This is a genomic window from Leptolyngbya sp. ST-U4 (assembly GCF_039962215.1).
Classification (GTDB): Bacteria; Cyanobacteriota; Cyanobacteriia; order Elainellales; family Elainellaceae; genus Leptolyngbya_A.
This window is the reverse complement of the sequence record NZ_JAMPKZ010000005.1, coordinates 173,015-280,617: the sequence shown is the minus strand read 5'-3', so window position 1 is coordinate 280,617 and position 107,603 is coordinate 173,015. Positions and strand designations below refer to the sequence as shown.

General features: G+C 50.7%; 92 protein-coding genes, 1 tRNA gene and 2 pseudogenes (1 of these 95 cut by a window edge). 45 read left to right on the top strand and 50 right to left on the bottom strand.

Annotation, left to right across the window (positions count from 1 at the left end; genetic code table 11):
• Positions 1-205 (bottom strand): annotated as a pseudogene (locus tag NDA02_RS11685) (photosystem II D2 protein (photosystem q(a) protein)); the annotation flags it as partial.
• A gap of 288 nt (positions 206-493) precedes the next feature.
• Here NDA02_RS11685 and NDA02_RS11680 point away from each other — a divergent pair.
• From NDA02_RS11680 to NDA02_RS11660, 5 genes are all read left to right on the top strand, one after another.
• Positions 494-1,066 (top strand): photosystem I assembly protein Ycf4, encoded by a 573-nt coding sequence (locus tag NDA02_RS11680; RefSeq protein ID WP_348247734.1) that lies wholly within the window; start codon positions 494-496, stop codon positions 1,064-1,066.
• A 210-nt stretch (positions 1,067-1,276) separates the two neighbouring features.
• A complete protein-coding gene (locus NDA02_RS11675) occupies positions 1,277-2,053 on the top strand; it encodes a peptidylprolyl isomerase (protein WP_190793114.1) in 777 nt (258 codons plus the stop codon).
• A gap of 465 nt (positions 2,054-2,518) precedes the next feature.
• Entirely contained in the window at positions 2,519-4,378 is a 1,860-nt protein-coding gene (locus tag NDA02_RS11670; protein ID WP_190793115.1) for an NAD(P)H-quinone oxidoreductase subunit F, read from the top strand.
• A gap of 55 nt (positions 4,379-4,433) precedes the next feature.
• A complete protein-coding gene (locus tag NDA02_RS11665) occupies positions 4,434-5,960 on the top strand; it encodes an NADH-quinone oxidoreductase subunit M (RefSeq protein WP_348255002.1) in 1,527 nt (508 codons plus the stop codon).
• 100 nt (positions 5,961-6,060) lie between these two features.
• Positions 6,061-7,377 carry a CO2 hydration protein gene (locus NDA02_RS11660; protein WP_348247731.1) on the top strand — a complete coding sequence of 439 codons (1,317 nt, stop codon included), beginning with the start codon at positions 6,061-6,063 and terminating at the stop codon, positions 7,375-7,377.
• 276 nt (positions 7,378-7,653) lie between these two features.
• Here the strand turns inward: NDA02_RS11660 and NDA02_RS11655 are convergent, their stop codons facing one another.
• Positions 7,654-8,091 carry a DUF4079 domain-containing protein gene (locus tag NDA02_RS11655; RefSeq protein WP_348247730.1) on the bottom strand — a complete coding sequence of 146 codons (438 nt, stop codon included), beginning with the start codon at positions 8,089-8,091 and terminating at the stop codon, positions 7,654-7,656.
• Here NDA02_RS11655 and NDA02_RS11650 point away from each other — a divergent pair.
• The 6 genes from NDA02_RS11650 to NDA02_RS11625 all read left to right on the top strand — a co-directional run bounded on the left by NDA02_RS11650 (position 8,042) and on the right by NDA02_RS11625 (position 15,436).
• Entirely contained in the window at positions 8,042-8,197 is a 156-nt protein-coding gene (locus NDA02_RS11650; RefSeq protein WP_348247739.1) for a hypothetical protein, read from the top strand. The genes NDA02_RS11655 and NDA02_RS11650 overlap by 50 nt on opposite strands.
• 227 nt (positions 8,198-8,424) lie before the next feature.
• The gene (locus NDA02_RS11645; RefSeq protein WP_199296687.1) at positions 8,425-9,216 is read left to right on the top strand and encodes a fasciclin domain-containing protein; all 792 of its coding nucleotides are present in this window, start codon (positions 8,425-8,427) and stop codon (positions 9,214-9,216) included.
• 653 nt (positions 9,217-9,869) lie between these two features.
• On the top strand, positions 9,870-10,853 hold the full coding sequence (locus tag NDA02_RS11640; protein ID WP_348255000.1) for a hypothetical protein: 984 nt from the start codon (positions 9,870-9,872) through the stop codon (positions 10,851-10,853).
• Positions 10,854-10,995: 142 nt separating this feature from the next.
• A complete protein-coding gene (locus NDA02_RS11635) occupies positions 10,996-11,316 on the top strand; it encodes a hypothetical protein (protein WP_190793120.1) in 321 nt (106 codons plus the stop codon).
• 260 nt (positions 11,317-11,576) lie between these two features.
• Positions 11,577-12,263, top strand: coding sequence for a methyltransferase domain-containing protein (locus tag NDA02_RS11630; protein ID WP_348247728.1), 687 nt, complete (start codon positions 11,577-11,579; stop codon positions 12,261-12,263).
• 278 nt (positions 12,264-12,541) lie between these two features.
• Positions 12,542-15,436, top strand: coding sequence for a tetratricopeptide repeat protein (locus NDA02_RS11625; RefSeq protein WP_190792181.1), 2,895 nt, complete (start codon positions 12,542-12,544; stop codon positions 15,434-15,436).
• Between the two features lie 286 nt (positions 15,437-15,722).
• On the opposite strand, the gene NDA02_RS11620 is transcribed toward NDA02_RS11625, so the two are convergent.
• The gene (locus NDA02_RS11620) at positions 15,723-19,022 is read right to left on the bottom strand and encodes a hypothetical protein (RefSeq protein ID WP_190792180.1); all 3,300 of its coding nucleotides are present in this window, start codon (positions 19,020-19,022) and stop codon (positions 15,723-15,725) included.
• Between the two features lie 499 nt (positions 19,023-19,521).
• Here NDA02_RS11620 and NDA02_RS11615 point away from each other — a divergent pair, with 499 nt between their 5' ends.
• Positions 19,522-19,734: an NfeD family protein gene (locus tag NDA02_RS11615; RefSeq protein ID WP_190792179.1), complete on the top strand. Its 213-nt coding sequence runs from the start codon at positions 19,522-19,524 to the stop codon at positions 19,732-19,734.
• A gap of 87 nt (positions 19,735-19,821) precedes the next feature.
• Here the strand turns inward: NDA02_RS11615 and NDA02_RS11610 are convergent, their stop codons facing one another.
• On the bottom strand, positions 19,822-20,121 hold the full coding sequence (locus NDA02_RS11610; RefSeq protein ID WP_199296574.1) for a helix-turn-helix domain-containing protein: 300 nt from the start codon (positions 20,119-20,121) through the stop codon (positions 19,822-19,824).
• A gap of 27 nt (positions 20,122-20,148) precedes the next feature.
• A complete protein-coding gene (locus NDA02_RS11605) occupies positions 20,149-20,592 on the bottom strand; it encodes a Crp/Fnr family transcriptional regulator (protein ID WP_199296573.1) in 444 nt (147 codons plus the stop codon).
• Between the two features lie 173 nt (positions 20,593-20,765).
• Here NDA02_RS11605 and NDA02_RS11600 point away from each other — a divergent pair, with 173 nt between their 5' ends.
• Positions 20,766-21,176, top strand: coding sequence for a response regulator (locus NDA02_RS11600; RefSeq protein ID WP_190792178.1), 411 nt, complete (start codon positions 20,766-20,768; stop codon positions 21,174-21,176).
• 72 nt (positions 21,177-21,248) lie between these two features.
• Here the strand turns inward: NDA02_RS11600 and NDA02_RS11595 are convergent, their stop codons facing one another.
• Positions 21,249-21,443 carry a hypothetical protein gene (locus NDA02_RS11595; protein WP_190792177.1) on the bottom strand — a complete coding sequence of 65 codons (195 nt, stop codon included), beginning with the start codon at positions 21,441-21,443 and terminating at the stop codon, positions 21,249-21,251.
• Positions 21,444-21,782: 339 nt separating this feature from the next.
• On the opposite strand from NDA02_RS11595, the gene NDA02_RS11590 reads away from it, so the two are divergent.
• Entirely contained in the window at positions 21,783-22,022 is a 240-nt protein-coding gene (locus tag NDA02_RS11590) for a hypothetical protein (RefSeq protein WP_190792176.1), read from the top strand.
• 410 nt (positions 22,023-22,432) lie between these two features.
• Here the strand turns inward: NDA02_RS11590 and malQ are convergent, their stop codons facing one another.
• From malQ to NDA02_RS11575, 3 genes are all read right to left on the bottom strand, one after another.
• Positions 22,433-23,944, bottom strand: a complete 1,512-nt coding sequence (gene malQ / locus NDA02_RS11585; protein ID WP_348254997.1) for a 4-alpha-glucanotransferase — start codon at positions 23,942-23,944, stop codon at positions 22,433-22,435.
• A gap of 282 nt (positions 23,945-24,226) precedes the next feature.
• Positions 24,227-24,574, bottom strand: a complete 348-nt coding sequence (locus NDA02_RS11580) for a BMC domain-containing protein (protein ID WP_190793691.1) — start codon at positions 24,572-24,574, stop codon at positions 24,227-24,229.
• Positions 24,575-24,749: 175 nt separating this feature from the next.
• The gene (locus NDA02_RS11575; protein WP_190793692.1) at positions 24,750-25,064 is read right to left on the bottom strand and encodes a carbon dioxide-concentrating mechanism protein CcmK; all 315 of its coding nucleotides are present in this window, start codon (positions 25,062-25,064) and stop codon (positions 24,750-24,752) included.
• A 457-nt stretch (positions 25,065-25,521) separates the two neighbouring features.
• Here NDA02_RS11575 and NDA02_RS11570 point away from each other — a divergent pair.
• The 6 genes and pseudogenes from NDA02_RS11570 to NDA02_RS11545 all read left to right on the top strand — a co-directional run.
• Positions 25,522-26,280, top strand: a pseudogene (locus NDA02_RS11570) (glycosyltransferase family 2 protein); the annotation flags it as partial.
• Positions 26,273-27,340 carry an NAD-dependent epimerase/dehydratase family protein gene (locus NDA02_RS11565; RefSeq protein WP_190793694.1) on the top strand — a complete coding sequence of 356 codons (1,068 nt, stop codon included), beginning with the start codon at positions 26,273-26,275 and terminating at the stop codon, positions 27,338-27,340. The pseudogene NDA02_RS11570 and the gene NDA02_RS11565, both read left to right, overlap by 8 nt.
• A 64-nt stretch (positions 27,341-27,404) precedes the next feature.
• Positions 27,405-28,082: a methyltransferase domain-containing protein gene (locus tag NDA02_RS11560; RefSeq protein ID WP_190793695.1), complete on the top strand. Its 678-nt coding sequence runs from the start codon at positions 27,405-27,407 to the stop codon at positions 28,080-28,082.
• 99 nt (positions 28,083-28,181) lie between these two features.
• Positions 28,182-29,243, top strand: coding sequence for an NAD-dependent epimerase/dehydratase family protein (locus NDA02_RS11555; protein WP_190793696.1), 1,062 nt, complete (start codon positions 28,182-28,184; stop codon positions 29,241-29,243).
• An 81-nt stretch (positions 29,244-29,324) separates the two neighbouring features.
• On the top strand, positions 29,325-31,052 hold the full coding sequence (locus NDA02_RS11550) for a hypothetical protein (RefSeq protein ID WP_206755104.1): 1,728 nt from the start codon (positions 29,325-29,327) through the stop codon (positions 31,050-31,052).
• A gap of 68 nt (positions 31,053-31,120) precedes the next feature.
• Positions 31,121-33,547, top strand: coding sequence for a hypothetical protein (locus NDA02_RS11545; RefSeq protein WP_348254994.1), 2,427 nt, complete (start codon positions 31,121-31,123; stop codon positions 33,545-33,547).
• Between the two features lie 52 nt (positions 33,548-33,599).
• Here NDA02_RS11545 and NDA02_RS11540 read toward each other — a convergent pair whose 3' ends face one another.
• From NDA02_RS11540 to NDA02_RS11530, 3 genes are all read right to left on the bottom strand, one after another.
• Positions 33,600-35,777, bottom strand: coding sequence for a glycosyltransferase family 2 protein (locus tag NDA02_RS11540; protein ID WP_348254993.1), 2,178 nt, complete (start codon positions 35,775-35,777; stop codon positions 33,600-33,602).
• A gap of 141 nt (positions 35,778-35,918) precedes the next feature.
• On the bottom strand, positions 35,919-38,987 hold the full coding sequence (locus NDA02_RS11535; protein WP_190791630.1) for a glycosyltransferase: 3,069 nt from the start codon (positions 38,985-38,987) through the stop codon (positions 35,919-35,921).
• A gap of 133 nt (positions 38,988-39,120) precedes the next feature.
• Entirely contained in the window at positions 39,121-40,239 is a 1,119-nt protein-coding gene (locus tag NDA02_RS11530; RefSeq protein WP_190791629.1) for a methyltransferase domain-containing protein, read from the bottom strand.
• 215 nt (positions 40,240-40,454) lie between these two features.
• Between NDA02_RS11530 and NDA02_RS11525 the strand changes: the two genes are divergently transcribed.
• Together NDA02_RS11525 and NDA02_RS11520 are read left to right on the top strand one after the other, a co-directional pair.
• Positions 40,455-42,839 (top strand): glycosyltransferase, encoded by a 2,385-nt coding sequence (locus NDA02_RS11525; RefSeq protein WP_348254992.1) that lies wholly within the window; start codon positions 40,455-40,457, stop codon positions 42,837-42,839.
• Positions 42,840-43,125: 286 nt separating this feature from the next.
• Positions 43,126-44,073: a glycosyltransferase family 2 protein gene (locus NDA02_RS11520; RefSeq protein WP_190791626.1), complete on the top strand. Its 948-nt coding sequence runs from the start codon at positions 43,126-43,128 to the stop codon at positions 44,071-44,073.
• Positions 44,074-44,155: 82 nt separating this feature from the next.
• Here the strand turns inward: NDA02_RS11520 and NDA02_RS11515 are convergent, their stop codons facing one another.
• Positions 44,156-47,074, bottom strand: coding sequence for a glycerol-3-phosphate acyltransferase (locus NDA02_RS11515; RefSeq protein WP_348254991.1), 2,919 nt, complete (start codon positions 47,072-47,074; stop codon positions 44,156-44,158).
• 264 nt (positions 47,075-47,338) lie between these two features.
• Between NDA02_RS11515 and def the strand changes: the two genes are divergently transcribed.
• From def to NDA02_RS11500, 3 genes are all read left to right on the top strand, one after another.
• Entirely contained in the window at positions 47,339-47,902 is a 564-nt protein-coding gene (gene def / locus NDA02_RS11510; protein ID WP_190790127.1) for a peptide deformylase, read from the top strand.
• Positions 47,903-48,028: 126 nt separating this feature from the next.
• Entirely contained in the window at positions 48,029-48,223 is a 195-nt protein-coding gene (locus NDA02_RS11505; protein WP_190790126.1) for a hypothetical protein, read from the top strand.
• A 95-nt stretch (positions 48,224-48,318) separates the two neighbouring features.
• On the top strand, positions 48,319-49,677 hold the full coding sequence (locus NDA02_RS11500) for a PrsW family glutamic-type intramembrane protease (RefSeq protein ID WP_190790125.1): 1,359 nt from the start codon (positions 48,319-48,321) through the stop codon (positions 49,675-49,677).
• 180 nt (positions 49,678-49,857) lie between these two features.
• Here the strand turns inward: NDA02_RS11500 and NDA02_RS11495 are convergent, their stop codons facing one another.
• The 4 genes from NDA02_RS11495 to NDA02_RS11480 all read right to left on the bottom strand — a co-directional run bounded on the left by NDA02_RS11495 (position 49,858) and on the right by NDA02_RS11480 (position 56,148).
• Complete coding sequence (locus NDA02_RS11495; protein ID WP_190790124.1) at positions 49,858-50,460, bottom strand: hypothetical protein; 603 nt, start codon at positions 50,458-50,460, stop codon at positions 49,858-49,860.
• A gap of 276 nt (positions 50,461-50,736) precedes the next feature.
• Positions 50,737-52,368 (bottom strand): CHAT domain-containing protein, encoded by a 1,632-nt coding sequence (locus NDA02_RS11490; RefSeq protein WP_190790123.1) that lies wholly within the window; start codon positions 52,366-52,368, stop codon positions 50,737-50,739.
• 158 nt (positions 52,369-52,526) lie between these two features.
• Positions 52,527-55,121, bottom strand: a complete 2,595-nt coding sequence (locus tag NDA02_RS11485) for a protein phosphatase 2C domain-containing protein (protein ID WP_190790122.1) — start codon at positions 55,119-55,121, stop codon at positions 52,527-52,529.
• 664 nt (positions 55,122-55,785) lie between these two features.
• Positions 55,786-56,148 (bottom strand): NAD(P)H-quinone oxidoreductase subunit M, encoded by a 363-nt coding sequence (locus NDA02_RS11480; protein ID WP_190790121.1) that lies wholly within the window; start codon positions 56,146-56,148, stop codon positions 55,786-55,788.
• A 211-nt stretch (positions 56,149-56,359) separates the two neighbouring features.
• Here NDA02_RS11480 and NDA02_RS11475 point away from each other — a divergent pair, with 211 nt between their 5' ends.
• Entirely contained in the window at positions 56,360-57,259 is a 900-nt protein-coding gene (locus tag NDA02_RS11475) for a DUF4230 domain-containing protein (RefSeq protein ID WP_190790120.1), read from the top strand.
• Positions 57,260-57,438: 179 nt separating this feature from the next.
• Positions 57,439-58,584, top strand: a complete 1,146-nt coding sequence (gene cofH, locus NDA02_RS11470; protein ID WP_190790128.1) for a 7,8-didemethyl-8-hydroxy-5-deazariboflavin synthase subunit CofH — start codon at positions 57,439-57,441, stop codon at positions 58,582-58,584.
• A gap of 10 nt (positions 58,585-58,594) precedes the next feature.
• Here the strand turns inward: cofH and NDA02_RS11465 are convergent, their stop codons facing one another.
• The 4 genes from NDA02_RS11465 to NDA02_RS11450 all read right to left on the bottom strand — a co-directional run bounded on the left by NDA02_RS11465 (position 58,595) and on the right by NDA02_RS11450 (position 61,883).
• Positions 58,595-58,783 carry a hypothetical protein gene (locus tag NDA02_RS11465; protein ID WP_190790119.1) on the bottom strand — a complete coding sequence of 63 codons (189 nt, stop codon included), beginning with the start codon at positions 58,781-58,783 and terminating at the stop codon, positions 58,595-58,597.
• A 508-nt stretch (positions 58,784-59,291) separates the two neighbouring features.
• Positions 59,292-59,732 carry a GNAT family N-acetyltransferase gene (locus tag NDA02_RS11460; RefSeq protein ID WP_190790118.1) on the bottom strand — a complete coding sequence of 147 codons (441 nt, stop codon included), beginning with the start codon at positions 59,730-59,732 and terminating at the stop codon, positions 59,292-59,294.
• A 411-nt stretch (positions 59,733-60,143) separates the two neighbouring features.
• Positions 60,144-60,758: a hypothetical protein gene (locus tag NDA02_RS11455; RefSeq protein ID WP_348247705.1), complete on the bottom strand. Its 615-nt coding sequence runs from the start codon at positions 60,756-60,758 to the stop codon at positions 60,144-60,146.
• Between the two features lie 480 nt (positions 60,759-61,238).
• A complete protein-coding gene (locus NDA02_RS11450) occupies positions 61,239-61,883 on the bottom strand; it encodes a hypothetical protein (RefSeq protein ID WP_190789601.1) in 645 nt (214 codons plus the stop codon).
• A 1,169-nt stretch (positions 61,884-63,052) separates the two neighbouring features.
• Here NDA02_RS11450 and NDA02_RS11445 point away from each other — a divergent pair.
• From NDA02_RS11445 to NDA02_RS11425, 5 genes are all read left to right on the top strand, one after another.
• Entirely contained in the window at positions 63,053-64,711 is a 1,659-nt protein-coding gene (locus tag NDA02_RS11445; protein ID WP_190793131.1) for a serine/threonine-protein kinase, read from the top strand.
• A 142-nt stretch (positions 64,712-64,853) separates the two neighbouring features.
• Positions 64,854-65,168, top strand: a complete 315-nt coding sequence (locus NDA02_RS11440; protein ID WP_190793130.1) for a DUF3493 domain-containing protein — start codon at positions 64,854-64,856, stop codon at positions 65,166-65,168.
• A 209-nt stretch (positions 65,169-65,377) separates the two neighbouring features.
• Complete coding sequence (locus NDA02_RS11435; RefSeq protein WP_190793129.1) at positions 65,378-67,168, top strand: FAD-dependent oxidoreductase; 1,791 nt, start codon at positions 65,378-65,380, stop codon at positions 67,166-67,168.
• A gap of 255 nt (positions 67,169-67,423) precedes the next feature.
• On the top strand, positions 67,424-68,596 hold the full coding sequence (gene sat / locus NDA02_RS11430; protein ID WP_348254988.1) for a sulfate adenylyltransferase: 1,173 nt from the start codon (positions 67,424-67,426) through the stop codon (positions 68,594-68,596).
• 223 nt (positions 68,597-68,819) lie between these two features.
• Entirely contained in the window at positions 68,820-71,192 is a 2,373-nt protein-coding gene (locus NDA02_RS11425; protein ID WP_199296771.1) for a caspase family protein, read from the top strand.
• A gap of 37 nt (positions 71,193-71,229) precedes the next feature.
• Here NDA02_RS11425 and NDA02_RS11420 read toward each other — a convergent pair whose 3' ends face one another.
• The 4 genes from NDA02_RS11420 to NDA02_RS11405 form a co-directional block, all read right to left on the bottom strand.
• Complete coding sequence (locus tag NDA02_RS11420; RefSeq protein ID WP_190793883.1) at positions 71,230-71,880, bottom strand: response regulator transcription factor; 651 nt, start codon at positions 71,878-71,880, stop codon at positions 71,230-71,232.
• 155 nt (positions 71,881-72,035) lie between these two features.
• Positions 72,036-72,491 carry a ferredoxin gene (locus NDA02_RS11415; protein ID WP_190793884.1) on the bottom strand — a complete coding sequence of 152 codons (456 nt, stop codon included), beginning with the start codon at positions 72,489-72,491 and terminating at the stop codon, positions 72,036-72,038.
• Positions 72,492-72,548: 57 nt separating this feature from the next.
• Positions 72,549-73,676 (bottom strand): tRNA guanosine(34) transglycosylase Tgt, encoded by a 1,128-nt coding sequence (gene tgt, locus NDA02_RS11410; protein ID WP_190793891.1) that lies wholly within the window; start codon positions 73,674-73,676, stop codon positions 72,549-72,551.
• Between the two features lie 74 nt (positions 73,677-73,750).
• Positions 73,751-74,233 (bottom strand): hypothetical protein, encoded by a 483-nt coding sequence (locus tag NDA02_RS11405; protein WP_190793885.1) that lies wholly within the window; start codon positions 74,231-74,233, stop codon positions 73,751-73,753.
• A gap of 113 nt (positions 74,234-74,346) precedes the next feature.
• Here NDA02_RS11405 and NDA02_RS11400 point away from each other — a divergent pair, with 113 nt between their 5' ends.
• Both NDA02_RS11400 and cobS read left to right on the top strand, forming a co-directional pair.
• Entirely contained in the window at positions 74,347-74,589 is a 243-nt protein-coding gene (locus NDA02_RS11400) for a hypothetical protein (protein ID WP_190793886.1), read from the top strand.
• A gap of 225 nt (positions 74,590-74,814) precedes the next feature.
• A complete protein-coding gene (gene cobS, locus NDA02_RS11395) occupies positions 74,815-75,561 on the top strand; it encodes an adenosylcobinamide-GDP ribazoletransferase (protein WP_190793887.1) in 747 nt (248 codons plus the stop codon).
• On the opposite strand, the gene NDA02_RS11390 is transcribed toward cobS, so the two are convergent.
• Positions 75,547-76,056, bottom strand: a complete 510-nt coding sequence (locus NDA02_RS11390) for an ester cyclase (protein ID WP_190793888.1) — start codon at positions 76,054-76,056, stop codon at positions 75,547-75,549. The two genes, cobS and NDA02_RS11390, sit on opposite strands and share 15 nt — an antisense overlap.
• A 143-nt stretch (positions 76,057-76,199) precedes the next feature.
• Here NDA02_RS11390 and NDA02_RS11385 point away from each other — a divergent pair, with 143 nt between their 5' ends.
• Entirely contained in the window at positions 76,200-77,090 is an 891-nt protein-coding gene (locus NDA02_RS11385) for a 6-carboxytetrahydropterin synthase (protein WP_190793889.1), read from the top strand.
• Between the two features lie 87 nt (positions 77,091-77,177).
• Here the strand turns inward: NDA02_RS11385 and NDA02_RS11380 are convergent, their stop codons facing one another.
• The gene (locus NDA02_RS11380; RefSeq protein WP_348254987.1) at positions 77,178-78,200 is read right to left on the bottom strand and encodes a class I SAM-dependent methyltransferase; all 1,023 of its coding nucleotides are present in this window, start codon (positions 78,198-78,200) and stop codon (positions 77,178-77,180) included.
• 332 nt (positions 78,201-78,532) lie between these two features.
• Here NDA02_RS11380 and NDA02_RS11375 point away from each other — a divergent pair, with 332 nt between their 5' ends.
• Positions 78,533-80,854 carry an ATP-binding protein gene (locus NDA02_RS11375; RefSeq protein WP_190790335.1) on the top strand — a complete coding sequence of 774 codons (2,322 nt, stop codon included), beginning with the start codon at positions 78,533-78,535 and terminating at the stop codon, positions 80,852-80,854.
• Positions 80,855-81,080: 226 nt separating this feature from the next.
• Here the strand turns inward: NDA02_RS11375 and NDA02_RS11370 are convergent, their stop codons facing one another.
• From NDA02_RS11370 to NDA02_RS11360, 3 genes are all read right to left on the bottom strand, one after another.
• Positions 81,081-81,527, bottom strand: a complete 447-nt coding sequence (locus NDA02_RS11370) for an RNA-binding protein (RefSeq protein ID WP_190790334.1) — start codon at positions 81,525-81,527, stop codon at positions 81,081-81,083.
• Positions 81,528-82,225: 698 nt separating this feature from the next.
• Complete coding sequence (gene smpB, locus NDA02_RS11365; protein ID WP_190790333.1) at positions 82,226-82,693, bottom strand: SsrA-binding protein SmpB; 468 nt, start codon at positions 82,691-82,693, stop codon at positions 82,226-82,228.
• A 94-nt stretch (positions 82,694-82,787) separates the two neighbouring features.
• A complete protein-coding gene (locus tag NDA02_RS11360) occupies positions 82,788-83,054 on the bottom strand; it encodes a YciI family protein (protein WP_190790332.1) in 267 nt (88 codons plus the stop codon).
• A gap of 237 nt (positions 83,055-83,291) precedes the next feature.
• Between NDA02_RS11360 and NDA02_RS11355 the strand changes: the two genes are divergently transcribed.
• Positions 83,292-84,929, top strand: a complete 1,638-nt coding sequence (locus tag NDA02_RS11355) for an FAD-dependent oxidoreductase (RefSeq protein ID WP_348247696.1) — start codon at positions 83,292-83,294, stop codon at positions 84,927-84,929.
• Between the two features lie 176 nt (positions 84,930-85,105).
• On the opposite strand, the gene NDA02_RS11350 is transcribed toward NDA02_RS11355, so the two are convergent.
• From NDA02_RS11350 to nuoH, 6 genes are all read right to left on the bottom strand, one after another.
• Positions 85,106-85,177 (bottom strand) — tRNA-Lys (locus NDA02_RS11350).
• 189 nt (positions 85,178-85,366) lie between these two features.
• Complete coding sequence (locus tag NDA02_RS11345) at positions 85,367-86,287, bottom strand: NAD(+) kinase (RefSeq protein ID WP_190793997.1); 921 nt, start codon at positions 86,285-86,287, stop codon at positions 85,367-85,369.
• Positions 86,288-86,308: 21 nt separating this feature from the next.
• Entirely contained in the window at positions 86,309-86,614 is a 306-nt protein-coding gene (nuoK, locus tag NDA02_RS11340) for an NADH-quinone oxidoreductase subunit NuoK (protein ID WP_190793996.1), read from the bottom strand.
• Positions 86,615-86,685: 71 nt separating this feature from the next.
• On the bottom strand, positions 86,686-87,291 hold the full coding sequence (locus tag NDA02_RS11335) for an NADH-quinone oxidoreductase subunit J (protein ID WP_190793995.1): 606 nt from the start codon (positions 87,289-87,291) through the stop codon (positions 86,686-86,688).
• Positions 87,292-87,403: 112 nt separating this feature from the next.
• Complete coding sequence (gene ndhI / locus NDA02_RS11330) at positions 87,404-87,988, bottom strand: NAD(P)H-quinone oxidoreductase subunit I (protein ID WP_190794003.1); 585 nt, start codon at positions 87,986-87,988, stop codon at positions 87,404-87,406.
• Positions 87,989-88,117: 129 nt separating this feature from the next.
• A complete protein-coding gene (gene nuoH, locus NDA02_RS11325) occupies positions 88,118-89,236 on the bottom strand; it encodes an NADH-quinone oxidoreductase subunit NuoH (RefSeq protein ID WP_190793994.1) in 1,119 nt (372 codons plus the stop codon).
• A gap of 443 nt (positions 89,237-89,679) precedes the next feature.
• On the opposite strand from nuoH, the gene NDA02_RS11320 reads away from it, so the two are divergent.
• Positions 89,680-90,363: a sigma-70 family RNA polymerase sigma factor gene (locus NDA02_RS11320; RefSeq protein ID WP_190793993.1), complete on the top strand. Its 684-nt coding sequence runs from the start codon at positions 89,680-89,682 to the stop codon at positions 90,361-90,363.
• Positions 90,364-90,508: 145 nt separating this feature from the next.
• Here NDA02_RS11320 and NDA02_RS11315 read toward each other — a convergent pair whose 3' ends face one another.
• Complete coding sequence (locus NDA02_RS11315; RefSeq protein WP_190793992.1) at positions 90,509-90,823, bottom strand: hypothetical protein; 315 nt, start codon at positions 90,821-90,823, stop codon at positions 90,509-90,511.
• 297 nt (positions 90,824-91,120) lie between these two features.
• On the opposite strand from NDA02_RS11315, the gene NDA02_RS11310 reads away from it, so the two are divergent.
• Entirely contained in the window at positions 91,121-91,507 is a 387-nt protein-coding gene (locus NDA02_RS11310) for a hypothetical protein (protein ID WP_190793991.1), read from the top strand.
• Positions 91,508-91,560: 53 nt separating this feature from the next.
• Here NDA02_RS11310 and NDA02_RS11305 read toward each other — a convergent pair whose 3' ends face one another.
• From NDA02_RS11305 to NDA02_RS11285, 5 genes are all read right to left on the bottom strand, one after another.
• The gene (locus NDA02_RS11305) at positions 91,561-92,490 is read right to left on the bottom strand and encodes an MBL fold metallo-hydrolase (protein WP_348254985.1); all 930 of its coding nucleotides are present in this window, start codon (positions 92,488-92,490) and stop codon (positions 91,561-91,563) included.
• A gap of 385 nt (positions 92,491-92,875) precedes the next feature.
• Positions 92,876-93,385 (bottom strand): inorganic diphosphatase, encoded by a 510-nt coding sequence (locus NDA02_RS11300; RefSeq protein WP_190794002.1) that lies wholly within the window; start codon positions 93,383-93,385, stop codon positions 92,876-92,878.
• Positions 93,386-93,629: 244 nt separating this feature from the next.
• Positions 93,630-93,809: a hypothetical protein gene (locus NDA02_RS11295; protein WP_190793989.1), complete on the bottom strand. Its 180-nt coding sequence runs from the start codon at positions 93,807-93,809 to the stop codon at positions 93,630-93,632.
• 120 nt (positions 93,810-93,929) lie between these two features.
• The gene (locus NDA02_RS11290) at positions 93,930-94,376 is read right to left on the bottom strand and encodes a VOC family protein (protein ID WP_190793988.1); all 447 of its coding nucleotides are present in this window, start codon (positions 94,374-94,376) and stop codon (positions 93,930-93,932) included.
• A gap of 20 nt (positions 94,377-94,396) precedes the next feature.
• On the bottom strand, positions 94,397-94,906 hold the full coding sequence (locus NDA02_RS11285) for a TIGR02652 family protein (RefSeq protein WP_190793987.1): 510 nt from the start codon (positions 94,904-94,906) through the stop codon (positions 94,397-94,399).
• Positions 94,907-95,000: 94 nt separating this feature from the next.
• On the opposite strand from NDA02_RS11285, the gene NDA02_RS11280 reads away from it, so the two are divergent.
• On the top strand, positions 95,001-95,543 hold the full coding sequence (locus NDA02_RS11280; protein ID WP_347277916.1) for a gamma carbonic anhydrase family protein: 543 nt from the start codon (positions 95,001-95,003) through the stop codon (positions 95,541-95,543).
• An 87-nt stretch (positions 95,544-95,630) separates the two neighbouring features.
• Positions 95,631-95,750 carry a photosystem II protein Y gene (locus tag NDA02_RS11275; protein ID WP_190793986.1) on the top strand — a complete coding sequence of 40 codons (120 nt, stop codon included), beginning with the start codon at positions 95,631-95,633 and terminating at the stop codon, positions 95,748-95,750.
• A gap of 225 nt (positions 95,751-95,975) precedes the next feature.
• Here NDA02_RS11275 and NDA02_RS11270 read toward each other — a convergent pair whose 3' ends face one another.
• Together NDA02_RS11270 and NDA02_RS11265 are read right to left on the bottom strand one after the other, a co-directional pair.
• Positions 95,976-96,818, bottom strand: a complete 843-nt coding sequence (locus NDA02_RS11270; RefSeq protein ID WP_348254983.1) for a PD-(D/E)XK nuclease family protein — start codon at positions 96,816-96,818, stop codon at positions 95,976-95,978.
• A 73-nt stretch (positions 96,819-96,891) separates the two neighbouring features.
• Positions 96,892-97,479, bottom strand: coding sequence for a PAP/fibrillin family protein (locus NDA02_RS11265; RefSeq protein WP_190793984.1), 588 nt, complete (start codon positions 97,477-97,479; stop codon positions 96,892-96,894).
• Between the two features lie 340 nt (positions 97,480-97,819).
• On the opposite strand from NDA02_RS11265, the gene NDA02_RS11260 reads away from it, so the two are divergent.
• The 3 genes from NDA02_RS11260 to NDA02_RS11250 all read left to right on the top strand — a co-directional run bounded on the left by NDA02_RS11260 (position 97,820) and on the right by NDA02_RS11250 (position 100,372).
• The gene (locus tag NDA02_RS11260) at positions 97,820-98,056 is read left to right on the top strand and encodes a DUF3134 domain-containing protein (protein WP_190793983.1); all 237 of its coding nucleotides are present in this window, start codon (positions 97,820-97,822) and stop codon (positions 98,054-98,056) included.
• A 240-nt stretch (positions 98,057-98,296) separates the two neighbouring features.
• The gene (mraY, locus tag NDA02_RS11255; protein WP_190793982.1) at positions 98,297-99,394 is read left to right on the top strand and encodes a phospho-N-acetylmuramoyl-pentapeptide-transferase; all 1,098 of its coding nucleotides are present in this window, start codon (positions 98,297-98,299) and stop codon (positions 99,392-99,394) included.
• Positions 99,395-99,598: 204 nt separating this feature from the next.
• Complete coding sequence (locus tag NDA02_RS11250; protein WP_190793981.1) at positions 99,599-100,372, top strand: 5-formyltetrahydrofolate cyclo-ligase; 774 nt, start codon at positions 99,599-99,601, stop codon at positions 100,370-100,372.
• Positions 100,373-100,431: 59 nt separating this feature from the next.
• On the opposite strand, the gene aqpZ is transcribed toward NDA02_RS11250, so the two are convergent.
• Positions 100,432-101,199 (bottom strand): aquaporin Z, encoded by a 768-nt coding sequence (gene aqpZ / locus NDA02_RS11245; RefSeq protein ID WP_190793980.1) that lies wholly within the window; start codon positions 101,197-101,199, stop codon positions 100,432-100,434.
• Positions 101,200-101,515: 316 nt separating this feature from the next.
• Between aqpZ and NDA02_RS11240 the strand changes: the two genes are divergently transcribed.
• A complete protein-coding gene (locus NDA02_RS11240) occupies positions 101,516-102,724 on the top strand; it encodes a DUF4336 domain-containing protein (RefSeq protein WP_190793979.1) in 1,209 nt (402 codons plus the stop codon).
• Here NDA02_RS11240 and NDA02_RS11235 read toward each other — a convergent pair.
• The 5 genes from NDA02_RS11235 to NDA02_RS11215 all read right to left on the bottom strand — a co-directional run.
• Positions 102,702-104,360: a CocE/NonD family hydrolase gene (locus NDA02_RS11235; RefSeq protein ID WP_199296787.1), complete on the bottom strand. Its 1,659-nt coding sequence runs from the start codon at positions 104,358-104,360 to the stop codon at positions 102,702-102,704. The genes NDA02_RS11240 and NDA02_RS11235 overlap by 23 nt on opposite strands.
• 186 nt (positions 104,361-104,546) lie before the next feature.
• The gene (locus NDA02_RS11230) at positions 104,547-105,182 is read right to left on the bottom strand and encodes a LysE family translocator (protein ID WP_190793978.1); all 636 of its coding nucleotides are present in this window, start codon (positions 105,180-105,182) and stop codon (positions 104,547-104,549) included.
• Between the two features lie 102 nt (positions 105,183-105,284).
• Positions 105,285-105,740: a cupin domain-containing protein gene (locus NDA02_RS11225; RefSeq protein ID WP_190793977.1), complete on the bottom strand. Its 456-nt coding sequence runs from the start codon at positions 105,738-105,740 to the stop codon at positions 105,285-105,287.
• Positions 105,741-105,810: 70 nt separating this feature from the next.
• The gene (locus NDA02_RS11220) at positions 105,811-106,575 is read right to left on the bottom strand and encodes an isochorismatase family cysteine hydrolase (RefSeq protein WP_348254980.1); all 765 of its coding nucleotides are present in this window, start codon (positions 106,573-106,575) and stop codon (positions 105,811-105,813) included.
• A gap of 140 nt (positions 106,576-106,715) precedes the next feature.
• Positions 106,716-107,603: the 3' portion of an ABC transporter substrate-binding protein gene (locus NDA02_RS11215; RefSeq protein ID WP_190793975.1), read on the bottom strand. Its footprint extends 129 nt past the window's final position; only the last 888 of its 1,017 coding nucleotides appear in the window; its start codon lies off the right edge, out of view; the stop codon is at positions 106,716-106,718.

The window sequence follows — 107,603 nt, the reverse complement described above, 5'->3', positions numbered from 1 at the left end:
AGAGCAGCAGTCCTGACCAGCCGATGAAAACGAATCTGTCGCGCTTCAGCCAGTCGTCGACGGTGTCGAACCATCCTCGCTGGGCTTGTGCGCGCCCCATTGCTATGGTCATTTCATATCCTCTTAATATGAGATCAGATCCATTCGATCGCTTAACAAGCTTACCTGGTTCAGGATGCTGAGCGATCGAGGAAACCTTGAACATGAGTCGTTGATACCGAGAACAGCAAACGCTCTCTCGTATCTCTATCGCAGTGCGTAAGCATTAATGCTTATACATTCTGAGATAGGACTTAATGTTTCTATATGATAGGGAGATATCAAAAATTTTACAATCTGATACGTGATCGTCTCAGAAAGTCTCCCCGGTCTAAATGGATCGTTCAAGCGTTTACTGATTCGATTTTACAGGGATTCTGATCCCTCGATCGCAGAGATACGGTGGATCAGCCTACCTTTGATACCCTTCTTTACCTTTGGACAAACTAAGCTCATGGCTGCAACAACCGCATCCAAAAATGAGAACAACTTGATTCTTCGTCAATCGGTCTTGGGCGCACGCCGCTTTAGCAACTATTTCTGGGCGGCAGTTTCGACGATTGGCGGAGCAGGTTTTCTGTTTTCAAGCATTTCTAGCTACACAAAAGTTAATCTTCTTCCTTTCTCTGACCCCACTCAGCTCGTCTTTATTCCGCAGGGAATTGCAATGGGCTTTTACGGCATTGCCGGACTCCTGCTAGGAACCTATCTCTGGCTGATTGTTTATTGGGATGTTGGTGGCGGGTATAACGAATTTAATCGGCAAACCGGAACTGCAATCCTGTTTCGGTCGGGCTTTCCAGGCAAGAATCGCCGCATCGAGCTGACCTACCCACTCGAAGACATTCAGGCGATTCGCGTCGAAATTCGCGAAGGCATCAGCCCTAAACGTGCTCTCTACCTGCGTATTAAGGGCAAAGGCGATCTGCCGCTTACCCGCGTTGGCCAACCCCTATCCTTGAAGGAATTGGAAAATCAGGGCGCAGAACTGGCTCGCTTCCTCGCCGTACCTCTGGAGGGACTTTAAAGCTTGCGCGCGTTGATTAATTTGTAAATTGTTGGAGTGAGAATCTAGCTTATCTAGTTTTAGGGGATAGCTCGCTTGCCCGCCCAATTGGTGAGAGGCATCCTGTCGACTAGCGCAGACGAGGAAGCTCACCTCAACGAAATGACAGGTTATACAATTTCTGTTCCTAAGCCAGATAATGGCCTAGGACTACAAAGAATCGTGAAACTCATGGATATTCGATTTCGTCGCTGGTTAACCGCCTTTTTGCTGGGTGGGGTAATGCTACTGGCAAACTGTGCGGGTCAGAATCAAACTCAAGAGTCTGTTTCAAGTGCCAGCCCCTCGCCTACGGGAACGACTACACCTGCCTCGACTCCCTCTGGTGCAGCCGTTAGTCCACAGTTCAGCAACTTACCGCGCCTCAATGGGGAAGCAACGGTCGAAATGGTGGTGAAAGGTTCTCCGATCGTCATCCGAATCGATGGCGCAAATGCTCCGATTACAGCCGGAAACTTTGTTGATCTCGTCAATCGGCAAGTTTACGACGGCTTGGCGTTTCATCGGGTGGTGCGGGAGCCTCAGCCTTTTGTGGTGCAGGGCGGCGACCCACAAAGCAAAGACCCTGCGTTTCCTGTCAATCGATTGGGAACGGGTGGATTCACCGACCCCGCAACGAACCAGGAGCGGCAGATTCCGCTAGAAATTAAGCCAGATGGGACTGGTCAGCCTGTTTATAGCAAAACGCTTGAAACGGCTGGGGTCACAGCAAAACCTGTCTTGCGCCATACTCGTGGGGCAGTGGCAATGGCACGTTCTGCTCTACCTGACTCGGCTTCGTCTCAGTTTTACATTGCGCTGGATGACCTGACTTTTCTGGATGGCAGCTATGCGGTATTTGGCTCTGTAACGAGCGGGATGGAAGTCGTCGACCAGATTCAGCAGGGCGATCGAATTACTTCAGCAAAAGTAACGGCTGGGTTGGAAAACCTGCAGCCTGCTCGCTAGCAGCCCTGATATTGCTGTAGAAGTCATCAAAGAAATTATCAGACCTTGAGTTAATTGTGCTCTCTGGAAAACCCGGAGAGTTTTTTATGAGAAGTTTTCAGCAGTCCTGCAAAAAAGAACAGTGGATTAAGATAATCTGAGTCTCATATTCGGTCAAAAGCAGGACGCCGAAATAAATGTTTGATCGGCTGAACATTTGATTGGCTGAGCAAAAGACCTGTCTGAGAGGCGTGTTAAGCAAAGTTAAGCCCATTGGCCTAGTAACGTTTGCCTTTGCTTATAGAACTTTTTAGATACCGTTATCAACGAATGGGTTTTCCGGGGGAAAGCCTTAGGCTAGTATTAAGGATAGATTTTTTCTGATACCTCAAACAGCTTTCATAAGGCTATTTCTATTAACCAGATTAATTCTGGGTATTGCTGGAACGGATGAGTTAACCCTAGCGTGCCTACAGGACGGTACTGATGACCCAGCTTCTTGCTGAAACCGCTTGGTTTATTCCTTGCTATCCCCTGGTGGGAATGCTTTTGTCCATTGTTTGGTTTCCGTCGATTACTCGGCGGACTGGACCACGACCTGCGGGCTACGTCAACGCAATCACAACCTTCGTGGCGTTCCTGCACGGTGTTTTGGCACTGTCTGTACTTTTGGAGCAGCCGCCAATTCAACTCAGCTTACCCTGGCTTCAGGTTGCCGGCTTAAACTTAACGATTCCCGTCGAAATTTCTGCGTTAACAGTCGGGGCAACGGTACTGATTACTGGGCTGAACTTTCTGGCGCAAATCTATGGAGTGGGCTATCTGGAAATGGACTGGGGCTGGGCACGGTTCTACTCGTTGCTCGCTTTGTTTGAAGCAGGCATGTCCGCCCTGGTGCTGTGTGACTCCCTATTCTTCAGCTACATCATTCTGGAGATCCTGACGCTGGGAACTTACCTCCTCGTTGGCTTCTGGTTTAATCAGTCGCTGGTGGTGACTGGGGCACGCGATGCGTTTTTGACCAAGCGAGTCGGCGATTTGTTTCTGCTGATGGGCGTACTGGCAATCTTTCCGCTGGCTGGAACCTGGGATTTTGATGAGCTGGCAGTTTGGGCACAAACAGCAAACGTTGATCCGACCGTGGCGGCGCTGGTGGGCCTGGCACTCCTGGCAGGCCCGATGGGCAAATGTGCTCAGTTTCCACTGCACCTCTGGCTGGATGAAGCGATGGAAGGTCCGTTCCCCAGCACGATTTTGAGAAACTCTGTGGTCGTGGCAACGGGTGCCTGGGTGATGATTAAACTGGAGCCTGTTTTTGCCCTGTCCCCAATCGTCCTCAATGCAGCGATCGCAATCGGTGCGGTTTCAGCGATCGGCGGTACGCTCATCTCGATGGCACAAGTTGACATCAAGCGGGCTTTTTCTTATCTGGTAACTGCCTACATGGGCGTGGTGTTTATCGCGGTCGGGGCACAGCAATCCGAAGCCGCGCTGCTGATCGTGTTTACTCATGCGCTGGGCATGGCGGCGATCGTGGCAAGCTGCGGGTCGATCGTTCTCAACAACATTACGCAGGATTTGACTCAGCTGGGCGGACTCTGGAAAAAGCGTCCGGTTACGGGACTGTCATTTATTGCAGGTGCAACTGGGCTAATCGCGCTGCCGCCGCTGGGTGGATTCTGGGCAATGCTGAAACTGGTGGACGGTTTGTGGCAAACGAGTTCCTGGCTGGTTGGGCTGGTGCTGCTGATTAATGGCTTGGCTGCCTTTAGCCTGACTCGGACGTTTGGGCTAATCTTTGCGAACCAGGAACAGCCAATGACGGTTCGATCGCCCGAAAACCTGTGGGCAGTCACGCTGCCGATGACAATCTTCGCGGGGTTCGCGCTGCATGTGCCCGTACTGCTGCAAGCTTTTGATCTGCTGCCAAGCTGGGCTGAAATCAGCAAAGATGTTGCTTTGATGCTGACCTGGTCGAGCATTTTTGGTTTGAGCATTGGCTGGGTGGTTTACATCAGCAATTACGTCAAAAAGCCCGTTCGTCTGCCCTCGAAGGCACTGCAAGATCTCTTTGCCTACGACTTCTACACGCCGAAGCTTTATCGATCGAGTGTGGTCGGCAGCGTGGATATTGTGTCTCGCATCACAGACTGGTTCGATCGCTATCTGGTTGATGGATTGGTCAACCTGGTCGGGCTGTCTTCGATCTTCGGCGGCGAAACGCTCAAGTATGGCAACTCGGGTCAGACTCAGTTTTATGTACTGACGATCGCCTTCGGTTTAGTTCTGATTGCACTTTTAGCAAGCTGGTCGTTCCTGTCTGAGCTCACGATCGGCATTGGGTAATTCTTTTTGGGTAATTTTCTCTGACTCCTAAACCTTACTCTTGTAATCCCTCGCTATGCTAAGTGCCCTCATCTGGCTTCCGATCGCTGGTGCATTGGTCATCAGCCTGCTGCCAAGCAAGTACACTTCTTCTCAAGTTCGCTCCAGTGCGTTGGCGATCTCGCTTATCAATCTGCTCTGGACAGTCTGGATTCTGACCCAGTTTGACATTACCCAATCCGGATTTCAGTTTCGGGAGTTTCTGCCCTGGATTACTCCCTTGGGACTGAACTATGAACTGGGCGTGGACGGAGTTTCGGTAGTGTTGCTGGCACTGAATAGCCTGTTGACCCTGGTTGCGATTTTTAGCAGCAGTGAAAACACAGAGCGTCCAAAACTGCTCTATGTCATGATGCTGCTGGTGAATGGTGGTGTTTCAGGCGCATTCCTCGCACAAAACCTGATGCTGTTTTTCCTGTTCTACGAACTGGAGCTCATTCCCTTCTTCCTGATGATTTCGATCTGGGGTGGGGCAAAGCGTAGCTATGCAGCAGTCAAATTCCTGCTCTTTACGGCCGTTTCTGGTGCTCTGGTTCTGGTGAGCTTTCTGGGACTGGTCTGGCTCTCTGGCGCGTCTGATTTCTCTTACCAGTCGGTACTGGGGCAGGCGTTGCCGATCGGCTCTCAGGTCTTGCTGCTGGGGTTAATGCTGGTTGGTTTTGGCATCAAGATTCCGCTTGTTCCCTTCCATACCTGGCTACCGGATACCTATGTTGAAGCGTCTTCTCCAGTCGCGATTCTGCTAGGGGGTGTTTTTGCAAAGCTGGGAACCTACGGCCTGGTGCGATTCGGGATGGGATTGTTCCCAGAAGCGTGGGCGCAGGTCTCTCCTTTTCTGGCAACCTGGGCAGCCGTAAGCATTCTCTACGGAGCTTTGGCGGCGATCGCTCAAAAGGATATCAAGCGAATGGTGGCGTATAGCTCGATCGGACACATGGGCTATGTGCTGTTAGGTGCGGCTGCCTTGACTCCGCTCGCCCTGGTCGGAGCAGTAGGACAAATGGTGGCGCATGGCTTGATTCTGGCGATTTTGTTTCATCTGGTAGGGGTCGTGGAAGTGAAAGCGGGTACCCGCGACCTGGATGTGCTGAACGGTCTGCTGAATCCGATTCGCGGCTTGCCCTCGATTAGTTCGCTGCTGATTCTGGCCGGCATGGCGAGTGCTGGGATTCCGGGATTAGCGGGCTTCATCGCGGAGTTTCTAGTTTTCCAGGGAACCTACTCTGTCTTTCCGGTGCAAACGCTGGTCGCGGTTCTGGGAACTGCGCTCACCGCAGTCTATTTTGTAATTCTGTTGAACCGCACCTGCTTCGGCAAACTGGATAACTCGACAGCGTACTTTCCGCAGGTCACGACAAGTGAGAAGTTCCCGGCTCTGGTTCTGGCAGTTTTGATTTTGTTCCTGGGCTTGCAGCCAAGCTGGTTGGTGCGCTGGACAGAAGCGACGACAACCGCTCTGGTGGCTACCGTTCCAACTCCGACCCAGCAGTTGGCAACGAGCGAGCGATTTTTAGACCTGAATAACCTGGAACTGAATAACTAGTCGGTTATGGAGCATTCTCGCTGCACCTGGGCAAAGGGAATGTCTCTTGAAGAGATTCAAAGTGATTCTAAACCTCTACGCTTTCACCCTCTCACCGCTTATGACTGCAACTATTCTTCCCCCAGTTTCTACGCCTTCGCCAAAGCTCCCGCCCTCAAATCATGAGTTTGCTGAGGTCATTCATCGACTCGAAGCGGGTGGGGCAATGCTGCCGGATACGCCAGAAAACCTGATGCAAATCATTGGGCTGTATAAGGCTTACGCCGTACCAATGGATTTCTACTGGCGCGACCTGCTGTATATTGCCGAGCACGTTTTTCTCGATCCGCTGCCGTTCTTCAAGTACTTTATTTCGCAGGAATATCTCGATCGCCAAAATCACTACGCGGGCGATGAGGCAGACCTGAGAATCTGGCGCGGCACAGGCTCCGCTCACCCAGAACTGCTAGAGTTTATCCAGAAAGGCGAACTCAAATCCAAGCTGCCGCGCATTTTCCATCACTGGTATCACGATCGGATCAACATGGAGTTTGCCGAAGAGTGTATGCGGGCAATGTTCTGGCACGGTCGTGATATAGGCATGGGCTTGTTTGATGCCTACCTCGACAGCGACGAGTACAAGCAAAACGCCGATCGCGCCATCCAAGCGTACTTCAAGAAAAATCCAGCGATGCTGGGACTGTACAAGCTGTTCCCGGATATGTTCCTGGAGCAGTGCCGTCAGATGTCCTACTACGCAAACCTGGGGCTATTTTGGGAAATCATGGCTCCGGTGTTCTTTGAAATGTCGGATTTGTACGACGAAGGCAAAATCGCTAGCGTCCCCGACGCGATGAACTTCCTGATTAACGGAATTTTTGCGATCGCAGGTCGCCCCATTTACCATCACGTTTACATCGACGGCGAGTGCTACGAAATCATCCCGAAATCGAAGGGCTTTATGTGGCTGTATGAAGCGGCACTGCCCTATGTAGAAGCCGTATTCTACCGCACCTCGCCGTTCCGGGGCACGAAGTCTTACAACGCGCAGGCAGGACAGGTTCCCCTAGAGCAGAAAGACTTCCACTATGGCGTGCTGTACGCAGACAAATTCCCGGTCGGTACGGCTGGCATCCCGCCGACGCTGCTAGCTCAGGATATGCTGCACTTCCTGCCGCAGTACTTGGTGGACTACTATCAGCAGTTCTGTCGCGGCGAAGACGATATGCTGGTGCAGCTAGCGGTGAGCTTCCAGCGATCGATGTACTGCGTAACTTCTGCAGTCATTCAAGCACTACGCGAAGCACTGCTGTATCCGCTAGATGACCCGAATCCGAAGCACCTGATGGCAAACCGGAAGTTCTTTGAAGCGCAGATGGATCGGTTTAAGCGTCCTGAAGCACAGCTCCGGCGCATTCAGACGCAGAACTATCGCTAAGCAAGATCTCTCCTGTCAGGCAGTACGCTGGTCAACACTCTTACGCTGGCCAACACTCTACAGTGAATGACAATTTCAATGGCAATCCGGGTATGGGAAACCATGCCCTTTTTTGTTTGCCCTTTTTGTTTGCGGTTGATTGCCCAAACTGTCCCCCATTTTGCGAGTAATCGAGCTAATCATTCTGGCTTTCAAAGTCCCCTGAAGCTAGCAGGAGCAGGCAAAGAAGCAACCCACGGGGGCGATACAGAACCTTTGATACAGCTCAAATATTCCCTAGGGCAAATATTTTTGCACCACGTCCCAGCCAGTCCAGGTAACGATCGCAAATGCCAGCAGCAGCACCAGATTCGTCCCCAGATGTAGCCCCCTTGCCCAGGGACGATCGACATTAATCTGGGTTGCACTCCAGGCAGAAAGCAGCGTCAGACCGACAACAATCAAGCCCGCAGGCAAATGGCTGGAATGCCCCAAACTGCCGTAATGCCCGATCGTGCCTACTAAGCCGATCGCCAGCAGCAGCAGCACCAGAAACACCATTGTGCCGCCGATCGTAAAGTGAACGGGACGCAGCCACCCTGGACGAACCTGAGGGGTTTGACGGCTGACAAATAGCCAGCTTCCAGTCAGACTCAGCAACAGATAAGCAAAGAGGGATAGACCCATGGACCAGGCAGCAGCACGCCAGAGCCAAATAAAAGAAGGAAGATTCAAGGAAAGCGTCTCGAAGCAACGTTCCTATTATCGCTATATCAATCCTGCCTTGCTTAACCTAACTGTTTTTTCCAGACAATTTGCTGCCGAAAATCTCGTCAGTTAGTCGAAAGACAAAAATGAATGGGAGAAGCGATCGGCATTGGTTAGGGACGATTGGTCATTGGTTATTGGTCAATAGTCATTGATCATGCGACTTAAGTCTCGCTCTGGGTATAAATCAAGAGGCGATCGACCACAGGAGGGGAATAGCTCCAAAGACAGACGGCGGAGAAAAATGCGCTCTTTAAGGTGAAGAAAGATTTCACCCGAATTGACAGGAGAAGAGAGGAAATGCATTTCAAATCCCAACTTCGCTTTGCGACAATCGCCGCTGCAACCTTGACTGGATTGGTTGCTTTTAGCCCCGCTCAGGCACAAACAACCAGCAGTCCTAGTCAGTCGCCGATCCAAACGACCCCACCTGGTACAACGACCACGCCTGGAGCAGCGACTACCCCTGGCACAATGACCATGCCAGGCACAATGACCATGCCAGGCACGATGACTACGCCCGGAGCAACAACCCAACCCGGAGTCGGTACAGGCGCGGGCATTTCGACTCCTGGAGCCAACACTCCTTCCACCAGCACCACTCCCGCAACCAGACCTGCACCTGCCCCTCAAGCAAATACTGGTAATACAGGAGTCACTTCGCTGCTGCAACAAGCTTCTTCTGCAGGCACATTTAATACGCTGGCTCGTGCAGTGCAGGCGGCAGGAGTAGCAAACGCAATTCCGTCAACAGGTGGACAATTCACAATCTTTGCTCCGACCGATGAAGCCTTTTCAGCCCTCCCTGCTGGAACTCTAGAAAAACTGCTTCAACCCGAAAACCAGGCATTGCTGCGTCAGGTGCTGGCTTATCACGTTGTTCCTGGTGAGGTGACTTCTCAGGAGCTACAAACCGGAGTTGTCGATACCCTGGGTGGCGGTATCGCAGTGCGAGTTGCGGATGGTCGCATTATTGTGAATGATGGAAGCGTAATTCAGCCTGACATTCAAGCAGCGAACGGCGTAATTCACGTTGTTAACCGAGTTTTGCTGCCTGAACAACTACGTCAGCAGATTACTTCCCTTCAGTAGATTTGGTCCTCAGTAAATTTAGCCTTCAGTAACTTTGGGGCGATCGCGAGTAATTTGAAGATCGTTTTGTGGGGGACATGGGCAGCAGAAAGGTTTACTTAAGCCATCTACTCTGCGGATTGTCCCCTACATTGCCTTTGACAAAATTGCCTTTGACAAAATTTAGCGGAATTGCAGTCATTAAAAATGGTTCCGATAAAGGGTTCTTGTAAGTGTTTCGCTTATCCATAGAGCATCAGAACATTCCCTTTTTGTAGCACCGTTTTTAGCGTAGCTTCGGATTATTTTTTTCTTGTATAGTTCTTATTCTGGTAAGCCTCCCACTACGGAGGAAAGTTTTGCCAGAGTGCGATTATCCTATGGTGTTTATCCTGGGGTGTTTATCTTATCGTGAAGCTTGAGCGGGTTGAAGGTTGACCTGTTTCTTTTGACGCACCCGTGGTGCATTAAATTTCATTCCTGAGGTCAGCCCTGGATTGGGAACGAACTATTAGACTGCAAGTAACGTTACGTTTGTATATCGAATTCTATAAATCTGTAAATCTATTCGTTATTAATTTGCTTCCGCTACTTGCTGTGTTTTGTGACTGCGATCGTTTCGATCGAACTGTGTATTCTGCCCCTTTCGTTAAACGATAATCAGGAAAGACATAATGAAATCACCGCTTTACAGTCTCATTGGTTTCGCAAGCATTGGAACTGTTCTTGTCGCTTTAACGCTGCCTGCCGCTGCTCAAACCTTCACCGGGAGTGGCAGCATTGGAACACCCGGATTTGGCTCTACGGGGGTTGGTGTTAGCCCAGGAACGACTTCGACTGGGATTCCCCTTTCTCCATTTGGTAGCAGCGTTTCAGGAACCGTTAACGGCATCCCTCAGAGCAATTTTGGAACGATCGTCACTCCGGGAACGGGCAGCACCTCAACCTTTGGCGTTCCGAATTCAGCGTTTGGTACTCCTGCCACTACAGGGACGATCGGCACAACGGGTCTACCGGGTACAACAGTCAACGGAGGGCAGCTCGGAACGACTCAGACTGGCATCTCAACGACCACAGGCTCTTCAACGATAACCGGAACACTGGGAACAAACGGCTTTCCGACAAACACTGCTCCGCTTGGTCCAACGTCGACCAGCACTTTTGGCGTACCTAGCTTCAGCGCACCGACCTTTGGCGCACCTGCCGGAACCACGAATTTTGGGACGCAAGGGGTGGTTACGCCTGGAACACAGTCTGGATTTGGAACACAGCCTGGATTCGGAACACAGCCTGGATTCGGAACACAGTCTGGATTTGGAACCCAAGGAGTTGTTACGCCTGGAACTGGAACAAGCACCAGCACCCAAGGATTTGGAACCCAAGGCGTTCAATCAGGCATTAACTCAGGAGTACAGGGCGTTCAATCAGGGGTTGGCACATCGGGTTTTGGAGCACAAGGGGCTGGAGCGGCAGGCTTTGCTGCGCCTGGAGTAAACAGTTCAACAAGCACACTGGGCAATGGAAATTCGGTGAATAGCGGATTCAACACTAATGGGTTTTCAGGACAATCGGGAACAAGTTTCACATCGCCTGGAGTAAGCTCAGGAGCACAGACGACACCTGCTGGAGTTACAAGCGGAACAACGTTTGTGCGATAGCGACAAGAACGATCGGGTTACGTCAAAAGGCACAGGCTTTCATTCCTTCAGTCAGTTCACCCTGAATACAGGTGCGAGAGCCAATTCAAGCAAAGATTTTGTTTTGACAGCACCCATCGGACATTTAAATTGGAGCATGAGCATGGCAGATCAATCACTGCAAGCAATGGATCTCGATGCGACGATCGCAGCCCTTCAGCAGGGAGTAACGTTGATTCCACTTGATGAAGCGATCGCGATTATTGAAACATGGCAAAGTCAACTGCAAGGACATGATCTCGCAGAAGACCTGGGCGAATTAAAAGCCGCTCTGCAAAACGGTAACTCGGGTGAGATCGCTAAATTGTTGATTGATATCGGCGAAGATGCTTCTGGGGCTTCCAGCATCGCTCCCAGCGAGGTCATGCCTAGGCTTCAACAGCTTGGTCAAGTGCTTTATCAGGCAGGTCATGCAATTAAATAGCTTGATTTGTGACGTTCTCTAATCATGAGGGGCTTAAAGCCCCTTTTTTAATGCCTGGATACAAGTTCGAGCAAGCTTGAGCAAAAATGAATTTCGATCGCTTTAGCCTATCCCCAGTCGCGATCGCTATATAATTCGTCGTAATAATGCAGGCAGGAAAGTGGTTTCAATCAACAATTTTTGATCAAAGCATGACTCACCCCACCATTCCTAAACCTGTCCTCGTTCGATTACACCCAGCCTTGAGTGAGGAGAAATCGATGAACAAGCAAGCCTTGAGGAAAGCAGGCACGATTATCGGTGGAATTGCACTGCTGGCTGTCCCTGGTTATCAGGTTGGATCATTTGCGGCAGCGCAGGCAGGTCGGATAATTCCCGTTCAGGCTCTGACGACTCCGGGTGAAGCGGCTCCGCAGGCTGAGGGATCTCAAGAGGAATCTCAATCTGAAGAACCGCTTGAAGCTCCCTATGTCCCGACTCCTCAAGTTGTGGTTGACCAGATGCTTGCAATGGCAGATATAGGACCAGACGATGTGATTTACGATTTGGGAAGCGGCGATGGCAGAGTGGTAATTACCGCCGCACAACAGTTTGGCGCAAGAGGGGTTGGGATCGAGATTGATGCAGAACTGGTGGCTCAGGCGACGGCAAATGCCCAAGCGGCAGGGGTAAGCGATCGAGTCCAGTTTCGCGAAGAGGATCTATTTACCGCAGACTTTCGCGATGCCACGGTCGTGACGCTTTACCTGTTGCCCGACGTCAATCTGCGCCTGCGCCCAATTTTGCTGACCCAGCTTAAGCCCGGAACCCGCATTATTTCTCACAGTTTTGATATGGGCGACTGGAAGCCTGAAGAAATCGAAGTTGTGCGTGGACCGAGCAAGCTGCACATTCTCTATAAATGGACGGTTCCCGAAGTTGTTCCGCCGGAACTGCTGGCTCCTTAAAGCGATGCTTAAACTGCCTTCCATCATTCAAACTCCGCCAAAATTGGGTGATTTAGGAGCAGCACAGCACCTCTGAGACGAATCCAATCCCTTCCCCCCAGCTCCTCACTCCCTTCATCGACCCATCCACTCATCTCTCCATTCGCCCCCAACCAAGATTCCTGCCGCAAGGGGAGCGATTTTGATTACCCTTGAGTAGGTAGACGATCGCACATACCTTATATAAAACAAAGTACCGATTGACCGGGAGACAGGGGCAAGTCCTGATGAGCAAGCCGATGACATTTTGGGGATGGGGTTCGCGCAGTGGCGTAGTGCTGTCAACGTTTTTGCTGTGGCTGGGGTGGCTATCCCCAGGAGCAGTGCAGGCGCAGCCATCTCGCAGGCAAATCCTGATATCAGCCGAGCCTGCGAATCTCACCCTGGCGCAAGCCCTGAGTTCCACCGAGCAGCAGGAACTCGAGCGCCTCAGGCAGGTGAACCAGACGGCAACGCTCTTTAATATCATGCTCGGCGTTTTGGCGGCTCTGCTGGCGGCAGCTCTGATTGGGCTGTATTTGTTGAGGCGATCGGTCTTGCAAGAAGTGACGGCGATCGTGAAGTCCCACATTCAGGAACTCGATGACCTGGAGCGGCAGATCGGCAAAGCAAAGAACGAAGTGCAGCGGCTCCTGAAAGACTACGAAAACTATGCAGGCGACCTGGGCGAAGATGCGGAGGCGTTTCAACACGAGATCGAGGCAAAGCGCAGCGCACTGTCCCAGCTTATGGCGGACGCTTCCCAGCGCAAACATGAATTGCTAAACGGCATGGAACAGCAGCTTCTTGTTGCACAGCGCAGGCTAGAGGAGATAGAGACGGACTTTGCAAATCAGATTGCCGAGCTTCAGCTCAACGTGCAGTCGCAGAAAGATTTGTCGCTGCAAACGCTATCCGCATCCGAGGCAGAATTCGCAGCAAGAATTAGTCAGTATCAGTCGATCGCCCAGGAACACAAAGAGGGAACGCTTCAGCAGTTCAGCGATCTGGTGGCAGAGCTTTCGCCTTACTTAAGTGAATTGCGAACCAATGCCCGATTGCAGGTTGACCAGGAAAAATCCAATATTATCGAGGGCATCCGGCAGCAGCAGTCTCAGTTTGTCGGGCAGTTTGCTCAAATTCAGGACGACATTAACGATCGCAAGAATCAGCTTTTTGACAGTCTGGAAAAACTGCGGCTCGATGTCACGTTTCAGTTGGCACAGCTTCAGGCAGACACTCAAGCACAGCGCGATGCAATTCGGCAAACGCTGGAACAGCTTTATAGCGAACTGTCTACCCAGCGATCGAACCTGGAATCGGAAATTCGGGCACAGCAGGACAACATTCGCCGCAATCTGAGTCAGCTCACCACTGATTTTGCCGATCAGCGATCGGCATGGCAGGCAGAAGCACAAACGCAGCAAAACCAGCTCCGGCAAAACCTGGAACGGCTAGAGGCAGAACTCGAAGGCAGAATTCGCGAACTCGAACTCGATGCCCAGCTTCAGCGAGACGGCATTCAGCGTAATCTGGCTCAATTGGATGCCGTGTTAGCGACTCAGCAGCAAACCCTGGAAGCCATTTCCCAGGCAAAACAAGTAGACTTGCAGCGCATTTTCACCCAGATCGAAGCCGAACTGTCCCAAAAGCAAAGCGGCCTGGAGATAGAAGCACAAAACAAACAAGCCGAACTCCAGCAGATCCTCGATCGCATCGATGCCGAATTCACGACCCAGCGCACCGACTTCCAGGTCGATACCCAGGCGAAACGGGAAGAACTGCGCCAGACGATCGCCCAACTCACCAGCGACATCACCGGCCAGCTCAGCCAGATTCCCGCTACGGTTCAGGAACAGCGCGATCAGATTTTGGGCAACCTGGAGCGGGCAGAAACCGATTTACTCAACCAGTTTGCCACCCTTAAAGGAGACGTGCAGGGACAGCGTGATCGCCTGCGGCAAAACCTCGATCGCCTCGAAGCCCGCCTTGGTGAACAGGTCGATCGCTTCCAGGGCGATGCGGAATCTCAGCGACAGACAGCCTTGCAATCCCTGCGGCAAATCGAGGCAGAAGTGGCGGCACAGTTGCGATCGATCCAGTCAGAAGCGCAGGTGCAAAAAGATCAGATTCTTCGCCGACTGGCAGAGCTTTCGCCCCAGTTTGTCGCCGAGTCCTTTGTGGCAGACGTGCGGCAGAATATTCAGACGCTCACCGAGCAACTCAATCTGCTGCGGTCGACCCAGCCCGAACTGTTCATGCGTCCCGAAGACTATGTGCAGCAGGGCAATGACCTACTCGCTGCTGAACACTATGCCGATGCGATCACGTCCTATGACAAAGCACTGGCTTCCCTACCCAACCAAGCCGAAGTCTGGTTCAACCGGGGACGGGCACTCGAAGAACTACAGCGATACGATGAGGCACTGTCTACTTACGATCGCGTGACCAAGCTCCAGCCTGCCAACGCAATCGCCTGGTATCACCAGGGCATTGTGCTGCGCGAATTGAAACAGTCCGATGCGGCTCTGGCAGTGTTCGATCGATCCGTGACGCTGCAATCCCAGGATCACAAAGCCTGGCTGAATCGCGGCGTTACCCTGAATCGGATGAAACGCTACGAGGAAGCCCTCACGTCGTTTGATAAAGCCCTGGAAATCAAGCCCGACTACACTGAAGCCCTGATCAATCGCGGCGTAGTCCTGGGGGCACTTCAGCGATCGGAGGAAGCCTTCAACGCCTTTGATCGGGCAACCCAACTCGACCCCGAAGACGCAAAGGCATGGCTGAATCGCGGTTTGGCACTCTTGGAAATGGGACGCTATCAGGAATGCGTCGATTCCCTGGAAAGAGCAACTGACCTCCAGCCCAATAACGCTAAAGCCTGGGACAGTCGTGGCTATGCCCTGCTGCAACTCGGACGCGACAAAGAAGCCCTGGCAAACTTCAACCGCGCTATTAAAGCCAAACCCGAATACGCCAGTGCCTACTACAACAAGTCCACCTGCTACGCGGTTCAGGGCGAAACGGAGCTGGCTTTAGAGAATTTGCGTTTGGCGATCGAACTCAACCCTCGCTACCGCAAAGAAGCCAAAACCGATCCAAGTTTTACCGAACTCTCACGCGAGGCAAGGTTTAAGGATCTGACGGATTAGGGGAAATAGGGGAGTTAACGGCTGTGCCTTTATGAGTCAAATCAGAAGTGTTGAAAGTTAGATTAAGCGACGGAAAAAATTAACGTTCGGTCATAGCCTTATTTCGATATCGAGTTGTTTGGTTTTGCGACTTGGAAAGTCAGTGTGGATTTCGCCTAATAACCTATGTCGATGAGATGACCCATAATGAGGGTGAGAGCCCTAAGCCCTGCAATCGTTGCTCGTTTACAGCAGCATTCGTAATGCTTCACAGCTGAAGGCGATTGCACCCTAAGTTTGCCTCTCTTTATCGATCATGGAGCGTATTAAACAATTTCCGCACTAAAGCATCGCGCTGTTCTGTGATAAAGGAAGCATCGCGGGCGGGATTCTGGGAACGCTGTGCCTGCTGTTTTGCTTCCTGCAAAATGTGCTTGCACTGGACGAGGTAACTTGTCAGATGCCCATTGAAACAGGGCTGTTCACGAAGTTGGCGGGCAATGCCGGGCTGTTGGCAGAACTCTGGCTTTTGTAGGTTTTGAAGGAGCCATTCGATATCCTGGTTTAGTGCATCCCGTTCTTCTACCGAAGCCGTATACAGACGGAGTGTGGCACAAGTTGCTGCAAAAACCTGAGCTAAATCAGTTATCTCGCTTGTTTGGTTGGGGTATAGGTCGCGAACCGAAGCTACATCTCGATTATGTCCATTTCTGTTGGAGAGTGCGAAGTCCCGCTTAATTTTTAATCGTTGGGTTGGCTGAGCTGGTGGGCTAGACCCTGGCACTTCACTCACCGTTTCGATCGTTCCCCCCGCGTCCGCCATTGCCCAGGCGTAGCTAAACAAGCGGTAGGCAACCTTCAACTTTTCATCCCAATCCGCAACCGTCTTGATGGGAGCTTCGGAGAATTCCTGTTTCTCCAGACTACACAGCTGATACATTCCCCGCGCAAATAAAAGATAGCTGGCTCCAGCACCAAACAGATAAATGGTTTCGTTAGGTTCGCCGCCGTCTTTTAGATTCAACCAGCCTCTTTGCACAGCCAGATAGGTCATTTCCAGATAAAGTACTTCTCCATCTTCCGGCTGCTGATTATTCAAAAGTCTGCGGGTTTCAACGATCGGCGGAATTGGACCGATATCGTAGTTTTTCAAGTTAGGAACGAGCGGTTTTTCTACACCACTTTTTTCTTTGATTTGGTAATAGCATTTTCTGCCAACGTCTGTGTAAGAGAGCAGGGCATGATCGCGAAGTTGCTTTGCCCAAAGATTGCAATCTCTGGGTAGGATTCCTGATTGTGATCTAAATTGATGACGTGCAAAATACACTATCCAATAAATCCAGGATTGATAGGCGGTGTAGCACGAATACCGCTCAGTGTCTCCGTCACTGGCAGCATAAAGGCGGGCTTTCTCCAGCAGGTATAAACGACCCTCATGAATTTCAGCTTCGTTACGCTTGTTGTCGCCAACGTTGCGATCAGTAGGTAAGCGGTGCGGGGAATCAGCGTCGTCATAAGGTACTTCAGGAAAGAAGGTGAGAATGCGAGCGCGGAGGAAGTAGATTTTTGCCAAGAGGTGATAGTGGGGGTGAAAGGTTCCCTGCGAAACTTCGTGAATCAAAAAGTACTTTGCCAGGCGAATAGTGAGGTGTTTTTCAGCACGATTGAGGGCTTCCCAAGATGCACTTAAAAGGGTTTCGTGAAAGGTTTTTAGGTTCATATCTTCTGGGATATAATCCGGCAGATATTCCCGTTTTCCTAGCTCAGCCAATCGATTGACATAATAAAAATACAGTGCCCGACAAAGCTCCAAATAAACGAGCAGCGTCCCGGAAAAAATTTTAAAGTCCGTCTCAGTCGGAATGCTGCGTCCAAATCGCTTATACCAGTCCAGACCCGAATCAGAAATTCGCTTTATCGCCTTCTCAACTGCCTTGAGATAGAGCCACGATCGCCGATATAGACCTTCATTCAGATAGGTTTCCGCAATAGTCAGGCAGGCTTCAATCCAAATATAGGGATCGTCCTTTTTAAGAGAACTGCTCCAATCTCGCAGCAGGGTTTCTAGCAGATAGTTCTCCTGAGCAAAGGACGAAAAAGGATAGGCAGTGACGTATTTTCTGGCTTCTTGCAGACATCGGTGCTGCAAAATGCGATCGGTCAGCTCTTTAAGATACTGGTCTGGCGTAATGCCTGTGTACCGAATTGCCCGCAGCCGAGCCTGTAACGCCGCGATCGCCGGACACAAAATCAGGTCAAAGCCGCAGTATTCACCCCGCGCTGTGCGATCGCCAAACGCAAATCGCTCATAGGGAATCAGCTGATTTGCCTCACTGCTGTCACTCATTGCCCTCGACAGCGTTTCGGTTTTGCAAAGCCGCACTAGCGTATGTGCCCAGATGGGAGACGGAATGTTATTGCGAATAATCTCCTCATGCACGACCACATCATGGGCGATCGGAAAATACTCAGCGAGTCCGGGAATGTTCGACAGCAGGGTGCTGTTAATGATCTTGATGATGTGGGAAAGCGTTCCTCCAATTCCAGTACTGCTGACTGAAAAGTCAATTCTCTGCCCAGCTAAATCATCCCGCCTGATTTGAGCAAAGACATCCTTCACTTCCTCAGGCGGCTGGTAGCTCGGGGGAAGCCGGATGTAAAAATGCACCGTTACCTTGTGGGCATACTGCGAAGCAATCTCCTTGCCATGCAGTTTATCTTCCTTGCCCTGCGATTTGTCAGGGTCAAGATCCAGGAAAGGCGCATGGAATAGACCCGGTCTGGCAGAAAAGCGATCGCTGATAGGCAACGGCAGAGGAGCACATTCCTGAATCGTGATGGTCTTAATATAAATCGGAAAAATTTGGGTTAGGACTTCATTTTCAATGACGGCTTTGGTTAGCTTTTCGATAAAACCATCGGGTAGGTAGGCTCGGATGTAGTCATCCCCCCGATCTTTCTCAAGCTGGACCTGCCCGCCGCCTCTAAGCAGAATCCGCTCTACTTCGCGCTGAGTTTTTTGCGAGAGTTCACGAAGCTGCCTTTGCCTGTACTCCCCTTCTGGCAGGTACTGAAGACTCTGCTCTGCTATTTGTTTAATTAGTTGCTCGATATGCTGCTTTAAAGCAGAGGTTTGGCGTTGCTCTTCCTGGACCTCATCTAAGCCGATCGAAGTGCGATAGAGCTTCAAAAGCTTGCCGTAATCATGCTTTTGATTTAGCCAAATATTCAGGAGTACCTGCTGAAGCAAAACTTGCTCTTCACCCAAAGATAAGCCAAGCTGCTCCCTTTCATCGGGAGTCAAGTCAATTAGTTTCAGCAGGGCAATCAGAACTTCCTCTGGCGTCAGCAGTTGCCCTTTTTCCGGATCTCCAGAGGCTTGTAGCCCCGCAATAAAGCCGACTAAATCACCCGTTGTAATGGGTTTGCTGTCGCAAAGCTTATCAGCAAGTGTACGACCTTTTTCTTCATCATTGGTCAGGCGGCGTCCTAGAGCGCGTTTGTTGATCGTACCGTCTTTTTTTCGGGTATTTGCAAAGCATTTAACCAGGTAATCGTGCAGATCTTTCGTTCGCTGATTGTCGGGAGTTTGCTGTTTGTCGGACATAAAAGGAGACACCCGAAAAAATCTAGAGAAAAATCCAGACTGACTGGCGATACAAATCCATCTCTGTAATTTATCTACGGCAAAGAAATCACCAGATATATTGCATTGTTTTGCTATGAAGCACAATTTTTTGTGCTAAAAAGCACAAGAGCTGGAGAAGATTGGCTTTTCAACAATTTTTTTAGTATTTCATTACACAAAAGATTGGAGAAGATTTTCCCAGGAATAGTAAGGGTTTGCTTCCTGCTGCTCCCAATTGCCCCCTTGTATTTCGATCGTAAGCATCCGATATTGCACTCATGCAAGGCAGAGGCATTCATTCAAATCATATTGCTTCTATTGATGAAGCTGGAGCTAGGGACTGAACCTGCTGATTTGAGCCTTTGGCTGTGAGGAGTTTTGAACGGCATCGTAACTATATTGATTTGAATGCTGAAGGCTTGCAGTCCTCCTATCAAAATTGACATTCGCTCCTGAAATTGAATCAGGGAGGTGCAGCATGAATGAAAGACTGTTTAATCCGCCGCTTTGGGGAAAGGTCGAGGAAACAATTACCCCAAACCAGCCGGGACGAGTCCAAGCAATGGGAAGCTACTGGTATGCACAATGTTATGGATGGGATTATCGGCAGATTTTGTACCCAGGACAGGTGGTAATGGTGATTGCACAACAGGGCAGGGTGCTGCTCGTAATGCCGATTGCAGAGAGTTGATCGCTCAATAACAGTTAAAGAACATTGTCTGGATCAGGATTGCCGCCCCTTTCCTCCTTCGCCCACTCACGCATCTTACCCACTCACCTACTGACCTACCTGCTCACGTGCCCCCCGAATCTTTCCATAACACTCACACACTACCCCCTCCAACCCCGATCGATCCAAAATTTCCATCTGTCCCTGCCGATAGCAAATCAGGTTCGATCGCTGAAGCCGTCCCGCAATCACGCTCACCGTCGCACGTCGCACACCCAGCATTTGCGCCAGGGATGCCTGAGTCAGGGGAAACTGTCCCTCCCCCACGCGATCCTGAGTCATCAGCAGCCAGCGGCAGAGGCGTTGCTCGATCAAATGAAGGCGATCGCAGGCGGCAAGCTGGGTCACCTGGTCAAATAATGCCTGAGCATAACGCTAAAGCTGGTGATACAGCAATCCTCGCTGCTCGATTTCAGCTATCAGGATTTCTGCCGGAAGCCGCAATGCCTCACCGGGAATTTGCACCATTGCCCGACCGGAAACCTGATTTACGCCTAGCAAAATGGGGAGACCGACGATGCCTTCTCGCCCCACGGTTGCCACTTCGATCGCCGCTCCGGCTTCCATTACGGTTAGCAGCGACACTACACAGTTGAGCGGAAAGTAAGCCCACTCGATGCACTGGTCTGCATCATATAAAATCTGCTGCGCCTCCAGGCGAACGGATTCGAGATGAAGGGAAATGCGTTCCCGATCTTCTGGAGAGAGGGTACAGAAGAGATGATTGCAGCCTGCGACCCGCAAATTAAGCGATGCGGAGCAGTTCTCCCTTTGAGGTAATCGCAGTTCTTCCTGCGGACGATCGGACCCGAACCTCATGCAATTTCTGCAAGTTAACGCTCTTCAATATTTGCGAAATGAATTTTAGCAATCGCAGACTTAGTTTTAAGAAAAGTTAAGAGAAATTACAGATTTATAACACATTCAGAAGATTCGATCGCTAAAATCGCCTATGCTAGTCCTACCACCTGTGTACGAAACCGTACATAATTATGCACTATCGATCGTTTGACGCTTCGCGCAACTACGAGGGAACCGCTGCCTTTCACATTCTGGTTGTGGATGACTTTCTAGACGTTCTCTCGCTGCTAAAAATTGTCCTGGAAACAGAGGGATATCAGGTTTCAGTTGCCCGCGATGGCAATTTTGCCTTATCCCTTATTCAAGCATCACCACCCGACCTGGTGTTATTAGACGTTGTAATGCCAGGCATTAGTGGTTATGAAGTCACGCGGCGAGTTCGCCAGTGTCCCAGACTAAAATATTTGCCGATTATTCTTTTCACAGGCTGCACGGATGAAAGCGATCGAGAAGAAGCTTTAGCAGCAGGCGCAAACGATATTGTTAGCAAGCCGATCGCGATTGTAGAACTGCTGTGTAAGGTGCGAATGCTTTGCGGCTAAACAATGGGCTGGGTTAGAAACTGTTCAAGATACTTTACGACAAGTCTTAAGGCGTTACTCTTCAAACAATTCTCAGGAAACGACTCTAAGCTCCTCTGGTAACAGCGACAGCAATACCTCTTCATGCTCGACTTTAACAATCCATCGACCTGTTAACTGCCCATCCTGCACCAGTTCAGGCGTGAGAACCTTGCCAAATTTTCCGGCGACGTAATCCGGTTGGAGGATCTCGACTCGATCGCCTACTCGAATTTCTTGTTCAGTCACCCCTGAATTCGTTTATCTCTATCATGTCTACAAGGCAAGTTTATAACCTTCTCTTAACCTTACAGCGAAAGATGCGCCTTGGTTATAAAAAATGGGCTGAAGAAATAAGAGCGTTCTCTTGCCCAGACCGCTCACACATAGGGACTATTCCGGTTCTGCTATTTGGAATACATCTCATTCCTTCTTAACTTACCCAGATTGATGGATTGTCAAGTAGGTGTCACATTTCTTAAGCTAAAGGAAAGTTGAGTTAGTCAGGCTTCGATCGCTCATTCAAGTCTTGCGTAACTCACGAAACATCCAAATCGCTTTTATTTTTACTAGCAAAGGAGCAGAACAATGCACACCGAGAATCCCTTAGATTTAATGCCCTTCCTCGCAAATTTAAGAAGTGGTCTCTGGCTGCTTGGTTTGTCCTCCTGGATTTTTGGCATTCTCGATCGCAGCTTTGCCTCCTTCGCCGATGGCTACATTTCCGCGATCGACATTGCTCAGATTGCAACAGCTTCTTTCTTCTTCGTAAGCTGGATGCTGCTTAAGCCTGCCTCCGCTAAGCTGACCTCCCGGAGTGCTGAATAGTCAAGAGCTACAGTCTTTATCTGCTTCAGCATTTGTTTAGCGCAGCGTTAAGCGGCTCCTACGAGTCTTTGAACGGCTTCGGGGCTACAAATGTGCGCCTGGGCTGGAGTGTTCTAGGGCTTTGATCGATCGTCCTGATGCAGCAAATGATAGTCAAAGAATTGGCATAGTGCCCTTTTCTGCTAACACGACCATTGCAGTCCTGCCTGCTCGGCTTGCTGGCTCAGACACTTGCTTTTGATCGCACCATTCCAGCAACCCCTGAGAGCGTGAAGTGCGCTGAATCAAAATACACCCTTCAACTAAAACTTAAATCAGAATTTCAATCGGAACTGCGGGGAGCGTCATCGCATCTGAGGTATTGTTAAGGCGATTGGTTCTTAAGTGAAATTAAGTTTTAGCGATTGAAATCACGAGTTTTCGTCGTGCCGCAGCCGCCCATATAGCTCAGTGAAATAGCGCAGCCGTCCCGTCAGTTCTGGGGTAAGCGCACCGTACCAGTATCGCCAGTTCCAATTTCCTTCTTGCTGGCTAGGTGCATTCATCCGGGCATCGCTGTCTAGTCCCAGAAGATCCTGCAGTGGAAGAATTGCTTGGTTTGCCACCGTACCAAACGCCAACCGAATTAAATCCCAGTGGATGCCATCCTGGCTAGTGCAGCCGAGATAGCGAATGACGCGCTGCTGCTCTTCGTGAGAGCGTTTGTAGAACCAGCCGACGGTCGTATCGTTATCGTGCGTTCCAGTGTAAACAATGCAGTTGCGCGGATAGTTAAACGGCAAATAGGGATTTCCTGGGTCTGAGTCAAAGGCAAAGTGCAGGATCTTCATGCCGGGAAAGTCAAAATCGTCTCGCAATGCCTCGACCTCAGGCGTAATCATGCCCAGATCTTCAGCCACGATCGGCAAACCGCCCAACTCCTGCCGTAATCGCTGGAAGAACTCCCGTCCGGGTGCTTTAACCCATTCGCCATTGATCGCAGTTGTTTCATGCCCTGGAACTGCCCAATACGCTTCAAAGGCGCGGAAGTGATCGATTCGCACCAGATCCACCAGATCAAACAAAGACTTAAATCGCTGAATCCACCAGGCAAAATCTTCTTTTTGAAGCTGCTCCCAGTCGTAAATCGGATTGCCCCAGAGCTGACCCGTCGTGCTGAAATAGTCGGGTGGCACGCCTGCCACGAGCGTCGGCTTTTTCGTTGCTTCGTCCAGACAGAAAAACTGTGGATAGGACCAAACATCGGAGCTGTCAAACGACACATAAATCGGCACATCGCCCATAATGCGAATGCCTTTCTCGTTGGCGTGTTGCTTCAGTGCCGACCACTGCCGGAAGAACTGAAACTGCATGAACTTATGAAAAAATACCTCCGAAGAGAGCCTGTCGCGCCATTGCTCGATCGCTTCCGGTTGGCGATTAGCGATCGACTCTTCCCAGGTGTTCCAGCCTGCGCCCTCATGAGCATCTTTCAAAGCGCGAAACAGGGCATAGTCTTCCAGCCAGTCGGCTTTGTCCTGACAAAACTGGTCAAATGCCTTGATCTGATCGGGGTCTGCCTGATTCTGAAACGCTTCGCAAGCTTTTCGCAGCAGGGGCATTTTGACGTGATGCACCCAGCCAAAATCGACTTTTTGCGGAAACTCCGGCAGTCCTTCAAAGTCTTGTTCGCTCAGCAGTCCATCTTCTTTGAGGCGATCGGGACTGATCAGCAGCGGATTTCCTGCCATCGCTGAGAATGCCAGATAGGGCGAATCTCCGTATCCGGTCGGTCCTAGAGGGAGAATTTGCCAAATGCGCTGTCCAGCTTGCGCCAAAAAATCGATAAACTCGTAAGCCGAACCGCCCAAATCGCCAATTCCAAAGCGGCTGGGAAACGAAGTCGGATGCAGCAGAATTCCACTTTCTCTAGGGAAGGACATAGCCGGATTAAAAAGGAAAAACAGAAGGAATAGGCAAATTAGCAAAAAACCAACCAGAAAAATCAGTGCAAAGCAGACCATTCCGGAGGGTTGCTAACTCCCTAATCTTGCCGATCGCAGGAAAATCAGGAATCTGTCTAGAGGAACATGATGCGCTTAGAGTAAATTTATCAAATTACGGATTAAATCAAATTTGCCCCAGTTCGTTGAACGCGCCTGGAGCATTAGAATTAAGCCCTGCAAGGTACAAGTTTGAGCAGGTTATAACATAGCACTGAAATCTTAGCCGCCCGTCTGCCGCGGAATCAGCGGAACTTCAACCGAGTCGCGGAATCGCTGCACTGAGTCCGAAAACTCGATCGGCAGAACGACCTCAACGTTTTCGTGCGGACGCGGGATAATCACCCAGGATTCGAGCGAGCCGCCAAAGCAGTTTCCTGCCGCCTCAATGCCTGCTGCCATTGACTGCTTTACTTCCGAGACATCGCCACGAATAATCACGCAAAACCGGGCACTTCCGCAACGTTGATAGCCCACCAGTGTCACCCGTCCGGCTTTGACCATCGCGTCTGCGGCTGCCAAAATTCCGGGGAATCCTTTTGTTTCGAGTGCGCCAACTGCAATCGGCATCGCTTTCTCCTAGAGGTCAAATAAGGAAGGTCAAATTAAGGTCATCGAGTGGTGAAGCCACCCTATATTTTACGGGCTTTTGGTCGGCACGATCGCAATTGTTTTCATAGACTTTCACTGATGCTTTCGTCTAATCAAAGCGATAAGGAATGCAAATCTGCCCTAGCCCATTTCCCTACATCCAGCGAAATTCCTCGACCCGCTCTGTATATTGAAGCGGTAGCACTTCCACAACATTTTCGGGTGGATTTGGCACGATGTAGTACGTCACCAGCTTGCCGTTAGGAGGCGCAGTTCCAGCCGCTTCGATGCCCGCTTCCATCGCCGGACGCACCTCTGAAATCGGTCCCCGAATCGCGACGACCTGTTCTCCGCTTTCGGCAATGTCGTAGTACACGATCGTCACCCGTCCGGCTTTCACCATCGCATCTGCGGCTGCCAGAACTGCCGGAAACCCAAGTGTTTCAATTACGCCAACCGCTTGAGGCATGGTGTATTCCTCGTAATTACATTCTTATCATTACATTCTCTAAATTTTAAGATACCACTCTCCTGCTTGCGTCTTTCAGCAAATGCCTAGACAGCCCTCACCCGATTTCTGTTGCTTCTGAAGCTGAACAAATTAGTCGCGATCGCGTCATTCCAATAGAGTCTTAGCCTGTGAGCCGCATTGGGATCACGTTTGGGTCGCCTTGAGCAGTTCACGCCAGATTAGAAACCTCCTGCCAAGCTTTCTGAAACTTGCCCGATCGCTAGCCAATTCGCTCGGATTAGCCCTAGTCAGGTTTGCAGCTTGCATATATGATCTGGAAATTCTTGGTTCTTAATTTTGAAATTGATTTGAATTGACTCATTCTGCTGGAACCATTTATAGATAGCTGCTTACAGATAGCTGCACTGGGCTAATTTGAACGGTAAGTGATTAGAGCATTGGGGGAGTAATGAAGCTTTCAGTTGTAATTCCTGCTCACAACGAAGAAGATTGCCTGTACGGGACAGTGAGCCGCTTGGTCGAAACCCTGGAGAGAGAAAACATTCCTCACGAGATTCTAATCGTTAATGACAATAGCTCAGATTGCACGCCTGCCGTCTGCTGTGAATTGCATGCCACCTTCAGCAGTGTGCGCTGGGTTAATAATGAGCCGCCGAATGGATTTGGGTTTGCCGTTCGTCGGGGGCTAAGTGAGTTTTCAGGTGACGCGGTTGCCATCCTGATGGCAGATGCTTCAGACGACCCGGAAGATCTGGTTGCTGCCTATAAGTTGCTGTTTCAAGGATATGACTGCGTCTTTGGTTCGCGCTTCTCGAAAGGCGGAAAGGTCGTGGATTATCCTCCCCACAAGCTCTTCATTAATCGATTGGCAAACTGGTTTATCAAGGTTCTGTTTGGACTACGCTACAACGATACAACCAATGCTTTCAAAGTCTACCGTCGAGAAGTGATTGACGGGATTCAGCCCATTCTAAGCCATCATTTTAATCTCACTGTAGAACTGCCGTTAAAGGCGATCGTCCGAGGCTACTCCTACGGCATCATTCCCATGCGCTGGTATAACCGCACAACCGGAATTTCAAAGCTCAAAATCAAGGAAATGGGCAGCCGCTATCTGTTTATCGTGCTTTATATCTGGTTAGAAAAGCACCTGTCGCGGGGAGATTATCACCGCAGCAAGCAGCCCGTTAGCGTAGGAAGATTCAATGCCTGAACGAGTTTTAATTCTGGGTGGGGCAGGATTTATTGGCAGTTCTCTGGCGATCGGCTTCAAACAGCGTCACCCCGACTGGCACATTATTTGTCTCGATAACCTAAAGCGGCGCGGCTCAGAGCTAAACCTGCTGCGGTTCAAACAGCATGGCATTGAGTTTGTGCATGGCGATATTCGCTCTCCCTCCGATCTTGATTCGGCAGTTCTAACCGTTGACACCATCATCGACTGCTCAGCGGAACCTTCGGTGCTGGCAGGCTTTGCCTCTCCCCGCTATGTGTTGGAAACCAACCTGGTTGGGACCATTAACATTCTTGAACTCGCCAGACAACTCAAGGCTTCGGTTCTCTTCCTGTCCACCAGCCGGATTTACCCGGTCGCCGCCCTCAGCGACATTAAGCTCGTCGAACAGGCTACTCGTTTCGCTATCGCGCCTGACCAGACCCGACCGGGAATTTCAGAGCGGGGCATCAGCGAAGACTTTCCGCTCCAGGGCGCACGATCGCTCTATGGCGCAACTAAGCTGGCTTCGGAACTGCTGATTGAAGAATATCGAGACGCTTATGGCATTCCGGCGATCGTCAATCGCTGCGGTGTGGTCACGGGAACCTGGCAGATGGGCAAGGTCGATCAGGGCGTGTTTGTCCTCTGGATGGCAGCGCACTACTTCAAGCGATCGTTGGGCTACATCGGCTACGGTGGCACGGGCAAGCAGGTGCGGGATTTGCTCTGCGTGAATGACCTGCTGAATCTGGTCGAGTATGAGCTGCTGCATTTTTCCGAGCTAGATGGCAGCCTGTTTAATGTGGGTGGTGGCGTCGAGAGTAGCCTGTCTTTGCTGGAAACCACGCAGCTTTGTGAGAAGATTACCGGAAACTCGATCGAAATTCGCTCCGTCCCTGAAAACCGTCCCGGTGATGTGCCGCTCTACATTACCGATTCTTCTAAAGTGATTCAATCCACCGGATGGCAGCCGCAGACCAGCCCGGAGCAAACCTTGCATCAAATTTTTGCATGGATTCAAGACAATGAGGCGGCTCTTAAGCCAATTCTAAGTTAGAAGTTGGGCGTGATAGAGATACAATTCGGGATGCTTGCTGGATGCTGTTTATTCCAAGTCAATCATGATGGATCAAGAAATTTATCTGAAACGGCTTTATGCGAATCGATTCGACGTTCGGCAGCGCAAAGCAAAAGAAGCTCTCTGGAAAGTATTAATTGATGACTTTATTCAGAGATATATTAGTCCCCATGCGATCGTTTTAGATATTGGCGGCGGCTACTGCGAGTTTATTAATCAGGTTAAAGCAAGGGAAAAGGTGCTGATTGATCTCAATCCTGATTCTCAGGAGTTTGCCGCACCCAATGTCAAAGTTTTGCACGTTAATATTCTGGCTCCAGAAAGCGATCGCCTCGTGCCGCGTGACTATTTCGACGTTATTTTTGTCTCCAATTTCTTTGAGCACCTGCAAACGAAAGAAGAGCTGATCGAGGTGCTTTCTTTCTGCTTTAATCGGCTCAGTTCGAAAGGCAAGCTGATTGTGGTTCAGCCGAATTTCAAGTATTCCTTCAAAGAGTACTATGACTTTATTGACCATCACCTACCGATCACAGACGGTTCGCTCAACGAAGTTTTAAAGGCGATCGGATTTTCGGTTGATTTGATGATTCCCCGTTTTCTACCCTTCTCAACTAAAGGCAGACCTTCTGCACCGCTACTGCTTCAGATTTATTTAAAACTGCCAATTCTCTGGCGGTTCCTGGGCGGACAGATGTTTGTGATTGCCTCGAAGCCTTATTAAGCGGCTAAATTAAGCGAGCCAATTTGCCTGGAAGCGTTCATTTCTCTAAATCAATCAATTCCATCGTTTCAATCTCTCAGTTCTGGAGTGTGGTGCGATATGTCTACAGTGGTTGTAACTGGTTCAGCGGGACTCATTGGTTCGGAATCCGTTCGCTTTTTTGCCCACCTTGGATTTAATGTCGTTGGCATTGATAACGATATGCGATCGTACTTCTTTGGTGAGGCGGCTTCGACAGGCTGGAACCGCAATCTTTTGAAGGAAACCTACGGCGATCGGTACCACCATTACGATGCTGATATTCGCGATCAGGGGGCGATCGAAGCCATTTTCAAAGAATTTTCTGCAGACATTAGCTTGATCATTCATACTGCTGCTCAGCCGTCTCACGATTGGGCCGCCAGTGAACCCCATACCGACTTCACCGTGAACGCAAATGGGACGCTGGTGCTACTGGAAGCGACTCGTCAGTATTGCCCAAATGCCGTATTTATTTTTACTTCAACGAATAAAGTTTATGGCGATACGCCTAATTTCTTGCCGCTAATCGAACAGGAAACTCGATGGGAAATTGCTGAAGATCATCCCTATTTCATTGGCATTGATGAGTCGATGTCGATCGATCAATCGAAGCATTCTCTATTTGGGGCTTCAAAGGTGGCAGCAGATGTGTTGGTGCAGGAGTACGGCAGATATTTTGATATGAAGACTGCCAGTTTCCGGGGCGGTTGCCTGACGGGTCCGGCGCACTCTGGAGCAAAGCTGCATGGCTTTCTAGCATACCTGATGAAATGCACGGTGACGGGCGAGACCTACACCATCTTTGGCTACCGGGGCAAGCAGGTTCGCGACAATATTCACAGCTACGATCTGGTCAACGCTTTCTATCATTTCTATCAGAATCCCAGAAGCGGTGAGGTCTATAATATTGGCGGTTCACGCCATAGCAACTGCTCGATGTTAGAGGCGATCGGTATCTGTGAGGAACTGTCCGGCAAAAAGCTGAATTATGGGTACACCGATGACAATCGATCGGGCGATCACATCTGGTATATCTCCGATGTGAGGAAGTTTCAGTCTCACTATCCTAAATGGCAGTACAAGTATAGTTTGCGGAACATCCTGGAAGATATTTACACAGCACAGGCAGCGCGGCTCTAAGTTGAGTACATCCTTCTTCTTTATATGCTGAACAAGACGCAGCTCCCGATCGCTAGCGATCAGTTGTGGAAGATCCTGGCTTTGCTGCTCGCGATTGCGCCTGCGGTCTTCATGGGTTTATTCATCTTGCAGTATGGCGTGGATGTCCCCTACTGGGACCAGTGGGGAGTTGCAAGGCTACTGGTTAAGCAAGCTGAAGGTGATCTGTCAATTCAAGACTTGCTTGCTCAACATAACGAACACCGCATCTTTTTTCCCAAATTAGTGTTTTTGGCACTCGCAACCTTGACGAACTGGAATGTCAAGTATGAGATGCTGTTTATTTTATTGCTAGCTTGTATTGCATCTTTAAGCGTTTACTTCCTGTTTAGACGAACGGTCACTCAAAATCTAATCCTTTCCTTTTTTCTAACGTTTCTGTCGAATGTCCTAATTTTTTCTCCAATCCAATATAAGTGCTGGTTGTGGGGGTTCCAGATTACGTTTCTAATGCCGATCGTCTGCCTTGTACTCTCCCTACTGATCACGCAATTAAAGGTAAATTTTTGGGTTAGGCTACTGTTATGCATTGTTCTAGCTACCGTCAGCACATTTTCTGTGGCAGCCGGAGCACTTTCCTGGTTGGTTTTGCTGCCAGTGATTCTGCTTTCAGCGGAGGGCGTGAAAAGAAAAACTTTATTTTCGGCTGTAATCCCGATATGGCTGATCTGCTTCTCATTAAACATAGCAGCCTATCTTAGCGGCTATCAAAGTTCTGTTAGTTCTTCTACAGCTAATAAAAGTTCAATTGTTCTTAGCTACCCCTTTGCTTTCTTGGGATCACCTTTAGGGGTCGGAAATCCGGCATTTGCTATAGTAGCTGGCTATGTTCTAGTTGCGCTCTACGTTTTTGCCTGCTTATACACTGTCTTACATTGGCGGAAATTTCTGAAGCAGGCTTTTGTGTGGTTGGCACTGGGGGCTTACTCCATTCTCAGTGCGATGATGGCGACGCTAGCTCGATCCGGATCTGGAGTAGAACAAGCACTGTCCTCCCGCTACACAACGATTTCTATTTACTTAGTGATTGCTGTAATCGCATTACTGGCGATCGTCTCCAAGGATATTAAAGAGAACAAATTTTATGGTCTGTGGCAACTGAGTGAGCAAACCAGTCGCGATATTCTGCACAACTCCCTGACTTGTTTAATCGCAATTTGTTTTAGTCTGAACCTTGCGACTTCCATCGATGCGTCTTCCGCAGTGACCTCGGTTCAAAGGGATAGGCTGTTTGCGAAGACTTGTTTAACCTTCATCCGGTTTGTGCCTAATAACTGCATTACTCAATATCTCAATCCTGGACCTCCGAGGTTAATCAAACAGTTTGCACAAGATTTGAATAAAGCAGGTTTTTTGTCACCGCCGATCGTCAAGGTCAATAACATCGCAGCCCTTGCACCCGCAACTTCACGGGAATCGGCAGCCTACGGAGAGTTCCTGTCAGTCACGCCCAAGGGTCGAAATACCTTTGATGCCTCTGGGTGGGCTGCTTTGCCCCAACACCACAAACCCGCAGATTCCGTGCTTATCACTTATCGAAACGCTGCTCAGAGGTCAGTGCTGTTAGCGATCGCTTCTGTCCGACACCCTACGCCCGCTGTGGCAAACGCATTAAGAGACGATCGATATCGGTATGCGGGGTGGAGTACTTCATTCCCAATCAGGCGATTGCCCAAGCAGCAGGATCTGGTGATTGAAGCCTGGGCTTTTGATACCGACCGCAGTCAAGCCTTCCGAATTACCCAGCAGCATATATTGAGGAGGGGTTGAGAGGAAAGGTTGACGAAAACCCACATTTCCCAATAAGTCTTCTGGTTCTTCGTGAGGTAAGCTCCCTAATGCGACTCAAACAAAATCTGTTCAATTCACCTGTTAGAAGAACTGCGCTACTGGTTTTGTTGGCGGCTCTATTCAGTCTGCTTTTAGTACCTGGTGTACCAGCAGTAAACACAGGATTAGACCCATCCTGGCAATTTGCGCTGACCAAAGCGCACGTGGAGCGAATGATATGGGGCAAGGATGTCATTTTTACCTTCGGTCCTTTTGGCTATCTCTTCTTTGGTAGCCTGATCAAGGAAAATTTTTTTGAAATGCAAATTGCACTGTATTTGCTGCGCTTTGCATGGCTCTTTCTATCCCTTCAGTTTATTCTTAAGCTCGAAAAGCTGCCGCTTCAGCTATTTGGTACATTTGCGCTGATTCTTTTTCCAACTCTCTTGAGTTCGCAAGGTATAGGCTCGATCGAAATAGACTTTATTCTGATTATCCTGCTCATCACGATCGACATCGCAGACATTACTTCAGAAAAGGAAATTCCTGGCACTAGAAAAAATAAACTCTATGTCTACGGAGTTGCCTCCGCCTTCATGCTGATGGTAAAGCTCAACTTTGGGCTGCTCTCGATGGCTTGTCCTTTGATTGCTATTATTATTAGCTCATTCTTTAAGTGGAGAAGTAGTGGCTACCCAATCGACAGCGTTTTGAAGTCGTTCGCGGTGCTGAACTGGTTTCTGTTTGGATTTCTAGCAGGCTGCATTGCTTTTCTCAATGCTTCAATTAACGATCCTTTTCTAGCAATTTTAGTTGCCCTCATTCCTGCAATTTTCCTATTTCTATTCAGTTTTTTTTCACGCAAAGATTCTTCGCACAGAAATCCTTCGCACAATAATTCGATTACCAATAGGCTAAAATCTTACTTTCACTCTAATCTTCAGTTTTCAAAATTCCAGTTTCCGAACGTTCAGTCTCCCATTTTTGTATTCCTGATTGTTCTATGCTCTGTTATTAGCATCATTGCGTTTCAATCGAATGTTAGAAATTTTATAATTGGCTCTTTACAAATTACGTCTGGTTACAGCCAGTCAATGACTGTAATTGGTCCAGTAGGTGAGCTTCAGGCTGGATGTTTTCTACTTCAAATCATTGCTTCTCTTGCATTAGTTGCCTTATTTGTTAATCCTGAGAGTGCTGCTGTTGTCATTCCTGTCTGTCTTTTTAGTCTAATGAGCTTTAAGCATGGTTTTATCAGACATGATGGACATATACTAGCCTTTGCAACCAGTGCCCCAATCTATATTTTCTTTTTAAGTTGCTTCACCTTCAAAAGGTTTAACCGATCGTTACTAATCGTTTGGAAATTTTTGTGCTATTTCCTGTTCGCACTGGCTATTACTTTTCTGATTGCGCTAGGGGTGCCCAACAGTAGCTTTACCCAATACTACAAGCTCAATCTTCAAAACACTTTTCTCCTATTTAGCCCTGAGCGTATTGCTGTGCAGGCTCAATACCTCTTCAATCCTAAAGTAGCTGAGGAGAAAATTCTTGGACAGGAGGTTATAACGCTTGCAAAATCAAAACTTTCTCCTGTGAGTCTTGCCGCTAACCTACGGAATAAATCAGTCGATATCTTACCCTGGTCTGCGTCGATTGTCGCAGCAAATGACTTACGGAATTGGCAACCTGCTCCAATTTTTCAGGCATACGCTGCCTACACGCGCTGGCTTGATGAGAAGAATCTTGCGTCCTATCAGGCAAATCCTCGATCGCGCATTGTCTACAGCTTTAGATCAATTGATGGACGACATCCCTACTTTGATCAGCCCCGGACAACGCTTTTTCTCATCTGCAACTATCAACCCACCAGCAGATCACAGCGTCAAGAAGAAACCGTTGAAGATTTGGGGGAGATCGAAATTTTAAGACCGATACAAACTCCTATCTGTTCAATAGACGCAGCCCAGCCTGTTGGACAGTTGACTGAAATTGCGTGGGAAAAACCAATTGATTTGAACAACGTTAGAGCAACTTATCAAAACGAAGTAGGCAATATTTTACTTGCGAAGATAGATGTTCAATATTCGTTGTTTGGCAAGATCTACAGCAAGCTTTTCAGAACACCGCCGATCGAGCTTCGTGCCCGCTACAATCCGAATCTGGAGGTCAGGTATCGCCTTGTTCCTGACACTGCAAAGGCAGGTATTATTGTTGGTAGCCTACCCCTTAATTTGAAATCAAGCATGAGGGATTTTATGGGCTATGAAAGCGAAGACAAAGTCCAAGAGATTTATTTCGCTTCATCTCATCTGAGCGTGTTTAAGCCGACAATTTCAGTTCAGTTTGAACGAATTAGAAAGCAGGCAGCACTTCCTCACGATTTTGATGCCCAGCAATATCTTGAACTGCACGAAGATGTTAAAGCGGCTGGCGTCGATCCAGCAGAGCATTTCAGAACCCGGGGCTTTTTTGAAAACAGAGCTTACAAATAATCCTGAAACTTTTAACCCAACCCGCTCTAACCCAAACCTGCTACAGCCAGGGTTAGTTTGTTCTGATACTGTAATCCTGTCGATCGATCGTCAAATTCGGGTTGTAGTGCGGGTCATGGGTCATCCATTTTTGCCATCGCTGCATCATGTGTTCAGCTTCCTGAAGGAATCGATCGCGCTTTTCGGGCGTGTCGTCGTGACCTCGACTTTGAGATTCGTAGTGATAGAGCTTTACATGGGGCAAATAGACATTGTGTAAGCCTTGCTTCATTAGCTTTAGACAGAGATCAATGTCGTTAAAAGAAACGGCTAAATCCTCATCGAAGCCCCCGATTGCCTCAAAATTTTCGCGTTTACACATCAGGCAGGCTCCAGTCACCGCCGAGTAATTCGTAATGCCAATCACCTGATTAAGATAGCCCGATGCGGTTGCCGAAAAATGTTTGTGGCTGTGTCCAGAGTAAGCGCAGATTCCTAAAACCACCCCTGCATGTTGAATGGTGTCATCCGGGTAAAGCAATAAGGCTCCCACCGCCCCGATCGATCGCCTTTGCGCCTGTTCTACCATTGCCGTCATCCAGTTTGGCGTGATGACTTCAATATCGTTATTCAGAAACAGTAAATATTTGCCCTTTGCTTGCTGAACTGCAAAATTGTTGAGTTTTGAATAGTTGAAAGGAATTTCTAATCGGTGACACTGAAAGCGATCGAATTGAGCCTGCCATTTTTGAATTAGAGCAGCCGTTTCAGGCTCTACGCTATTGTGATCAACTAGAATGACTTCGTAATTTGGATAAGTGGTCTTCTCAAAAATAGAAGTTAAGCAGCGATCGAGCAAATCTGCTTTATCTTTAGTGGGAACAATTACGCTAACTAAATCGTGTTCCTTAATCTGATAGCGCACAATATAGTTACCGGGAGAACCTTCGATCGGCAATAATTTTCCGGGTTCACCTCTGCGCTCTAAGGCTTCAGCCAAAGCGCGATCGGATGCATCGTAGGCGTAGGGTTTCGCAGCAGCAGATTGGGCAGTCGATTGAGGATGAATTCGCCAGTGATAGAGAATTTTGGGGATGTGGAAGATGTTCTGCGTCTTTTCGCTGAGTCGTAGCACTAAATCATAATCCTGGCTGCCTTCATAGCCAATCCGAAATCCGCCAATTTGACTCACAATCGATCGACGATATGCCCCTAAATGGCAGGTGTACATTCGTGATAGAAAACTATCAGGACTCCAATCGGGTTTGAAGTAGGGTTCTGAAAATTGTCCCTGCTCGTCGATTTTGTCTTCATCTGAATAAATTATGTCGGCTTTAGGATAGCGATTTAGCAGCAGCGCAATTTCAAACAAAGCATCCGGCGACAGCAAATCGTCGTGGTCTAACAGCGCGATAAATTCTCCAGTCGCAAGCTCCAAAGCCGAATTCGAGCAAGCAGAAATATGACCATTTTCTGAGCGAAAGGTGACTTTAATTCGCCGATTGATCGCTGTGTATTCTTCCAGAATCGATCGCACCTGCGGCTCAATTGAAGCATCATCTGCAATACACAGTTCCCAATGGGGATAAACCTGCGCCAAGACCGAATCGATCGCTAATCGCAAGTAGGATTCGGGAGTATTGTAAACAGGCATCAAGACGCTAATTAATGGCTTCGCAGGTAAAATTTCCGCCATTTGCCCCATTCGTTCTAAATCGGCAGGCCTGGGGCTATTCGCGTTGCGCCAGCGATCGTAGGGCGTTTCTTGAGGAATCCCTTTGGCAATTTCTAATTCAATCTGTTCGATGGAGGGAAGTTCTGGTGTCCAGACTAGGCTTTCCTTGCCGCCGAGCTTTTGCCGAATTTGTAGCCATTGAGTGCGAATCTGCCAAAACTTGCTCGACTCCATCGCCTCCAGCCGACCCCGATACTGATCTCGTTCAGCAGTGGCAATTTGACAATCCCGGCTGATCTGCCGCAACTGGGTTTGCAGGCGATCGATCTGCTGCTGAAACCGCTCAGAGTTTGCCTCAGCCTGTTGAAGTCGCCAGTAAGAATCGCCTAGAAATTTCCGTGCGGGGATGGTTTGCTCTAGCTGACGGAGCTGTTGCTTGAGCTGTTCGAGCTGCTGAAGAACTGCTTCTAATCGATTGCTATTCTCTTTAGTATCTATTGAATTTAGTGATTGCAGTTGGGTTTCAAGTTGCCCAATTAGATGAAAGATTATCTGTAAATTATGGTTGTTTTGCATTTACTTTGCATTCACAAAAATCTTTCAGGCTAACTTAGCAGTAATCAACTCAATTGCAGCTTTTATTCATTTGTCGTAACCCAGCAGTATTTGATGTGAAACTATTTTCTCGACGTAGCCGAAATGTGCTAGCTTTCATCCTCATTGCATTTCTCGAATTCGATAGTCACAATGCTGCCGCGTTAGGTGTGGGTTATAGCAAGGATCATGCTCATAGAACTCTTGCCACTTTTGCTTCATATACTCACATTCCTTCAGAAATCTTGCTTTTTTTTCTGGCAGGTCTTCACTTCCCCGACTTTTCGATTCGTAGTGATATAGCTCTGCTTGAGCACAACACACGTTCCGATAGCCCTGCATCATAAATCTGAGGCAAAGATCAACGTCATTAAATGCAACTGCCAAGTCTTCGTTGAACCCGCCGACAGATTCAAACACCTCACGCTTGCACATCAAACAAGCCCCGGTGACAGCGGAATAATTGTTATCTGACAAAAGCAGCCCAAAATAACCAGGCGAGTTGGCAGGATAACGAGTAAAAGGATGACCTGCAAATGCAGCTAAGCCAACAATGACCCCCGCATGTTGAACGGTATTATCCGGGTAGAGCAGGAATGCACCTACTGCACCAATCGACGATCGCTGTGCCTGCCCGACCATAATTTCAAGCCAGTCTGGAGTAATGACTTCCGTGTCGTTATTTAGAAACAAGAAATACTCTCCATTGGCTTTGCTAACGCCATAGTTATTGAGTTTGGAGTAATTGAAGGGAATTCCCAACATATAGCATCGCAAGCGACCGGGTTCACGGTTTAGCCACTCACCAATTACTTTTTCAGTATAAGGTTCAGTACTGCCGTTATTGATTAGGACAACTTCAAAATTCGGGTAAGTAGTCTTGGTAAAAATCGATTCTAGACATTGATTCAGCACATACCCTAAATCCTTGGTAGGGATAATAATGCTGACCAAACCAGGCTGTTTTACCTCATACCGAACGCTAAAGTGTCCTAAGTAATCGGGGACATCTTCAATCGTTCCCGGCTCACCGCGTCGCTGCAAAGCTTCGGTGAGAGCTTTTTTAGCCGCAATATACGCGTAGGGCTTTGCCTCAGTACCGCTTGCAGCAGATTGCTCGTGAATGCGCCAGTGATAGAGAATTTTCGCAATGTGAAAGACTTTATTGGTTTTTTCAGTGAAGCGGAGCACTAGATCATAGTCCTGGCTGCCTTCATAGCCTGCCCGAAAACCACCAATCTCGCTGATAATCGAGCGCCGATAAACTCCTAGGTGGCAGGTGTACATCCGGCCCAGGAACGTATCGGGCGACCAATCCGGCTTGAAATAGGGGTCGCGTCGATTGCCCTGCTCGTCAATCTTGTCTTCATCCGAATAGACCATGTCGGCTTCAGGGTGCTGATTCAGCAGGAATGCGACTTCAAATAGGGCTTCGGGTGCAAGCGTATCATCGTGATCGAGCAGGGCAATATATTCGCCTGTCGCCAGTTCCAGAGCCGAGTTTGAACAGCGCGAGATATGCCCGTTTTCTTCCCGGAAGACCACCTTAATCCGATCGTCCTTCTCGGCATATTCCTTCAGAACATCCTTCACATGAGGGTCGGGAGAGGCATCGTCTGCTAAGCATAGTTCCCAGTGGGGATAGAGCTGGGCAATGACAGATTCGATCGCCTCCCGCAAAAATTCTTCTGGGGTGTTGTAGACCGGAACCACAATGCTGATTAGCGGCTTATATGCCAGCACAGAGGCAATCTGCTTCATTCGTTTCAGCTCTTCTGCCTGGGGAGTATGCTTCTGCATCCACCGCTCATAGGGCGTCAACACGGGTGCAACGCTCAATTCCGCAACGGCAGACTTGACCGGAACCGGCTTGATTTCCTGAGGCTGAACGCGCGCTTGCGACAGCTTAGGTAGATTTTGCGTTACCTTAAATGGGGAAATATCTTCAGCCCCCAGCCTCAAGACTTTCTTGAAGCGGAACCAGTTCATACGAAACTGCCAGAACTTGCTAGTTTCCATTGCGCTGATCCGATCCTGCGCCCGCAAAACTTCGATCTCTCTCGTTTCCAGTCCCTTTCGCAGAGATTGAATTCGCTTCTGCTTTTGGTCGAGCTGACTTTGAGCATGATGCAGCTCAATCTGGATATGTTCAGCGTGCGATCGAGCTTCTTCTAATGCCGTTTGCGTTCGCTCTAGTTCTTGCTGAACACTTTTATATTGCTGTTTCGTTTGCTCAACCTGCTCATGCAACTGCTCAACCTGCTCATGCAACTGCTCAATCTGAGTCTGGGACTGCTCAACCTGCTCATGCAACTGCTCAATCTGAGTCTGGGACTGCTCAATCTGCGATTGATGCACCTGCACGAGTTCGGCTTGTTTTGCATCCAAATCCCGCTTTGCCTGTTTTAGCTCATCCTGAAGGTGCTTATGCTGATCGAGCAATCGATAATATCTCGACTGAAGGGCTAGGTGTTCTCCCTGCGGTGTGAGCGGGAAAGCTTTCAGTACAAACTGAAGCGTATTCGCGTCTTCCTCCTGTTCGATCGCCTGCACCAGTTCAGACGGAAAATCATTTCGGTTCACTTTAGGAACCAAATTACTTCCCTCAAAAACAGGAATGATAGTTCGGCGCACTTCATCAACGGTATAGCCCGACTCTTCAAACAGTTCAACAACCGTTTCGTAAGTGAAAAACCTCAGATGAGTATTGTCGAGTAATCCCAATGGTTCATATTGGAATTTGCCGCTCAGTAACGCTAATCTCACTGCGCCGTGCGCGACATTAGGAATTGAGGCAACCACAAATCCATTTTCCGTCAGAATATTACGGACTTCTCGTAGCACATCCCAAGGATTACGGAGATGTTCTAAAACATCACCAAAAATTGCGACATCAAATTTTTCATTAGGTAGGATCTCTAGCAGCGTTGTGTAGTCTAAGTCAGCGACAATAACTCTTTCACAATACTGCTCCGCTATCTTGGCGGCATCTGCATTGATTTCCAGTCCTGTTACTTGACATCCTCTTGCATTGAGTAAGCGAGCTAGATAACCTGTGGCACAACCAAAATCAATAACTTTCCGATTTTCTCCAACAAGCTGAGCCGTTTTGACCAAACTATTATTCTCTCCCAATTCTGCCTCAGATAAATTAGGCATTGCAGGGTAGTCTTTTTGCCAGTGATGTCTCATGAGTTACGGAAGGGTTACAGATAAGTTTTATGCAGTGCTATGGAGAATCAGAAAATTAAACTTGATTAAGCAAAATATCGAACCGCTCTTACCTTCTAAGAACAAGTTGATATTTTCCTCTTAACAGCGATCTTCAGCGAGCATTCGATCCAGTTTCGTTTAAGCCAAGCAACTGCTTCAATTTAAGCCACTGCGATCGCAGTTTCCAAAACTTGCTGGTTTTCATTGCCTTAATTTGATTTTCGGAGTCTTCCAGCTTTATTTTCAAGTTTTTAACCCTTTTCCGTAAACGCTGGATTGTCTCCTGATGTTCCCCGATTCGCAGATGAGCGAGTTTACTCATTTCACGTTCAGATTCCAGTTCAACCAGCAGGGATTGAACGCGTTCATCCTCCAGTATTGATTGGGGTTCCAAAGGTGCAATTTGCGGTCGATCGCGATCAATAGTCGGCAAACTTTCAAGCTGAATTGCTTTGCGATCGTCTGGATGCTTGGTTAAGTCCATTGCTTCCAGGCTGATGTAAAACTCCAGCCCTGTCGTGTCGTAATACTCAGCAACTTTGAAATCAACTAAGTTAATATCAATCAGTGTTCGCAGCAGTTGAAAAAAGGTGCGGGGAGTGAAGACCCAGCAGTGAACATCATGATACTGATTGTCGATTGAAGCTTGATACGCCACCTCCCATGCTTGCCTATCCGTGTACAAACGGGTTAGTTCGCTGGCTTCGACCTCGTGGCTCCAACCAAGTTGCCCTTGCCAGAAGGCAACCTGCGACAAGTGTTCAAAAATCTGTCTAGGAGTTGGTTTACGGTTGCCCTGCAAATAAGCTTCAACAACCTGGGCAGGCTCAGTTGGTTGACGAAAATAATCGAAACAGTAGCGTTTATCGGGAATTGCTAGCGTCAGGATGCCGCCCGGTTTCAGAACTGCATGAATTTCTTTAAGCCAGCCAATCAAATCCGGCACATGCTCAATGACATGCGACGCGACCACATAGTCAAACGGAGCTTCGTCCCCCGCCAGCTGAGGCAGTTGCTTTTCACCCCAAACGTAATCCACCTTGACAATTTGATCAATGTCAACATTCGAGTCCTCAGCATACTTCTGCTTGAGTTCTTCGGTCGATGCATGATCGACATAGCGGATTTTGCCCATTTGGCAAGTAACAATCGGTCGATTCAAGGGACCAATCTCAAGCCCAAGCTGAGTAGCTGGATCGATCGCAGACAGGATTTTCTCTTCTCGGGTCATCATATGCCGCTACAGAAGGGACGATGCTGGAGTTTCAGCGGATTATGCAGAGATAGTACCACGCCGATCGATACCTTTACGAAAGATGAAGTAAGCCAGACGATTCAAGCTGCTTTTCCGCTAAAACGTTCACTTTGCACCGCTCAGGCTGCTGAAGCAGGCAATTGACCAATCAAGTGATTAAATGGGAAATTGGCGACCAGTGAGGCAGAGCAATGGCATTTCCGATCGACGATTTGTACTGGCTGCAAGTGCGTGATTTTCTTCAGCAGCACGCTCAGCCCCTCGATGCCATCCTTGCACCCGGTGAGTTTTTTGAGCCGTTTCCAGGAACCTATCCCTACAGCGTTTCTCCTGCCCTATCGCTAGAGCAGCTTGCGTTTGCGGTCATTCATAAAGGACAAATCACCGAGATTTATGCGCCCTTGGGAGCCGAAATTGTCCACAAATTTCATCCGGTGTACGCGAATGCCGTATTTGTCGTCTACGCCCGAGCGCCCATTACCGAATTCCTTGCCACGGATGAGAACGATCTGAAAGCGTTATTTGAACGGATGGATGCCGTCGATCGCTTTTATGACTTGGAGGGCAACATTCAGCCTGCGGCGGCAGTAGTGCTTACCCACAACAGACCCGATGCCCTCGATCGGTCGCTGCCCCAAGTCCTGGCGTTAAACATTCCCGTAGTGGTGGTGGATAACGGCTCAGAGGGGGAGAAGGCAGCGCAAAACCAAGCCCTTGCCGATCGCCATCAGGTACAACTCCTGAAGCTTCCCCAGTTTCGTCCAGCCGCCGCGCTCAGTGCAGGAGTTAGCTACTGGCTCAACGATCCGTCGATTCGCTGGATTTCTTGCTTTCAGGACACAGCAGAAGTAAGACCAGAGACGATCGCGTTACTTCAGAAAGTGCAAGATCCACAAGAGCGTCCTTTGCTAGTAGGTGACGATGATCCGGATCATGCGACAGTACGATCAGACAGCGTTAATGGCATTCCGGTGAAGCTGAAGCTTTCTAGTTCTGGGGTTCACTTTCATGCCCATCGAGATTACTGGGCATCGCTGCTACCAATTCCTGTCTCGACCCCGCCCGGAGACGAAGAGGAAACCCTGACTGCAACGGATGAGAATGGCTGGATTACCACCTGGTCGCCTCGGTCGATCGTTAAGCGGGGAGGCTATGTGGTCTGTGTGCCCGGATTGGTGAATGCTTCGGAATCAACCACGCTCACCGTTCAGCCCAGAAGCCAGCCCAAAAGTCAGCCGAAAATTCAACCGATCGCGGAATCCCATGCAGATGACTCCAACAGTTTAGCGGGAGTCCGAGTGCTGATCGACGGCTATAACCTACAGCTTACTAAGGGGACGGGCATTAAAACCTATGGACTTAGCCTGATCCAGGCCCTCACCGAACTGGGAGCCGAAATTGATGTGTTGCTAAGCCGCAGTGCCTATAAAAAGAATGCGGTGCTGGATGAAGTGTATTTCTTTGACAATCAAGACAAAGATCGAAATTTGTTGTTTGTTCTAAAGGGATTGCTCAAGAGCTTATCAGGACCACTTTATCGAGCCAGACGACGCGACACCAGCAGTAATTTAGTGGTGAAGCGAGGGCAATACAGCGATGATTTTTTGAAATATGCCGCTTCATTTAACTTGCCGCAGTGCTACGACCTGGCAAATGTTTTATACAAGAAACTGAAGATTAGTACACAAATTACCGTGCCTGAGAAAATCGATATTTGGCACGCGACTTATCCACTGCCCATTCAGGTACGAGGCGCAAAGAAAATCACCACGATTCACGACCTGATTCCGCTGCGTTTACCTTATGCCACGCTGGATGACAAAGAGAGTTTTTATTACAAAACTGAAGCTGCGCTAAAGGAATCTGCCGCGATTATTGCCGTTTCAGAGCATACTAAACAGGACATCTTGACTTACTTTGAGGTCGATCCCGATCGCATTATTGTCACCTATCAGCCGATCGCTCTCAAACCCTTAGACGATGGCGACACCGATGAAGAAGTCGAGTTTTTCTTGCAGCAATATGGCTTAGAACCGCAGAATTATTTGCTATTTGTTGGGGCGATCGAACCGAAGAAAAATGTAGGTCGCCTGCTTGATGCCTACGCCACGCTAGACACCGAAATGCCTCTGATTATTGCAGGCAAAAAAGGCTGGCTTTGGGAAGAAGAACTAGGCAAGACCGCTTATTTATTTGACCAGAAGCGATCGAAAAAACAGGTGAGGCTCTTAGAATACGTCTCGACCAACGCGCTGCGCTACCTGTATCGGGGAGCCTACTGCTTTGTTTTTCCTTCGCTTTATGAAGGCTTTGGCTTGCCGCCCGTAGAAGCAATGACTTTTGGCTGCCCGGTGATTACCTCAAACGCTTCTTGTCTACCAGAAGTATGCGGCAACGCTGCGCTGTACGTAGATCCGTATGACGTGAAAGATATTCGTCGGAAGCTGGAGCAGGTTTTGAGCGATCGACCTTTACGCGATCGTCTGGCAAAAGCCGGACAGCAGAATTCCCGTAACTTCAGCATGGAAAAGTACGTGCAGCGATTACACCAGGCGTATCGAACAGCCCTAGGGTAGCAAAAGATACCAAGATGTGCGATTACTGCATAAGTACCTGATTCCTTCATGAATTGATTAGCAAGCAATAAAGCAACCGTAAATTTGCTGGCCCTGAGCCGATTTCGGGTTTACGTTTGCCTTATAACCTTAATAATTCCCTAAACCAAAAAATGATTTGGTTTTGTCAGGAGCACAGCGTTTCCCTTCTGACGAAATTGGAATGAAACAATTTAGAGCATATTTGCATTACTCACCGTAAAGCATTACTCACTGTAAAAAACGTATAAACTCAGTTGATTGTCCTATGACTACTCAAAGCCCTGGCTCACCGCTTCTTAGCTTTGCCTTGCCGGTTCGTAACGGCGAACAGCTTCTACCCAGGTTACTTGATTCTCTACTGGCACAAGACTTTCAAAACTTTGAAATTGTGATCAGTGATAATGATTCGACTGATGCGACAGCCGATATTTGCCAGCGTTATGCTCAGAAAGATGATCGCATTCGCTACTTCCGAAACCCAAAAGATATTGGCATCTTAGGGAACTTCAATCGTCTCATTGATTTGAGCCGGGGCAAATATATTCGCTGGATTGGTTGGGATGACTGGCTTGAACCCAACTATGCCAAACTCTGCATTGAAACACTGGAATCTCGACCCGATGCGATCGCCGTAACAACAAACCAGGATTTCTTTGACGAAGACGGAACGAGAGACTTCCTCGAATATCAAGGACGGCGGCTCGATTTTCCTGCTGCCGTTAAGCGATACGAAAGAGTACTGTGGTTCTTAAATTCTGATTACCGTCTCTTTGATCCTATCTACAGCATGATTCGGCGCGATGTACTCCAAAAAATTGGTGGGCATCGATTAGATATCTTGGCTGCGGATCAAGTCTTAGCCGTTGAGATGAGCTTAGCTGGACCTTTTGTTCACCTTCCAATTTGTCTCGCCCATCGCGGCAAATTCCATTTCAAAACGCCTTTTGATGAATTCTTGGAGAAGTGCTATCAGAATCAAGCCGCTCAGGTGAAAAAACAGGGCTACCTGGATGTTATGGCGGCATTCTGGGCAGCGGTGGAAAAATCGTCGCTTAGTCCTTGGGAAAAGTTTTTGTGTCTGTTTCCATTCACTCGCCGCTTTCTCATTAGCACCTGGAATTACCTGAACTATCGAGTTCGCAAACTCTTGCATCCGGTCAAGCAATTGATTAGGAGCCTGCTGCGAACTCCCTCAACCAGATCAGTCGTTTAACTCGTCGTTGAGTCAGTTCTTTAGCAGAAGGATTGAGTGACAATAGACTGCTCTAGTCGTGGAATTTTTAACCAGATTATCGCTAGTCTAAAATTTCTACTGTGCCTTGCTGCCCATCAACTCGCACCTGCTGTCCGTTCTGAAATCGCTGTGTCGCATGGCTGACATTCATTACTGCGGGAATGCCGTATTCTCGCGCTACGATCGCCCCATGAGATAGCTGCCCGCCCGTTTCGGCAATCAGTCCGCCTGCTCTTGCTAAAAGCGGTGCCCAGCCCGAATCTGTATAGGGAACGACCAGAATTGTCGATCGATCGATCGGCGGCAGATTGCGCCAGTCCTGCAACACTAATACGGTTCCTTCTGCGCGTCCGGCACTGGCTCCAATGCCTTGAAGCGTCTGAGCGGTTGTCCTGTCGCCCCAGGTGGGCTGGAATTGCGGCAGGGGTGGATCGTTGCCGTAGACCAGCAGGGGTGGAGTAAGCTGCCGATCGCGCTCAAGCTGGGCTTTGCGATCAGCAATTTGGCGCGGCAGTTGAGCGGTGAACGGGGCATCCTGGATCGATCGCCGGATTTCCTCGAACGTGAGAAAGAAAATATCGCCCGGTTGCTCTAGCCATTTTTGGGGGAGCCATTGCTGCTCTAACGCGACAAAGCTCCAGCGCAGTTCCGCCAGCAGCTTGCTATACACTTCTGTCACTCGTCCTTTCAAATCAATTCGTGGCTGGACTTTCCGCAGCTTTCCGGTTGCAGGTTTGCTGGGTTGGGTGGAGAAATTTGCGAAAGGCTGCTGTACCAAAGCAGCAAGCAGCTCGCGCACCGGGTGGGGGTCTTCTCTCCAGGTCGGCACAGCGATATCAGTTCCGACTTCGCTGAGGTAACCGTATTCGTTGAGCAGGCGCTCGAATTCCGCCAGGATGGGCTGTCCTTCCGGCAGAGTGGATAAGTGAGCAAACAGGGTTTCGCTGTCAGTCGGTAGGGTTGTGAGCAGCGGACGAGTCCGATCGGCAAGGGACTGAAGCGATCGCAGAGATGCGGTTTCGGGCGTCAAACGGTTATCCAGAGCTGCCGGATCAACTTTAAAAATTGCCTGCCGCAGAGCCGCACTCAGGGGCGCAAAAATGCTGTAGTAGGTGGCACGTCGCAACAGATTGAGGATGCGATCGATCCGATCGAGCAGTGCTTCAGGGCTCAGTTCGTTTACGGATTGCTGATCCAGTGCCGTCAATCCGGGCTGAAACTGCTGCTGCCAGTCGCGCTGAAAGTCTTGCTCAAGCTGAAACTCGCGTTTTGCCAGTCGCCCCAGCCCGGGCAAATTTTGCAGCGTGGAGGCGATCGGTGGTTTGCTAAATTTTGCCCCTCGCGTCAGAAATTCTAGACTTTCCGGCGGCAACCCCATTCGCAGAAAGATTTCGCCCAGTAAAGAAGCATTGAAATAGGCAGCGGAATTGTGCAGGGTGGCGGTTTCGGTGAAATCTAATCCTTTCGCTCGGTTGCCCAGGACGATCGTAAAAATCTCGCCCCACACGCCGCAGGTCAACGGCTGATTAATCGACCAGGTGAGCGGACGAATAAAGCCAGGAATCACTTCAGCCGCAATTTTGCGCGTCCAGAGGGGAATCAGCGTTGTGATCGGACGTGCCTGCAACAGCCAGAGTTGCTGACCGTCAAATGTCCACTCGATATCCTGTGGAATCCCATGAAAGCGGGCTTCGAGATGCCTTGCGAGATAAGCCACCTGCTGAATCAGTCGGGGTGGCACGTCTCCTTCGCCCGTCATGTTGAGCTTGACTTCCTCCGGCAACTGCCAGCTTTGGGGTGACTTTCCGATCGGGCTTTCCCCATCCCCAAGCCAAACGCGATATTGCTCCGGCGTTACCTGACCCGACACGATTTGATCCGCCCCGCCCGGCAACGCCTCAATCACGATCGCATCTCCCTGACGTGCCACCGGATCGCGACTAAATGCCACCCCTGAAAACACGCCCCGGATCTGCTGCTGCACAATGATCGCCATGCCACTTTCCGCAATCTCGCGATCGCCGCGGTACTGCACTGCACCGGGCAAACTGTAGGATGCCTGACAGCGCAAAATCGCCTCCTCTAGCGCTGCCCGACTGGTGACATTCGCGATCGACTCATACTGTCCTGCCGCCGATGCCGTTGCTGTATCTTCGCCAATGGCAGACGATCGCACGATCACAGGCTGTTCGGGACTGGGTTCGATCGAATTGATCAATGGAGCCGAATCATCTCCCGCAGGCAGCACCCAGCCGATCGGAATCGGATAGCCCCAGCGATGAAGCTGAGCCAGCGTTGCCGCCTTTTGTCCCACTTGCTGAGCATCAAGCGACTGGGAAAGAGAAAGCAGGGCACGGTTGCCGCGAAAAAACCGAAACATAGGCTGAGCTTCCGAATGAGCAGTATCCGCAGACAAATCTAGATCATCGGGCATCTGCTGATAAATCCAGGCAATGATCAAAGCCAACAGCACTGTCGCTGCAATTCGTCCGCGATCTTGAGAATGGCGCAAAATCGCAATAATCACCAGCCACACCAGCGCACTCAGCCGCCCGGTTTTCTTCTCCCGAAACAGCGTGAAGCTAATGCCGCTTAGCAAAAATATCAGCCCAGCAGCGATCGGATCATGCACAACCCAGCCCCAGGTTACATTGGTCGTTCCTGCCCCGCGCCCAATCCCATAACGCCCAATCACCAGCGCAATCAGCGCAACCACTTCCCAAGCAGGACTATTGGGAAAACAAATCCGCGCGAGCAAAACCGCCAGAATGCCCTTCAACGCCTCAGAACCAACCGCCAGAATGCCCGCCGACTTTCCGCCATGATAAAACGCCGCCGAAACGCTCACATTTCCCGTCCCCAGGCGATCGAGCCGCTGCCCCGTCATCCCCCAGACAATCCAGCGAATCAACGGCAACCCGCCTAAAATCGGACAGACAACCAGAATCAGCAATACACCCAAAAACGGCGACAGCAGCATGAACGGTAAGCAAATTGAAGCGATCGTCTTTTATTCTATCGGCGTGCTTTGCTTTAGTTCACAAGCAGAAAAATCCTTCTCCCAACCAATCAAACCCCGTCAATCAACATCCCCCAGCACTTCCCACCCTATCCCCTCATCCCCCACCGACCCACCCCCTTCACCCCGTACCCCAAAATCCCCCCTACCGCCAAAACCCGTGATTCACTAAGATAGAAAGAAATAGCGACTAAGATTTACATTCATCCCGCCAGGCACGAGGTCATGACAGCTCAAATTCCAGTTGAGAAGAAGAAATTAGACAAAGCCCCCCTTTCGCTGCGCTATATGGGCGATCGTGTCCTGCGGCAGCCTACCAAGCGGTTTACCAAAATTGACGATGAAGTGCGGCGGCTAGCGCGCCAAATGCTGCAAACGATGTACACCGAAGACGGCATCGGGTTAGCTGCGCCTCAAGTTGGCATTAATAAGCAAATGATTGTGGTCGATCCCCAGCCGGATGAGGCAGCAAATCCGCCGATCGTCCTCATCAATCCGGTGATTATGGCTGAAAGCGATGATTTGTCCGTAATTCAGGAAGGCTGTCTTAGTATTCCCGGCGTGTTTATGGACGTGACTCGCTCGAAAGTCATCGAAGTGTCCTACAAAGACGACACCGGGCGACCCCAGAAACTGCGGGCAGACGGACTACTCGCGCGAGTCATTCTCCATGAGATTGACCACCTGAATGGCATTTTGTTTGTTGATCGAGTTGACAATGCGATCGCCATGAACCAGGAACTCGTGAAGCACGGCTTTTCCGTCAAAGATGTGCGGCGGATTAAATAGCCTGGTGAGCGTTTCACTCCAGCAATTCTAAATTGAACGAACTGGCGGCGGAAAGTGATTTCATGCCGCCCCTTTTTGTATAAGAATATTAAAATTTGCACTGATTCATAAAAGGTAGGATCTCGAGTGACTCCAAAAAGTGGTGTGCTGTTAGCAGGTTCCTGTGTGGCGGCGATCGCAGCCGTTGGTTCAGTCTTTGAACTCTCTTCTGGAATGCCTCAGCTTGGAACTGTGACAACCAGCATTATTTTGACGTTTGCTGTGCCGCTCACCGCAATTTTCTTTGTAGCGGCAGTGCAGGATGCTAGAGCCAATCAGTAGAACCAAATTTAAACAGCAAACAAGAAGCAAATATAATCAGCCAATCAATCGCGTGAGCGGCTAGCCGGATTTATCCACCCTGTCCCATTTCCAGCATGACTGGATCTCGCCCTGCTTCGGCTTTCCTTCGACAAGTTCATCCTCTGGATCAAACCAGTTCACCAATCATCTTTGTTTTGGTGACTCCTTCGAGTGTGCTGATCGGGCGAGACCCACGCTGCCAAATTGTGCTGGACTCTCAAATCTACGGTGGCGTGTCGCGTCAGCACGTTCGGATTTGCCCCTCTGCGTTTTCGCCCTCTGGCTGGGAAATTTGCGACCTCAATAGCGCAAACGGAACCTACATCAACGGGCAACGGCTTCAGGGATGCCGCTTTCTACGGGATGGCGATCGCATTACGCTGGCAAAAGATGGAGTGCAATTTCTATTTGCGCTACCGCTAGTCGAAGGAAAATCTCCCGACGGAAAATTAGCCCTGCCGACTCTACCCTCGTCGTCCTCAGCCGGAGTACCGCCTCCCGTACCAGATACCGTGACGATGAGCCAGCTTTTTCCGATTCTTTCGACCGGACAAGACTTGCGCCACAAGGCATATCTCATCCCCGGCGTGATGACCGTTGCCTTTGTGGTGCTGATGTTTGTGTCGATCGGTCAGTCTGGGCTGTTTAATTTGCTGCTAGCCGCCTACATTGCGGGCATCGCCTACTTTTTTGTCTATCAGCTCTGTGGCAAACAAAAGCCCTGGTGGGTGCTGCTAGGTGCTGCTCTAACCAGTACAATTCTGCTGCTTAGTCCGGTGCTGCCGCTCTTTTTATGGCTCTTTCGAGAGCTATTGCCAGGGCAAATTCCCCGTCCTGGAGAGGCAATCAGTCTACCGTTCGTTCTGATGAGAATGCTGTTTGGGGCAGGCTTAATGGAAGAGCTTTTGAAGGCACTCCCCGTTCTGATAGCACTCTGGCTAGGGACAAAGCTTCGATCGCCCTATCGCGAACAGATCGGCATCTGGGAACCGCTTGACGGCATCTTGCTGGGCACTGCCTCAGCCATTGGCTTTACGCTGCTGGAAACGCTGGGACAATACGTGCCAGGAATTATCAACGACGTGACGCTTCAGGCAGGGGCAGAATACGGTGAGCTAGTGGGGCTTCAGCTTCTGATTCCGCGACTGCTGGGGTCGATCGCCGGACACATGGCGTATAGCGGCTATTTGGGATACTTTATTGGCTTAAGCGTGTTAAAACCAACGCAACGCTGGCAGATTTTGGGAATTGGCTATCTCACTGCGGCAGGGCTGCACGCGCTCTGGAATGCTTCCGGCATGATTAATTTACTGGTGCTTGCCGTGGTTGGGGTGGTTTCTTATGCGTTTCTGGGGGCAGCGATTCTGAAAGCCAGGCTTCTTTCGCCCACTCGATCCCAGAATTTTGCAACTCGCTTTTTTCGATCGCGTTAAAGGAACTCCAGCCTGCTAAGGGAATTCGGAATTCGGAAGTCGAAATTCGGAATTCCGCAGCTATCAAAGGTCAGTGGGTTTCGTATCGTTTATCAAACAACGTGACAGGTGAATCAAGGCGACCCAGTAAAAGCCTTAGCACAATTGAGAATTCTAGATTTCGCAATTACGAATTCCAAATTATTTTTCGCTAGCTTCTGCGATCACACACCGGGCAGCGGCAAGGGCAACTCTGGCTTGCTCAATGCTCGAAAGCTGTTCCCAGGTAACCTGTTCCAGTGTCCGCACTGAGGTTTCCAGCACTTCGCCATCCTGGCCGCTCCGCATCGCAAAGGCATAAGGACGGGCAAGCACCTGCAAATCTTCTTCTGCCCAGGCAGGTAAACACTGTTGAACACACTGCACAAGCTGATCCGCCAGACTATCGCCAGAGGAAACAACCTGACGAGCATGGCTGGTGATATTGTTCATGAGCTGTTGCGGCATTTGGGCGGTGAGTTGCTGAAGCAGACCTGCAAAGCGGGAAACCTGCGTCGTTTGAGGTGCAGTTGCCCAGAGTTGATCGATCGTCGCGCCCAAGCGTTGTCCGGCTTCGGTCAATTCTGACTCCGTAAAGCCTGCCTTGATCACTTCCTGCTCCAGCATTGCAAAATACGCTTCGGCTTCGGGCTGGGCAGGATTCCAGGGATAGCTCGCGGTTTCCTCCAGGATTAGCTCCAGAAGTTCAATTTCGGACTGAGGGCGAAGCGAGGATGCCAGGGAAGGATTGTGATCTTGGTTCATAGGTCTGCTCCTAAAGACAACTGAATGAAAACTCTGTACGTTATCGTTTTCGTTACATAGGGCTACAGCAGCGAGTCAGCCAGTTCCGCAAGTGGACTGAAAAGTTTTTAGAAAAAAACAGTCCTTCCTCTGGGCGAGACTGCGATCGCCGATCGGGTGAGGAGGACAATCAAGGAATTGGACAATTCAGCCGGAACAAATAAAGCCATTTCTGGTGTCTCTGGTCGAGTGTCTTGTGTGGGCGTTTTAGGGCAGTCTGCTACCTGAACCGATTCCTCAATCATCAATCACAAACTCTAACGCCTGACTGCGCGGATTACCAAATTTGAGCTGAGTTCGCGATCGGAGGGGAATTTCTTCGTGATGCACTTTGCGCCAGCCGTCTCCATTATTCAAAATCCAAGTACCGTAGCGCGATCGATCGCGCAGCAGATAAATGGGTTCCTCTTCCTCGTCAGACGAATTGCGGCAAAAGATTTCTGCGTGTTCACGGGAAACGCCAATGTGCTGCAAAACGACATCGTTGCCTTCGCCCCGCCCTACGCGCATCATGCCGCCCCGCAACGACCAAGTTTGATTGGGAGCTACCACCGATCGCAGATACGCCTGCGGAACCTGACGACCGAGCCAGCTTGCTGTCTGGTCAGGAATTTCGGTGACGCCTTCGGTAAACGGACGAATCAGCTCGCCGTTAAACTCTGGGTGCATATAGAGAATCGGCAGCGTCCAGGCAGGATGGTTGAACTTAAACAGCATCAACAGATGTTGACGGGCGATCGCCACCGCTTCGTCAATCGGCGATCGGTGTGCCAGGGCTTGGGCAAATGCCTGAATAAAGTTCAACGCTTCCTGGTCGGTAATCGTGTCGCGCATTGCCAGCACCGCCGGAACGCCATGATGAATCAGCACTTCAGCCAAACTGCTGCGCGGAATGGTTTGCTGATTTCGCTGATCAGGCAATGCTCCCCAGCAGGCATTGAACACTGCCAGTTTGACTTGACAGCGCACCAGAACTTGCGCCAGCTCTGTACCGTTAATTGCCGCATCAGGACACAAAAACAGCAAGCCACCATCTGCTGCTGGCGCACCATGCCCCGAATAAAACAAAACGTTATAGCTGCCTGCCTCCAGCTCCTGAATTAGCTCGGCAGGGGTGGGCTGCACAAGCGTTTTGACCTGACAGGACGCTGTACCGCTGAAGGGATCAACTTCCGCAGCCGTTTCCAGCACTTTGGACAGTGCCGCCGCTTCTTGCTTCAGTGCCAGCTTTGCCTGCGGCATCAGGGAAGGGTCATAGTCGCCCACGTCCGAATCCTGCCCTAGCACCAGCAAAATTCTGAGGGACTGTTCCGATCGCAATAGCGGCAGGGGATCAACATCGCTCGTAGTGCGGCTAAACAAAAGCTGCTGGCTAAGCGACACTGCCTGTCGTCCTGGCTGGGGCTGCATGATCTCCCAGGGCAGCGAAATTAGGTTGGGATCGCGGATATCCAGCCGCAAGCGCAGCGGACGACTTTGCCCTCTGGCGATGCCCTGGCTCTGGTCAAAGCTGCTCTGAATCGAGCCGTCGAGCACCCATTGCCATAAACTGACTCCCAAGCTTTGCATCAGTCGGGCAGAATAGGGCGTTGCCTGACCTGCAGCGGGCGGGGCGGTGACTTCGGGAGTGAACTCCGGCAGCGACGGTAGATCAAAAAGCTGGGGCGTGTAGGGAAAATTGGACAGCGATCGAGACGGGAAAAAGTTTTGCCACGCTTGCCAAATTTCGGTCAGCGGCTGCGACCAGAGCCGATCGTGATGCACAAATCCCCCCGGATAGGGAGCTTGCCAAACCCAGATGGCAAAATGCTCAGGGTCGGCAGCCGTAGACCGGGCGATCGCTAGACTAAGGCAGGGGTTGTCAGGCATTGAAAAGGACGGAATTCAAGACCCAAATCGAAGACACACAACTTATCTTTACCAGTCTATCTGGTCTGGTCTGTTCCGTTGAAGCAGATTTCGGCATTCGTCAGCGGCGGTAAGGGTGCAGTGAAAACGGTGTCTCCTTTGTTCTGCCCGTTGAGTCTCTAGGGGCTGGGGCTAGCCTGGGGTTCCAGCGGAGGACAACTCGCCCGGTCAGTGGGCACATCGCGTGCGACGATCGGCAGCAAATCGGCTTCCCGGAGCCAGCCTTCCTGTCCGGGCTGCACTGGCGCAATTTTAGCCGCGATCTCCCCTGCAGGAGACTGCGAAGCTACCACAGACTGCTCAGCAGGCGGTGAAGCAGCAGACGGGGATTCAGCCGTTGGTGAACTGGTGGGCGGTGCCACGATCGGGACAGAGCAAACTCGCAGCTTCACCCACTGATCCTGCGCCGTTGCGCCCTGTTTGCTCAATACTTCCACAATGCTTCCGGCAGGAATAGAGCCGACTACCCCATCGGGAGAACTGCTTTGTGCCGCTTGCGACGATGAATTGTCTGGAGACACTTCCGGGTCTACAGGCAAAGGAGTGGGCGATGCGGTCGGCGAGGGAAGCAGCGACGGAACAGGTGCGGGAACGGTTGATGCGGCAGGGCGAGACTGCAAAATCAGCGCATTCGATGACGTTGCGGTTGGAGAGGCGGTTGGCGTTGGATCAGTTTCAGCAGGAAGGATCCGCAGCAGGGCATTGACATCTAGCGAAGTTGGGGCGATCGATGCAGAAGTCGAAGGTGCAGGCAGGAGTTCGCGGTTCACAGCCGCCTGACTGCCGCTTAGCTGCTTCTGACGAACGAGATATAAAGTGACAGCAAGCCCTGACAGAACCGAAATCAACAGCATCCAGGGCAGCCAGCGAAAGGAGGATGCTTTGCGAGGAATAATTCGGGTTTTTGCAGTGGCAGCAGCAGGCTCCGCGAGAGGGCGGGTTTGAGGCGAGGGAAAGAGCTGAACCGGAGCAGCAACCTGAGTTGGAGTACCCGATAAACCCGTTTCAACCAGGGAGGAGCGCTCGACTGAACGAGAGGTCGCACTTTCCCCCGAAAGAGCAAAGGGCAGGACGGCAGTGGGCTGTCTTCTGACAATTTGGCAGGAGAGCAAACCGACTGTCACATTGTCGTAGCCATTGCGAGTATTGCCGATATCGATTAGGTTCCGGGTAAGGGTGAGCAGATCGAGCTTGCCGGCCAGCACCGGGAGAATTTCTGTGTCCCAGATCTCTTCCACGCGATCGTTATCGCATAGCCCATCGGAGCAGAGCAGAAAAACGCTGTCTTCATCCAGCAAAAACCGTTGCACCGTGGGATAAAGCATCGACGAACCGACCATGCCCAACGCCTGCACCAGTGCCCCCGCGCTTGGCTGCTGAAGTGCCTGCCGATAGGTGCTGTAGCCCAACCGCACTTCCCGCGACGCAATATCGTCATCCACAGTAATTTGATGACAGCCCCAAGGCGTGACCCAGTAAGCGCGGCTATCTCCGAGATGGGCGATGTACAGTTCATGCTTGCGAACCAGTGCCATTACGATCGTCGTCCCCATGCGTTGGCGATCGAATCGCTGTTCGCTGTCGTTGCGCTGGCTGATTAAATCGTTGGCAAGACAGGCAGCCTTTTCAAGTTCGACCATCAAACTTGCGGAATCGAGCGTTTCAACCTGAAGCGACAAGACTCGCTGTGCGACAGCTTCGATCGCGAGGTGCGAAGCCACATCGCCCCCCTGATGCCCCCCAATGCCGTCACAAACGATGACCAGCGGCAAAGGCACATCCGACTGCTCAGTGCCGCTTGCGGGATAGCAAGCATCTTCATTGCGCGGGCGGGTTGGCCCCTGATCAGTGCGAGTGGCTATTTGAATCTGGTAGGTCTGCGACTGCACCACCTGAGCAATCGCCCAATCAAGCTGATCGACTAACTGCTCAGCATTCTGAATCCTGCCTTCAATCAGCTGTTGACAGAGCTGTTGGAGAAATCCCTGAATCTCCGATCGCGCTGTAGCAACCCAATCCAGCCAGCTTTGTCCTAACTGGGACAGCATCAACGGTGAGCGGCTGGTTTGAAGCTCCAAGAGTCGCAGTAGTCCGCCTTCGACGCGCAATCGTTCTGAATCCAAAACTGTTGCGGCGCACCTTTCCTCACTAAGCGGCTGCCAGAGCTGAGCGATTTGCCAGAGCCAGTGAAGCTGTCGAAAGGGCGTCGCCGATTGCCACATTTGCGGCAAGCTGGGAAAAAGCAGTACCTCAGAGTCGGACTGATTGGACTGCGGTAAATCAATTCCCCCTAGAGAGAACTGCGAAGCAGCCGATAAACTCTGTTCTGCAATGCTATCGGGTCGGTAGATCGGAGCCTGATCAAGCAGCAGCAGCGTATTTTCGGGGGTGTAGTGAGTCGTCTCTGACTCAAACTGAAGCCAGTCATAAATCTGCGGCACATGAAGCTGACAGGAAGACAGCCGCAAATAGGGCAGTAGCGGTTCGGGAACCTCACCATAGCTCATAGGTGGCAAGCCGGGCTTGCTATCCAGAAAGATGCGAGATCCCTTACACAAAAACCGATCGCTCAGCACATCTCCTGCCCGATACGCAGATGCCATTGCCCCAACTGCCCAGAGATAGCGACGAATCAAAGGAGTCCGGCACTTCTGGCAAAATCGATGGGTTTCTGGATTGGGGGTCTGACAGATCGGATTAGAGCAGTAGAGCATTGCTGCGGCAGGGTAAGAAAAGCCAGAAATTCAGCAGTCCTCTCAGGATAGCTTAGCCCCCTGCACGATTGACGAGTTTCAGGTGTTTTTTTAGCATTACTCAGAGCTTAGACCAGGGCATTCGCGATTTGCACAACGAATTTTCACAGTAGCCTGTCCCATACCTGTCCCTTAAGTGTGCAGACATAGACCAATGCAGATATAGACCAATATAGAAATGTGCAGATATAGCAGATTCGTTGCTGCGCCTATTCTTCCTAGTTCATCAAAATATCTGAGCATTCATCGCTTTGATTGCTCCAAACCGTCTCCCTAGCCCCCTTGAAAGGCTACTGTGTACCCCCTCCCGCCACCCCGGTTCAAATTGCTACCGCTTCCCCTTGCCTTCAATGTTGGAGGAAACCGAGCCTAATTGCGTGTGCAACCTAACTCGGTGTTCAAAATTCCCCGCGTAAGAATTTAAGGGGCTGCAAAACTGGAAACACGCACAAGAACCGCTAGTGAGGACACAGTAGCCGATCGTGGAGTGAAATCTAGCCCTCCTATTAAATCTAGACCTCCTATTGATTTGAGAGCCAGTGGTTTGAAAGTCCCCTGTTCACGAGAAATTTAGGGAGCAGCATAGGAGATTTGCAGCTTCAAACAAGCTCTACGGAAATGAGCACTATTTGATTGCGAGGTGATTGTCCGCCTCTTCGTCGGAGTAGCGTGGCAGTCCCAGACTAAAGTTTTTAACGCGGCTATTCAGGTTGTAGGACACTTTTCCCGCCATTAGCAGCGATCGAATAAAGTGTTCCAGGTCTGACCCAATCCGGCGCAGGTTATAGTTCGTTAAATCCTGACTTTCGTAAGCCGCAACCAAACTCTCGAACCGCTGATACACTTCCTGAAGGGCAGCGTCGTTCCATTCCAGTTCGTTATCTGGATCGATGTCCAGAGTCAGCTTGTCCTCCGACTCGACCAATCTGTCGTTCTCAACTTCAGCCGTAAAAATACGGACATGGCGGGTTGTACACTTAAGCAGCATAAAACTCAGTCCACAGGAATTTATAACGATATCTTACAGGGTAGCCGGAACGATCGCCGAATTGCCCTTGCCCTCGCCTCACTGATACCGAGTAAGAAGCATTTCCCGCAGCCGGACATTAGAATAGGCAAGGGTGTTTATCGCAACAACAACTTGAAGACTTCTACCCAAATTGAAGGCTACAAGACAGTTAAACCTTACCGAGAAAGTGATGCAGCGCGACGAGTCGCAAAATCAATCCCGGATCGAGCTTCCTGCTCAACCCCAAGTCCAATCCCAAGAGCAGTCGCAGAGCAAGCCGTACAAGCCCCGAAAGGGCAACTACTGGCAGCGTCAGCGACGATCATCCCTTCGGGGAACTGCGGAGCAACCGGGAAGCTGGGTAGACCTTCTGAAAAGTTTGTCGTTTCTAACTGCTAGCAGTTTGAGCCTGGTGACGGTGCTGTTGCTATTGAACATGGTGCGATCGGGGACTGGTTTTCTTGGCAAGATCTTTGGGGTGGTGACTGCGCCTCAGCCTGCTCCCCAGGTAGACGTGCGATCGGCGGTCGTGCAGCAGGTACGGGGCGTGAGCGAACTCACCACTGCCATATTTGTAATGGAAACGGTAGTTCCTACCAGCCGGGAGCGGACGATTAGTGGCTTGGTCGTCGGTAAAACTACGCTGCTTTATATCGGTTATGGGGAAGTGCGTGCCGGACTCGATCTCTCTTCCCTGACTGCCGATGCCGTGCAAACCCAAGGAGATAGCCTGCTGCTGCGCCTGCCGCCCCCCAGAATTCTCGATAGCAAAATTGATGTTAACCGGTCGAAGGTCTATGACTACGATCGCGGCTTCATGGGCATGGGACCCGACGTTGCCCCCGAACTGCAAGATCTTGCTCAGCGCAAAACCCTCGAACGACTGATTCAGTCTGCCTGTAGCCAGGGTTTACTCCAGACTGCAAACGATCGCGCTCGCCTCGCCATTAGCCAACTTTTATCGACAACCGGATATCGCCAGGTGACGATCGAGACGCAGCCGCCTACCGCTGATGCCTGCCCCCCGCCCGCGCCAGAGCTACCATCAGGAAACCCCGCTGAAAGCGCGCCAGCTATCCCGCCTTCTTAGAAATGCTTTGAAAATGCTTTAAGCGTCCGGTTCTGGCCCAGAGCCGTTTCCAAATTCCAGGGAAGGCCTGTCCCAGAATTCAAAGTTCCTCAGGATTAGGGAATTTAGGGGGCAATGTACCACCGCTCACCCTCCCCCAACATCCGCATCCCGCCTATCCCTTCTTACCCCCTATGCTGATTTCTTTTCCATCAGTTGACTCGATTCTCGATCGCGCCCTTGCCGGACAGGATTTAACCGTGGCTGAGGGAGTCGTGTTACTGCAACAAACTGAGCCAACCCCGCTGAGAGCCATTCGAGAAACTGCCGATCGCCTTAGGCAGCAACAGGCCGGCGAAACGGTGACCTATGTAGTGAACCGCAATATTAACTTCACTAATATCTGCGAGCAGCATTGCAGCTTTTGTGCATTTCGGCGCGATGCAGGGGAAGAGGGAGCATACTGGCTAAACGAGGCAGCAATTCTCGAAAAAACAGCAGATGCGGTGCAGCGAGGCGCGACCGAAATTTGTATGCAGGGCGGATTGAACCTTGAGGCAAAACATCAGGGAACCTCGATCGCCTACTACGTGCGCCTGATTCGCCTGATCAAAGAAGCGTTTCCGCAGCTTCACCTGCATGCCTTTTCGCCGCAGGAAGTCCAGTTTATTGCCCGAGAAGACGGCTCAACCTATGCTCAGGTCATTGCTGCACTCCAGGAAGCAGGCGTTGGCTCAATGCCGGGAACGGCGGCTGAAGTGCTAGATGATTCAGTTCGCAAGATTCTCTGTCCTGAAAAAATCAATTCCACCACCTGGCTTGAAATCGTAGAAACTGCGCATCGCTTGGGAATGCCAACCACCAGCACACTGCTCTCTGGACACATTGAAACTCCAGAGCAGCAAATGCACCATCTGGATCAGCTTCGATCGATTCAGCAACGATCGATCGATTATGGCAATCAGCGCATTTCAGAATTTATCCTGTTGCCGTTTGTCGGCCAGGAAGCTCCTAAACCGCTTCGGCGGCGAGTCGGACGCGACCAGCCCGTTCTGGCAGATTCATTGCTGCTGATGGCAGTTGCCCGCATTTTTCTCGGCAACTGGATCGCCAACCATCAGCCAAGCTGGGTCAAGCTCGGACTCCACGGCGCAACCGAGGCACTCACCTGGGGCTGCAACGATATTGGCGGTACGCTCATGGAAGAACACATCACCACGATGGCAGGCGCACAGGGTGGAACCTGCATGGAAGTCTCAGACCTGCGATCGGCAATCGAGTCGATCGGTAGACCTGCCAAGCAGCGTGACACTCTGTATCAGTGGATCGAGGATGGTCAGGTTTAGAGATTTAGAATCAAGCCAGCCTTGCCAAGTCGGGAGACAGGCGATCGACTAATCGTTGCATCTTGTGGGCAGCCGTTAGCGTTAAAGCTAAATTCGGCATTTCTTGATGGCAGTGGGGGCAGAACCAGTAGACGCCACCTCGACGAGCATGACGCAGCAATGGTTCAGAGCAGCAGGGACAAAGAGTGGAGGTGTTCATAAAGTTTTATCAATAAATAGCACAGCAGAGAAACAGAACCGAAGACACGAGACGGGTTAATCCCGTTATGAGTTGCTGACTCAGCCGTGAGGCTAAAAGTTTGATTTAGAAAATGAGAAACGCAATTTGACTCAACAAGGAATGCAAACTGAACTAGCAAGTTTTCACAAAATTCGTTTGATCAATAAGGAAGTAAATGATTAATTTTTTATTACAGAGTTCAGCTTAAATCGTTGATGAAAAAGGGTTTGAACCGCCAGGGACTAATTAATCCTATAGAAATAAGAATAATATAGAAAAGAAGTGGCAGGGATCTGCCCTAAGGCCGATTCAGACTAGAAAAATTAAATTTTGCTTTAAGTTTTGTAATGTACTCCTGAAGAGTGAAAGGGCTGTTTGCTCCAACAATAACGAATTACGAAAGCAAAAAACTGTTTTCCAAATAACATTCTAAAGAATCTTGAAATTAGAGCTCAGAGATAAACTTATCTAGCAGATTGAGATGGATCTATACCATCAGTTTTCTTCTCATCTCAATATGCAGGATACCTGCTTCATAAAAAGGTTCACCCTGCTGCTGAAAACCTAAACGCTCATAAAAATTCTTTACTTGAATTTGAGCATTCACTTTTACTTCTGCAATCTTTTGACCGCTGAGGTGATCGATCGCCTTTTGCATCAAAGCCTGACCAATGCCTAGTCCACGAAACGATTTTAGAACTGCAACGCGCTCTATTTTGGCAAGCTGCTCACCCAAGTACCGAATTCGTGCAGTGCCGACAGGCTCACCGTTCCAGTACGCCATAAGCTGAGTTGCACCTTCATCCAGACCATCAAAATCAAGATCTACCGCAACGCTTTGTTCTTCCTGAAACACTTTTCGGCGAACCTGTTCGATCGCGTCCACCGCATTTGCGAATGTAACAACCTGCAGTTCCAATTGATTCATTGCGGCTTAACAATTGACATCCTGGCGGATTGCTAATTCCAATTTTCCGAAATCTGAACCCAATCGCAACTCTCGGATTAGAAGGCTTCTGAACCGCTCTACAGAATTTGCAATGCACCTTTCAAAGAATCGGCATCGTGCGTATTCACACACAAATGCTGAACCGAGATATCAGGCTTAAAAGGCTTAACTGAATTGGAAAGAGTATTTCTCCTGATTCAGTTGCAGCCAAGTTATCTTAAGTTCAGCATTCAATTCAGCTTTCTCATCTTTGCTTTACTCAGTTGCTTCACAGTTCTCCAAACAGGTGGCCCTATCCAGTTAAGATCGGCGTTCGGGCGGTAACGGAAGCAACGTTTGTTTTATGAAATCAGCTTGCAAAGAGCTTGCAGAAACTTACTTTGCAAACGACTAATTGGAATGATCGGTTTTACAGGTAGACAAGATTCGCTGATCGTTTGCGCTTAGCTCGTCAATTCGCTGAAATCCTTCCAGTCCGACGGGTGCGATCGTCTCTCCGCCAGCCATTGCAACCGAGCTGGAGGTATCTAGCGCAATCGCGTAGGGGTGCTGAGTCTGCTCATAGCTATCCACTACCGTCAACGCCAGCCGATCGGCTTCAAAATTCCCAAAGAAGCAGTCAAATGACGATCGGGGCATATAAAACGCACCCACTACATCGCCCTGCTTCACTTCAAAAACCATATAAGCAGCACCTAATTGCTCAGGCTCCGGCGACTGCCCATATAAATAAACGCCATCTGTCAACGAGCGAGGATCTAACCTCTGCCCCGATTGCTCAACCGATCGTCCAGGAAGCTGCCCACGGGTTTGTCCAACCAGTTGCTGAGCTACCTCATGATTTGCAGTCAGATGCGTTTCAGAAAGTTCCGACCCCTGCACAGAGCCATTCGGCAAACTCACTACCGCGAGCCCTAGCGTGACAAATAAACCTGTTAGAGGCTTCTCCAGCCGCTCAACCAGAGTACGCCACGGTTGAGATGTGTGCTTTGATTGATAGACCACCGCAGTTTCCTCCTCTTCCCCTCAACAGTGTTCAACAGATACCTAACGGACGAAATCTGAAACACTTTGTTCTTCTACTCTACCGGGAAGATTAAATGCCCAATTCAGGCAGCTAGCAAAACTTCACGGACGGTCAGGAAGAACCAGTTTTTTCAAGAGTGTCGCGCTAGAGACAACCACAAGACCTCGCCTATTCATTCCAGAAACAAACTCAAAATTTTCTTAAACTCTGCTTTGTTGTTTCGGAAATCTTGGTTGCCTAGCTTGCTGCGCCTAGCATAAAGCCGACCGGAAGCTTGGCGCGTCCCCCATTGAACTGATCCATTCGGGTGATTATGGACGAGTGAGATCTATCCAGAGCACAGTTGCACGAAGCGCAATCCCATCAGGGGCTACACAAATAGTTATAGATAGTTACTCGTTACAGATAGTTACAGAAGTAGTGACACAAGCACTGGTAATGTCATGCCCGAACAGTTCCTATGCTTGTCGCTGCCGCTTGCTTCGCGTTCCTTTCGTTCCTTCAGTGGTGGATTGCGTTCGAGGAGCTGATTTTGATTTAGCAGCCGTCTTCGATGCAGTACTCTTCTGGGTTGAATTAGCTGACGATTTTGCTGACGATCGCGTTCGCCGTTTGGTGGGAGCAGTGTCGTTTGCGGGTTCGGAATCTGCGATTACTCCTTCGGGAAACTGCGAAGCAATTGCTTCCGGTTTTGCTTCATTCAAACTCTTGCTGGCTTTTTCAGCAGTTCCATTTGAAGAAGATTGCGAAGGAACCGCTTCAATTACCATCAAGTTTTCGCCCAGAGCTTTGCGGCTTCTCCGACCTGTTCTTCCAGTTTTGGGAGCAGCCGTTTCTTTTTGCCGTTTTGCAGCTGAGAGATAGCTCTTGAGCGAAGAAGCTGAAATCTCAATTCCCCGTTCAGTCAGCATTCCGGCAACTTCCTCATAGCTATAGCCCTTACTCAAAGCAGATGAGATCTGCACTTGAAGATAGGCAACAGCTTCGCGCAAAGACCAATTTTCCTTTGGCTTTTCGGGCAACTCCTCCAGTGTAGAGGTTGCATAATCAATGGCAGATTTTGTGACGATCGCCGAGGCTGTGGTTTTCTTTGATCTTGGCATTTGTATTGTTCCTAAACCATACTTCTGTACACAATACTATTCCCAAATTTCAAAATAAGCACAAGGATTAATTGCCAAATTAAACGCGCTGAATTGATTAACCAAAAGAACACGCTCCTACTGGCACAAAAACACTTACAGATTAAAAAAACAGAAGCGGCTCTTGGGTTATGTTGACCTTTTGTTCAGCCTGTTCTGCCACCCCAATAAAATAGCGGAAACATCGCGCCAGAATGCGGTACGACCAGCATGCAAACAATGATCTCCAGAGCAGAATTCTTCTGATCAGCGTTTGTTTGTGCCTGTTTGAACTTGTTGCCTGAAAGCCAGCAAGATTCAGTTGCCCCTTTTCCAATCCGTCTCCTGTAATGCAAAGCAGTGCCCGGCGGAGCGATCATCATTGCTTCATTTCTGATTCATCAGTCCATGATTCCTTGCTGAAGAACCCCTCGAACTGATCCGGATACCGTTCCCATCTCTGGTAAAACTGATCGGTAGATGCACTGGCGAAAGGGAACTCGCATCAAGGCGATTCCTTCTGCGGGAAACTGCGAGGCGATCGACTGGCGATCGATTGGCGATTGCCTTTAGTGCAGCGCGATCGATTTCTAATCCGAGGATGCCGGCGGGACTGCCGCCCTTGAAATGCGGCTATAGCAACAGAAGCAACAGAAGGGTAGGAGGAGGCTATCAGTATGCGGCGGTACAAACACAGGCATCAGCTAATCCCGGCAGATTCAACGGATTTGATTTTTTGGCTTCGCCTGAATTCACGGTTCTCTAACCCTGTTGCCTACCCCTGAATTGAGGGAACAATCATCAAAGACACAAGGAGAACAACAAAGAATAAATGGTTGGGAATGAGGCTTCGCCAGAAACCAAAGGGGGAAGCTCAAGGGGAAGGGGCAACAACAGAGAAGACGATTTGAGGCTGCCCTATCTGCCGCAGCAAACCGAACTGATGCTGATGGGTCTGACCCCTCAAGTATGGCAGGGGGTTCACGGGGACTTTAAGATGAGGCATTGTAACTTTAGTAACTCTTAAATTGTTTTCCGCAAGTCTGTCACTCTTTCCAAAACCCGTTAGAAAGATAATGATACTAGGGTGTAAACCGAGTCTCATCGTTATGACCGCGACACCTGGCGATTGATACAGCGAGTGATGCCGCATGAGCTACTGCTTAAATTCAGCCTGTCCTCATCCCGAAAACTTAACCCATACGGAGCTATGTCAGGCGTGTGGTGCAAAGCTGCTTCTGCGCGATCGCTATCGAGTCGTACATGCGCTGGGGCAGGGTGGGTTTGGCGCAACGTTTCTGGCAAAAGACGAGTCGCTCCCAGGCAATCCCTACTGCGTGATTAAGCAGCTTCGACCCGCTTCGACCTCAGTGCAGGTAATGCAGATGGCGCGGGTGCTGTTTCAACGGGAAGCTAGCACACTGGGGAAAGTCGGCAGTCATCCTCAAGTGCCGCGTCTGCTCGACTACTTCGAGGCAAATCAAGAGTTTTATCTAGTTCAGGAATACATTAGCGGCTCCACGCTCCAGCAAGAAGTCAAACGATCGGGTCCGTTTAGTGAGGCAGGGGTAAAGCAATTTCTCAGCGAAGTGCTGCCCATGCTGCAATATATCCACAGTCAGCAGGTCATTCACCGGGATATCAAGCCCGCTAACTTGATTCGCCGATCGCAGGACAAAAAACTGGTGCTGATCGACTTTGGCGCAGTGAAAGATCAGGTGAATCCAGCCAGCGCAAACGCTTCAGAAAATACGGCTCTGACTCAGTATGCGATCGGCACTCCTGGCTATGCGCCACCAGAGCAAATGGCAATGCGCCCGGTTTATGCCAGCGATATCTATGCGCTGGGGGTGACTTGCCTCTATCTGCTTACCAGTAAATCTCCTAAGGACATGGAATACGACCCGGCAACGGGCGAAATTATGTGGCGGCAGCTTGTTCACGTCAGCGAACACTTTGCCGAAGTGCTGCAAAAAATGCTGGACGTGTCGGTACGTCATCGCTATCAAAATGCAACCGAAGTTTTACGGGCATTAGATTTGGAGCCCTATCTGGACAGTCTGGCGCGGGGCATGGTCAGCCAGCCCAACCGCACGCGTTCGACCGGATCAGGTTCGGGAGACTGGCAATTTTCCGGGAACCGGACAGACGGCAGGGGCGCAGATGAGGCGATAATGCATTCCTCTCCCTCTTCGCCTTCGGCACGGATGGCAGCTGCGATTCGGGCAAGACAGGCAAAGTCTGAAAATTCTCGCTCAGACTTGACTCAGCTTCAGCCCGGTTCTCCGATACGTCGAGGAGCATCCAATCGAACCGATGGCATTCCTCATTCGAAATCAGGCGGCAGGGCAGCAGAAGATCGGCCCGCGGGGATTGTGCAAAAGCTCAATGCTGAGGATTTGGCGATCGCCTACGCGAAGGGCAAGCGAGACTTTACTTCGTATGATCTGAGTCTGCTGCATCTGCCCAAAGCTGAGCTGTCTGGCGCAAACTTTCATAACGCGAAGCTGTGTAAGACCAATCTACAGGGCGCAAATCTCTTTAACGCAGATTTTGGCTATGCCAGCCTGACCCAGGCAACCTGCCGCAACGCAAACTTCGCACGGGCATACATGAGCCATGCAGATTTGGGTGGGGCAGACCTGCGCGGCACAGATTTGAGCTATGCCTATCTCAGCAATGCCAACCTGCGGGGAGCCAATCTATGTGGAGCAGACCTGACAGGCGCAAAAATTACAGATGAGCAGTTGGCAACCGCACGCACGAATTGGGCAACAATTCACCCCAGCGGTAAACGCGGCTTGTGGTAGATCGCTAGAAAAATGATAGGTTGGCAGAAAAGCCTTCCTTTTTCATTGACAACCTTTTACTTCACTGACAACCCTTTACAGCATCCATTGCTGTCGATGTTCTGTCACTGGCTCGCCTGTCCTGCCTATTCTTGCTTCAACCATGCCTGATTCCCCTTCTCCAAAATCATCTTCTCCGAAGCGAACAACTCGCTCCCAGCCTTCTAACCTTGATCCTGAAAAATATGCTCAGCTCAAAGCAGAGCTGCAAACTCCTTATCGCGGACTAAGACAGTTTATCTATGTTGGCTGTGGAGCTTCTGGCTTTATTGGCGCATTTATCTTTCTGACACAGTTACTTGCCGGACGAGACGTGGCGGCGGCGTTTCCTAATTTTGCGCTTCAGGTGGGCATCATTGCCTTGATGGTCTGGCTGTATCGGCTGGAGCAGCGGGCTACCCGCAAGTCAAAATCTTGAAATTAAGGAAACCTTAAAATCTACCAAAAGTAGGAGAACTCCTGTCACACTAATGATGATTCAAATGAGGTCAGCCCGGATAAAGACCTTAACGATAAATCCCTGTGAATACCTAAGGTAAAGCGTCAGCCCAGTTCCATAATGGCTGGCGTTTTGCTTTTGCGTTTTGCTTTACTGTTGGGAGGGCAAGACGAGTTTATCGATAAAGTATGCAGCAGCACAAAACTGAAGTGTTGGTTGTTGGCGGCGGTACTGGCGGCATTGCGGCGGCAATTCAGGCGGCAAGAACCGGAGCGCAAACGGTGTTAGTGAGTGAGTTTGAGTGGCTGGGAGGAATGCTGACCGCTGCCGGGGTCGCTGCACCTGATGGTAATGAGCTGCTGTCGTTTCAAACGGGGCTATGGGGCGCGTTCTTGCGTGAACTGGAACAGCGTCAGCCCGAAGGACTCGATCATGCCTGGGTCAGCTTTTTTACCTATGAGCCGCGCATTGGAGCCACCATTTTTGCCGACTGGGTGCGGCAGTTGCCTAACCTTCACTGGATTACGGGTCAAACACCTCGCACCGTGATTCGACAGGAGAATCGCATTACAGAAGTTCAGTTTGACAATTGGACGATCGCAGCAGACATCATAATTGACGGTACAGAGCTAGGCGATTTGCTGGCACTGGCAGAAGTCCCTTATCGGTGGGGCTGGGAGTGGCAAAGCGAATTCGGTGAACCCAGCGCACCCGTCGCTGCAACCCCCTTAACTGATCGCTTTCCGATTCAAGCTCCTACCTGGGTCTTTCTCATGCAGGACTTTGGCACAGACTGCTCAGAAATCATTCCGGCTCCACCTAGCTACAGTGCCGATCGCTTTCAGGGAACCTGGGAAGGCTACGGTGCAGCAATGTTTCTCAACTACGGTCGTCTGCCGGGAAATCGCTTTATGCTCAACTTTCCGCAGCAGGGCAACGATTACGGTATACGGCTCGATCGGCTGGTAGAATCTGCGGCAGCACGGCAAGAATGGCTCCAGGACGCGTTGTGGCACGCACAGGGCTATGCTCATTTCCTGCAAAGAGAGTTGGGAAGTCGATATGGCTTAGCGACAGACAGTTTTCCCTCTGCTGGGTCAGGACAGATTGGCGGAGGAGCTTTTGCCCTGCATCCCTATTACCGGGAAAGTCGGCGACTACGCGGGTTGGCAACAGTCTGCGAACCAGATATTTTGCCTGTTACTGGCGGACAGGTTGCGGCTCTGCCCTTGAATCCAGAGGGATTAGTGGACTCGATCGCGATCGGCAACTATGCCAATGATCATCACTATCCGGGCGACACCCTGCCCCTGAAACCGAAGTCGCTGCGCTGGGGTGGACGCTGGACGGGAACGCCTTTTTCGCTGCCTTATCGCTGTTTGGTTCCGGCAGCGATCGAGGGTCTGCTGGTTTGCGAGAAAAATATTTCTGTGTCTCATATTGCCAACGGAGCAACCCGACTTCAGCCTGTTGTACTAGGCATTGGACAAGCCGCAGGAGCAGCAGCAGCCCTCTGTGTACAGCGTCGCTGTCAGCCGCGAGAACTCTCTGTGCGCAACCTGCAAAACGCCCTGCTGCAAGATCCGATCGCCCCCGCTGCGGTCATTCCGCTGTTTAACGTGACTCCGCATGACCCGGACTGGCTCGACTGCCAGCAGCATTTTCTTGCCCATCCTCAGGACTATCCGATCGATGGCATCGCTCAACGACTAGTGCAGCCATCCTCTTTGCATAAGAGCGTTGCCACAAAATTCAGCAAATCATATCAGGGAACCTTTGAACGCCGAGGCGATCAGGACTATCAGCTTTATCTCGATCGTCCGATCGATTCCTGTCTGGAAGCCTTGAGCCTGGTGACCCTCGATGCCACAGTTGATCGCCAGTTTCAGACCTATCAAACAGGACAAACGCTGACCGTAACCGCAAGATTAAACCGATCGGGACAGTGGCTCCTGGTGGAAGCGATCGAGGTAAGATAAAACTTAATTTTTGAGTAATTCGATCGGAAAACTGTTCATTCAATTCCTAGCACTTGAGGCAACCGCTTGACCTGGGAAAAGCCGTCTGTAGGTCTGCTGTCGAGAGATGCTACCTCGATAGATATACTAGGAAGAGCTTCAACATTACTTAAGAATTGCGGCCAGAGTCGTTCATTCTGGCTTAGTGCTTCTAGTTTCGTACCTTTAGTTTCGTCATTTTAGTTCAGTCATTATTGTTGTAGAGAGGGCAAGACGTTGACTCAACAAGCCGCAGGAATCGCGCCACATGGCGGACAGCTTATTAATCGCATTGCAACCCCTGACCAGCGACAAGAATTTCTGGCAATGGCAGATTCATTGCAGCGAGTGCAAATGGATGTGCGGACAACTTCTGACCTGGTCATGATTGCGATCGGTGGATTTAGCCCGCTCAATGGATTCTTGGAGCGAGAAGACTACGAATCGGTGGTCAGTAGTATGTATCTATCGAATGGGTTGCCCTGGTCGATTCCGATTACGCTATCGGTGAGCGAGGAAGTTGCAGAGCCGCTGCGTGAAGGCACACTGATTCGCCTGGATGACCCGAACGGTCGCTTTGTAGGGGTTCTGGAGCTAACGCACAAATACACCTATGACAAAGTGAAGGAAGCCGTCAACGTCTACCGCACCGACGACGAAAAGCACCCCGGCGTGAAAGTCGTTTATCAGCAGGGCAATATCAATTTGGCTGGTTCTGTCTGGCTGCTAGAGCGCGATGCCCATCCGCTCTTCCCCGCCTACCAAGTTGATCCGGCAGTCTCGCGCCAGATGTTTCAGGAAAAGGGCTGGAAGACGGTCGTCGGTTTTCAAACCCGCAACCCGATCCACCGCGCTCACGAATACATTATTAAATGTGCGATGGAAACCGTAGACGGGCTATTTCTGCATCCCCTGGTGGGCGCGACTAAGGAAGACGACATTGCAGCCGATGTGCGGATGCGCTGCTACGAGATCATGCTGGAACATTATTTCCCGAACGATCGCGTCATTCTGGCAATCAACCCTGCTGCAATGCGCTATGCCGGACCCCGTGAAGCCATTTTCCACGCACTGGTGCGGAAAAACTACGGCTGCACCCACTTCATCGTGGGACGCGATCACGCTGGTGTCGGGGACTATTATGGAACCTATGACGCGCAGTACATCTTTAACGAGTTTGATCCGCAGGCGTTAGGCATCCTGCCGATGAAGTTTGAACACGCTTTTTACTGCAAGCGGACGCAGGCAATGGCAACCACTAAAACCAGCCCTAGCAAACCCGAAGAGCGGATTCACCTCTCTGGAACCAAAGTGCGGGAAATGCTGCGTCAAGGTGAGCTACCGCCGCCCGAATTTTCGCGCCCTCTGGTTGCCGCCGAACTTGCCCGTGCGATGCAGATTTCCGGCTAGCTGCAATTAGAAATCTAAATCAGTTTTCCAGAGAGGAAGTTGTATTGCCCTTCCTACTGGAGCATTCTATCCAATTTGCTGAGATGACTGATGGGAGCGGCAGAGAGCCTGACTCTATCCCTTCCGCTTGATCAGAAAACAGCAGGGTTCAAGAATCGCCAGTAGAAAAGGGCATTTTTCAGGCTTTTAATGCTCAAATATAGCTAGAGCCAGTGAATTGAGGATGAGGTACAGGGAGCTACCGCTCCACAGCGGTATTCAACCTGCCTGTCCAATTCTAGATAGCGATCGCTACAAAAGCATGAGGGTAAATCGACGAGAATTTCTACAGCGGTTCGGCAGCATTCTGGCAGCACTAGGGTTGAGTGAAGCCGGATGGTTTGCTTTGACGGATCGATCGCAGCAGGTTTTAGCACAGCCAACGCGCCGCAAACTCGCCCTGTTGATTGGCATTAATCAATATCCAGAAGCCGTGGGTGATTTTGTGCCGCCCAAAGGAACTGCTCTTAACGGCTGCCTGACCGATGTGGAACTGCAACGAGAACTGCTGCTGCATCGCTTTGGCTTTCAGCCTGCCGATATTCTGACGCTGACCGATCATCAGGCCACGCGATCAGCGATCGAATCGGCGTTTCAGGCTCATCTGATTGACCAAGCGCGATCGGGTGATGTGGTGCTGTTTCACTTTAGCGGCTTGGGCAGCCAGGTTTTGCTAGATCAAGCTCCTACCGAGCAGCAGAGCCTTGTGCCGATCGATGGCGTTTTGCCCACCGCAGACAATCCGATCGTGAATGACCTAATGCTGGAGACGCTGGAGCTGCTATTGCGATCACTGCCGACTCAGCAGATAATCACCGTCCTGGATACAGGCTTTACTCATCTGGGACGAGTCACCCAGGGCAGTTTGCGAATTCGATCGCGTCCCAGTGCGCCTAGTGGTCAACTCCTCGAAGCAGAACAAACCCTGCAATCGCAGTTGCTAGAACGGCTGCAGTTATCTCGCGCAACGCTGCATTGGGCATCTCCTCCAGGTGTCCTGCTCACCGGCTCAGGCGGCGATCAAGTTTCGACCGAGGCACAGTGGAGTGGCTTTCACGCCGGATTACTCACCTATGCGCTGACGCAACAGCTTTGGTGCAGTACGTCCACCACGATGCTAAATGTTGGTTTAGGACAGGCGATGCGAACCACCACCCCCTCGGGGGCAATCGGCAAAGCGAAGCAGGCGGCGGAACACAAACAGCAGTTCAACAGCAGCAACCAAAAACGGCTCAACCTCACGGCAGTTCTTGATTCTAATTTTGCATTCAGCGCAGATGGCGTTGTTCGATCGATCGACGAAGAGGGAAAGGTGCAGCTTTGGCTGGGGGGACTGCCTGCGATCGTGCTGGAAAACGTAGGGGCTTCGCTGTTCGCCGTGATGCCTGCTGACTCAGAAAATCAATCACCCAGGCTGCTTCAGCTTCGATCGCGGGAAGGACTGATGGCGAAAGCCAAGCATCAGGGCGGCAATGAAGCAGAGTCAATGCGAAGCAGTTCTCCCTTGGGGGGAATCGAGGTTGGGCAAGTTGTGCAGGAGGTCATGCGGTTTTTGCCGCGCAATCTGAACCTGACCGTTGGCTTAGATGCAAGCCTGGAGCGGGTTGAGCGAGTCGATGCGACCAGTGCCTTTGCTACAATTCCGCAGGTTTCCTCAGTGATTGCAGGCGAACAGTCTGCCGATTTGCTATTTGGGAAAACCCAGCTTAAAACTGCGACGCTGACTGCTGCTCTGCCACCCACGTCACCGAACTCTCCAGGCTCAGCAACTCCAGCTTTAACCCTCGAGCCGCCCAGCAGCAAGCGCGGCTATGCCTTGTTTTTCCTCGATCGCAGCGCAATCTACACTTCTCTGAACCAGGACGACGAAGCGGTAAAAACAGCAATTCATCGCATGACTCCTCAGTTACAGGCATTGTTTGCCAATAAGCTGCTGCGGCTACTGGAAAATCAGGGGTCTTCCCGTTTGGGAGTGCGGGCAACGCTGCTTACGACTGCCCCCCAGGAGCAAATTATTTCTCAGCAGGAAACCGCTCGTGCCCCCTGGGCTCCGCCGCAGCCCTACGCTGACTTACAGACCACTGGGTTGCCGGAGGTCGCGATCGGTAGTCGGATTCAGTATCAAATCCTAAACTACAGCGATCGTCCCCTTTATTGGATTGGCTTGGGGCTAGATGCAGAGGGTATTCCGGTGGTATATCCCCCCGGATTCGCAAATGACTCCTCACCTGCCTCGCAAACACCCAGTTCGATCGCGCCAGGAGCAACCCATACCCTGCTCCAAACCGATGCAGATTCCCTGATTCAGCCTTCAAGCGGCATCACAGAAACTCATTTGATCTTGAGCCGTTCTCCCTTCGCCCAGACGGTTGAACTGCTGAACAATAAACTGCGAGTTAGCAGCCCCCAGAGAATGAGCAACTTTACGCAGTTCCTGGCTCTGGTTCAGGCAATTTTACAGGATTTGCATCAGACCGACGCCCCAGCGGATGTTTATGCATTCGATGTCAACCAGTGGGCAGCGTTTAGCTTTATTTATGAAGTCATTTCTGCCTGATTGTGTTGTAGGCGATCGAGCGTTAAGCTTCATCCACCTACGCCATGCTGTTTTCGATCGCCCATCGTGCCAGTTCAGTGCGATTGTGCAGCCCAGTTTTGCCCAGCATATTGCTAACATGGCTTTCGATCGTGCGCTGGCTCACGTTCAGTTCTTCGGCAATTTCTCGGTTTGCCATGCCTCGCGCCACAAACTGAACCACCCGCAGTTCCGTGGGGGTTAGCTCTACATCAAACGGAACCTGAATTTTCGGAGCCGAATCCGAGTTTTTGTCCTGCCGCTGCATCAGGCGCGAGTTGTGTTTCAGCGAAGCCTCAACCTGAGCCACCAGTTCTTCAGGTTCAAAGGGCTTCACCATGTACACATCAGCACCAATGTTCAGTCCCTTTACCCGATCCTGGCTTTGTCCCTTAGCAGAGAGGAACAGAACCGGAATCCAGCTTGTGCGAGGATTTTTGCGAACTTGCTCGACCAGGGCATAACCATCCATTTGCGGCATCATAACATCGCAAATGATCATGTCTGGTGTCTCGCTCTCTAAAATATCCAACGCCTCCTGGCCATTCTCAGCGGTGATGACTTCGTATCCCCGGAATTCAAGATAATCCTTCACCAGCAGAATCAGGTTCGGGTCGTCATCAATCAGGAGAAGCCGTTTATTTTCTCCGACACTGCTTTCCTTACTCATGCTCTAGTACTCGTGACCTCAAAGTGGACAGTCCATTCTGCCGATCATGATACCCAGTATATTTACAGAATGTTGAACATACTGGAAAAATCCTTTGTATTGCCCGTTATCTTGCCCGTACTTTCCAGGATTTTCCGTGCTTTTCAGGACACTTGCTAGAGCGGCGAGGACAGGACAGTAGTGCCCGGCTGCGGCAGAGGATGAACGAGAAATGCGTAGTCCTGGACAACCTGCCCCTGAATCAGGTGTTCTTGAATAATCCGCTCGATGACTTCTGGCGTTGCACTGTGGTACCACACTCCATCCGGATAAACCAGCAGAATAGGTCCCTGCTGACAGACGCGCAAGCAGTTTGCCTTTGTGCGAAAAATGCAGCTTTGACGGTCACTGGTCGGCTGGTCAAGCTTTAATTCCTTAAGGCGACGCTTCAGATAGTCCCAAGCAACCAGGCTCTCTGCTTTGTCGCAGCATTTGGGCAAGGTCTGATCAGCACAGATGAAGAGATGACGATCGATCTGCGGTAAGCCAAGTGCCTGAATGCAGGGCTGGAGCGCATCGGCAGTCTCAACAAGCGGCAAAGCAGTTTCCTCAATCGGGGAATCAGCAGTCATAGATAAATTCGATCGCAAAAGAAACGAGAGAAACGACAGTCACACTTTACCGGACAGTTAAACCTCAGCTTTGGTAGCGGCTTCAGGAGTTAGCCAATCGCCAAACAGCTCCACAAATCGATCGCTCAAAATCGCCGCCCGAATTCGCTGGGTAAACTGCACCAGCTCGGTAATATTGTGGATCGACAGCAGCGTGTAGCCAAGCAATTCCTGCGACCTCAACAAATGGCTGATGTAGGCGCGGGTAAAATTCTGGCAAGTATAGCAAGGACAGCCGGCATCCAGCGGTGTGAAGTCGGTTTTATAGCGGGCATTTTTCAGATTCCAGCGATCGCCTTTGACCAGCGCACTGCCATGTCGCGCCAAGCGGGTCGGAATCACACAGTCAAATAAATCGACCCCTGCTGCGATCGCCTGCACCATCTCGCGATAGGAACCCACGCCCATCAGATAGCGCGGTTTGTGTTCCGGCAGCAGAGGCGCAGTTGCTTTCACGATCGGTTCGATAAATTCCGCAGGCTCACCCACGCTCACTCCCCCGATCGCATAGCCGGGCAAATCGAACTGCGTCAAGGTTTTCGCGCACTGCTGCCGGAGATCTTCATAAACCCCACCCTGAACAATCCCAAACAAGGCCTGATCCGATCGCTGATGCGCCGCAATACATCGCTCTAGCCAGCGTGCCGTGCGATCGGTTGCCGCCTGAACTGCCTCATAGCTTGCGGGATAGGGTGGACACTCGTCGAACGCCATAATGACATCCGCCCCCAGCGCATTCTGAATCTGAATTGATTTTTCAGGCGTGAGGTTGATAATCTGCCCGTCTCGCGGCGATCGAAATTTCACCCCTTCTTCGGAAATCGATCGCATTTCGCTGAGGCTGAAGACCTGGAAGCCGCCAGAATCCGTCAGGATTGGACCATCCCAGCGCATAAACTGATGCAGCCCGCCTGCCGCCGCTACGATGTCTTCTCCAGGCTGTAAGTGCAGATGATAGGTGTTCGACAAAATCATCTGTGCGCCCGTTTCTCGAAGCTGAGCAGGCGTTACCGTTTTCACGTTGGCCAGCGTTCCCACCGGCATAAACCGGGGCGTTTCGACATTGCCATGAGGCGTGGTAAAGATTCCGGCACGGGCATGGGTATGGCGACAGTTCGCCTGACACTGAAACTCAAATCCCACAATATTCGATCTCGATCACAAACTAATTCACAAACCCAAAAATAAAGCTCGCCTTAAAACAAGACTGCCAGCAGGAGCTAAATCGAATTCTCGTCGCCGTCAATCTCCACATCCCAGCCAGCAGAAAGCACTTCGGCAACCACAGCTTCCAGGGCGGCTGCGCTGAGCGTTCTTGCTTTTTGATCCTGAATCGGGTTGCTGAGCGGAATCAACCGCAAACGCAAACTGTCCTGCACCAAATCAAAGCAGGGTTCATGCTCTGGAGAGTGGCTTAGCTTCAAGTAGTCGAAGCTTTGAACATTAATATAAAGGGTGCGGTTAGCAACGATCGTCGAACTCGTGGGGTCGGCAAAGACCTCCAGTACATAGCCTTCATCCTCTGCCAGCAGACGTTGCGAAGTTCTTCCCCCTTCGAGGTCATCGTTCTGCGTGTAGCAGTAGCGAACTCGCCCCAAATCTGCCAGAAGCCGCTGCATATCTTGCTTGTTGACAATGATGCCCGCCTCAACAATACAGGGAGCAGGGAGTTTCGTGTTACCAGAGCGTTGATCGTGACTCATACAAAAAGTCCGTAGCCTTAACGAGAGAACAGGGTTGACCTACAGACCGAGGAGACGATTAGCACACCAGCGATGACCCACCAGTAATCACGTCTGATCGTATGACTCAAATAATGAGATCAACCGTTATTAATTTGTCTGACCTGGGTAAGCTGATTGCAAATTTAGCTCCACCCCAGAGTTTGGGGTTACTTCAATTCTGCAACAATGCTCACCGTCTGCAAGAGAACGCCAAGCGCAACAATCAAGCCGAATCCCAGAGCGAAGAACACATCGAAAAAGCCGGAACAGCGCACCCGATAGAACCAGAATGGCATAGCGAACTGCTCAGCCACCTAGCTCAGTCATTTATATGAATCATAGAGGTTCCGTAATCGGTCCGTACTCTAATCTTATCTCAGGATCCAGAACTCGCCCTTTGCGGAATATACGGAACTTGTCTTAGCAAGGAGGTTCCCAAAGGCAGGTCAATGAAGGTTCCACTCTATTATGACTGCAACGCTTTGCGATTCACTTCGCTAAGATAGGCGATCGCAGGATCAAGCGGGTGATTCTGGCTGTTCTAATCGGGTGATATCTGAATGTTTTTTTTGCGCCAGCTTGCGGCTGCCATTGCCTTTTACACCTGTTTGCCTGTCCCTCAGATTGCATCCCTGCCGTTTGAGACCGTTTCTTGGTTTGCGCCTGTAGTCGGGCTACTGATTGGAATGATTTTGAGCGGGGTGGATAGCGGACTGACGGGGATTGGAATGCCTGTGCTAACGCGGAGTGCGATCGTCGTATCCCTGTGGATTGCCATCACGGGCGGACTTCATCTCGACGGGGCAATGGATACTGCCGATGGGTTAGCGGTCACCGACCCAGAGCGACGATTAGCAGTCATGGCAGATAGCCGTACCGGAGCCTTTGGGGCAATAACGGCAACAACCGTAATTCTACTGAAAACCGTTGCGCTGATCGATCTGCAAAATTCCCTAACCCGATGGCTCGTGCTGCCGCTGGTTGCTGGTTGGGGACGCTGGGCACAGCAAATCGCAATCGTTCGCTATCCCTATCTCAAGCCCACAGGCAAAGGTGCGTTTCACAAGCAAGTGATGCGATCGATCAAAGACACTGCTCCCTGCCTGGTGCTGCTGGTGGGACTCAGTTTGCTCCCTGGGCTGTACTCCCCGATGCTGGCAGGTTTGTTAGCGATCGGCGGGATTGGAATCGCGCTGCTGACACCTGCCTGGTTTGCCGCAAAACTGGGGGGCCACACAGGAGATAGCTATGGAGCTGTGGTGGAATGGACAGAAGTACTGCTGTTGATTGTGCTAACGCTGGCTTAGCCTTGCTTTCCCAATTTCCAACGATTTTTTTAACAGCTTGGACGCAAAACTCTTAACCAGGTGAGGGAAAAGCGTTAGTCCGGGTAGAAAAACTATTCCGAGCTGCTGCATCAGTCCCAGCGCGTCTCCCTGCCCCCAATGTTCGATAATCCTGCCGTTCTCGATGCGGTCAATATGCATCACCGCTAACTTAATCGATTTACCTGTGGGTGGAAGCCCTTGAAATTCACCGGAATGAATCGCCGTAAACGTGCCACACGTCACAACTTTATCTTCTTCAACAAGGACCTGCTCAAATCGATGTTGACCCTGACTGAAGGCAAGATAGAACGTCATGCCAAACTGCTTGAATGCTTCCCTGTCGAGTGGTTCAGGCACTCCAGCTAAATGCGCAACAAAATCAGGGGCAAGCAGTTCTAGAGCTTGATCGATTTGGCGATCGTCAAAGAATTGATAGAACTGAAGAATAGTCGTTTTATTTTGCTCAGAAGACATTTATTTAGAAGACATTGGGTGCGGCTTGAATTTAGATGAATAACCTTATAACCCTGGGATTCCTGTCTTTATCAGGCGGTTCAGCAGCAGCACAACTGCTATCGTATTAAAAGAGGCTTTACGGAACTTAACAGAATTTTCCCATGAAGTGCATCATTAATCGGCGGGCGGAGTTCTCGGCAAGTCATCGATACTGGCTACCCGAACTGAGCGACGCAGAAAATCAAGAGCGGTTCGGCTGCTGCGCCCGGTTTCCGGGACATGGGCACAACTATGTCCTCTATGTCTCGATGGAGGGCGACCTGGATGAATACGGTATGGTGCTAAATTTGTCCGACGTAAAACAGGTGATTAAGCGGGAAGTCACCGGCCAGCTTAACTTCTCCTACCTGAATGACGTTTGGGCAGAATTTCAGCAAACCCTACCCACAACGGAAAGTATGGCGCGGGTAATCTGGCAGCGACTCGCTCCCCATTTACCGATCGTCCGCATTCAGCTTTTTGAACATCCTGAACTTTGGGCAGACTACGAAGGAAACAATATGGAAGCTTACCTCACGATCAGCACCCACTTCAGCGCGGCTCACCGTCTGGCACTCCCCCATCTGACGCTGGAGCAAAATTCAGAAATCTACGGCAAATGTGCCCGCGTGAACGGACACGGGCATAACTACCACCTGGAAGTCACCGTCAAAGGCGAAATCGATCCGCGCACGGGAATGCTGGTTGACTTAGTTGCGCTACAAAAAGCCGTCGATGATTATGTGGTGGAACCGTTCGACCACACCTTCTTGAACAAAGACATTCCCTACTTCGCAGAAGTCGTCCCAACTGCGGAAAACATCGCCGTTCACATCCGCGACCTGCTGCAAAACCCGATCGCCCAAATCGGTGCAAAGCTTCATAGGGTCAAACTAATCGAAAGCCCTAATAACTCGGCAGAGGTTTTTTGTAGCGATCGCAGCGAGAACACCCCCAACAACAACCTGCCTTTGCAGAAGTTTAATTTTGAGTTGCCCCTCAATGGTCGGTAGGCTGGCATGGGGTAAGGGCGATCGGGGGTAAGGGTAATTGAGTAAGGTGATCAGTAAGGGGAGTTCGCGAACTGCCCCTACAGGAGACTACCGCACCCGTGCGATCACCGTCCGGTGGCGTGGCGTATTACAAGCCACGATGGGAGACTGGAAACCTGCCTGCTCGATCGCCTCTTCCAGGTTCAGCGCAAAGTATTCGTCTAAATAAGGCTCTGTGCTTTTCAGCAGCGTCAGGATGTAGGGCGGCATCTTGGCGTAGATTTCCGATCGCGGATTCATGTCCATAATTGCAATGTGACCACCTGGACGCAGGAGCCGTCGCGCTTCTTGCAAAATGTCGATTGCTGCCGACTGAGGCAGTTCGTGGAACAGAAGGTGGGCAGACACAAGATCAAACGAGGCATCGGGTAATCCGGTCGCTTCGGCAGCGGCATGAAGCCAGGTGGGGCTAGGAATTTGGGCTGCTTGATCTGGGCTGGGCGCAAGCGAAGGCTGAATTGCGTAATCTTCCCCGCGTTCTCGCTGCTCAGTGCGATACTGGGCGATCGTCAAAAAATGGGGCGAGAGATCGACTCCAGTAATTTGCGCTTGCGGGTAAAGGGCTTGCAGGGCAAAGGTACTCATGCCAACGCTACAGCCAATGTCTAAGATGTTCTGCGGTGCAGTGTTAATTTGCTCTTGCAGCACGGTTTGATAGCTCTGGCGCAGTCGCATATCACCCTGTTCGCCAGAGTCCGGCCAAACCCGAGCATGAACGGCATGGGCAGCCACTTCGACTTCCATTGCTGCATCCCAGCTTAGATTCCCGTCCTCGTAAGCGTGAAACATTCGTAGGTAATAGTCGGGATAGGTCAGATTCGCGCTCTGCACCTGGGCAAGCTCTTGCTCCCACTGAGGAGACACCTGAGACGAAACCTGAGAAGATGCGCTGTCGCTGCGCGATCGAAGAGCTTGCACCTGATCATGCCAGTACACGCCGATCGACTCAGCTCGCTTGATCATCATGTTGCGTGCCCGATTTTTTGCCAGGTCCGCCAGAGGCTTGATCGCCAAAATGCCGTTGACTAGTTGAGAAGTAATTCGAGGAGAAGATTTGACAGCAGCCGTCATAGGAGGATGAATTGCGAAATGAACAAGCAGAGAAAACAAATGGAGAATAAATCTAAATTCACCGCAGTCAAACTACAGTCTACCGTTGGATGCTTATCCTTCAGGCAGCAGCTATAAAGATTTTCATTGAGATTGGCTGATTGCAGGCATTTGCAGGCATCATTATAGAGAGTTGAAAAGGCTAACTTTCCACAGTCAAGGCAGCGAATATGCGCCGCTTCGCAGGATAGCGCTAGCACTGGCTGAAATTTGACGGTTCAATTCTGACGGCTCAATCTGACGGTCGCTATCCAAATTCCGGCAGCACCGATCGTTTAGGAATGGAAATGAGGATGGGCGAGACGATCAATATTTCTGATGCTTTCACGCTCAGCCGCGCTTGGTCTGCTTCAAAGTTCGATCGATTAAGAAAATTGTTTCAGCAGATTGCAGCCCAGGTTGAGGCGATCGAGATAACCGAGGTAGCCCTGGCGGGTCAACGATCGCAATCCCCCCTTCTTGCACAATCTCAACTTTTTAGCTTAGTTGCCTCTCCCGGATTTAGTGCCCTGCTCCAGGCAGAGCTGCTGACAGGCATTCAACCTTTGACCGGAGCGCAGTCTGGCACAGAAGTTTCCTATCAAATCAGCCTTAACTTTGAACCTGAGAAAATTGCCGCTTTTCTAGACGGGCTGCTGCCCCAGGTTGAGCGCAACTGGCAACCAGAGTGGATGGAAGCTCGATCGCGGCTTCAGCCCAATGATATGCAGATTCAAACGGACTTTACCCGTCAACTTCTCGATTTGCTGCTGGAGCCGTTGGACTCGACTCTAGTTGCAGTGTGTGAGCCTGCGCTACAACAGCAAGTCGAGCAAGAACGGCTGCTAAATCAGGTCATGATCCAGATTCGGCAAAGTTTAGAGCTGCCAATCATTCTGCAAACAGCGGTCGATCAAGTGCGAGCTTGTCTACGGGTCGATCGCCTGGTGATTTACCAGATTGAGGGTGTGACTCAAACAGAATCATCTTTCTCACAAGCTTTATGGCAGGAGGGGACGATGCAGAGCAGTTCCCCCTTCGGAGTAATCGATTCGCAGGCGGCGGGTTCAGTCATTTATGAAGCAAGAGCCAGTGACACAATTCCTTCAGTGCTGCATTTTTCAGATGCTCATTGCTTTGTAGATGAGCTACGCGGACATGTCCGAGAATCCTGGCAATTTCCGCTGATAGTAGAAGATGTTACCGTGCGATATGCAACATCAGTTCCCTGCCTGCTGGAATTTTTGCAGCGTGCCCAGGTGCAGGCAAAGCTTGTGGCTCCGATCTGGGTAAACAATCGCCTCTGGGGACTCCTGATCGCTCACAATTGCACCCAGCCCTACTGCTGGGAAGACCGGGAACAGCGATTTTTGCAGCACATTGCCGAGCATTTGGCGATCGCCATTCATCAAGCCCAGCTTTACAGCGAACTTCAGCAGCAAAAACACACTCTGGAACAGCGCGTGATTGAGCGAACCCAGGCACTTGAAGACGCAATGCTGGCAGCGCAGGCGGCAAACCAGGCAAAAAGTGAGTTTTTGGCAGCCGTGAGCCACGAACTTCGTACCCCCCTCGCCTGCATTATCGGAATGTCAAGAACTTTACAACGCTGGTCCGCCCATGTGCTTGACAACCGCCAACAGCATTTTCTTCAGATGATTCACGACAGTGGTGAGCGGCTTCTCAACCAGATTGAAGACATTCTCGCTGTATCCCAAGTCGAAGCAGGCAGAATGGCTCTCAACCTGCGGGAGGTTTCGCTGTCTCATCTAGTGCGGCAGGTGCTGAAAATGCTAGAAAGTTACGCGGCTTTGCATCAGGTTGAGTTTGAGCTTGATTTGCATCTGTCCCCACAAAGCGATCGACTGATTGCCGACCCGCAGCGGGTGCGTCAGATTCTTCATAATCTACTCAGCAATGCGGTCAAATTTACCCTGGCAGGCGGTCGGGTGACGCTGCGGGTGTTTACAGAAAAAGATTTCGTGATGCTTCAAGTTCAAGATACGGGCATTGGCATCCCTGAACATCTGATTCCGCAGCTTTTTCAGAAGTTTCATCAGCTCGATCGCGGCTATAGTCGGCAGTATCAGGGAACGGGCTTAGGCTTAGCACTCACCAAGCAGCTTGTGGAGCTTCACGGAGGCTCGGTCACCGTTGAATCGACTGCCGGAGTAGGGTCAGTCTTTACCGTTCGCTTACCCATTCTCCGATCGATCGATGCCAGTTCCCCGATCGAAACTCGCAGCCTGATCGATCCGCCAAAAGGCAAGATTATTCTGATTGAGCATCGAGAAGAAATTGCGGAAGTGATTTGCGACAGCCTGACCGCAGCAGGCTACCAGCTCGTCTGGATGCTAGAAGGGGCAACGGCAGTGCGTCAAATTGAAGTAATGCGTCCCTTTGCGATCATTGCCGACGTTGATCTGCCAGACATCAAAGGAGAGACCCTGATTCACGCACTTCGCCGTAATCCTGTCACCAAACAAATTAAAATTGTTGCGCTTGCACCAGAGATAGAAGAGCGAGAGGCATGGCAGGCGATCGGCGCAAATGACCTGCTGCACGACCCAATTATGCCAGAGCAACTGCTGCAAATGATCATGCTGCTTGCTGCAAAAGAGCCGATTTCTCCCTAAGTTTTGCTGGACATCCTGGCGAAAATTGCCAAACAAATTGCCTGTCGCAACCGAGATATCTGTACCCCGTATGCCACAGGCAACGATTTTGTTTGATTGAGTTGGCACGTTCCTTTAAGGGTTTGTATCTCCGAACTCAGGAAGGCAACCGCTCGATCAGAACAATGGCTTCTGATGGTCATTGCGATCGATCAAAAAGCCTTGAGTTTAGCAAACGATTGGCAGACTAGGGATTTGCGGCTTGAGCTGCCAAAAGCTGCTTGAGCTTTTCCAGGTCTTGCGCCCAACGCGGATCGGGCTGAACTGCTTCCGGTTCGGTTGAAGTCACTTTGCGAGACTTATTGTTGCCTTTGCTGCCACCACTCCGACGATTGCTGGGTGGATTGCCCTGCGGAGCCTGCTCTGCGGTCTCTTCTTTGCCTTTGGTACGAGGCTGCGCCCGCTCGATCTTAATGGGGCTATCCTTCAACAGATAACCGTTAAATTTTTCAATCACTTCATCTGCCTGTTCTTCGCTCTTCACCGTGACAAAACCGAAGCCACGGCATTTACCCGTTTTGCGATCGGTAATCACCTTGGTTGAAACAGAGTCGTCGAACTCAGCAAAAACGGCTTCTAACTCCTGACGCTCCAACTCTTTGGACAGATTGCCCACATATAGCCGAATTGACATGAAACCCTCCGAAGGCTCAAAAACAAAACAATTTAAAAACCCTTACTTCCACTGCTGATGGGAGGCGATAAACGTTTGCAACGTCCTGCTAGAAACAAACTGACCCTCCACCCAAACCTAGCCAGCGTCTAATTAATGTACCTATAAATGCTAACAATATAATCGGCAAAATATCCTGCTCGATATCCTAATTTCAGCCTAAAAGTTTATCCTTCAAATGACCGAATTGACCACAACTTTTACATTGCTGAATAAAAGAGCATCTTAAATAAGCAGGAGATTGGGCAAAGCGGCTTTCCTACAGCCATTCACTAAGTTATCACGCAGACGGAACAGCGACGATCGTAAAAAAAGAATTCACTGCAAATTTATTCCTGTTGGCTGAATAGCTCTTTCTATCATGGCATTCGGCAAGAGCAAGATTTAAATAAATGCCAGCCCCTTGGCTGGCAAACTCGCTGTGTTGGGAGGAGATAACCCGATACCTACGGCACATCCTGATACTAGAGTTCAGATAAACCCCAAGCTCTGAACCGCTTCTGGATGCCCCAGGGTCGCGTTGTGAAGTAATGTTAACACAGGCGGAGCAATTACTGCAAAATTTCTTAACACTTTATTTTTTTGCCTTTGCAAGAAGCCTGAGGTGCGATCGTTCCGCCGTTTCCCAGAGAGAAATCGCCACCCCTCTCCCCGCCAGTCTAGTAATTTTTGATTACCCGCTCGATCTCGCGTTTCGCCTGCTTACGCTTCAGATCCTCCCGCTTGTCGTGCAGTTTCTTGCCTCGTGCCAGACCCAGGGAAAGCTTAATCCAGCCGCGCTTCAGGTGCATCTTGAGCGGTACCAGCGTCAGTCCCTTTTGTTCGACCTGTCCAATCAGCCGGCGAATTTCCTCAGCGTGAAGCAAGAGCCTGCGCGTTCGGCGAGGGTCATGGTTGTACACCTGGTTCGTGGTTTCGTGCGGTGAAATGTGAACGTTGTGCAGCCAGACTTCTCCATTTCGGACCAAAGCGAAGCCGTCTCTCAGGTTCACTTTGCCCTGGCGAATTGACTTCACCTCGGTTCCGCGCAGCTCAATGCCTGCCTCAAAAGTTTCTAAGATTTCGTACTGAAACCGAGCTTCTCGATTGTCTGCAACTACTTTATAACCGTCACTGCTATCACTCATCTTTATCTATCTGTACTTTTCTATAGAATGCTCTAGTTTGACCAGGGGTGAAGCCTGCCTGAAAAAGGCTTTTGGGGTTTGCGATGGGGTACTGCTACTCGACGACGATGCGCCATTCATGAATCTGGTAATCAACGCAGCCGTTTTGAATCAGCGGATCTTGAGCGACGATCGCCTTAGCTTCCTCTAAACTGGCTGCCTGAAACAGCATCATGCCGCCCCCCAAATCACCCCAATAGCCTGTTTTTGCTTGATGCCCCTGGTTAATTAACGTCCGGACATAGGCTTTGTGTGCCGGAACAAATTGGTCAAAGGTAGACTTGTCAACGACACCTTTTTCAATTTTGACAAACCAAGGCATGCACTCACTCCGCTCGATCGAACCTCCAGGATAGCTCGATTTTTTCATTGATCAAGGGAGATTGAGCCGGGAAACTCAGCGAGCCAATTCACCCCATTGTTAACCAAATGACAAGCCCTCAGACCTCGAGGCATCAGCGTCACTTGTTAATCAGAATCGAATCAAAACTTGGAGTGCGGTCGATTCCCACGGGTTGCTGTTTTTCCCATGCCGACTTACTGAGTTCTATAAACTTGTATGCCGAGAACAGGATTAATTGAATTGTTACGACGGGCTTATCAGACTGCCCGCATTTCAACCACAACACAGATACCGCCCGATGAAGTCGAAGGCTGGCTTCAAACGCAAGACGATCGCCGCCTCGGGGAACTCCGAAGCAACCGCAGACAGTTTTTAGGGGGATTAGTGCTTACAGGAGCAATAAGCTCAATCCAGCCTGGAGCGATCGATCTGCGCCGACAGTTTCAAGCAGGGGGCAGAAATTCTCCAATTAGCTTTAAGGAGCGGAGCGCGAAAGCCCTGATTGTGGGAGCGGGAATTGCCGGACTTACCGCCGCCTATCGGCTGAAACAGGCAGGCGTTGCGGTAGATATCGTTGAGGCAAGCGATCGAATTGGTGGACGCTTAAAAAGTCTGTCGCAGCAGCCCGGTTATCCGGGTGTAGTGGAGTTGGGCGGAGAGTTTATCGATTCGCGCCATACCTGCGTCCGATCACTGGCGGCAGAACTGGGTCTGAGAATGGCAGATCTGCACGCTGCTGATACCGGATTGGAGCCGGAAGTGCTGTACTTTCAGGGACAAAAGATTCGCCGATCGCAGGTAATCGAAGAGTTTAAACCTCTAGCGCAGCACATTGCTCAAGATTTGAAGAAGCTAGGCAATTGCGATATCACGTATCACAATCCCAGCCCAAGAGCCATCCAGCTCGATCGCCTGTCCCTGGCAGAGTATTTAGCAGCGGCTCCGACAACTCCTTTAATTAACGAACTGGTAAGGGTCGCTTACATCACCGAGTTTGCCAGGGATGCTGAGTCTCAAACCTGCCTCAATATGCTGTTTTTGATCGGCGCAGATACCGGCGAATGGAATACCTACGGAGTAAGCGACGAACGCTGGCACGTCATTGGCGGCAATGATTTGATTCCCAAACGGCTAGCCGATCGCCTCAATGCCGCGATTGAAACCGGAGTCTTTCTGGAATCGGTGCGAATGACCCCGGCAGGACGCTATTTCGTCAGCTTGCGGCAGGGCAATGCTAGTCAGGAGCGCATTTATGAGCACATTTTGTTTGCGATTCCATTTACGGTGCTGCGCGAGGTAGATCTGGCGATCGATCTTCCTCCATTGAAGCGACAGGCGATCGATCAGTTGGGATATGGGTCTGGGGCAAAGCTATCCCTACCAATGCAAGAGCGGATTTGGCGCACACAATATGCCAGCACGATCAGCGTTTACACCGATCAAGCGTTTCAGAATACCTGGGAAAGTGCCCGCTATTCGCCAGGACCCAATGGATGGCTTACCGATTTACGAGGGGGGCAGCAAGGCTTAAAGCTTGGAGAAGGGAACCCGGAAGATCAGGCTCAAGCCGTGGTGGACTCGCTCGATCGCATTTTCCCTGGGATCTCGCAGGTTCAGCGTGGTAAGGCAGTTCGAGCAGTCTGGTCTCAAGAACCCTATGCGCTTGGCTCCTACTCCTGCTATCTGCCGGGACAGTGGACAAAATTTAGCGGCGTAGAAGGAGAGCGAGTCGGCAATCTTTGGTTCGCCGGAGAACATTGCTCAGTCGGTTCTCAAGGCTACATGAACGGTGCCTGCGAAACCGCACAACGGGCAGCAAAAGGAATTTTACAAAGCTTAGGCGCGATCGTCTAATCCCGCTTGCTTGTCTCAATTTGACTTTGCATCAGACATGGGGGCTTGGCGCGGCTAAGCCTTTTTTTTGAGTTCTACGCTGCAAAAGATGGATGCGAAGCTAGATACTTGAATTCGCACCGGAGTTACGCTACAAGCTAGCGAACTCTACAAAAGCAGGGACTGCAGAAATTTTATGGGTCGCCTGGGATTCGAACCCAGGACCAATCGGTTAAAAGCCGAGTGCTCTACCGCTGAGCTAGCGACCCTTGCCTTGTGTCAAGCAAACCTCAATACTTTAGCATAGGCTCATGAGATGTTCAAGTCCTGCTTTCACAAAGAAGTGATTCCAGGAAGCAAGATTGCACAGCACCCGACCGCTCAGAGCAGTCAATCGATCGCTAAATTCAAACCATGCTCATGTTCTAATTTGGGCTTACGCTTTTGTGCGAAAGCACCTAATTCCGATGATTATTGCTGTGACGCACGATCGCCCCTGCCCATTGCAGCTTTTCCCGGAGCGTCTGGTAGTAGGAATAGTTGTCACGCAGGATAATAAAATGAGCCGGGCGGTCTGCCATACGGATGTCTACGCGCTGACCAGGCCAAATTGCTGTTGCTAGAACTCCATCCATCCATAGCTTTGTATTCAAGTCGCGATCTGCCAGGGGCCAGATGCTAATGACAGAACCTGGCGGCAGCACGATCGGTCGGCTCGACAAACTCAGCGGACAAATCGGCGTGATAATCATCGCTTCCATACCGGGATGAACGATCGGACCTGCAGCCGCCAAGGTATAGCAGGTCGACCCAGTGGGAGTTGCCACTAGTAAGCCGTCTCCCTGATACTGATCGACCACCTCGCCGTCGATTTCTACTTCAAGAAACGAAGTAATCATGCGATCGGCAGAAGCAGGCTTGACGCACATCTCGTTGAGAGCCAAATAGCGGTCGCTCATCGGTTCCAAGTTAGTACGATTGCCTTCAAACACCATTGCCTGAAGCATCATGCGTCGCTGCACCGCGAACCGATCGCCTGCCAGCCTGTCCCAAATCTTCTCAGACTGCTGAAGCTCCTCCGCCGACTCCGTTAAAAAGCCCAGATGACCGCCGATGTTGATTGCCAGAATCGGAATACTACCTGGGGCAAGATGCCTTGCGGCTGCGAGAGCTGTACCGTCACCGCCCAGGACAACCGCTAGATCGATTGGCTGCTGCACCGACGCAAGAAAAACGGGATAGGGATTATCTTTGGGGCCGCTCGGTCCAATTAGAACATAACAGCCGCGTTGCTCAAGCTGATCGGCACACTTTTCGGCGGTGCGTTGGCTCAGAGCATCCCCGGCTTTGTAGGCGACAATAACTTGCTTGAGTTGCAATCGTTTACTATTCTCGATCGGCTACCACTTGAGCAAATTAAATTGCTCCATATCCACTGTACCGCGGTTGCGATAGATAGACAGCACGATCGCCAAACCCACCGCCGCTTCTGCTGCTGCGATCGCAATGATAAACACAGTGAACACCTGTCCCCGAATTACCTGAGGATCGAGGTAGTTTGAGAATGACATCATGTTCAGGTTGACCGCATTCAGCATTAGCTCGATCGACATCAGCACGCGAATTGCGTTGCGGCTCGTCACCAAACCATAAACACCAATGCAGAACAGAGCGGCTGCGAGAAGAAGAAAGTATTGCAGTTGCATAGGAGTTGAAAAAATAAGCGATCGTTCAGACAGAGAGGATAAAAAGGAAGAGAGGAATACTGCGCTTACGCTTACTTATTACTGCCCGGAATGAGCTCGCGGGGGCGCTCTGGCAAAGTAAGCGAAGGCTGTTGACTGCTATCCTGTGCCGCCAGCGTATCGGGCAAGTAATCCCGACGTGCCAGGACGATCGCCCCAATTAGTGCCATTAGCAGCAGAATTGATGCCAGCTCAAACGGCAGCAGGTAGTCGCTAAAAAAGTGCTTGCCGATCACAATGATCGCTTGTTCGCCTGCCGGAACCGCAGTTGAAATTGCCCACGGCGTTGCCAGGATCATCGTGCTCAGTAGTGCAAACAGACCGAGACAAACGGTTGCCGTTGACGCCTGACCAACCCAGGCATTTTTCAATGGGCTAAACGGCTGTCGCTTGTTCACCAGCATAATTCCGAACAAAATCAGCACGTTGACGGCTCCCACGTAAATCAAGACCTGCGCTGCTGCGACAAATCCTGCATTCAGGAGAATGTAGAAGCCCGAAATGCTGATAAACACCAGACCCAGCAGAAAAGCCGAGTATACGATGTTTTGCAGCAGCACGACCCCCAAGGCAGCCCCGATCATCAGGAACGCCAGAATTCCAAAGGAAACAAGTTGAACTCCATCTGCAAGCGTCACGTTATGAACCTCCCATAGTCACAGTAGCTCGATCGAAGATAGTAGCGGGGAAGCAATCACCACTCATTGGCGCGAAACTGCCGCCCACTAACTGTATTGGTTACTTGATTGATTACTTAGCTTCCGCCTCTTCCAGAATTTCCGCAGGCAGTTTTCCGGCTCGATTTGAGCCATCGGGCAGACCGTGGGGATCCATCACGCCCTGGGGCAGATAAACCAGCTCTCGCAGCGGCGTCACCATTGGGTTCTGGGTCACGTTAGCAGGCAGTCGTCCCATTGCCACGTTGTCGAAGTTGAGTTCGTGGCGATCGTAAGTACACAGCTCGTACTCTTCGGTCATTGAGAGGCAGTTCGTTGGGCAGTATTCAACACAGTTGCCACAGAAAATGCAAACTCCGAAGTCAATGCTGTAGTGATTGAGCTTCTTCTTCTTGGTTTCCTTGTTAAACTCCCAATCCACCACGGGCAGGTTGATCGGGCACACGCGAACGCAAACTTCGCAGGAAATACACTTATCAAACTCAAAGTGAATCCGTCCCCGAAAACGCTCTGAGGGAATCAGTTTTTCGTAGGGATACTGAACCGTGATTGGGCGACGCTGCATGTGGTCAAAGGTAACGGATAAGCCCTGACCGATATATTTCGCAGCCTGAATCGCTTCTTTTGTATAGTCGCCAACTTGCTTAAGAAACTTCAGCATAGTTTTGGATAAAGGTTGAATTTCTGAATTTCAGGGATTGCAATGGTAGGGAATTGGGGCGATCGGGATGAAGTTTATCAAAACAGGGTAGAACTTGAACCCGCAAGACTTAACCCCCAATCCAGCTTAGCCACCAAACGCCATTGGGAACGCCAGCTTTAGCCCAGCCGTAAGCAGCAGGTTCACTAGCGAAACAGGCAGCAGAAACTTCCAGCCCAGGTCAAGGAGTTGGTCAATTCGCACACGGGGAACTGTCCAGCGCAGCAAAATTGCCAGGAAGATCAGCAGATACGCCTTGAAAACGGTCATCACAATGCCCAGCGTCCCAGTCAGAACTTGCAGCCAAGGAGTCGTTTCGCTGACGCCGATCCAGTTTGCTAACACCCCAACCGGGATAATGAACTCCCAGCCGCCTAGATACAGCACCGCAAACAGCAGAGCCGATAGCACTAAGTTGACGTAAGACCCCAGGTAAAACAGCCCAAACTTCATGCCTGCATACTCGGTCTGATATCCGGCAACCAGTTCTTCTTCGGCTTCGGGCAGGTCAAAGGGCAATCGCTCACACTCTGCCAGTGCTGCAATCCAGAAGATAATGAAGCCAAGCGGCTGCCGCCAGACGTTCCAGCCGAGAATCCCGTAGCCCGCCTGCTGCTGCACAATGTCGATTGTGCTAAGCGAATTCGACATCAGCACCACTGCCAGCACCGACAGCGCCAGAGGCAGTTCATAGCTAATTGATTGCGCGGCCGCCCGCAGCCCACCCAACAGTGAGTATTTGTTATTGGAGGCGTAGCCTGCCATCAGTAGACCGATCGGCGCAATGCTCGACAGCGATATCCAGAGAAAAATGCCAATTCCCAAATCGGTGATTTGCAGGTTTTGTCCGAAGGGCACGATCAAAAAGGAGAGGAAGACGGGAACCACCACCAGCACAGGTCCAAGCGTGAAGAGAATCGAGTCAGACCTGGAGGGGATGATGTCTTCTTTCACCAGCAGTTTCAGACCGTCTGCGACTGGAATCAACATTCCAAACGGACCCGCAAACTCAGGACCAATTCGCTGTTGGGCGGCGGCGGAAATTTTTCGTTCTAGCCAGGTGGTGACAAGGACGCCAAATGTGGCACCAACTAACAGCAGGATCGACGGCAGGGGAATCCACAGCAGCTTGGCAATACTGGGAGACAAACCGAAATCCGTGGTTAGCTGGATAAAACTTGCTTGCAAATCAATTCCTGAACTCATGGGCTTCGCTAATTGCTACGAATAGGGCAACTACAGCTAATTTAGTCGGCTAGACCGGGCTTCTCTCGATACGACAACCCGTGATGCAGCAGCCTCCACTGTTCCAAAGGGAAACATCGCCAACTTCATGAAGATTTTTCGCAAAACCTACAGCTTCAGTATATCGCTGTGAGGATATGGAAATTGAAGCGCGATCGAGAAGAATACCTATGGCTAGGATAAGCTTGCCTTAATACGTTTTGTGCGTTGTCCCCCGACCCACCTAGACAGAATCAATTATTTACGCCATGATTGTCGCTAAATTTTGCCGGACTTGGTTATGATGTGCTGGCAGGATGCTGCCGCAATTTTTCTAAAAGTGCAAAAAACCAAGTGCAAAAAACCTGAAGGTGCAAAAAATGCTGTCACCTGCCTGTATGGGGTAAAGAGTGGGGTAAAGAACTGTGCAGATTCCAAAGTTTCCTGAATGCAATCACGCGATCGTCACTTCCCTGGAGCACCACAGCGATCAAGAACTGCTGGTTTTGTTTCAGCGACACCCCGACGCCGGGAAATATTTTTTGGCAATCTTTTGCCGCTACAGCCCGATCGTCTATTCTCTGATCCATCACTCGGTTCGATCGCCTGCCCAAGCAGATTATCTGTTTGCCATTACCTGGCGACATCTTTATTACGAACTGGGTGGTTTGAACTTGCACTTCCAAAACTCCCCCGAAGCCGAAAACCCGACGCTGCAAAGCTGGCTAATTCAGGTTACGGCAATTTGCATTAATCGTGTTGAGCTGCCGCCTGTAGAGTCGATCCAATATTCCCTGCGGGAAGCCTCGCCCCCGCTTTGGTGCTTTGTGGAGCAGGCATTAGAACAGCTTCAGCCCGCCCAGCGACTCATGCTGCTGCTGTCGCAGACTTTTCACTGGAGCGAAACTCGGATTGCCGCCTACCTGCAAGCAGAAGGACAAATTATTGCTCCGGCTGAAGTGCGGCGACAGATTGAGGAAAGCCATCAAATTCTGGAAGCGGCGTTACCTCAAGATATTGCTGCGGTTTACCTGGATCGGCTGCCTGCTTCAGACCGAGCAGGTGAATTTGACAAGACCGCCGATTTGCCCCTCAGTCCTGCTTCCTGAAACCTGTTTCCTGGAACGTACCGCCTGTTTCACACGAAACCTGTCACAAAAACACAAAAAAGTAAATGTCCCAGGCTACCGCACGATCGCGATACTGGGACACTGAGGAATACGACATACAACGTTTGAATTCTTTCTCTGAATTTTAATCTTCCTCAAGCTGGGCCACGGTGACCGCCCCCAGCGCAAAAGCACCTACAAGCGGCATCGGGCATTGCAACCAATAGCTCGCGATCGATGCAAGTAGTGTAGCTCCAACGGCGATCGAGCACCAGCGTCGCTCATCCGGGCTAAACCCATGCTGCTGTTTTAGAGTGCGAAGCGTTTGACTTGGGATCGGCAGCGGCATCACCCCAAAAGGCGGGAACGCCCAATATTCGTTCCGATCCACCACAAATAGGTCAGTCCAACCGTTTTCCTTGCACCAGTTTTCGATCCAGCTATAGCAGTAGTGCCGCATAAGGACAATGAAAAATTTCTTGCAATAGGGGCAGGGGACACCGACAGTCATAGAGACAGCAGATTTGCTAATTAAAACTTATGGACTGAACGCAGGAAGCGTCACGAGTTCGCAAAAATCGCTTAGCCTCTATTAAAGACATAAGGTATTAAAGACATAAGGCTTATTTATGCAGGCTAACAGAGTCTATCGGAGAGCAGGACAAAACGGCAATTAAAGTTTACTTAGTGGGCAGGAACAGACTAAATTAATCAACGGAAGCCAGCAGGGTTAATTCATCTGCTCTTTTAACCTTTTATGAAGCAATTTCTCTCACGTCAGAGGCGATTTCTCCCGCGAAATCCCGTTCAGCACGATTTCGTGATTTGCCTGGGAATCTGGTTGATTCTCCAAATCGTTTGCTTTGCGATCGTGTCTGCAATTTCAGTTACCCCAGTAGCAATTCAGCCTCAGAAATTATTTGTGCTGAGTATTTTGCTTGGGCTTGGCGGTGCCTGTTTGATGGCAAGTAGTACTCAGATTGCCCTAACCCCGACCACCCCTGGCACTCCCCGAAAGCGAAAGCGAAGGCTGAAGCTTACATCTCAAGTATTAAGCTGGCTAGGACTATTAGGAATTGCCTTTCCGCTGCTGATCCTTGTCTTCCAGATCGCGCTGAAAATTCTTGCTCCGCTCCAAGCGTAGACGGGTTGCCAGAAGAGACTGCATTGAGCGGTCAACCTCTGGTCAACCCAGGGTCAACTCCCAATGATTAGCACCATGCCTTCTCGGGCAAGCTGCACATCAGGAAATTGAGCCTGAATCGATGCCTCGATTTGAGCCAGGACAGAGTCATCATGTCCAGGATCATAGTGAAACAGAACAACTTGTTTGACCTGTACTGCGATCGCAACCTGAATTCCTGCTGTCCAGAGCTTGATCTGCTGCTCGTCGAGCCGATCGGCAAAACGGTTTTCTGGGGTCTGCTGAGGCAAGGTAGTATAGTCTGAGCCTGCTACATCAAAAATCAGCAAATCGGCTTCCTGTGCCAGGTATTGTAAGCTCTGCTCAATATGCTCGCAGTCGGGTTCAATATCGGTTGCGTAGACCACGGTACGCCCTCTCCAGGTCACGCGATAGCCTAAGCCACCCGTCGAGCGGTTGATAAATAGGGACTCGACCTGAATTTCTTTGTCGATCGAGATGACTTGACCGGGCGAGATGTCGTGAAACCGCAGTTCCGATCGCATCATTTGCAGCGGAATCGAAAAATTAGGACGAAGCATCTGATCAGAAAGCCGTTGCTTGATCGATGCCCCATTCTGCGCGACTGCTCCGTATATCTCAAAGCCGTTGCCTTCCAGATAGGCGGGCTGAAAAAAAGGAAACCCCTGAATCCTATCCCAGTGGGTGTGCGTAAAAAAGAGATGCGCCCGAACTGGCATCTCCTGAAGAATTTGTTTGCCTAAAACGCGCAGCCCCGTACCTCCATCAAAAATCAGCCGCTCTTGACCTACTCTTAGCTCTACACAGGCAGTGTTGCCGCCATAGCCGACCATGTCATTTCCTGGTGTAGGCACTTCGCCTCGCACACCCCAAAACCGTACCGTTAACGCTTCGGCACTACTGGGCTGTTTGCTATCGAGCGGCTGTAACGTGCGACGATCAGACGGATCAACGACTGACATTGCAGGTGAGGGTTCAGTAATTTCGTGGGCGAGTCATTCAATTCTAGATTTTTAAGACAAAAATCCAGAGGCAAGAGCGGTAGTAGGGCAGCCTGTAGGCTACCTCCTCCAGAGTATGCCCTCGATCGCCTCTGATACTTCAATTGCTTGCTAAAACACCCTGGAAAAAAATAATCCGCTGAAATCGCGCCGTAAATCGAATGATTAGTACAGTTTGAAAATTGGCTTATCTAGATCAAAAACAGCTCAGCCGCCCAACAGTTAGAAGGACGACCGAGCATCAATCCGGTGCGTGGTGCGCTGCGACGATCTAGACCCAATTCTACGCCAGCACATTCCACGGTTAATCAATGTCTACCTGCTTAAAGGTCTACCCAATTCAAGCCTACTTTGCTGCCTGAATACACTGCTCGACGAGCGGCATCACCTGGTCAACGTCTTTCCAGCCCAGGATTTCTGTCACTTTCTTCTCCAAATTTTTGTAGGTTCTAAAGAATTCAGCAACCTCGTCTAGCCGATGGGGTGCAACATCTTTGAGCGATTTGATTCCAGCATAGCGGGGGTCTTTATCGGGCACGCAGAGGATCTTCTCATCGCGATCGCCACCGTCAATCATTTCCAGCATTCCGATCGGACGCGCCGCAATAATACAGCCCGGAAAAGTTGGCTGATCCATCATCACCATACCGTCGAGCGGGTCGCCATCGTCTGCCAGAGTATTGGGCACAAAGCCATAGTCAAAGGGGTACTGTACCGAGGCATAGAGGACGCGATCGAGCGCGAAGGCATTCAGATCTTTGTCAAATTCGTACTTGTTCTTGCTGCCACCCGGAATTTCGATCAAAATGTTGAGCAGTCCAGGCTTGGGCTGAGGGGGAATGCGCGATAAATCCACAGCGTATCTCCAAATCGACGGGTACAGAGACATTCCACTTTTCCGGCAGTTCGTATTGAGCTCCGGGAAAGCGCAAAAGTCCCTCGATAGCATTGTAGGGGAGAAGGGGATTCCGCAATCATCAGGATCTCCCCTAGGGGATCTCTAGGAGATTTACACGAGCGATTTGCCCAGCCGCTTCACTGCCTGTCCGAGCAGGCGAATGCAAGCTGTCGCTAACGCAAAGCATAAACTCTGGTGAACCCTATTTGCTCTCTACCGTCATGGGTGGCGATTGTAAGCTCTGAGCATTGACGGAGGAGAAATAAGCAATGGTCACAATCGGGGTGAGAAGGGTCAGGAGCGCGATGAGCGTACCAGCAACATCTGCAACTCGCAAAGCCGCTCGTCCCGGAGGTTCACTTGCTTGACTACCAGATTCCATAAAAAAAGTGAGAAAGTTAATGGGCAAACAGATCAATTGGCGGATGACTATAAACTAGCCCAACTCAAAGGTTGAGTGGAGCACTGCTAAATACAATTTTAAACATTGGAGCAAAATTTGCTATACTCCTGTGCGCTGAGACATCATCCTGAGAAACTCCAAAGGCAAACCATCCGAATCCGCAATAAAGGCAACTTCGTACACCCGATCGCCAATTATTTGCTGGGTCGGTTCTAGCAAAACCTGGAGCGGCTGAAGCTGATCGGAATCACACACTGCTTTGTCAAACTGGCCTTTCAAGTGGTCGAGCCAGACCGGGAGGTCATCGGTCAACCCAGTCAGGTCAAACGACAGGTGATAGTAGCCTGTGTAATGCTCGTCGCCAAACGCATCCGCCGCCGGACGAGGTTGGGGAACTTGCAGCAGCTCGATTCGACCGCCTAAACCCTGCATCCAGCAGGCAAGCGTGATTCCTGCTGTGAACCGTTCACAGACCTCAAAGCCAAGCTGCTCGTAGAAGGCGATCGCCCGATAGATATTTGCCGTGCGAATCGAGGCATGGTGCATAGGGCAAGATTCGTAGAATCCTACTCAAACAGACGGAAGTAGGGATAACGGACAGGCGCGCCGGGTTCCTTTTCCAGGTCGAAGTTAATCACGTCCCAACAGGGTTCTTCTGCCGGATCGGGACTGAATTCGACGGGCAACCCATAGAGACGCGGACGGGGCGCATCCGGCTGACCACGCCAAGGGGTGCTGCGCTCCAAGTAAGTGCTAATTAAATCTTTATAGCGACGGGCAATAATAACGCGAGTGGCGCGATAGCCCTGCGTGTAGAGGCGATCGAGTGCCTCATGAATTTCAAAGCGAATGCCGTCAGGGTGGGTATGCTGGCGATACCATTCGTTGTTCCACTGCCGCCAGTGCCGTCCAGACTGGAGATGAACCAGCTCGTTCGTTTTGGGATTGGCTTCAAACGCGCCATGTCGCTGACAGAGATAAGTATCCGTCAGCGTAAGTGCCGGAATCGTTTGCCGACAGTGGGGACACTGAATTTCGGGACCGAAAATTGGATATTGTAAAGCTGTATTCATCATTTGGGGTATGCGACTAGGACGGGCAGTTTGAGCCGATTCTAGTGGCTCTATTATACTCCCTGTATTCTCAGAGGTTTGTTGAGAGGGGGGACGAGTGAGCAATTCTGATGATTTTCAGGGAAGTCCATCAATCTGGGATATCCCTGACCTGTCTCAAGCCGCCTTTATTGCTCCTAATGCTACCGTAATGGGTCGCGTTGAACTTCATCCTGGAGTCAGTATTTGGTATGGGGCAGTCGTGCGAGGAGACGTAGAGCAAATTTCGATCGGGCGATCGACCAACATTCAAGACGGCGCAATCTTACACGGTGATCCGGGTGAACCGACCGTTCTGGAGGAGTTTGTCACGATCGGACATCGAGCTGTGGTTCACAGTGCCTACATTGAGCGCGGCTGTTTGATTGGCATTGGAGCGATCGTGCTGGATCGGGTACGCGTGGGGGCAGGCAGCATTATCGGTGCTGGATCGGTGGTAACCAAAGATGTTCCACCGCGATCGCTGGTTGTGGGCATACCGGGAAAAGTGCTGCGCGAAGTGTCCGAAACCGAAGCAAAAGACTTGATTGAACACGCCCGCAAATATGAGAAACTGGCACTGGTTCACGCAGGTCGAGGAACAGATTTAGGATTTTGTTAAGTTAGGTCTGGAAAATTAAGCCGATTGACCGCAAAATAGATCTCATCATGAGAGATTTTTGATAAATCTTTAGGGAGGACTTTCGATATGGATTGGCGTGTAGTAGTTGTTCTGGCTCCGGTGCTGATTGCAGGTAGCTGGGCTGCCTTTAATATCGGTGCGGCTGCCCTGAAGCAGGTACGTACCTTCCTGGGTCGGGAAGCATAGGCATTTCCTTTCAATAAAATCAGCACAGCAAATAGCCGATCGTCTTTGAGGAAGCAATTCCAAAGGGCGATCGGTTTGTTGTAGCTTATCGGTTATAAAAGAACACCCGCATCGGTTCGCTTTCCCCTTTTTAAGGAAGGCTAGGAAGGATCTCCCAGGAACTCTCAACTCTCATCTGTTCCCTTGCGCACATCCTCCTGAAAGTCGTCTCAAATCGACAACGGGCTATCCGTCACCGTGCAGGCTAACTTCCTCGATCTCAGCTACGGTTGGGAAAGGATGAGTTGAAGCGCGGTCTGATTCTCGCTGGCAGCGTAAGGCAAAGGCGCAGGTTTGACAGGGGTTTTTCGCTTCGATTTGGGGCAGCAGTTCCCCTCGATCGTATGCCGCCAGCCATTGAGCCAAATGATCAAGCCAGTGAAGTAAGTCTTTCTGAGTGCGGCGATGTTGGGCGATCGAGTAAGCGTAATTCAGTGACTGGGGTTGAGGCGTTTCAAAGTCGCCTGCCTGCACGTACCAATAGGTCATCGAAAGCCGATCGGGGGGATAGTGGCTAGTTTCTGCCAGCACAAATAGATAGAGGCGGGTCTGCCAGTGCTGCTCCAGACAACGGGCATTTTGCGGGCGCGGATAGGTTTTCCAGTCGAGGATTTGAGCGCGATCGTCTTCCAGAATTAGCAGATCGTAAATGACGGTCAGCAGGTAATCGGAAAGCTGGAGGGTGCGGCGATGTTCGCTCAGGCGCAGGATTTCTGGACGATGATCAAATAGCTCAGGGGCAGCCTGCCGGAATGCTTCGATCGATCGCTGCATTGCCTGTTCGCTTATTTTAGGGGTTGCTTGAGGCAAAGGCTTTAAGGTCAGCCCCATTTGATCCTGCTGCATTAGCAGGTGAAACTGATTTCCCCAGGTCAGTCGCTCCTGCTCTTCAGGGGTAGGCGGAAAGCCAAGCTGATCGAGATAGAGATGCTGAAATTTGCGCGGGCAGGTTGAGAGCGTCTGAAGCTGTCCTTGCGATAGGCGCAAATAAGTTCTTTCCTGTACTTCTAGCTCGATTTCTGACTCCATTGCTGGCTCCTGTCTGGAAGAGGAGAATTTGGCTTAGACTCAGGCATGCGGCGGGTCGTGACTACAAGGACTTCTATTTCGCCTTGGTCAGTACAAATACATTACCTTCATTTCCGCGCCCAATCCGCAAATCCTCATCCAGATAAGTAATTTCGAGCCAGCCTTTTTGGTCCTGCTGGTTAATCTGAAAGTCGATCGCCGGAAATTTTTGCCCTGCTTCGACTTGCTGAATAAAAGCTTCGGGAGATTGATAGTTAACCAAGCGTTGGAGTCCCAGGATCGATCGCTCAAAGTTGACCTTCACCCGACGCTGCGACTGCGGCTCAAACCGGGCAGCAACGCTGACAAAGCCTTCTAGGTAAGGCAGGCCGTAGATTTCGGCGATGTTGTAGATCTGGGCAGTACTGGCGCGAATGTACTGATAGATCTGCCCCAGCTTGAAAAAAGGAATCAGGTCGATTCGCAGTAGCTCCTGGCTAGTGGTGTAGAGCAGTCGCCAGTTGCCGTCGAGCAGGTCGAGTGCCTGGAGCGGTTCGGGGGTGGGGTTGCGGTCTTCGAGCTGAGCGATCGCTGCCAAAATTGCCTGCTGATCGTTTGCCGTTGCCAGAATGCCGCGGTTTTTTCCGGCGATCGTTTCCAGGAGGGTCGCTTTGCCAAACATACAGATTCCTCCGCACCTTACACTAGGAAATGAAACGCTGAGAACTTTTGAGCTTGCGTCGTTCGGTCGTATTGCCCCAATCAGGGCAAAAATCATGCTTTCGATAGTGGATTCTCTGATTGACCCACGGTGAGATTTAAGCTACCACTATCCTGTAAGTCGGGATAGCGATCGAAGTAAGTTTCAGGCGGATTTCATTCTTAGGGGTGACCTGAAGTGTGAAATCTGGTGGAACCTCATCCGGGTCTCTACTCGTCGCGTTTAAGCGTCCGACTGCGTTAAGCTCTGCTTCTGAGCAAATGGTTCAGTTTATTTAGTAATTTAATTGGTGGTTTCTGGTATGCGTAATCCAGCATTGCACGAAGTTCCGCGCGATCAGCCCGCTCCGGTGATTCCCCTCCAGCGAGATGCCTCGATTCTCGACTGGCTGGAAAGTTCAGGTCGGTTGCTGTCTCGCGATGGGTCTGACTACGATTACCGCGACGATGAAGAAGAAATCAACGCGCTCATGGCAGGTGAGGACAATTCCTTTGACCTAGATGACGACGATGACGATGTGCTTGACCTCGACGACTAACCTTCATATAGTCTTCACAGGAGAAAGATAAAGTTTTCTATCTTTTTCCTGAGGAATTATGTCTTTCAGGTGTGTTTTCGGTAAAAGAATGCAGAGATACGAGGTATCTTGAATTCCGAAGCAGCGTCAGGGAGTGTGGTGTGAATCTGGATTGGACATTGCTTGAGTAAAAACTCCTGACTTTGTTTCCGAAAATTGGCGAGACGCTGCGGTAGTGTGTGGTGTGGAGTGATTCAAACTGTGGACGCGAAATTAATTCCAGATAGACCACTGGGTCTTGGAGGCTATCGAACCTTTTTAACGCTTTGTTCAGGGCTGGGTGCAGCTGCGCTCATTCTAGATAGCGTTGCGGAGCGAGCATTTTTAGCGAAGGACAGCCTGATTCTGCCGCTGGTGGTTTCGATGCTGGTAGCAGGTGCGCTGGGCTACTGGGTTGTTCCTTTGCTGCGTGCCCTAAAAGCAGGGCAAATTATTCGTCAGGAAGGTCCGCAGGCGCATCTGAAGAAAGCGGGTACGCCGACCATGGGCGGTCTGTTTTTTGTTCCGGCTGCGGTGCTGCTGGCTCTCGTCTGGACAGGATTTCAGCCAAATGTGGTGGCAGTCTCAGCTCTGACGCTGGCTTATGCGGCGATCGGCTGGTACGACGACTGGCAAATTCTCAGCAAGAAATCGAATAAAGGCATTTCTCCCCGGATGAAGCTGGCACTGCAAGTCGGTTTTGGCGGGCTATTTTGTTTGTGGGCAGCCTTGACCCAGCCTGCAACGATCACGACTCTGACACTGCCCCTGGGTTTCATGCTGCCACTGGGACTGCTGTTCTTTCCGCTCGCCTGGTTTGTGCTGGTGGCAGAAAGCAACGCGACTAATCTAACGGACGGCTTAGATGGACTCGCAGGCGGAACAGGCTCGATCGCCCTTCTAGGATTGGCAGCCCTGGTTGCGCCTAACTCGCCGGAGCTAGCAACCTTCTGCGTCTGTTTGAGCGGCGGTTGTCTGGGTTTCCTGGTGCATAATCACCATCCGGCACGAGTGTTTATGGGTGATACAGGATCGCTGGCTCTGGGCGGTGCCCTGGCAGCAGTGGCAATCCTGACGCAATCACTGTTTGGGTTGTTCCTGCTCAGCGGGGTCTTTTTTGCAGAGACGCTCTCAGTGATTGCGCAAGTAAGCTATTACAAGGCAACCAAAGACGCAAACGGAATTGGCAAGCGGCTACTGAAAATGTCTCCGCTGCACCATCACTTTGAGCTGTCGGGCTGGACGGAAACCCAGGTTGTGGGTCGGTTTTATCTGGCGGGTGCGGTGCTGGCGATCGTCAGTTTGCTGATGCTCCAGTAATTTGCCAGTTTCATCATCAAGCTATTTCACATATTTCAGAGGTGATCCAGTTTCCTGCGGGGGCTGGATTTTTTAATCGTAGGGGTAGCTCTGGCTAAATTCCCTCTAAATCTCTTTTAATTTTGAGCAAGCGACTTTGAAAGTGGCGTTTCCTGGAAACTTGGGAAAATGGATTAAAAGCTAGTTTTGGGTGCAGGAGATCTGATGGCTACGGGAGAAAATCAATTTGAAGGACAAACGGGCTGGAGCGGCTACCATCCTGACAAAGACCAGCTTCGGGCAGAAATTTGGGCAAGGCTAAAGCAGCAGGGCATCTGTCGGCGTGACCCCACTGGACATATTCCGAATTTTATGGGGGCGAGCGAAGCAGCAGAACAGCTTGCAGGTTTATCTGCTTGGCAGCAGGCAAAGGTAATCAAGTGCAATCCCGATGCACCCCATATCCCGGTCAGGCAGCGGGCACTGGAGGAAGGCAAGCGGCTTTATATGGCAGTTCCACGTCTTACGAACCGTCGCTGTTTTGTGGAGCTAACCGCAGAGGCACTGCAAGCTCGTGGGGTTGATCTGGCGGAGGCTGCGATCGCGCGAAATGCTTTGAAATGCGGAAAGTATGTCAGCTTTGACGAAATGGAGCCGATCGATCTCGTGGTAGTAGGCTGTGTTGCCGTGACGCGATCGGGGGGACGCACGGGAAAAGGAGCAGGGTTTGCCGATCTGGAACTCGCAATGCTGAAACGATTTAACCGGGTTCAGGACAGTACACCGATCGTCACGACGGTTCACTCGCTACAAATTGTTGAGAACGATCGGTTGCCCATGCAGCCCCACGATTGGGCAGTGAATTGGATTGTGACACCCGAAGGAGCGATCGAAACTCATGCTGCTTTCCCGCGCCCAGCCGGGTTAGTGTGGGATAGCATTCGTCCTGAACAGTACAAAAAAATCCCCATCCTGGGGCAGCTCCGTGCAGAAGAATGAGGAGATGAGGAGCAATCGAGTAACAGCGAACAGCTAAAGCAACTCGAAATTAAACCAAATTAAACCGGTTCCCGCAGACGGCTTGCTTCTTCCAGACCAGGAGTGCTAAAGAGTGCATTATGCACCCGCCCTGCCAGAATCGCACCCACGATCGGAGCCAGCCAGAACAACCACACCTGACTGAACAGCTCTGCACCTGCAAAAAGAGCAACGCCCGTGCTGCGTGCCGGGTTCACCGAAGTATTCGTCACCGGGATGCTGATCAGGTGAATCAAGGTCAAGCACAAACCGATCGCGATCGGAGCAAACCCTTGAGGCGCACGCTCATCGGTGACGCCTAGAATCACCATCAGGAAAATGAAGGTCAGCAGCACTTCAATCAGCAAACAGGACAGCAGACTGTAGCCACCCGGAGAATGCTCACCAAATCCATTCGTCGCTAGCGGATTGGAACCTGTGAGCGCAAAGTTTGGCGCACCGCTAGCAATCAGGTAAATCAAGCCTCCAGCAACGCTTGCACCCAGCACTTGAGCCACGATGTAGGGCAGCAGTTCAGAACCGGGGAATCGCTTGCCTGCCCACAAGCCAAAGGAAACTGCTGGATTCAGGTGACAGCCCGAAATGTGCCCGATCGCATAAGCCATCGTCAGCATGGTTAAACCAAAGGCAAGGGAAACCCCAGCAAAGCCAATTCCAAGCGGAAACGGCACATTATTGCCGAGGTCAGCTCCCGTAAAAGTGGCAGCAAAAACGGCACTGCCGCACCCGCCAAACACGAGCCAGAAAGTGCCAATAAATTCAGCAATACAGCGTTTTGTAAGCGTCATTTCATCTTCTCCGGGATTACGTTTTCTCCCGGATTAAAAGTAACGCAAATTTATGAGTCTAGGAAAACGGGTTACCTGAACGATTATTTAGGGCTTATTTCGTTTGTTTTATTAAGGCAACAACCGGTTTACATCAGCCACAGGTAGAACGACTACTGCTACAGGAGGATGTTACAAACAACGAGTCAAGAGGCAGGTTGTGAGTATGGCTCGTTTGACTTGTCCCGTAACTATTTAAACTAGATTCAGAGTTAGCTCACTGTTATCGATCGCTTCTATCGATCGCAGTGTTTCGTTGGTGCAGGCGTAAAAGGTTATGTCGCAAGTCGTGCAGCAATCAAATCATTTCCCTTTAGAGTCTTCCGCTGACCCGGCTGATTGGGTCTGGCGGTTTTGGTGGACCGTGCCGCTTTATCCCTATCGGCGGCGGCGCACCCTTCGCAAAGAAATTGTGAAAGACACAGTCTGGACGTTTGACCAGATTCAGGGAATCATTTACGTCGCGGTGCCTATTCGGATGACGATCGTGCGTTTAGCGGCAGGTGGATTGCTGGTGTATGCTCCGGTTGCGCCGACCAGGGAATGTATTCGCTTGGTGAGAGAGCTTGAGGCACAGCACGGCGCGGTGAAATACATCATTCTGCCGACCGTCTCTGGCTTGGAACATAAGGTATTTGTGGGACCGTTTGCGCGTTACTTTCCCGATGCTCAGATTTACGTTGCGCCCAATCAGTGGAGCTTTCCGGTCAATTTGCCCCTGAGCTGGCTCGGCTTTCCCGTCAGGCGAACGCACATTCTGTCTGCAAATCCGGCAGACGTTCCCTTTACCGATGAGTTTGACTATGCGCTGCTGCATGTGCCGCTAAAAGAGCGATCGTTTGGCGAAGTGGCATTGCACCATCGGGCAACAGGTACGCTTTTGGTCGCAGATTCGGTATTGTCGATTCCCAACGACCCGCCGGATATGGTGCAGCTTGATCCCTATCCACTTTTATTTCATGCCAGAGATAACGGGTTCGATCGCGTGACGGACAGCGAAGCGACAAGACAAAAAGGCTGGCATCGCGTTTGCCTGTTTGCCTTCTACTTTCGTCCGAGCGCACTGGAAACGGTTCCCTTAGGTCGGGCATGGCGTGAAGCACAGCAGGCAGAGGATCGATCGCGCAAAGCCTTGTTTGGTCTGTTCCCCTTCGCCTGGCAAGCAGACTGGGAGCGATCGTTTGAGGCACTCCGGGGAGAAGGACGCTTATTTGTCGCGCCGATTTTGCAAACGCTGATCCTCAACCGTGCTCCACAGGAAACCCTTGCCTGGGTTGATCAAATTGCCCAATGGGATTTTCAGCAGATTATTCCCTGTCATTTTGATGCACCGATCGCCGCCACTCCCCAGGAATTTCGTCAGGCATTTGCCTTTCTCGATCCCCAACCGCATCAGGGCGGACTGCTGCCAGAAGATTTTGAGTTTCTGAAGGAGCTAGAAGAAGGACTGGTGCAGCTTGGGATTACGCCTCCGGCAAAGATTTAGCTGTACCTACGGGCAAGAGGAGTTGCGATCGTCCCTCACTATCACTCTTCAGCGTAATCGTAATCACCTGTGCCTCGATCAAGTGGCTGTTTTGTGGAAGAGTGCCTGTTCCAGGGTTCATCACATAGGCGGGAAAACAGGCGGCACTGAGGCTGAGTCGCAGCGAGTTTCCACCGGCAATGCGGGCACAGACGGGCTGGAGGGCGATGCGATGGGAGGTCGCGGGGGATGAAATTCGCAGATAGCCCTGAGTCAGGTTGAAAGCGGAGCCGTTGGGTTTGATTTCGGAGAGGACGGCGCAAAGATCAAAACTGGGGGTGTTGGCAGTCGCGCAGATCTCGACAAAGATTTCCCCGGCGAAGTGTAGATCTTCGGTGAGTGGATCAGTCGTGTAGGTCAGCACATCCGATCGTCCGTCAATTGCACTGCGATCGAAGCTGCCGGCGGGAAATGCGGCGTGTCCGCCTAGAGAAGGAACAGGTCGCCAGGGGTCGTGAATCAGCGTATCGGGTAGAAGAGAATTAGGGGAATCGATTGACAGCTTGCCTTCCTGCTCAGACATGGCGGCGAGTCCGGTGGTTTGCAGGTAGAAAGTTTGGGGATTGGAGGTGGGAAAGCGATCGAACTTGCGCCACTGATTGCTGCCCAGCTCAAACCAGGTAATCGGAGGTTCTTCCAGTAACCCGGTGTCGATGCCTTTGAGGAAGTGATCAAACCAGCGAATTTGCAGGCGATCGATCGGGCTGTGTGCCGCTTCGCCAAAATCAACTGCGCCCCCTTTGCGGCTCCAGGGGAGGTGTGCCCACGGTCCGATGATGAGGTGCTGGGGCAAATCGGTTTGCGCGATCATCGTTTGATAAAGCTTGATCGTGCCGCGCAGGTGGGTGTCAAACCAGCCGCCAATATGCAGCATCGGCAGATCGACCTCGTGTAAGTAGGTACAGGGCGATCGTTTCTGCCAGTATTCCGCTTCGGGGTTCGATTCGTGCAGCCAGGGGTGATAGTGACAGTCGGGCGCCAACTGCTCCAAAATGCCCGATCGGGGACAGACCGGATTGTAAATCGGTGGATTGCGTGCCGCGCTGTAGAGCGTTAGAAAAGCTTCCTCGTTGCCCTGTCGCCGCACGGTCTCTGAGGCAAGCTGAATCCCCCAGCCCAGGTTGAGCTGATAGCAAAACGCGCCGCCTTCATAGGCCCAGTCTGCATATAGGTCAGAGGCTGCCATGCTGGGACAGATTGTTTTTAGCACAGGTGGACGCTTTGCCGCCGCAAAAAGCTGGGTCATGCCCTGATAGGAGAAGCCATACATCCCCACCTGTCCGGAACTTTGGGGTAAGCCCGCCGCCCACTGCACCGTTTCGTAACCGTCCTCAATTTCGTTGGCGAACAGATCAAACTCGCCCTCTGAAGAACCGCGCCCCCGCACATCCTGAATCACCACAATGTAGCCCTGTGCCGCATACCAGGACGGATGAGCATAAACCACCGTGGAGGCGATCGATCGTCCATAGGGCTGACGCATCAGCAGCACCGGAAACGACTCATCGCTGTCGGGGTAATACACATCTGCATCGAGTCTAACCCGATTGCTAGTTTGCATCGACAGGGTTTGTTTATGACGAACTGAGTAGAGCATGAGTTTTTCTACTTAACATTCCGGTTCATCTGCCGCTAGTGACCTTGCGTTCTCAAATTCCTAACTCAATAAGCTTTCTAAAAGCGTCCTGAGGGAGAACATCTGCTTACATAAGATCGGGAATTCCTGCAGCCGCTCGATGGAAACACTATGCTGCGAAACGACAGCTTTTTTGTTTGAAATACGCTACTTCTGTTCAGCAACAGCAACATACGCACCAAGCCCAATCATGGTGCAGCCTGAAGTAATGCGCTGACCTTGCCTGAACCTATAGCTTGTTCGCAATTTCTGCCCAATCGATCCTGCAAATGTAGCAACAACAATATCAACAGTAAGATTCAAAAAATCTGTAATTAGACCTAAAAATAAAAACTGAGTTAAAACGTTTCCATTTGCAACATGAATAAATTGAGGAATAAACGCAAGAAAAAACAATGCTGTTTTAGGATTGAGAACCTCGGTCATTACGCCCTGGTAAAATGCACTTTCGCGGCGTTTTGGCTGTACTACTGCATTAGTATTGATTGATAAGGCATCGTGACTCAAAAGAGTTCGTAGTCCTAAGTAAATGAGATAAGCTGCTCCCACATACTTCACAATTGTGAATGCAACAGCAGAAGTCATCAGCAGGCTAGAAATACCGATCGCAGCAGCAACAACATGAACGAGTCCGCCTACAAATAGACCGAGAGCAGACAAAATTCCCTCAGATCTACCCCCATTGAGGCTACGCATCAGGGTATAAAGAATACCCGGTCCTGGAGTAATGCTGAGAATGAAAGCGGCTGTCAGGAAGAGACCAAAGGTAGCAAGATCAGGCATAGCAAACTCCACTCGTGTTATTCCTTCTCCTTTTACATTCTAGGCAACTGTCACAGCCCGTAAATTAAGCAGCATCACTACCCTTTCACCAACTCATTCTGCTTACCCCACCGGGGGAACTGCTTCGCTTCGCCGCAAAACCGCCATATCCTGATCGTCTAGCTCGACCGGGATGCCGCTCCGAATGAGTTCAGCAAAGTCTTCGTTGGGAACCATAATGCATAGAGCATAGAGCCGATCGCTTCCCGTATTCTCAATTACATGGGTTCCGGTGGGGGGAACGAGGAGACTATCGCCTGCCTGAATCGGAACGGTTTTGCCGTCGCAGGTTGCCGCGCCTTCGCCCTTGAGCACAAAAAACATTTCGACTGCGAGCTGATGGCGATTGGGTGGCGTTTTTCCGCCCACGTCAAAGATTTCGACACAGTAGGTTAGCGACATATTCGCGCTGGAGGGGTCAAAGACGATCGCCAGTCGATTCGTATCTTGGGGACTGATGCGAAAAGCCTGATAGTCCTTCGGCGTTTTGATCAGCGGAATGATGCAGGAGGAGTCCATAGGTAATTACCCGTTGGGGAACTGCAAAGCACAGGTCAGGGGAAGGGCAAATATCACACTCAAACAGCACTTACAGGGCACTCAGTAAAGCCGCAGAATCAGCCACAAAGCCAAAACACTGGTTCACATTGTAAAAAGTCGCTTTCAGGCAATAGTCTGGCGAAGTGGTGGCAGTGCAGTCGCGCAGCAGGATGCAGTCGTAGCCCAGGAAATTCGCGTCAAGCAACGTTGCCAGCACACATTGATCGGCATTCACGCCGCTAAAGAATAACGTAGTTCTGCCCAGGTTTCGCAGAATACTGTCTAAAGGCGTATCCCAGAAGCCGCTCATGCGGTATTTATCGACGGAGATGTCTTCCGATTCCTGAATTAGCTCATCAACGACCGCCGCCGCCCAACTTCCTTTTTGCAGCACGGGCGCACCGTTTTTTGGAAGTCCATCGCCTAAGCCGATGCCTTCTCCGGTCGGATTATAGACGTGACGCAGCCCTGCACTGATGTTGAGCAAATCGGGACGGTTGCCCCAGTTAAGCCAGACGATTGGCACCGCCGCAGATCGCAGTTCGGGGATCAGGGTTTTCAGCGGGGCGATCGGCTCACGAGCCGGAGTCACATCCACACCAATATGCGCTAACCAGCCATCAGGATGGCAAAAGTCGTTTTGCATATCGACCACAATCAGCGCAGCTTTTGAGAGATCGAGGCGCAGGGTTTTGCTATCGGTGGGCAGCTCGATCGGGCGCGGGGGAATCAGCGGACGAGTGATATCGGCGACTTGAGCATCGACTGCCCAGGCATTGGGGGGCACACCCAGCGATCGAAGAGGACGATTCATAGGCAAAGGGTTAGAGGGGCAAGCGAGTTGATGACACCTCAAATCTTATGCTGTGGTAATCGAAATGAAGCGATCGATTCCGTATCGTGAGGTACGAATGAATCAAATCACTGCATTAAGTTTTGCCCTGGGCCAAGCTACTAGAGAGACTTCACCAGGGAATCATCCACCAGAGAAGCGGCATCAATGGGTTTGGAAATCAAGCCAAGTTGAGTAATAATCTGCTCTCCCGATTGCAGGCTTTTCACCAAACTATAGGGGCTGGACAGATTCATTGGGCCTTCCTGGTTGCCTTTCACATCAAAGATGCGGATGCCCGATAACTGCGGCGGAATCTCAGCAGCCGTAATGCCCAGCTTTTTGGCGCAAATCTGATTGGCTTCTTCAGGGTTGGTTTTGGCAAAGGCAAGTGCTTTGTCAATCGCCCGCATGTATTTCAAGATATCGTCACGACGGGAGGCGATCGTTTCTGCGCTTGCCGCCAAACCATTTGGAATAACGTTAGTGTCTTTCGAGGTGAACAAAATTTGCCCGTTCGCTTCCTCGACTGTCTTGCTTAGCCACGGTTCATAAGTGGTTGCTGCATCAACCCTGCCAGCCGCAAACGCCGTCGCTGCATCACTCGCCGAGAGCGACACCACTTCCACATCTTTTTCGCTGAGTCCCGCCTGCTTCAGATAGCTACCGAGAAAAATCTTGGCGTAGGGCGCATCTTCACGAGCGACTTTCTTACCGCGCAGATCTGCCGCACGATTGATATTGCGTCCCAGAATGCCGTCTGCGCCATTCGAGTAGTCCGAAATCATCAGAATTTTCAGTGTGGGGGCCTGCGCCACCAGCGTCATCAAATCGGGCACACCGACCCAGGCAAGATCAACCTTTCCGGCAGCAAGCGCAGTATTCGTATCCGTCGCCACCTGAAAGTATTCCTCATTGACCGTTACCCCTTCGGCACTGAAGAAATCTTTGTCCAGCGCAATGTATTGTCCCAGAAAACCCGCCCAGGGCTGCACCCCAATAGTTAGGGG

Excerpts from the sequence above, each read along its gene's own strand:
- NDA02_RS11515 (WP_348254991.1), bottom strand. The coding sequence starts at position 47,074 with ATGCTGCTGTCGCCGTTTTTGGGTGTATTGCTGATTCTGGTTGTCTGT.
- malQ (WP_348254997.1), bottom strand. The coding sequence starts at position 23,944 with ATGTCCTTCCCTAGAGAAAGTGGAATTCTGCTGCATCCGACTTCGTTT.
- NDA02_RS11575 (WP_190793692.1), bottom strand. The coding sequence starts at position 25,064 with ATGCCTCAAGCGGTTGGCGTAATTGAAACACTTGGGTTTCCGGCAGTT.
- NDA02_RS11440 (WP_190793130.1), top strand. The coding sequence starts at position 64,854 with ATGCCTGATTCCCCTTCTCCAAAATCATCTTCTCCGAAGCGAACAACT.
- NDA02_RS11480 (WP_190790121.1), bottom strand. The coding sequence starts at position 56,148 with ATGCTGCTTAAGTGTACAACCCGCCATGTCCGTATTTTTACGGCTGAA.
- NDA02_RS11590 (WP_190792176.1), top strand. The coding sequence starts at position 21,783 with ATGCACACCGAGAATCCCTTAGATTTAATGCCCTTCCTCGCAAATTTA.
- NDA02_RS11520 (WP_190791626.1), top strand. The coding sequence starts at position 43,126 with ATGACTACTCAAAGCCCTGGCTCACCGCTTCTTAGCTTTGCCTTGCCG.
- nuoH (WP_190793994.1), bottom strand. The coding sequence starts at position 89,236 with ATGAGTTCAGGAATTGATTTGCAAGCAAGTTTTATCCAGCTAACCACG.
- cobS (WP_190793887.1), top strand. The coding sequence starts at position 74,815 with ATGTTTTTTTTGCGCCAGCTTGCGGCTGCCATTGCCTTTTACACCTGT.
- NDA02_RS11650 (WP_348247739.1), top strand. The coding sequence starts at position 8,042 with ATGGACCAGGCAGCAGCACGCCAGAGCCAAATAAAAGAAGGAAGATTC.
- NDA02_RS11370 (WP_190790334.1), bottom strand. The coding sequence starts at position 81,527 with ATGTCAATTCGGCTATATGTGGGCAATCTGTCCAAAGAGTTGGAGCGT.
- NDA02_RS11235 (WP_199296787.1), bottom strand. The coding sequence starts at position 104,360 with ATGCTCTACTCAGTTCGTCATAAACAAACCCTGTCGATGCAAACTAGC.
- NDA02_RS11625 (WP_190792181.1), top strand. The coding sequence starts at position 12,542 with ATGACATTTTGGGGATGGGGTTCGCGCAGTGGCGTAGTGCTGTCAACG.
- smpB (WP_190790333.1), bottom strand. The coding sequence starts at position 82,693 with ATGAGTGATAGCAGTGACGGTTATAAAGTAGTTGCAGACAATCGAGAA.
- NDA02_RS11405 (WP_190793885.1), bottom strand. The coding sequence starts at position 74,233 with ATGAGTCACGATCAACGCTCTGGTAACACGAAACTCCCTGCTCCCTGT.
- NDA02_RS11500 (WP_190790125.1), top strand. The coding sequence starts at position 48,319 with ATGACTGGATCTCGCCCTGCTTCGGCTTTCCTTCGACAAGTTCATCCT.
- NDA02_RS11665 (WP_348255002.1), top strand. The coding sequence starts at position 4,434 with ATGCTAAGTGCCCTCATCTGGCTTCCGATCGCTGGTGCATTGGTCATC.
- NDA02_RS11360 (WP_190790332.1), bottom strand. The coding sequence starts at position 83,054 with ATGCCTTGGTTTGTCAAAATTGAAAAAGGTGTCGTTGACAAGTCTACC.
- NDA02_RS11240 (WP_190793979.1), top strand. The coding sequence starts at position 101,516 with ATGTCGCAAGTCGTGCAGCAATCAAATCATTTCCCTTTAGAGTCTTCC.
- NDA02_RS11290 (WP_190793988.1), bottom strand. The coding sequence starts at position 94,376 with ATGCACCATGCCTCGATTCGCACGGCAAATATCTATCGGGCGATCGCC.
- NDA02_RS11415 (WP_190793884.1), bottom strand. The coding sequence starts at position 72,491 with ATGACTGCTGATTCCCCGATTGAGGAAACTGCTTTGCCGCTTGTTGAG.
- NDA02_RS11380 (WP_348254987.1), bottom strand. The coding sequence starts at position 78,200 with ATGACGGCTGCTGTCAAATCTTCTCCTCGAATTACTTCTCAACTAGTC.
- NDA02_RS11445 (WP_190793131.1), top strand. The coding sequence starts at position 63,053 with ATGAGCTACTGCTTAAATTCAGCCTGTCCTCATCCCGAAAACTTAACC.
- NDA02_RS11460 (WP_190790118.1), bottom strand. The coding sequence starts at position 59,732 with ATGAATCAATTGGAACTGCAGGTTGTTACATTCGCAAATGCGGTGGAC.
- NDA02_RS11525 (WP_348254992.1), top strand. The coding sequence starts at position 40,455 with ATGGCATTTCCGATCGACGATTTGTACTGGCTGCAAGTGCGTGATTTT.
- NDA02_RS11600 (WP_190792178.1), top strand. The coding sequence starts at position 20,766 with ATGCACTATCGATCGTTTGACGCTTCGCGCAACTACGAGGGAACCGCT.
- NDA02_RS11295 (WP_190793989.1), bottom strand. The coding sequence starts at position 93,809 with ATGGAATCTGGTAGTCAAGCAAGTGAACCTCCGGGACGAGCGGCTTTG.
- NDA02_RS11475 (WP_190790120.1), top strand. The coding sequence starts at position 56,360 with ATGCAGCGCGACGAGTCGCAAAATCAATCCCGGATCGAGCTTCCTGCT.
- NDA02_RS11555 (WP_190793696.1), top strand. The coding sequence starts at position 28,182 with ATGTCTACAGTGGTTGTAACTGGTTCAGCGGGACTCATTGGTTCGGAA.
- NDA02_RS11450 (WP_190789601.1), bottom strand. The coding sequence starts at position 61,883 with ATGCCAAGATCAAAGAAAACCACAGCCTCGGCGATCGTCACAAAATCT.
- NDA02_RS11305 (WP_348254985.1), bottom strand. The coding sequence starts at position 92,490 with ATGTCAGTCGTTGATCCGTCTGATCGTCGCACGTTACAGCCGCTCGAT.
- NDA02_RS11310 (WP_190793991.1), top strand. The coding sequence starts at position 91,121 with ATGAAGCAATTTCTCTCACGTCAGAGGCGATTTCTCCCGCGAAATCCC.
- NDA02_RS11275 (WP_190793986.1), top strand. The coding sequence starts at position 95,631 with ATGGATTGGCGTGTAGTAGTTGTTCTGGCTCCGGTGCTGATTGCAGGT.
- NDA02_RS11545 (WP_348254994.1), top strand. The coding sequence starts at position 31,121 with ATGCGACTCAAACAAAATCTGTTCAATTCACCTGTTAGAAGAACTGCG.
- NDA02_RS11675 (WP_190793114.1), top strand. The coding sequence starts at position 1,277 with ATGGATATTCGATTTCGTCGCTGGTTAACCGCCTTTTTGCTGGGTGGG.
- NDA02_RS11530 (WP_190791629.1), bottom strand. The coding sequence starts at position 40,239 with ATGACCCGAGAAGAGAAAATCCTGTCTGCGATCGATCCAGCTACTCAG.
- NDA02_RS11260 (WP_190793983.1), top strand. The coding sequence starts at position 97,820 with ATGCGTAATCCAGCATTGCACGAAGTTCCGCGCGATCAGCCCGCTCCG.
- NDA02_RS11265 (WP_190793984.1), bottom strand. The coding sequence starts at position 97,479 with ATGTTTGGCAAAGCGACCCTCCTGGAAACGATCGCCGGAAAAAACCGC.
- NDA02_RS11285 (WP_190793987.1), bottom strand. The coding sequence starts at position 94,906 with ATGATGAATACAGCTTTACAATATCCAATTTTCGGTCCCGAAATTCAG.
- NDA02_RS11605 (WP_199296573.1), bottom strand. The coding sequence starts at position 20,592 with ATGAGGTTCGGGTCCGATCGTCCGCAGGAAGAACTGCGATTACCTCAA.
- NDA02_RS11535 (WP_190791630.1), bottom strand. The coding sequence starts at position 38,987 with ATGAGACATCACTGGCAAAAAGACTACCCTGCAATGCCTAATTTATCT.
- NDA02_RS11390 (WP_190793888.1), bottom strand. The coding sequence starts at position 76,056 with ATGTCTTCTGAGCAAAATAAAACGACTATTCTTCAGTTCTATCAATTC.
- NDA02_RS11465 (WP_190790119.1), bottom strand. The coding sequence starts at position 58,783 with ATGAACACCTCCACTCTTTGTCCCTGCTGCTCTGAACCATTGCTGCGT.
- NDA02_RS11435 (WP_190793129.1), top strand. The coding sequence starts at position 65,378 with ATGCAGCAGCACAAAACTGAAGTGTTGGTTGTTGGCGGCGGTACTGGC.
- NDA02_RS11385 (WP_190793889.1), top strand. The coding sequence starts at position 76,200 with ATGAAGTGCATCATTAATCGGCGGGCGGAGTTCTCGGCAAGTCATCGA.
- NDA02_RS11635 (WP_190793120.1), top strand. The coding sequence starts at position 10,996 with ATGGCAGATCAATCACTGCAAGCAATGGATCTCGATGCGACGATCGCA.
- NDA02_RS11400 (WP_190793886.1), top strand. The coding sequence starts at position 74,347 with ATGAGATCAACCGTTATTAATTTGTCTGACCTGGGTAAGCTGATTGCA.
- NDA02_RS11490 (WP_190790123.1), bottom strand. The coding sequence starts at position 52,368 with ATGCCTGACAACCCCTGCCTTAGTCTAGCGATCGCCCGGTCTACGGCT.
- NDA02_RS11225 (WP_190793977.1), bottom strand. The coding sequence starts at position 105,740 with ATGGACTCCTCCTGCATCATTCCGCTGATCAAAACGCCGAAGGACTAT.
- NDA02_RS11615 (WP_190792179.1), top strand. The coding sequence starts at position 19,522 with ATGAATGAAAGACTGTTTAATCCGCCGCTTTGGGGAAAGGTCGAGGAA.
- NDA02_RS11620 (WP_190792180.1), bottom strand. The coding sequence starts at position 19,022 with ATGTCCGACAAACAGCAAACTCCCGACAATCAGCGAACGAAAGATCTG.
- NDA02_RS11565 (WP_190793694.1), top strand. The coding sequence starts at position 26,273 with ATGCCTGAACGAGTTTTAATTCTGGGTGGGGCAGGATTTATTGGCAGT.
- NDA02_RS11420 (WP_190793883.1), bottom strand. The coding sequence starts at position 71,880 with ATGAGTAAGGAAAGCAGTGTCGGAGAAAATAAACGGCTTCTCCTGATT.
- def (WP_190790127.1), top strand. The coding sequence starts at position 47,339 with ATGACAGCTCAAATTCCAGTTGAGAAGAAGAAATTAGACAAAGCCCCC.
- NDA02_RS11270 (WP_348254983.1), bottom strand. The coding sequence starts at position 96,818 with ATGGAGTCAGAAATCGAGCTAGAAGTACAGGAAAGAACTTATTTGCGC.
- NDA02_RS11220 (WP_348254980.1), bottom strand. The coding sequence starts at position 106,575 with ATGAATCGTCCTCTTCGATCGCTGGGTGTGCCCCCCAATGCCTGGGCA.
- NDA02_RS11355 (WP_348247696.1), top strand. The coding sequence starts at position 83,292 with ATGCCGAGAACAGGATTAATTGAATTGTTACGACGGGCTTATCAGACT.
- NDA02_RS11425 (WP_199296771.1), top strand. The coding sequence starts at position 68,820 with ATGAGGTACAGGGAGCTACCGCTCCACAGCGGTATTCAACCTGCCTGT.
- NDA02_RS11645 (WP_199296687.1), top strand. The coding sequence starts at position 8,425 with ATGCATTTCAAATCCCAACTTCGCTTTGCGACAATCGCCGCTGCAACC.
- NDA02_RS11660 (WP_348247731.1), top strand. The coding sequence starts at position 6,061 with ATGACTGCAACTATTCTTCCCCCAGTTTCTACGCCTTCGCCAAAGCTC.
- aqpZ (WP_190793980.1), bottom strand. The coding sequence starts at position 101,199 with ATGACGCTTACAAAACGCTGTATTGCTGAATTTATTGGCACTTTCTGG.
- NDA02_RS11560 (WP_190793695.1), top strand. The coding sequence starts at position 27,405 with ATGATGGATCAAGAAATTTATCTGAAACGGCTTTATGCGAATCGATTC.
- NDA02_RS11315 (WP_190793992.1), bottom strand. The coding sequence starts at position 90,823 with ATGCGGCACTACTGCTATAGCTGGATCGAAAACTGGTGCAAGGAAAAC.
- NDA02_RS11495 (WP_190790124.1), bottom strand. The coding sequence starts at position 50,460 with ATGAACCAAGATCACAATCCTTCCCTGGCATCCTCGCTTCGCCCTCAG.
- NDA02_RS11250 (WP_190793981.1), top strand. The coding sequence starts at position 99,599 with ATGGCTACGGGAGAAAATCAATTTGAAGGACAAACGGGCTGGAGCGGC.
- NDA02_RS11680 (WP_348247734.1), top strand. The coding sequence starts at position 494 with ATGGCTGCAACAACCGCATCCAAAAATGAGAACAACTTGATTCTTCGT.
- NDA02_RS11230 (WP_190793978.1), bottom strand. The coding sequence starts at position 105,182 with ATGCCTGATCTTGCTACCTTTGGTCTCTTCCTGACAGCCGCTTTCATT.
- NDA02_RS11670 (WP_190793115.1), top strand. The coding sequence starts at position 2,519 with ATGACCCAGCTTCTTGCTGAAACCGCTTGGTTTATTCCTTGCTATCCC.
- NDA02_RS11580 (WP_190793691.1), bottom strand. The coding sequence starts at position 24,574 with ATGCCGATTGCAGTTGGCGCACTCGAAACAAAAGGATTCCCCGGAATT.
- NDA02_RS11630 (WP_348247728.1), top strand. The coding sequence starts at position 11,577 with ATGAACAAGCAAGCCTTGAGGAAAGCAGGCACGATTATCGGTGGAATT.
- NDA02_RS11485 (WP_190790122.1), bottom strand. The coding sequence starts at position 55,121 with ATGCTCTACTGCTCTAATCCGATCTGTCAGACCCCCAATCCAGAAACC.
- NDA02_RS11640 (WP_348255000.1), top strand. The coding sequence starts at position 9,870 with ATGAAATCACCGCTTTACAGTCTCATTGGTTTCGCAAGCATTGGAACT.
- NDA02_RS11375 (WP_190790335.1), top strand. The coding sequence starts at position 78,533 with ATGGGCGAGACGATCAATATTTCTGATGCTTTCACGCTCAGCCGCGCT.
- nuoK (WP_190793996.1), bottom strand. The coding sequence starts at position 86,614 with ATGCAACTGCAATACTTTCTTCTTCTCGCAGCCGCTCTGTTCTGCATT.
- NDA02_RS11540 (WP_348254993.1), bottom strand. The coding sequence starts at position 35,777 with ATGCAAAACAACCATAATTTACAGATAATCTTTCATCTAATTGGGCAA.